The following is a 112977-nucleotide window of genomic DNA, read 5'->3' as shown; positions in this document are numbered from 1 at the left end:
GTCGAGAGCGGCGCCTGCCGCCTGGTCGCCGCCGCGCCCAACGCGGGTTTCGAGGCGAAGGTGTCCCGGGCCCTCGGCTGGATCCGGGTGGACCTGGTCCGGGACGAGCACGGCTCGGCGGTCTTCTGCATCGGCGCGGAGAAGCGGACCGACACCTGGGAGTACTAGTTCGGCCGGGACGTACGGCCCCGCGACGGGCAGGCGCAGGTCACGTTCGCGCACAGGGCCGGGTGGGCCGGCGGCTCAAGGGCCGACGCGGGCATCGTCAGGTCCCTGCCGGGCGAGGAGGGGCGCCACCACGCCGTCGGCGCGCTCACCGACCTCGGCACCCGGTACGTCGACGCCGGCTGTCCGTCCACCGGCCATCGGGAACGCGGGACAGGCCCTAAGCCTCCTCCAGCTCGCGCAGCCGTACTCCGGCGTCGGCGACGCGGTCCTCGGCGAACACCGCGATGCCGTGCAGTTCGAGCAGGGCGGTGGTGACGCCGCTGCCGGGCAGGCGGCGGCCGCGGAAGGTGCCGTCGTAGACGGCCAGGCTGCCGCAGGAGGGGCTGCCCTCCTTCAGGATCGCCACCCTGGCACCGCAGGAACGGGCGGCGGCCAGGGCCGCGTGGGCTCCGGCCAGGAACTCCCGCGTGACGTCGCTCCCGTCGGTGGCCAGCACCCGGGCGGCCCCCGCGAGCACCGCCGCGCCCCCGGCGCCGCCCTCGATCTCGGCGGCCGGGCGGGGGACGGGCAGCCCGCCCTCGACCTCCGGGCAGAACGGGACCAGCCGTCCCTCCTCCCGCCAGGTGGCCAGCAGCGCGTCACCGCTCGTCTTGGCGGCTCCGTCGTAACGGACCTTCCGCCCCATCAGGCAGGCGCTGACCAGGATCCTCTCCACGGCTCCAGCCTATGCGGCGCGGCGGGGAGGGCGGCGGGGCCGGGCAGTACCCTACTGCTCATGTCCCTTGCCCCTGTGATGTACCGATGATCGGCTCGCTCGCGGCCGGCGTGATCGTGCTGTCGCTGGTGATCGTGGCGTTCAGCCTCGTGACCACCGCGCGCGACAAGCCCATGGGGACCGTTCTTCTCGTCGCGCTCGGGGTGCTGGAGGTCGGCCTGCTCGTCCAGGCGGGGTTCGCGATCGCCGGCATGGTCCGGGGCGAGGGCCCGGACGAGACGGCGACCCTCATCGGCTATCTCGCGGGCACCCTGGTGATCCCGCCGATCGCGGCCTTCTGGGGGATCGGCGAGCGCTCGCGGTGGGGGCCGGCCGTGATCGCGGTGGCGGCCTTCGCGATCTGCGCCATGGTCGGGCGGCTGCTGCAGATCTGGCAGGGGACGGCATGAGCGACCCGGCCATCGGCAGCGGGCCGGGGCGTGCGCTGGTGGCGGTCTACGGGGTGTTCGCCCTGGCCGCGGGGGCGCGTGCCGCCGTGCAGATCGCGACGCGCTTCGACGAGGCCCCGCTGGCCTACTCGCTGTCGGCCTTCGCCGCGGCGGTCTACGTCGTGCTCACCGTGGCGCTGGCCCGGGGCGACCGGCGGCTGGCGCTGGCCGCCTGCGGCATCGAGCTGGCGGGGGTGCTCATCGTCGGCACCCTGAGCATGGCGGACCCCGAGGCGTTCCCGCGCGCCACGGTCTGGTCCGGCTACGGCAGCGGCTACGTGTTCATCCCGCTCCTGCTTCCGATCCTCGGCCTTTACTGGCTTTTGCGCCGCAGGTAGTTAGGGCCCGACCCCCTCGGGCAGGTCTGCTCCCCGAACCCACAAGAGGGAGGCAGAGTTGTGAGCACGATCGAACAGTCCGTCGATGTGAACGTCCCGATCCGGACGGCCTACAACCAGTGGACCCAGTTCGAGAGCTTTCCCGAGTTCATGGAAGGCGTCGAGTCGGTCAAGCAACTGAGCGACACCCGTACGGCGTGGGTCGTCGAGATCGCGGGGGTCCGCCGCGAGTTCGAAGCCGACATCACCGAGCAGCACCCCGACGAGCGGGTCGCCTGGAAGTCCGTCGACCGCCCGCACCAGGCCGGCGTGGTGACCTTCCACCACCTCAACCCGGAGACCACGCGGGTCACGCTCCAGATGGAGTACGACCCGGAGGGCTTCGTCGAGACCGTCGGTGACTGGCTGCAGATCGTCCGCCTGCGCGTCCGCGGCGACCTGGAGCGGTTCAAGACGTTCATCGAGGCACGCGGCGGCGAGACCGGCGCCTGGCGCGGGGACGTGCCCGGCCCGCAGGACCACGGCACGGGTGACTACGGGCCGGGCACCGGCGGCGGCGGCGGAGGCCTGGACCTGGAGGACCGTCCCACCGGCGGCCCGGCAGGCGGCTACGGCTTCGACCAGCCGGCACCCCCGCGCACCGTCGGCGGTGAGTACCCGCCGGAGTCCCCGCTCCCCCCGCCGGGCAGCGGCCCCCTGCCGCCTGCCGGGCGCCGGCCGGGCGAGGAGCCGCCGCCGGCTCCCGGACCGCGTATCTGAGAGTCCGCGTCTGAGCCCCGCCTCGGACGCGTGGAAAAGCCGGGTCACGCCCTGTAAAGGAGAGCGTGGCCCGGCTTTCACGTTGTCAGAGTTCAGGGGGACAGGAACAAAGTGACGTTTTACTCCTGTTACAGTTGCAGTCAGCCAATCATCCTACGATTGGGTGAATCAATTGGAGGAGGACTGAGCCCCCCATGACCGTGCTCACCCAGGAGACCCGGGGCCGCACCGGTGGAACGACGGGATCCCTGGCCTGGCTGCTTGTGGCGGGAATCGTCCTCGCCGCGCTGAACCTGCGCACCGCCGTCACGAGCGTGGGACCGGTCCTCGACCAGATCTCATCCGGTCTGGGCATGTCCGGAGTGGGGGTCGGGCTCCTCACCACACTACCCGTGCTCATCTTCGCCTCGGTCGGTGCGGTGACGCCGGCACTGGCCAGGAAGATCGGTGAGCACCGGCTGCTGCTGTTCGCCCTGATCACCCTCGGCGCCGGCCTGCTGGTCCGCGCGATGGTGGGTTCGCCGGGGGTGTTCCTGCTCAGCAGCGCCGTGGCGCTGTCCGGGGGCGCGGTGGGCAACGTGCTCATCCCCACCCTGATCAAGCGCCACTTCCCGGGCAGGGCCGGGACCATGACCACCGTCTACACCACCGCCCTCGCGGTGGGCACGATGCTCGCGGCCGCCGCTACGGTGCCGATCGAGCGGGCCGCCGACGGCAACTGGCACGTTGCCCTCGGGGTGTGGGCGGCGCTGGCCGCTGTCGCCGCCATTCCGTGGCTTGCGCTGTTGCGCAGTGAGCCGGAGCGGGACACGGGCAGCAGCGATCTCGGGCCTCGGACCCTGGTCCGGAGCAAGCTCGCCTGGTCGGTCGCCGCGTACTTCGGCACGCAGAGCATGGTGGCCTACATCATGTTCGGCTTCCTGCCGAAGATCCTCACGGACGGCGGCTACACCACCGGTCAGGCCGGGCTGGTGCTGGGCGTCTTCACCGCGATCGGCATCCCGGTCTCGATGGTCGTGCCCTGGATCGCCTCGAAGTTCTCCGACCAGCGGCCCGTGGTGGCGGCGTTCGTGGCCTTCTACACGGTCGGCTTCCTCGGCCTCTGGCTGGGCCCGGTGGGTCTGGCATGGGCGTTCGCGGTCCTGGTCGGCATCGGGATGGGGTCCTTCCCGCTCGCGCTGACCATGCTCGCCCTGCGTACCCGCACTCCGGAGGCCACCGCCGCGCTGTCCGCCTTCGGGCAGAGCACCGGATACCTCATCGCGGGCGCCGGCCCCCTGGTCGTCGGCGTGATGCACGAGTCGACCGGCGGCTGGACGCTGCCGTTCCTGCTGCTGTTCGCGGTGGTCGGGGTCCAGCTCGTGACCGGCTGGTACGCCGGCCGCTCCCGCTACCTGGAGGACGAGCGGGCACTCGCCGGCTGACCTCCCCCTTCCGGTACGGCTTGCGCCCCTTCGGGGGCGGCGCAAGCCGTACTGGCATGATGAGGGGATGGAAATCGGTGGGTCGACGCTGGTCGGGTATCCGGCAGGTGAGGTCAGGGGACGTTCGGCGGTCGTGGGGACCGTGCCGGTGGGGGATCGGTACGGCACGATCGTGGCCGAGACCCCGTTCCACCCGCTGGACCACACCTGGCCGGACCAGCCCGCCGACGAGGGGACGATCGGCGGGCTGGCGGTCGTCGACTGCGTGACCGGAGCGGTGGAGGAGGGCGGGGAGACCGTTCATCTCGGTGGGGACATCCCGGTGCGCCGGGGCACCCCCGGCTGGAACTGGCTGGTCGTCCACGTCACCGACGGGCCGGTGCCGGGCCGGGAGGTCGAGCTGGTGGTGGACGAGGCCAGGCGCCGCGCGCTGTCGGCCGGGCACACCGCCTGCCATCTCACCGCGCTCGCGCTCAACGCGGCGCTGGCCGGCCGGTGGCGCAAGGAGATCCCGGCCGACGGGCTCGGCCATCCCGACTTCGACCAGACGGCCATCACCTCCTCGCGGATCCTGCCGGACGGCAGCCAGGACGTCTACCGCCTGGGCAAGTCCCTGCGCCGCAAGGGCTTCACCGCCGAGGGGCTGGCCGAGGACCTGCCCGAGATCGCCCAGCGGGTCAACGACCGTCTCAAGGCGTGGATCGCGGCCGACGCGCCGGTCTGGATCGACAGCCCCGGCTCCGAGCTGACCGCCCGCCGTACCTGGCACTGCGGCCTGCCCGAGGGCGAGGTCGCCATCCCGTGCGGCGGAACGCACCTGTCGCGCACCTCCCGGCTCGGCTCGGTCACCGCCACCCTGGAGCTGTCCGGCGACGGTTCCGAGCTGACCATGCACACCGTCGTAGGCCACTGACCACGGACGCCGTCGACGGCAGGACGTGATCTACAGCGGAGATCTCCGATGTGGCAGGGGTGTCCAGGCTCCCCACCACACACGGAGGTCTCCGTGTCTCCCGTGACGCCCGCCTGACCGTCCACGGCGGACGACCGCTCATCGAGCGCGCCCTGGCGTGGATCACGGCCGGGCCGGCAGGGAACGCCGGCGTCCGGCCGCCTGGAGCGCGGACCGCGCCGCCGCCAGCGCGCTGTGCGTGGAGACCTCGCTGAGCAGGCCGGGGGCGGCGACCGCGTCCCCCGCCAGCCAGACGCCGTGCCCCCTGTCGATCGCCGGCCGGTCCCGCCAGGACAGTCCGGGCAGGTCCAGGGCCCCGGTCCGGCCCCCGGCGGTGGCCTCCCGCCGCCAGGTCGTCCGGCTCCGCCAGCCGGGCAGCCCGAGGTCGGCCAGCCGCTCCGCCCGGGCGATCGCGCCGGCCCTGGACTCGCCCGGCCGTGACGGCATCTCCAGCTGGAACAGGGCGTGCCCGGCGGGTGCGAGCGAGGCGTCCGGCAGGGTGTACTGCTCCAGGAAACCGCCCTCGTCCAGGTCGGAGACGAGGAAGAGGTCCCCGGGACGCCTGGTGAGGCCGAGGTCGAGCAGGACCGCCCGGCCGCTCTCCCAGCGCAGCGACTCGTCGCCCAGCAGGGTCCTGGCGGCCTCCAGCGACGTCGCCACGATCACCGGGGTGTCCTCGGGGAGGCGGTCCACCCGCGCGCCGGTCTCGATCCGCACGCCCAGCCCCCGCGCGTGGGCGGTCATCCGGTCGACCACCCGCTGCCAGCCGCCGACGACGTACCGCGGTGCCGGATATCGCGGAGCGGTGGCCCGCAGCAGCCGCTCCCAGACGAACGCCGCCGACAGCCGCCCGGGATCGGCGTCGTAGGTGATCACGCCGACCAGGCCCGCGGCCGCCCGCGTCCCCTCCTCGCCGAGATGCCGGGCGCCCCAGGTGCGGAAGTCCTCCTCCACCGGGGCCCGCAGCCGCCGCTTGGCGATGATCGCGCTCAGCAGCGCCCAGGGCGGCCTGGCGGTGAGGCGGTCGCCGTACCGGAATCTGGCCCTGGCGAGCACGCCGGGCGCCGGCCTGCGGAAGGGCCGGACCAGTCCCCGGGCCGCCATCCAGCGCCACGGCTCGCCGTCGGAGTAGAAGACGTGGGTGCCGTCGTTGGCGATGTACGGCGCTGCGGTGCTCCGGGCCCGGCCGCCGAGCGTCCGGTGCGACTCGTGGACGGTGACCCGCGCGCCGCCCTCGGCACACGCGATGGCGGCGGTGAGGCCCGCGAGCCCGCCGCCGACGATGGTTATCTCTCGTGTCATGCCCTCACGACGCGTCCGGCGGGGGCATCCGTGACATCACAGGCGCGACATCTTCTCCGGGTTGGCGACCAGGAAGACGGTCTGGATCAGGCCGTCCTGGATGACCAGGGAGAACACCGAGACCGGCCGCCCGCCGGCGGTCACCACGGCCGCCGGCGCGCCGTTGACGTCCGCCACTGCCGTCTCGATGTCCGGGGTCGGGCCGGTGCCCAGCGACTCCAGAAACTTGCGCACGCCCCTGGCCGAGGCGGCGGAGAGCAGGAAGCGCGCCACCTTCTCGCAGCCGGTGATGACCCGGACGGGGGCCTTGGCCTTCCCGCCGCCGTCGCCGACCAGTGACACGTCGTGGGCGAGCATCGCGGTCAGCGCGTCCAGGTCACCGTCGGAGGCCGCGCCGACGAACCGCTCGGTCAGCCTGCGCCGCTCGGCGCGGTCCACCTCGAAGCGGGGCCTGCGCTCCCGCACGTGCTGCTTGGCCCGCCGGGCGAGCTGCCGGGCCGTGGCCTCGGTGCGGCCGATGATCTCGCCGATCTCCGCGTACGGCAGGGCGAACGCCTCTCGCAGCACGAACACCGCGCGCTCCAGGGGCGACAGGGTCTCCAGCACCACCAGCAGTGCCAGCTCGATCGAGGCGGTCAGCTCGGCGTGCTCGGCCACGTCGGGCACGGCGCCGACCAGCTCGGGCAGCCACGGCCCGACGTAGGACTCCCGCCGCGCCTTCACCCGCCGCAGCCGGTCGATGGAGAGCCGGGTCGTCACCCTGATCAGGTAGGCCCGGTCATCCTCGACCTCGGCCGTGTCCACCCCCGACCAGCGCAGCCAGGCCTCCTGGACGACGTCCTCGGCGTCGGTCACGGTGCCCAGGACGCGGTAGGCGACCGCGGTCAGCAGGTCTCGGTGTTCCTCGAAGCGCTCGATGGCCATAGGAGTAAAGACGTATCACGGTGTCCCTGGCGTGACATGACCCGGCCGATGGTGTTTCCTTCATACGATCTACCATTTGATTGCCAAAGCGGGCGGCAAAGGGGTGGTCTGTGACAGAAGTAGCCGTCGCCGAGCCGAGCGCGGCGCGGCAGGGCAGGCAGCTCTGGCTGACCCTGCTGGCACTCTCCACAGCCGGAATGGTCGTCTCCGTCCAGCAGACCGTGGTGATCCCGCTGCTGCCCCGGCTGATGGTCACCCTGGGCGTGCCGGTGGCGGAGGTCACCTGGGTCTTCACCGCCTCGCTGCTCGCGGGCGCGGTCGCCACGCCCCTGCTGTCCCGCCTGGGGGACATGTACGGCAAGAAGCGCATGATCCTGTTCACCGTCGGCCTGCTCGTCGTGGGCTCGGTGATCTGCGCCCTGTCCGGATCCCTGGCCGTGCTGATCGCCGGGCGGGCCCTGCAGGGCGCGTCGGCGGCGCTGATCCCGCTGGCCATCGGCATGATCAGGGACAGCTTCCCGCGCACCCGGGTGATGACGGCCATCGGCGTGGTCAGCGCCACCATGGGCGTCGGCGGCAACCTCGGCATGATCGTCACCGGGCTCATCGCCGACCGCACCCCCAGCCACCACCCGGTCTTCTGGATCACCGCCGCGCTCGCCGCGGCGGCGCTCGTGCTCATCGCGCTGAGCGCCCACGACACCGGGGCCAGGGCCGGCGGCCGCCCCGACTTCGTCGGCGCGGTGCTGCTCTCCCTCTGGCTGGTCTGCCTGCTGCTGGCGATCTCCCAGGGCAACGACTGGGGGTGGGGTTCCGGGCGGATCGTCGCCCTGTTCGCGGGCGCGGCGGCGCTCTGCGCGGTGTGGGTGTTCAGCCAGCTCCGGATCCGGGCGCCGATGGTCCGGCTCCACCTGCTCGCCGGCCGCCGCTCCCTGCCGGCCAACCTGGCCTCGCTGCTGCTGGGCTTCGCGATGTTCGGCTCGTTCACCCTGATCTCCAGCTTCGTCCAGACGCCCTCGTCGGCCGGATACGGCTTCGGCGGATCGGTCCTCGACGTCGGCGTCTACGCCCTGCCGAGCACCCTGACCATGCTGGTGTCCTCCTTCATGTCCGGACGCCTGTCCGCCCGCCTCGGCCCGGCCCGCTCCCTCGCCCTCGGCGCCGCCCTCTGCGCGGCCGGATTCGGCTGGTTCACGATCTTCAACGCCTCGGTGCTCGATCTGATCGGCGCCAACGCGTTGCAGGGGCTCGGGTTCGGGATCGCCTACGCGGCGCTGGGCGCGCTGGCCGTACAGCATGTGCCGATGGACCAGAGCGGCATCGCCAGCGGGATCAACTCCCTGGTCCGCTCCATCGGCGGCAGCGTCTCCGGCGCCGCCACCGCCGCCCTCCTCACCTCGATCACCATCGCCGGGACCGCCCTCCCGTCCCGCGACGCCTACGTCCTGTCGTTCGCGATCGTCACCGTGAGCGCCCTGGCCTCCGCCGGTGTCGCCCTCGTCTCCGGAATGATGGCGCGCGGGGTGTCCGAAGTCGGCTAAGATTTGATCTGCGTCGCAAGGGGCTATGGCGCAGCTGGTAGCGCGCCTCCATGGCATGGAGGAGGTCTGGGGTTCGAATCCCCATAGCTCCACAGCGGGCCGTTCTCGAGACGGCTGGACTGAAGTTGACGGGATCCCGTCTGATCATCGCGATCAGGCGGGATCTTGTTGTTTCAGGGGTTTCCGAATCGGGTTCGTCCTGGTTTGGGAGCTGCGGAGCGGGTGCCCGGGAAGGTCCAGGTGGTGCCAGATCGCTGGTCGAGGACCGAGTTCGCGTCGTTGGGCATGGCGAAGCCGACGCCAGACTGGGTGTTGCGACAGGGTGATCTGAATTGCGGCTTATGGGATGGGTGGCGGCCTGCTCCGACCCGGGAGCGGCATGCGGTCGACCTGCTCTGCTGGGATCTCGAGGACGTCGGCCGAGGTGTCGGGCTCGTCTGGAGGCTGCTGGGTGTGGCGCCAGGCGTCGAGGAAGTGGCCGTTGGCGACGGCGACGATCAGCGCGGCCAGGATGGTCTGGGCGACGCGGCCGTGGGCGAGCCGGTTCTTGGGGTCGCCGAGGTCGAGGTCGTGCCCCTTGACTCTGCCGTTGATCCCCTCGGTGTTGGCGCGGACAGTTTTGTAGGTCCCGATCCAGGCGGGGCTGAGGTAGGGCAGGTCCTGACGGGATTTGTCGAGATGACCGAGGTCGCCTTTGCTGACAGTGACGGTCTGCTGGCGGCAGATCTTCGGCAGCTCGCCGCGTTCCAGCCAGGCCAGCGAGGCACGCATATGCCGCAGCCAGGCCCGATAGGTCTGCGCCGAACTCGGCGCCAGGTCGGTGCAGCCGGTCAGGACGAACACGTCGATCGTCTCGTGCCGCAACCACACCTCCGGATCATCTGGCAGACCTCGGTGGCGGCACCACAGGGCGAGCCGGGTGGTGGCGTGCAGCAACCGCTCCACGTTGTAGGGGGAGCGGTCGGCGCGCGCCCCGGGACCTGGCCGACAACCCGCAGGCCTGGCCCCACGCGGACCTGGCCGGACACCCGGCCGCCATTGTCGTCCAGGCGATCGCCGCCAAACTCACCGCTGAACTCGCCGCGCGCAAGCTGAGCCGGCGCGGCTTGGCCACCCTGTCCGGGGTCAATCGACAATCCATCAACGACCTGCTCGCCGGGACGTCTTGGCCGGACGTGGCCACCATCGCCTTGCTGGAGACCGCCCTCGGGCAGCCGCTGTGGCCCACCACCTCGTAAGGCAGCAGGTGGCGCGGTTGGTGATCGACCATCGACAGGTATGACAGGCATCATCGTCCTCTTTCCGCTCTGCCGGGCATCGGACAGGGAAGGCGAAATAGGCTCGACGGCCCCCAAGCGACCGCATCGCGCGTTACGCCCAGAAGCGCGCGAGCCACCGTCAGTTAGACCTGCAGGGCGCTCACGCAACCCGGGTGCCGCCGAGCTGAACTCTCGGCGGCACCCTCTTGTCGTCGACCCTGACCACTCGGCTGAACCCCTTGCAGCCAGAAGGATGACGACAAACTCATCAATGGTCAGCGGCGGCCCCGTTCAGCGCGGCACCGTTGAGGCCCTCAACGATCGAGAACTGCCCGCGCTGGTGTTCGGCCAGCCATCCTTTGTCGATCAGACGCTTGAGACGAGTTCGGACGACCTCCACCCGCTTGTGAATATCCGGCTCGCCCAACGCCATCGCGACCTCCGTGGCGCGCATCGGGCGACCTGCTGAGGCCAACATGATGACGACCTACCGGTTAATACCGGTCAACGAGGGCCACGCGGCAGCAAGAGTGTCCGGAGCTCCCATGAACGGCACCGGCTGAAGGTGACGAGACCCGGCGGGGCTTTGACGGTCAGCCTCACCGGTGACCAACTGGTGCGAGCCCCGGGCGTTCTGATCGAGCACTTCCGGCTCGGAATCGCCACTCGCCGCGCTCTTCGCCCGGAGATCCTCCACGGGGTTCCGGCTCGACACCTCGTCTTTGGCCTGCAACCTGGCCAAGGTGCGCCGAACCGCCGTCAGCTGCTCCAGTCGCTCCTCGGCCTCGGCGATTTTCTCGCGCCACGCCACGACCTCTTGCCGCGCCTGAGCTTCCTCATCGTCCAGCCGCTCAACAAGCTGAGCGACGCTGATCTGCTCAAACCGTGATGGCACCATCGCCCCCTCAGGCTCGATGACCCCAGCGCCTCGCCGCACTCCGGCTTACTCACTCACCGAATAGTTGCAACTCCACACTGTAGGCACGAAAGCCACGCGAATGCAGACACATCACAAGATCTTCCTTGCTCTCAGGCCACAACTTCCGCAACGAAGCCAAAGCCAGTTCCGGGTCCATGCCCGAGCCGCCTTGCACCGGACCTCCACACTAACTACGCATCAGGCACATACCGGCCTGCTTTGATGGCGCCGTGATCAATCGAAGAAGGCCCTCGACGGATGCCGGCGACATTCGCTGGGCCTTCGGCTGCGGACCTAGAACGATGAACTTCCCTCCTCCCTCCAGGGAAGCGATCACAAGGATCCTGGAAAGCGATCTTCCGAGCCTCCACGCCGTTCCAGGTCAGACCAGCTCGTGAAAACCCCACCCAGGTCAAAGGCCACTTCCGGTGATTGGAAGTGGCCTTTTTGATCTTCTGAGTGACAAACTGAGTGACATGCCGACGAACCGCTGGACGTTCGTGAGGTCGTCGAAGATGCGATTCATGGCCGGAGCGCCGGTTTGGATGACGGGCCGGATCTGGTGTCGATAGACGGTCTCGGTCACGGTTGTGCCGGCGTGTCCGCACAGTTTTGCGATCTCGTCTATGGATAGGTCGCCGTCGTCGGAGAGCAGTGATACGAAGCTGTGTCGTAACGCAATCACCCTCGGCCGGCTCACCTCCGGAGACCGTGTAGCGCCGCGTCGAGGAACGCGTCCAGGATCCCCTGCGAACCTTGGAGCTGACTGATCATCTCGGCGATGTGGGCGCGTTCGCGCCGCAAGTCCTCGATGAAGGTCGGGCAGCCGGACGGCACGAGCAGTTCGTCACCTCCGTGCATGCAGTGCAGGACCCGGGCGATGACAGCGGTGGAAAGCCCGGCGGCGAGCAGGGCGCGGATGTTGCGCACCGTCGCGATGTCCGCCTTGGTGTATTCGCGGTAGCCGTTGTCCAGGCGGACCGGCCTGAGCAGGCCCTGCTCCTCGTAGTAGCGCAACAGCCGCCTGTTCACCCCAGTCTCGTGAGCCAGGTCGCCGATCCGCATCCAGCTCCCTCCCCCTTGACCTTCACATCGATGTGACGCCATACCGTCACGAGTATCGCTGATCCAGAAGCAAGGAGTATGTCGATGTCGAGTGCCGTGATCATTGGTGCAGGTCCGGGGATCGGACAGGCGGTGGCTCGTCGGTTCGCCAGGGAAGGGCTGCCGATCGTGCTGATCGCCCGGAGCGCCCGGACGTTGCGTGCAGCGGCCAAGGCGGTTGCTCCCAGTGATGTCCCAGTTGTCACGTTGGAGGCCGATAGCACCGACCAGGCCGGGTTGAACGCCGCGCTCGACGAGGCTGTCCGCGAGTACGGTGTGCCGGACGTCGTCGTTTACAACGCCGCGATCATCCAGGCGGACGCGCCGGGCGAGCTGTCGGTACGCGGCCACATGGAGGCCTGGGCGGTGAACGTGGTCGGCGCGCTCAACGCCGCGGCTCACGTCGCGCCCGCCATGGCGGCACGCGGGCATGGAACGATCCTCATCACCGGCGGCATGCCCGAGCCCAAGCCGCAGTATGTGAGCCTCTCCCTGGGCAAGGCAGGTGTCCGTACCCTGGTCACGCTGCTCGACCAAGAGTACGGCCCGGCCGGAGTGCACGTGGCGAGCGTCACCGTGGACGGTCCGGTCGCACCTGGCACCGACTTCGACCCAGACGACATCGCCGAGCACTACTGGCATCTGCACACGCAGCCACGACACCAGTGGACGCGGGAAGCTCTGCACGCAGGTTCCTCGCGATGACCGGCGCCGGGGCCGCAGACGTTCTCGACAGGCTCCTCCACGACTGGCAGCAGGCCTTCAACGGGCACAATCCGAACGAGATCGCCGCGCTGTTCAGCCAGGACGCGCTTTTCCAGGGCATCAGTCCGCAGCTGAGATGTGGCCCGCAGGAAATCTTCGACTATTACGCCAGGGTCACCCGTGGTACGACGGCACAGGTCGAGGTGGTGTCCGCCGTCCGGTTGAGTCAGACAATCGTGCACGGATTCGCGGAGGTGACCTTCATCGCGCCCACCGGTGACCTCCACTTGGTACGCCTGTCCATCGTGGCCAAACAGGCAGAGAGCGCATGGCTCATCCACAACTACCACGCCGCCACACGTCAATGACTGGAGTCGCCGCCTTCAGTCCATGCTCCGGTCGAAGACGCAATATGAAGATCCGAAAAGGTGCGCGCGTCGTATCGTTAGATCACGATGACCGGCTTCTCGTAATCCCGCCGTCGGCTGACCGCAGCACCGTTCCCTCCGGGAAACGATCATCACCTTCTCGGGAAGCGATCTTCCCATCCCTGCCTCAACCGCAGGCCACACCCATTCGTGAACACCCCACAGCGGGCCGTTCTCGAAATGGCCTGTAGGTAGTTGACGAGATCCCGTCCGATCATCTCGATCGGGCGGGATCTCGTCGTTTTCCCGGTCGCGTGGCCGTCGGCGGTCTCCGCGACACCGCTCACCGCTCAACGGCCTGCGGCCTCAACGCGTGCGCTCGACCCGGCCCTCGCGCCAGACCGGCTCGTCGCTCTCGTAAACGGTCCCGTCAGCGCCGAAGATCAGGAAACGGTCGAAGTCGGCGGCGAACCAGCGGTCGTGAGTGACGGCCAGCACGGTGCCGGAGAAAGAGGCCAGGCCCTGCTGCAGGGCCTCGGCACTGACCAGATCCAGGTTGTCGGTGGGCTCATCCAGCAGCAGCAGGGTGGCGCCGGACAGCTCCAGCAGCAGGATCTGCAGCCGGGCCTGCTGGCCGCCTGACAGGGTTGCGAACCGCTGGCCGGCGGCGGGAGCGAGTTCGTAGCGGGCCAGAGCGGCCATCGCCTCGTTCAATGTGAGCGCGTGGCCGGTCATGACCAGCTCGACCGGAGTGTGGCCGTGCAGGTCCGGCCGGGCGTGGGTCTGCACGAACCGGCCAGGTGCCACCCGCGCTCCCAGCCGAACCGAACCGCTGTGTCGCACTGAGGGCACCGCGCCGTCGGCGGCCTGCTCCAGCAGGTGCAGGAAGGTGGACTTGCCCGAGCCGTTGGAGCCGAGCACCCCGACGCGCTCGCCGTACCAGATCTCGGTGTCGAACGGCCGCATCAAACCGGTGAGTTCCAGGTTCTCGCAGATGACTGCGCGTTTGCCGGTGCGGTCACCGCGCAGCCGGATCCGCACGTTCTGTGTCTTGGGCGGGCGCTGCGGCGGGCCGGCCTCCTCGAAGCGGCTCAGCCGGGTGCGCGCGGCCCGATAGGCCGAGGCCAGCGCGTCGTTGTTGGCCGCGGTCTGCCGCAGGGTGCGCGCCAGCTGCTTGAGCTTGGCGTGTTCCTCGTTCCAGCGGCGGCGCCGCTCCTCCAGCCGACTGATGCGCTCCTCGCGTGCCTTGGCGTAGGTGGCGAAGCCTCCGCCGTGGATCCAGACGCCGCGATCTTCCACGGTCACGATCCGGTCGGCGGCCTCCGCCAGGAGCCGGCGGTCGTGGGAGACCAGCAGCACGGTCTTGTCCGTGGCCTGCAGCCGGGCCTCCAGCCACTGCTTGCCGGGCACGTCCAGGTAGTTGTCCGGCTCGTCCAGCAGCAGGAGCTCGTCCGGGCCGCGCAGCAGGGCCTCCAGGACGAGGCGTTTCTGCTCGCCTCCCGACAGGGAGGTCACCGGGCGGCCCCGGATCGCGTCGTAGGGCAGGCCCATGGACTCGGTGGCGCAGACGTCCCAGACGACCTCCATGTCGTAGCCGCCGACGTCGGCGTGGTCGGCGACGGCCTGCGCGTAGGCCAGCTGCGCCGCCTCGTCGTCGTCGCCGGCGGCCAGTGCCGCCTCCGCCTGCGCCAGGGCCGCGGCGGCGGTCCGGATCCGGTCGGGAGCCACCGACAGCAGCAGGTCGTGCACGCTCCGGTCGTTGCGGACGCTGCCGATGAACTGCCGCATCACCCCCAGCCCTCCGGAGGAGACCACGCGGCCGTCGTCCGGCTGCAGATCTCCGGCGATCAGCCGCAGCAGGGTGGTCTTGCCCGCGCCGTTCGGCCCCACCAGGGCGGCCTTGACCCCGTCCCCGACGCGGAACGACACCTCGTGCAGGAGCAGCCGTCCGTCCGGCAGCACGTAGGTCAGCCGGTCCACCTCGACGTGTCCTGCCACGGCTCCTCCTTCACGCGGACTCCGGCTTCGCATGACTTCAGGATCGGTGTTCTAGACACCGGATCAATGATCCGGTGCCCGATCGTCATACTAGACTCACTCCCGTGGACACAGGCAAGGCAGGACCGGGAACACGCCGATCAGGCGCGGCAGGAGAGGTGTGGCTGCGGCCGTCCGCGCGGAGGGGACGCGGCGCCCCGCCGCTCAGCCGGGACCGGATCGTCGAAGAGGCCGTGGCCCTCCTGGACGCCGAAGGCGCCGACCGGCTGACCATGCGGCGCCTGGCCGAACGGCTCGACACCGGCTCCACCACGCTGTACTGGCATGTGAAGACCAAGGACGACGTGCTTGACCTCGCTCTGGACGCGATCTTCGCCGAGGTCGGGATTCCACCGAAGGGCGGCCAGGGGTGGCGTGCCGGCATCACCGTGCTGATCAACGGATGGCGCGCGGTCCTGCTGAGGCATCCCTGGTCGGCGGCGCTACTGAGCCGTCCGATGCTGGGCCCCAACGTGCTGGCCCGCAGCGAGTTCCTGTACGCGACCCTCCTGGAGGCCGGGGTCGTCGAACCCCACCTCACCGCCGCGGCGTACGGGCTGTCCAACTACGTCATCGGCTCCGGGTTGATGCAGGCCACCTGGCCGACCAGCGCGGAGCAGGACGTGCGGAGGGCGGCCCGGGAACATCTGCGCGCCAATCGGGAGCGCTACCCGGCCCTCGCCACCTACGGCCCTCTTGTCGCGGAAGGTGATTGGGACGCCGGCTTCGCTCTCGGCCTGACCTGGCTTCTCGACGGTATCCAGGCCGGTATCGCCGGTGCCGGTGACGCCGCCGGTGGTGCGGTGCGAGCGTGAAGCGGCTGCGTCGCCGGTAAACGATCTTGGAGATGGTTCATCGCCGCAGGTCGGAGCTAATCGTGACGCCCCGCGGCGGGCCGTTCTCGAAACGGCCTGCGGGTAACTGACGAGATCCCGCCCGGCCGTCTCGATCGTGCGGGGTCCCGTTGTTTTGCTTACCTAGAGCTGGGCGTAGCGGACGCGCATGCCGTCCACGAGGGTCTTGAGCGCGGCGGGGGTCGGCAGCCAGAGATCGGCCAGCGACTGGGTGGCCTGACCGACGAGCTGGTCGGCGAGATTGGTCATCGGCGTCCCCGCGTTCGTCACGTCCGCGGCCCACAGGTAGGCCGCGTGCCCCGCGGGCAGGGGCGCCCCGGCCGGCAGCACGTGCACGGTGGCCTGCCCGCGGCCCCAGCCCACCAGCCTGTGCAGGTCGCCCAGGACCTCCTCCATCACCGCGAGGTCGTATGCGGTGATCATGGGAAGGACCGGCGGGACGTCGACCCGGGTGGTGGCGCGGCCCCCGGCCCCGTGGTGCAGGGTCATCGAGACCTGCTCCGACTCCAGCATGAGCTGCCGGAGCAGCAGCTCGGTCGGCTTGGGGCCCAGCCACAGGTAGGAGTTCTGGTACTGCTGCACATATCCCATGCTCTGCCACACCCACAACGACCGGGCCCAGCCCCGGGTGAGCCGCTCCTGCGCCTCCGTCATCGCCTGGCGCACCTTGGTCTCCTGCGGCTGCGTCAGGGCCGGGCCGGCCGGCGGGCCGAGCACGACGAGCGGCGCGGGCGCGGGCAGGGCCAGGCCCGCGTGGCGCCTGGCCACCTCGGCGTAGTGGTCGGCGTTGGTGCTCATGGTCGGCCAGTCGGCCGCCGCGAAGCCCGGTGCGCCGAAGTAGTTGTGATCGGTGATGTCCTCGCTGACGATGTGGAAGGACTCGTGCAGCAGGGTGCGGACCCGGTCGTCGGTACGGGCGTCCGCGAACGTATGGGGAAGGATCGACACCACGGGTGAGGTCACCGCGCCGGCACCCTGGATGGCCAGTTCACCGCGGAAGTCCAGCAGGAGCATCCGGTCGTCGTAGAGGCGCCTCACCCCTTTCGCCGCTTCGGTGAACTTCTCCTTGATCTCCGGCAGCCTGGCGGTGTTCGGCAGGTTGAAGACGGCGATGATGTGCGCGTCGGCGTTGCCCGCCGCGACCTGGTCGAAAACGCCGGCCACCTCGTCCACTATGGCCTTCAGCACCACCAGGCCGGCGTTGTCCGGGGGCCGGTTCTTCCGGGTTCCCGCCTGCATGACGTACGGGGCCTTGTCCTCGAAGACCGCGATTATTTTCTCCAGCGTGTCGTTGGCCGCCGCGGTCGTGTAGTTCAGGGGGTTGGCGGCCTGTACGTAGGGGGCCACGCCGGTGTTGTTCAGTGCAACCCTCAACGGGCCCAGGTCGTTTGCCCGGACCCTGCCGTACGCACGCCGTACCAGCCGGTGCAGTGTCGCGCGGAGTGGGGGCTGGGGGAGCTGGGGGTGGGTGAACGGTTCATCCTGGGTCACACCGCGTAATGGCAGCATGAGTTCCCTTTCATCCGGCGTGTTCCCTTGCGACGGCTGTCGCGCGCACCAGATGTGACGCTTAAGGCACAAATTGCGTTTACCGCCCCAGGGTGGGCAGATGGCACGGCTGACCGGACCGATCGCGGCCGGGACCTGGCCGCCGCTGGAGCGTTTCACCGCCGTGGCGGGGCCAAGCGACGATCAGCCGGGCTGAACCGACTCAAGGAGAATTTCCAGCAGGTTGTCCGGCGCGTCCCGCATGAGGTTGTGCCTGCTGTCCAGCGCGTGCGTCGTCCACAGCGGGTCGTCACGCAACCGCTGGTAGACGGGGGTGAACGGCGACTCGCCGTCCCACCCCGCCGCGTACACGTAGTCCCTGCGCCGCAACCGCGAGAGGTCGCCGGTGAGCCGGATCGGCTGGAGCAGCGAGGCGAGCGGATGGGGCGTGGCACGTGAGTCGAAGAATGGCAGTGGCCGCACCGAATGGCCGGTCTCCGTCACGTCCATATACCATTTCCGCTCCTGGTCGGAGACCAGGGTCCAGCAGGAATCGCCGTGCCGCGGCACGACGGCGTCCAGATACACCAGGGAGCCCACCCGCTCCGGCACGCGGTCCGCGACCCCGGTTATCACCATCCCCCCGTAGCTGTGACCGACCAGCACCGCCTCCTCGATCTCTTCGGCCGCCAGCACGCCGACCACATCCTGGATATGCGTTTCGAGGTTCACTCCCGCGTTCAGCAGATGGCTGCGCTCGCCGAGCCCGGTCAACGTCAGCGGGTACGCGCGGTGACCGTGGCGTCGCAGCTGCTCGGTGAGCGGCTCGTAGGTCCAGCCGCCATGGCACATGCCGGGAACGAGAACGAAGGTGGCCAAAACATGCTCCTTACATCGGTTGCCGGCTTACATCGGTTGCCGGCGTCATCGCCGCCGCCTTCCGCGGCGGCGGGGTGGTTCAGCGGGCGGGAGGGACGAACTCGGGCTGGTCGAGCAGGCGCAGCCAGCTTCCGTCGGGCTGGCGCCGGACGACCTGCGCGCGGGCGCCGGACCCGTCCCGCGGCGGGGTCGAGGTGAGGGCGATGTCGCCGCTCACCAGCGTCGGCAGCGGCTGCTCCGGCTCGAAGCGGGGACGGTTGGCGAGCACCTTCTCCCACAGCGCGCGGATCGCCTCCCGGCCCACCGTCTGGCCGCCGGGCGGATAGGCCATCACCGCGTCCTGTTCGTAGAGCGCGGCGACTCCGGCCGCGTCGCCGACGTTGGACCGTTCGACGAACAGGCGGGTGATGTCCTCGGGCCGCATGGCCTTCTCGTACTCCGGCATGGCTTCCTCCTGAGATCGGACTTGAGCACCTCCCACCCTGGTCGCCCGGCAGCCAGAAGTCCAACAGATGGATCTGATGGAAACCAGAAGTTGTGGTTATGGAAAATGGGGCGGCTGGACGGCTCCGCCGCGCTCGCCCGGGAGCGGGACCCCACCCGGGCGGCCGGACGGGCGCACACCGGCGGGCCCGGCGCCGGCGCCCGGATCCGCGGGTGGGAACGGACTCGGTGCCGGGGCCGAGTACGGCGGGCGTGGCCTGACGTTTGCGGCGGTGGAGCGGGGGCAGCCGAGGCAGTGCCCAAGGCGGTGCTAAAGGAGGGTTTCCATGCTGCGGCAGAAGCAGAGAGCCGGCACGGTCGCGGTGATCGCCCATCAGAAGAAGTCGCTCGGGGGCGGGCTGGACGAGCTGCGCAGGCTCCTCGCCGACGAGGAGCCCGGCAAGCTGCTCTGGTACGAGGTGCCCAAGAGCAAGAAGGCGCCGAAGCAGGCGCGCAAGGCGCTCAAGGAAGGCGCCGATCTGGTCCTGGTCTGGGGCGGTGACGGCATGGTGCAGCGCTGCGTGGACGCGCTGGCCGGCTCCGGCGTGACCGTGGGCATCATCCCCGCCGGGACGGCGAATCTCCTCGCGCAGAACCTCGGCGTTCCCGAGGACCTTCCCGAGGCCGTGCGGATCGCCTTCCACGGCGAGAGCCGGAAGATCGACCTGGGCAAGGTCAACGGCGAGCACTTCGCCGTCATGGCGGGACTCGGCTTCGACGCTGAGATGATCAAGGACGCCGACCGGGGACTGAAGGACAAGCTGGGCCGGGCGGCGTATGTGTGGACCGGGCTGCGACACGTCCGGGGGGAGCTGGTCCGGATGGAGGTCAAGCTCGACGGGGTGAAGTGGTTCGAAGGGGAGGCGAGCTGCCTGCTGCTGGGCAACGTCGGGACCATCACCGGCGGCATCGAGGCCTTCGACGACGCGCGCCCCGACGACGGGTGGCTGGAGATCGGCGTCACCACGGCGAAGGGGCCGATCCAGTGGGCCCGCGTGCTCGGCCGGATGAGCGCCGGCCGGTCGGACGAGTCTCCCTTCGTCCGGATGACCCGGGCGCGCAAGGTCGACGTCAAGCTGAGCGAACCGATGACCTACGAGCTGGACGGCGGCGCCAAGGACTCCGTCACCCGGCTCAAGGCCAAGGTCGTGCCCGGCGGCATCACCGTCCGCGTCCCCGTGCCGGACGGCCCTGACAGACCTGACGGCCGGGCCTGACGACCGGGCCTGGCCGTCGGCACCGCCCTCGTCCTCCTGGACGGCGCCGACGGGCAGGTGGATCCCGTCCCGAGAAGATCACTGAGGGTCTTGCCGGCGCTCCGGCCCGCCGCGTACGTCAGGCTGCCGCAGGGCGGCGGCGAGCAGGACGTCGAGCGCCTGCCGGGACGCCTGGGCCGTCAACGTGGTCGGCGCGCTCACCGCCGCCGCGCACGTCGCGCCCGCGATGTGGGAACGGGAGGTCGTGCACGGCGGCCCGGCCGCCGCCTCGGCCTCCGCCGGTTGATCGGCCCCGGACCGGCCCGCACCACGACGGCACCGGGGTGATCATCCCTGCCGGCACATGGCGATGAGGGGCGCCCCGGCATCGGGACACCCCTCCACCGGCAAGACCTTCAGCGATCTTCTAGGTGGTGCTGACGGTCATCTGGAGCTCGGTGACCCACTGGTCCTGGTCGTCGGGGCATTCGATGCTGACCTCCCGGGCCAGCCCGACGCTGCGGTAGCCGTGCTCTTCGACCCAGTGGGCCAGTACCTGGAACGTGGTGCCGACCTGGTCCATCGAGCCCCGGTGGATGATCGTGGCGGCCGTCTCGACCGCCGGCAGGTCCACGATCGCGAAATCGTGCGTCCCGGACGCCTCCGCCGTCACCTCGACCCCGGCGTGCACGACCACCCTGCCGTCCACCTCCGGCTCGTAGCAGGCGATGCCGTATCCGGACGGTGTCACCCCGGCCCGGTCGAGCCGCTGGAACAGCTCGCCGTACAGGGGCTGGATGACGGGTCCGATGTCCTCGCTCTCGTAGCTCCCCGCGATGGCGGTGAGCTCGGCCACGCGGGTCGGGGGGATCCGCTTGAGAATGACCTCTTCGGTATGCATGCGCCCTTCTCTCTCGATCGTCCGGAGCCTCGCCTCGACCCGGAGCAGTCGCGCGGTGTCCGCCGTGATCCGCTCCTCCAGCTCCGCGCGGCGCAGCCGTACCATCCCCTGCAGCTCGGCCGTGCTCACCCGCTCGTCGAGGATCGACCGCACCTGTTGCAGGGTGAAGCCGAGATCCTTCAGCGCGATGATGCGGTTGAGCCGCGAGAGCTGGCTCGCCTGGTAGAAGCGGTAGCCGCTGGCCGGGTCGACGTGGGCGGGCTGCAGCAGCCCGATCGCGTCATAGTGGCGCAGCATGCGCACCGACACCAGGCCGAGCTGGGCGAAGTCTCCGATACTGAACATGGTCCTTCATGGATAGGGGCTCACACGGTGTCAGAGTCAACCCAGCCTGCCGGCATAGGCCCGGGCGAACGCCTGCTGCGCCAGGACGCCCGCCGGTCCGGCCAGGCGGGTGTACCACCGTCCGGGACGGGTGAACGCGCGGACGGTGAACCATACCCGCCCGTCCCCGGCCCGTTCGAGAAGGAAACTCTCCTCCCCGCTCGCGGGATGTCCCGGCAGCGTGCCGTAGGCGAATCCGGCCCGGTCGTCCTCCTCTCTCACCCACACCACCCGGCACGGCATGAGTATCCGCAACGGCCCGGCGCCGAGCCCGCAGACCACGGTCACCCCGGGCGCGGCCCGGGGCGCGGACGCGACCGGGCGGAGCCCGAGCCGGGCGTGCACCCGCCAGGTGAGCAGGGACTCGGCGGCACGGCCGAAGCTCAGCTCCGGCCCGAGGCGCCGCCGGTAGCGCAGCGCCCGGTAGCCCGGCGGGACCGTCCCTGTACGGCTCGCGCCGACGTCCGGGTAGGAGAACTCCGCGTCGAGGTAACGCTCCAGAAGATCCATCTCGCTCCTCACAGGGGTTGGGGGCGCAGCCGGAGCCGGGCCCCGATCGCGCACAGGGCGAATCCGAAGGCGTTCAGCAGGCCGTGGGTGGCGACCATCCAGCTCACCGGCAGCCTGGGCAGGCCCGCCGCCTCGCCCAGCGCCCAGCTCAGGGCAAGCACCATGGACACCGTCAGGACCAGTGAGGACACACCGAGAAGGAGACGGGTCGGGCGGTCGTGGCCGTCCTGCCGCACCTCGGCGAGAGTCAGCAGGCTGACCAGCCACATACCCGCGGTGAGCACCACCGCACCGGCCAGCTCGAACCAGTCGCCGACGAAGTAGCCGGCCAGGACCAGCATCGTGCCGCCGGGCACGCTGAGCGCCGCCGTCCGGGCGAGCGGGCCGTCTCCGGCCGCGCGGCAGGTCAGGCCTGCCACCAGCGCCGCGGCGAAACCGGCGAAGTGGAAGTGGGCGACGGTCAGGGCGAGGATGCCGAGGGAGAAGCCCCACAGCGGGTGCCCCAGGCGTTCGGCGACCAGGGCGGTCGCGGCGATGGCGGGGGTGACCAGCGCGGTGAGAACGGCGATCTCGCGGGGGAGCGGGGACCGTCGCGCCCGCAGGCGGAGCGGGGCCTGCAGCGCGAGCCAGACGGTCATGAGCGCGTAGGCCGCCGCCAGTGCGCCGGCCCAGGCGCCGCGGTCCAACCACAGGGAGATCGCGCCCGGTACGGCACCGAGCCACCACAGGCGGAGCATGAGGCCCGGCACCTGGACGAGCCGTAGCCCCGCGGGGACCACCCCGAGCATTCCGACCGTCAAAATCACGTTGAGCAGGAGGCGCATGATGTCCTCTCACGTTCTGAACGCGTTCAAAAACCTGATGGCATCAAGGTAACAGCCGGGTAGATCCCTCCCGTGGGGCGCCCCTTCCAGGGTGGGTCCGCCGGAGGGCGACCGTCAATCATGTAGGTGAATGACTACGATCATCTGGCCGATTGATGCCGTATGGTCAGGACATGTCCACAGACCAGGAGCGCCCCGCACCGCGCAGGGCGGCCACCCCGGAGGAGCGCGGCAGGGCTGCCGAGCAGACCCGCGAGCGGATCCTGCGGGCGGCTGTCGAGGAGTTCGGCGCCAAGGGGTACGCAGGAGCGCGTACGGCGGGCATCGCTGCGCGGGCCGGCGTCAACCAGCAGCTGATCTCCTACCATTTCGGCGGCAAGCAGGGGCTGCTGGACGAGCTGCGCCGCCGCTGGCACGAGGAGCAGCCCGTGCTCCTGCCCCCCGGCTCCACCTTCGGGGAGTCGCTGGTGGCCTATCTCGACGCCACCCTCGACCGGCCCGACTGGGCCAGGCTGGTGATCTGGCGGGCGCTCGGCGACGATCCGGGCGACAGCTCCGAGGCGGCCGGACGGCAGCGCGCCGGGCTGCGCGAGGCGGTGGACGCGATCCGGCGCCGGCAGGCCGACGGCGAGCTCACCGCCGCCGTCCAGCCGGAGTTCATCGCCCTCATCTCGCACGTGCTGACGTTCGCCCCGGTGGCGATGCCGCAGTTCGTGGCGGGCATCCTCGACGTCGAGCCCTGCTCGGAGGACTATCGCGAGTGGGTCGGCGAGCAGCTCACCGCTCTGCTCCGCCCCGTATGACCCGCATGACCCGGACGGTTCGGACCGCTCACCGTGACGGCCCGCCGCTGTCGGCCGGACCGCTCACCGTGACGGCCCGCCGCTGTCGGCCGGACCGCTCACCGTGACGGCCCGGTGGCCGTCCGCCGTCGGCCGGGCCTGTCGCGCCGGTGGAAAACCAGTTGGCCGGGGGTGTCGTGCCAGGAAAGCATGACCGCCATGTCACTTCGCTTCCACGAGATCGCCGAGAGCGGTCATCGCATCCTCAACCCGTTCACCGACGAGAAGCTGGCGCTGCTCGGAGAGGTCGCCCGGCTCAGGCCGGGCATGCGCCAGCTCGACCTGGCGTGCGGGAAGGCGGAGCTGCTCTGCCAGTGGTCCCTGCGTCACGGGATCGAGGGCGTCGGGGTCGACATCAGCGAGGTCTTCCTGAGCGCGGCCGCGGAACGGGCGCGTGAGCTCGGGGTCGGCGACCGGCTCCGCTTCGAGCGGGAGGACGCGGGGGCCTACCGGGCCGAGCCGGAGGCGTTCGACGTCGTGTCCTGCATCGGGGCGAGCTGGATCGGAGGCGGGCTGGAGGGAACGGTCGAGCTGATGCTCCCCGCGCTCAAGGAGGGCGGGATCCTCCTCGTCGGCGAGCCGTACTGGACCTCCATGCCACCGGAGGAGGCATACGAGGTGCTGGGCTTCGGCGCGGAGGCGTTCGGCTCGCTGGCCGGGACCTTCGACCGGTTCGAGGCGGCCGGGGTCGAGGTGCTGGAGATGGTCCTCGCCGACCAGGACAGCTGGGACCGCTACGTGGCGGGCCAGTGGTGGACGCTGAGCGACTGGCTCCGCGACAATCCCGCCGATCCCGAGGTCGAGGAGGTGCGCGAGTTCCTGGAGCGCGCCCGCCGCTCGCATGTGGAGTACGGCAGGCAGCACCTCGGCTGGGGCGTCTTCGTGCTGCGCCGCCGTTGACTGCTACTGACGGGTAAGAATAGGTTCCCAGATACCGACTGGTCGGTTTAAGGGAGCTGCTATGCGGGTGCGGGACAAGGTCGTCGTGGTGACCGGGGCCGCGAGCGGGATCGGGCGGGCGATGGCCCTGCGCTTCGCCGCCGAGGGCGCGGCCGGGGTGCTGGTCGCCGACCTCGACGAGGTGGGCGCGACGGAGGTGGCCAAGGAGATCGGCGACCGGGCGGTGGCCGTACGGGCCGACGTGTCCGTCGAGGACGACGTCCGCGGCCTGGTCACCACCGCGGAGAGCGCCTTCGGGCCGATCGGCCTGTTCTGCTCCAACGCCGGGATCATCACCGGTCACGGGCTGGACGCCACCGACATGGAGTGGACCAGGACCATCGCGGTCAACGTCCTGGCCCACGTCTACGCGGCGCGGGCCGTCGTGCCTGGCATGGTCGAGCGAGGCGAGGGCTACCTGCTCAACACCTGCTCGGCGGCCGGGCTGGTGAGCTGCCCCGGCGACGCCCCCTACGCGGTGACCAAGTCGGCCGCCATCTCCTTCGCCGAGTGGGTGGCCATCCACTACGCGACCAAGGGCGTGAAGGTCAGCGTGCTCTGCCCGCAGGGCGTGCGCACCGGCATGTTCGAGCAGGGGATCGCCGAGGAGCATCTCACCGCCAGGGCGGTGGGCGCCTCCGGCGCCATCCTCGACCCCGCCACGGTGGCCGGCGCGGTGGTCGAGGGCCTGGAGGCCGAACGGTTCCACATCTTCCCGCACCCCGAGGTCGCCGAGTTCGTCCGGCGCAAGGCCGGCGACCCGGACCGCTGGCTGGCCGGGATGGCCCGTTTCGTCGACTCCCTGGAGGCGTGATGACCGACGTCCGACTGGCCCGGCAGTCCTGGCGCCGCCTGGAGCCCGTCCACGGAATGATCTATTTCGTGCCCGAGGCCGCCGAGCGCTACGCCGCGCTCGGCCTGAAGTCCCAGGCGGGCTACTTCGCCTCCCGCGGAGCGGCCTTCGGGACCGCCTCGCCCGAGCTGGTCATCGCGACCTTCTACAACTTCTGCCCCACCCTGGTACGGCGGGCGCTCCCGGCCGCCTGGGACGTCACGACCCCCGCGAAGGTGATCGAGGCCCGCCTCGACGCCGTCGGCGCGGCCCTGCGCCGGGCGGGCATCCACGAGATCCCGGTCCTCGCCGAGACGACGGCGATGGCCCGACGCGCCGCGGAGCGGGCCGTCGAACACCTGCAGGGCCGCCCGCTGTTCGCCGCGCACGCCGCGCTGCCCTGGCCGGACGACCCGCTGCTGGAGCTCTGGCACGCCCAGACCCTGCTCCGCGAGTTCCGGGGTGACGGTCACGTCGCGGCACTGACTGCCGAGGGGATCGGCGGGCTGGACGCGCTGATCCTGCACGGCGCGACCGGGCAGATGCCCACGGTCTTCCTGAAGGTCAGCCGGGGCTGGCCGGAGGAGGAGTGGGCGGCGGCCGAGGAGGTGCTGCGCGGACGCGGCCTGCTGGACGGCGACGCGCTCACCGAGGAGGGCGGCGCGCTCCGGCAGCGGATCGAGGACCGCACCGACGAGCTGGCCCTCCCCGCCTACGCCGCGCTCTCGGACGACGAGCTCGCCCGGCTGGCCGAGCTGGCCCGGATCTTCGGCCGTGCCGTGGTCGACGCGGGCCTGCTCACGTTCTCCGTGTGAGGCCGGCCGCCAGGGTGCCGCTCCCGTGCCTTTTCCGGCACGGGAGCGGCACCCCGGAGGCTCCGCCGGCGATCAGTCCTTGGCGGTCGGATCGGCGACCTGGCCGACGAACAGCGGGGTCAGCGTCGGCCGGTGGACGATCGCGAAGGCGAACGGGTGGTCGGCGCGGATCTCGGCCTCGGGCGAGGGCATGGCCATCACGGGGAAGGCGAGGCCGGTGACGGCGGCGGCCTCGGTGCCCCACTCGTCCACGGTGATGGTGGCGCGGTGCGTCGCCTGGCCGAGGAACGCGCCGTCGGCGATGCCGGAGTAGTCGGAGCCTTCCAGCCCGAGCCTCCGCAGAGGCTCCTGCAGGCTCAGGGCCGTGGAGAAGTCCCACCGGGGCATGACGATCTTGACGGAGGTCTCCCTGAGCCCGGTGGCCACCTCCGCCATCACGGCCGGGGCGAGCAGGGCGGCGGGGGACCCGCCCGCACGCGGCAGGAGGACCCACATGGCCAGGTCGCTCTTGGCGTAGCGGAGCTCGACGGCCTGCCAGCCCGCCCCGGAGGCGTAGCCGAAGGTCCCCATCTGGCGCATCAGGGTCGTCCGTACGGCCGTCCCGTCGGCGCGGGTGAAGGCGGCGTTCTCCTCCGGCGGGTCGGTGAACGCCGTCGCCCACTCGGCCTTGAGGTAGACGGCGTTGGCGATGACCAGCTTGGTCCCCGGATCCAGCCGGTCGAACACCTTCTTGATCCGCCCGGCGGTCTGCCTGTCCGCCCACGCGTCGATGACCCCGGCGGCGTCCTCGGTGAAGTCCACCTGCCGCACGCCGGCGCCGTACTGCGCGGCGAGCGTGCGCAGGAACTCCGGCCTGACGCTCAGCCCCTCCTGGGTGAACAGCCCGTTGGCCACGCCGACGACCGGCGCGGCCGGCTCGCTCTCCTGCGCGTCCCGCCGGGCGTCCGGGGCGGGCGCGGGCGGCGGGCCGTCGAGCGTGACGATCTGCCGGGTGAGGGCGTTGAACGAGGTGTGCGGTCCCTCCGCGGGGAAGCCGAAGACCTCGTCCAGCTCCGGTCCCGTCCTGCCGCCCGCGCCCGCCCTGGCCATCCCGTAGGCGTGGCCGATGCTCAGCGGGGACAGGACGGTGTTGGCGCCGGGCCTGGCGGCCGCGGTGAACAGGGCGTGGCCGAACGCGGTCAGCCCGCGCACGGTCTCCTCGACCGGGGGCTCCGTCGGCGTCTCCCGCCCGACCCCCTCGGCGGTGATCACGCGGGCCTGCGGCGTACCGCAGGCGGCGAGGGCGGCGACGGCCAGCAGGGCGGTGAACAGACGACGCATGCCCCTAAGACGCGTGCCACCGGCGGGAGGTTCAACCCGGTGGATCGGCGAGACGTATGCCGTGGGCGGGCGGGTCAGTCCGGTGGATCGGCGAGACGTGTGCCGCCGGCGGGCGGGGCAGGGCGGCGGCTCAGGTCAGGGCGGCGGAGACGCCCGCGCCGATCAGGGCGACGGCCCACACGAGGTCGAGGTTGAACCACGCCTTGCGGAGCACCGCGACCCCCAGCCGCTCGTAGACGACCATGGCCAGGGCGGTGGTCGTCGCGAGCATGGAGAGCGTGTGGATCGCGGTCGCCAGCAGGCTCTGCGAGGCCAGCGAGGCGGCGCCGTGCCCGGCGTGCAGGGTGATCGGAAGCACCATCAGGCCGGCGCCGTGGGCGGAGGCCATCAGGAACGACCACCCGGCGAGCTGCCAGCGGGTCACCTTCATCCCGACCCAGCGGGGATGGCGCCGCCGTACCAGCCGCCAGACCCCGAACCCGCACACCAGGGCCGCCACGCCGTACGAGACGAGCCTGGGCGGGGCGGCCAGGCGTGCCACGGACACCAGCGCGAGTGTGATCAGCACCGATCCCGCGTGGCCGAGCACGATGGGCGGCAGCGCGCGCAGCACCGCCGCGCGCGAGCGTTCCTGCAGGCCGAGGGCTACCGCGAAGAGCCAGCCCATGGCCGGGTTCAGGCCGTGGAAGGCGCCGAGCCCGGCCAGGATCAGCACGGAGGTCAGATCCATCGGGCGCGCCCCGTCGTGATCATGGACAGGACCGTGATCACGGGAAGCAGTAGGAGTCGGACGAGGAGTCGCCGCCCTGCAGGCGGATCTGGTGGGCCCGGCGGCCGTCGGAGGCGAAGTCGACGAAGAAGCCGGGGTCTAGCGAGATCGAGCCGTCGTCGGCGATGTCCACCTTGGCCATCCAGCTGGAGATCCCGTCGGGGTAGAAGACGTCGTCCCAGGAACGGTAGAGCGAGTTGGTGAAGTAGACCCGCCGCCCGTCCCTGCTGGCCTCGACCATCTGCGGCCCGCCGTTCAGCGCCCGCTCCGGGGCGGCCGGATGGGCGCCCCGCTGGGCGATGCCGCCGATCCGGACCGAGCCGGTCTCCCGGGGGGCGAACGGGTCGGAGACGTCGTAGGCCTTGAGCTCGCCCGTGCCCCAGCAGGAGACCAGCAGGATCCGGTCGTCAAGGGTCAGCGAGATGTCGCTGACCAGCGGCGGAACCGCGCCGAACTGCTTGAGCGGCGCCGGCAGCAGATCGGCCGGGGCCGGCTCGGCCGGGATGGTGATGGTCTTGCGGGCCTTCCAGACCCCGTCCTCCAGGTACCAGGTGAAGATATTGGCCGACAGGTCCTCGACGCTGATCACGGTGTTGACGAAGCCGTAGGTCTTGGTCGGGTCGTGGGCGGGACGCAGCTCCAGGGCCATCTGGTGCTGGTCGCCCAGGTCGATCTCCTGCAGGTGCCTGCGCTTGGACAGGTCCCAGACGTGCAGCTTGTGGCCGTACTCCCGGCCGACCAGCAGGTCCAGCGAGGGCCCCGGCTCGATCTGGTTCGGTGTGCCCCACTCACTGCTGATCATCGTGTCGTGGCCGAGATGCCACCAGAAGTCGTAGTGCAGCTCCTGCGTCCCCCGGTCCGCCTCCCAGCGGCCCTTGGGCTCGAAGGTGTCGTGGTCGAGCGTGAACACCCCGCCCGGCGCGTCGCCGTCCACGTTGCCGAGCGCGCTGACGTAGATCGCGTCGGTGCCGCAGTGGACGGTGTGCGGGCGGCTGTAGCCGGTCTTCTCGAAGATCGTCTCAGGCTCGATCGTCTTGACGAGCTTGGGATGCCAGGGGTCGTCCTTGACGTCGAAGATGTAGATCCTGCTGGACCGCAGGCCTGGCAGGACCAGGTAACGCCGCTCGACGTGCGGGTGCGGGGCGTACGGGCACAGGGCCGCGCTGCAGACGTTCCATCCGAAATGGTGGAGCTCGTCACCAGGGACGGACATGTCGTGCACGTTGACGATCGACCCGTCGGACAGGTCGATCGTGGCGAGCCCGTCGGGACGCCCATCGCCGGCGGTGTCGAGTAAGGCCACATAGGCGAGCTCTTCCCGGGGGGCCAGCATGGCCTCGCGGGCGGACGGGTAGAAGGTGGGATCGGGCTGGATGAGTGCCATGGCGGACTCCTGGGCCGAGATCAATATCCCACTAATGTTGTAGGAAAACTCTCCGCTGTCTAGGGGTCATTTTACGTAACCGGCGCGGCCGGGGAACGGGCGGGCACCCCCGGCGAGTCGTCCGGGCAGGCGGGGGCCGGGACACCCGGGCCGGTGAGTTCGGGCGCCATCTTGTGCCGATGCGGAACCGTGCGCGCGGGCGGGACTCCCGCGCGCACGGTCCCGCGACCCCTCACGGCCGTCGGCGCCCGCACTGCTTCGAGCGCCCGCAGCGCTCGCAGCTGCTCGGAGCGGTGCGGGCGGTGCTTTCTACGGCTACGGCGCGCGCACCTTCCGGGCTACAGCGCGCGGACCTTCCGGGCCGCGGCCACCATGTTCCGCAGGCTCGCCTCGGTCTCGGCATAGCCCCGGGTCTTCAGCCCGCAGTCGGGGTTGACCCAGAGCCGCTCCGGCTCGACCGCCCGGACCGCCAGCCGGAGCGCCCGCTCGATCTCGCCGGTCTCCGGCACCCGGGGGGAGTGGATGTCGTAGACGCCCGGCCCGATCCCGCGGGTGTACCCGGCGGCGCGCAGGTCCTCCAGCAGCTCCATCCCGGACCTGGCCGCCTCGACGCTGGTCACGTCCGCGTCCAGGTCGCCGATGGCGCCGATGATCTCGCCGAACTCCGAATAGCACATGTGCGTGTGGATCTGCGTGGAGTCCGACACCCCCGAGGTCGCCAGCCGGAACGCGGCGACCGCCCACGCCAGGTAGGCGGCGTGCCCGGCCGCCCGGAGTGGCAGCAGCTCCCGCAGCGCGGGCTCGTCGACCTGGATGATCCGGATTCCCGCCGCCTCCAGGTCGCGGATCTCGTCCCGCAGCGCCAGCGCCACCTGCCGCGCGGTCTCGGACAGCGGCTGGTCCTCCCGGACGAACGACCAGGCCAGCATGGTCACCGGTCCGGTCAGCATGCCCTTGACCGGCCTGCCGGTCCGGGACTGGGCGTAGACGGCCCAGCCCACCGTCATCGGCTCCGGCCTGGCCACGTCCCCGAACAGGATGGGCGGCCGGACGCACCGGGTGCCGTACGACTGCACCCAGCCGTGCTCGGTGGCCGCGTAGCCGTCGAGCTGCTCGGCGAAGTACTGGACCATGTCGTTGCGCTCGGGCTCGCCGTGGACCAGCACGTCCAGCCCGATGTCCTCCTGCAGCGCGATCACCGAGTCGATCTCGGCCCGCATCGCCGCCTCGTATCCGGCCCGGTCGGTCCGGCCCTCCCGGAGATCGGCGCGGGCCCGCCGTACCGCGTCCGTCTGCGGGAACGAGCCGATCGTGGTCGTGGGCAGCGGCGGCAGTCCCAGCGACGCGCGCTGGATCACCGCCCGCTCCGCGTGAGCGGCCCGCGCCGTCCCCTCGCCCAGCGCCTCCAGCCGGGCCCGCATCCGCCCGTCCACCGGAGCCCTCACCGGTACGGCGGGCACGACCGCGCCGGGTCCCTCCCGCATCGCGCGGCCGATCGCCACGACCTCCGCCACCTTCTGCCTGGCGAACGCCAGCCCCTCCGGCACCGCCGTCTCCCGCTCCACGTCGAGGGGGACGTGCATCAGCGAGCAGGAGGTGGAGATCACCACCTCCCCGGCCAGCCCGAGCAGGGCCGCGCAGGTGGACAGCGCGGCGGGCAGCTCGGTCCGCCAGACGTTACGGCCGTTCACCACCCCCGCCACCACGGACTTGGCCGCCATCCCGGGAGTGGAGGCCACCGCCGCCAGGTTGCCTGGACCGGCGACGAAGTCCAGGCCGACGGCCTCGACGCGGGTCGCGGCCAGCACGGGGAGCGCTGCACCGATCTCGCCGAAGTAGGTGGCGACCAGCAGCCGCGGGCGGTGGCTGAGCCCGCCCAGGTGCTCGTAGGCGCGGGCGAGCGCCTTCAGCTCCTCCGCCGACCGGTCCGCGGCCAGTGCCGGCTCGTCGAGCTGGACCTCGGTGACCCCGGCGGTGGCCAGCCGCTCCAGCAGCTCGGCGTAGACGTCGAGCAGGTCGTCCAGGAGCCGCAGCGGAGCGAAGGCGGGGTCGGCGGACTTGGCCAGCAGCAGGTAGGTGAGCGGGCCGACCAGCACCGGCCTGGTCTCGATCCCCAGCTCCCTGGCCTGGCCGTACTCCGCCAGAGGCTTGTCCCAGGTCAGCCGGAACCGCGTCTGCGGGCCCACCTCCGGCACGAGGTAGTGGTAGTTGGTGTCGAACCACTTGGTCATCTCCAGGGGGGCGGTTCCCTGGGCGCCGCGTGCCATGGCGAAGTAGCGGTCGAGGCCGTCGAGCTCGGCGAAGCGGGCGGGGACGGCGCCGACCATGACGCTGGTGTCGAGCATCTGGTCGTAGAAGGAGAAGGTGTTGGAGGGGATGTCGCTCAGCCCGGCGTCGCGCAGCTCGCTCCAGGTGCGCTCGCGCAGCTCGCGGCCGGCCTGTTCCAGCCCGGCGGCGTCGAGACGGCCCGCCCAGTAGGCCTCCACGGCCTTCTTCAGCTCCCGGTCGGGGCCGATCCGGGGGTAGCCGAGGACGGTGGTGCGTTGGTCTGTCATGGGTCCTTTTCCCTCGTGGAACCCGGCTTCGCGGGCATGACGAGGGGAGGTCCCCCCGGCCCTCCCGCGAGGCCATGGACTCACCGCGCGCCGGTCGGCGCGCGGACGGTGGCAGGTATTCGGACTCGTGGGCGTCGTGCGCGTTCCTACTGGCCGTCGCTTCCCAGGTGATCGCTCACCCAGTGCTCGTGTGACGGCGGTCGTTCCCACTCACCGCTGCGGGGCAGTCCCGGAATCGCACCGGGTTCCCTGTTGCCTCGCCGCTCCGGTGAGGGAGCGGCGAACCAGCCGCACCGGCAGCATAACCCGCCCCCGGCGAAAGCTTCGGCCGGTGGCACCGGATCGGGGAGCCGATATTCAGCCGCAACCGTCGCCCTCAGTGGAGGTTTTTGACCATCGTCTGCTGGTGAACCCCCCTGCCCTCGTATCGGAGGCCGGGCACCAGCGGCGTCGGGCCGTGCGTGGCGAACCCGGCGCGCTCGAAGAACCGCACCGCCCGGGTGTTCTCGGCCAGCGTCTGAAGGTGGCAGCCGGGGGAGCCGGCCGCCTTCAGCCGGTCGAGCCACAGCGCCATCAGGGCGTCGGCGGCGCCGGTCCCGCGCGCCTCGGGGGCCACGTTGATGTGCAGGTGCGACGGCCACCGCGCGTCGGTGAAGTCGCCTGCGGTGGGCCTGCGCCGTACTTTCGACACCGTCAGGTCGGCCAGGCTGCGCGCGAAGAAGGTCGCGGGACCGCGCCGGAAGAAGAGCCGGTACTTCCTGATGGCGTTCTCGATGCGCTCACCCTCGCTGGGGAAGGCCGCGCTGTCGAGGCAGCCTGCCAGGTAGCCGACCAGAGCGCCGTCGACCGAGGCGACGAACAGCGAGCTCGGCTCGAGGTCCATGTAGGGGTGGAGATAGATGGCCGCCTCGGACTCCTCATGTCCCCACAGCGAGGCTGTGGGTGCGCCCTCGCCGGCGCGGCTGAACAGCGCGCGCAGCTGGGTGCGGTCGGTCTCGGCGAACATGCGGGCTTCCATGCGCCCTCCCTTCTGCGTGCAACATACACGATTCTGCGTATGTCGTACGTTTTCAAGTGTCCGCAGGGTATTCACCGTGTCGCCCAGTCCCTGCGACACCCCCGAGAGGGAATCCGTCGGCCCTGGTGGCGGGCAGGCTGCGGGCCGGGGCCCGCTGTCGCACGCCGGTCGTGTCCGGCGTTCCTCCGCTGGTGGCGCGGCTGCTGGAGATCACCGGCCTGGCCGGGCCCTTCACGCCGCCGGGCCACGTCAGCCGAGAGAGCGGATGTGTGCCTCGACGCCGTCCAGCGCGCGTTCCAGGCCGAAGGCGAAGTGATCGTCGGGAGCTCCCGGGTCGTCGCCGAAGGCGCCCTCGTCGAGCGCGGCGCGTAGCCCGGGCAGGCGGCCTCCGCCGCTCACCCGCCGCAGGAACGGTTCGTACTCGCTCCAGCGCCGCAGGCTGCCGGGCTCGGTGTCGAGCGTGATCGCCGCGGTGATGCTCACGTGGCTCCACACGTGCCCGCTGATCAGCAGCTGGGTGGCGAGCTTGGCGTTCGCGGGCAGGCCGGTGTCCTGGAGGATCTGCAGGAACTGGTCGAGCCAGGCGAGCTGGTTGGGGGTGGCGGGCGGCCCCTTGGGCATCAGCAGGTGGACCGTCCAGGGGTGGGCCAGGATCGCCGCGCGCATCGAGGTGGCCCACGACTCCAGGCCTCGCCGCCAGCCGAGGCCTTCGGGCAGCGGCGGCGGTGGGCCGACGGCGGCGTCCAGCATCAGCGTGAGCAGCTCGTCCTTGGTGGCGAGGTAGCGGTAGAGCGCCATGGTCGAGCTGCCCAGCTCGTTGCCCACGCGGCTCATCGAGACCGCGTCGAGGCCGTTCTCGTCGGCGACCTTCACGGCCGCGGAGACGATGCGCTCCAGGGTCAGTCCGCGCTTCGGTCCTTTGTGGGGACGTTCGCGCAGGCCCCAGGCCGCCTCGATGCTCGCAGGGAACGCCTCGCCGCTCTCGCTGTCCATTCCGGCAGTCTAGCGTGTATGGTCTACGCAATAACGCGTATGCCATACGCAGAAGAGAGGCGGTCATGACGCATGCCATCGAGGCGAGAGGCCTCATGAAGTCATACGGCGACGTCAGGGTGTTGCGGGGCGTCGACATCACCGTGCGCGGCGGGAGCGTCTTCGCCCTGCTCGGCCCCAACGGCGCGGGCAAGACGACCACGGTCAGGATCCTCGCCACCCTGCTGAAGGCCGACGCGGGCCGGGCGCGGGTAGCCGGCCACGACGTGGTCGCCGAGCGCTCGCGGGTACGCCGCGGCATCAGCCTGACCGGCCAGTACGCGGCCCTCGACGAGCAGCAGACCGGCGTCGAGAACCTCCGCATGATGGCCCGGCTGTCCGGCCTGAACCGGGCCGGAGCGCGCAGCCGCACGGCCGAACTGCTCCAGCGCTTCGAGCTGACCGAGGCGGCCGGCCGGCGCGTCTCGACGTACTCCGGTGGCATGCGGCGCCGCCTGGACCTGGCGGCCTCGCTGGTCGCCGAGCCGTCGGTGCTCTTCCTGGACGAGCCCACGACCGGCCTCGACCCGCGCAGCCGCATGGACCTCTGGACGATCGTCGCCGAGCTGGCCGGATCGGGCGTGACGGTCTTCCTCACCACGCAGTACCTGGAGGAAGCCGACCGGCTCGCCGATCGCATCGCCCTCATCGACGGCGGCCGGATCGTCGCCGAGGGCACCGCGGCCGAGCTCAAGCAGCAGACGGCGGGGGAGCGGCTCGACCTCACGCTGGCCGACGCCCAGGCCTACGAGCACGTCGCGGCCCGGCTCGGCCCGGGAATCGCCCGCCGCGACCCCTCCCGGCTGCTGCTCGGGGTGCCGACGACCGGGAAGGCGCACGACGTGCGCGCGCTGCTGGACGCCGTGGACCCCGAGAGCCGCCTGGTCGAGCGCTTCGCCGTGCACAGCGCCAGCCTCGACGACGTCTTCCTGGCCCTGACCGGTCACCCGAGCGCCAAGGAACCCAGCCATGCCTGACGCCCTGACGATGGCCGCCCGCTCCATCCGCCTGAGCGCGCGCAACATCGACGCGCTCATCACCGCGCTGGCCCTGCCGGTGATGCTGATGCTCTGCTTCGTCTACCTCTTCGGCGGAGCCATCGACCCCGGCGGCGGCTATATCCAGTACGTGGTGCCGGGCATCCTGGTCATCTGCGCGGGATTCGGTGCGGGAACCACCGCCATGAGCGTCTCGGGCGACATGAGCGGCGGCATCGTCGACCGCTTCCGCTCGATGGACGTCGGCGGCACCGCGATCCTCGCCGGCCATGTCGCCGCCTCCATGGTCCGCAACCTGGCCGCGTCCACCATCGTCTTCGCCGTGGCCCTGGCCATCGGCTTCCGCCCCGAGGCCGCGGCCGGCGGCTGGCTCGCCGCCGTCGCGATCCTGCTGGCCTACGTCCTGGCCGTCTCGTGGATCGGCGCGGCGGTCGGCCTGCTGGCCAAGACGCCCGAGGCGGCCAGCGGCTTCGCCTTCTTCGTGTCCTTCCTGCCCTACCCCTCCAGCGCGTTCGTGCCCGTCGAGAGCATGCCCGGCTGGCTGCACGGCTTCGCGCTGAACCAGCCGCTCACCCCGGTCATCGATGCGCTGCGCGGGCTCCTGCTCGACCAGCCCGCCGGCGCCGCCCCGTGGCAGGCGCTCGCCTGGTGCGCGGGGATCGTGGTGGCCGGGATGGTGGTCTCGGCCGCTCTGTTCCGCCGCCGCATCTCCTGACCGCTCAGGCGGACCGCTCGCGGCGATCGCGATACCGGGACGCGGGGGCCCCGCCGCCGGACCGGGTTCCGGATGAGCCAGGGGCCCGGCCGGAGGGGGAGGTCACGACGGGATGGGGACGCGGACCGGGTCGAGTCCTTCGGGGGCCTTGCCGGGGTAGGTGCCGTCCAGCATCGTGGCCACGGTGTAGAGGTGCCAGGCCTGGGTGGGTTTGCCGAGCACCGGTCCGGCGAACAGCTTGCGGACCTCGTCGGGGGCGACGATCGGGGCCAGCAGGTCGAGGCGGCCGAGGACGTGCTCGCGGAGCAGGGCCGTCAGCTCCTCGCCGGGGGCGGTCCGCCAGTTCCAGCCGGCGCCGGTCTTGGGCGCCGTCAGGAACTGCGGTCTGCGCTGCCAGGGGCGGTAGCGCCTGCCCACGGTGAACCGCCACGGCTTGCCCTCGATCGGGATGTTCCGGAGCGACGGTGCGAGCATGGTGATGAGCTCGTAGATGACCTCCTCCGACAGCCGCCAGGTCTGGTCGAGGCCCAGCGCCGCACCGACCACCCGGTTGTCGAGGAACGGCCAGATCGGATCGCCCCGGCGCAGGGCTCCCGCGCGGGCGCCGGCCTGCCAGCGGCCGACCTTGTAGGTGACGTACATGTGGTCGAGCGCCTCCAGCCCTGGCCGCTCCCGCCAGGGCCGGGCCAGCTCGCGGGCGTGCTCGTTGGCCGCCTCGCTGAACAGCGCCGGATCCCGCAGGAACGTGGTGTCCACCCGCCGGCTCAGCGCCTTGGCCCCCAGATCGGTCTGGAGCAGGAGGAACCCTCCGGACCGGAGGATCTCGCCACTCTGCCCGGACATGGTCGGCCGGGCGTTGTAGGGCAGGTAGCCGACGACCGACTCGTAGGCCGACGTCATGCCCTCGCAGGCCCGCAGCGTCTCGTAGGCCCGCGCGAGCGGGTGCTCGACCAGGATCGCGTCCTTCTTCTCGGCGCGCACCGGGGGGATGACCGTGTGCTCGATGCGGAGCGCGCGGGCGATCCGCCCGGCGACGACCACGTCGGGGTGGCCCTCCAGGCCGTTGGTGGTCGCGCGGAGCGGGATCCTGGCCGCGTGCAGCACCGCGGCGACCAGGCGGCTGTCCCGGCCGCCGGTCAGTGCCAGGTTCACCGGCTCGCCCGTCGCGCGCAGCGGCTCCACGGTCGCCAGCAGCGCGGCGGCCAGCTCCTCGACGAGCGCCTTCTTCTGCCTGCCGGAGGCCGGCGCGGGCGCTGCGGTGGGGAGCGGGGTCCGGGTGATCGTACGGCTGCCGCCCGCGACGGTGACGGCCGAGGCCGGCGGCAGCGCGGTCACCCCGCGGTAGGGCGTCTCGTCGGACAGGAAGTAGCCCTGCCGGATCAGCGACTGCAGCGCGAGCACGTCCCACTCGACCAGGTCTCCGCGGGCGGCGAGGTGGACCAGCAGCGCCCGGCTGCCGATCACGTGCACGTCGGGGGTCTCGGCGTAGTAGACCGGGCAGACCCGGTGGATCGCGGTGGCGGCCGACAGCTCGCGGCCGGTCGCGCGGAACACCGAGAAGCAGCCGCCGACCGCCTCGGTGCCCAGCACCGGCATGCCCGCCAGCCGGCCGACCTCGCCGGGCGCGGCCAGATGGCCGTTCACCCCGGTCACCCGGTCGTGCCCGTCGTGCAGCAGGGCCGGCTGTCGGGAGTCGTCCGGCTCGTTGGTCCAGGCGAACAGGGAGACGCCGGGGCGGTGCCACTCACGGGCCCTGATCACCTCCGGGGGGACCGGGAACGCGGCGGAGATCGCCTCTCTGACGGTGTGGAGCACCGTCTCCGGGAGTCCGGCCTCCGGGCGTTTGGCGGCCAGTCCGAGATACACACGCATGTCGAAGGATCTTATGTCGCGTTTTTTCAATACACCTGTGATTTTGTGGGAAAGCATGGCCGTCATGAACGAACTGCTCTCACGCGCCGTCATCCGTACCGCGGCCGTCGTCCGCGAGATCCGGGAGGACCAGCTCGGCCTGCCCACTCCCTGCGCGGACTTCGACGTGCGGGGCCTGCTCGGGCACCTGTCCAGGGCGGCGGAGATGTTCGACGCGCTGGCGCGCAAGGAGGAGGTGCCGCCGGAGGACGGCGACCACACCGCCTTCGAGAGCCGCGCCGCGGCGATGGTCGCCGCCTGGTCGCGGCCGGAGGCCTTCGAGGGGATGAGCCCCACGCTGGGGATGCCCATGACCACGGTGTTCCAGCTGGGCCTGGGCGACGTGGTGATCCACGGGTGGGACCTGGCCAGGGCCACCGGGCAGGACTACGGGGTGGACGCGGAGACCGGGGAGGCCGTGGCCGCCTTCATGGATCGGATGGCCCCGCAGGGCCGGCGGATGGGGGCCTTCCGCGAGGCGCACGCCGTACCGGAGGACGCCTCGCCGTTCGAGCGGGCCCTCGGGCTCAGCGGGCGTGACCCGGGCTGGAAACCCTGATCACGTGCTGAGCACGGTTTGCGCTCGCTTGGGTCAAGCCCCCGGCGCGCGCGGAGGGGACGTCGTCGTAGGGGGTGACACGCATCCTACGGAGGCGACATGAATCCGCGCACGCTCGCCATTGCCCTCGCCGTGATCGCCCTGCTTCTCACCGCCGCCTGCGGCGGATCGGGCAGCAGCAGACCCGCCAGTGAACCGAGGAACAACCCCGGGAACGCGGTACCGTCCCCGGCGCAGGACCAGGAATCCGGCGCAGCCCGGGAACGGGACGCCGCCGCCGACCAGATCTCCACCTTCGCCCTCGACGTGGACACCGCCTCCTACGGCTACGCCAAGAGGATCCTCCAGGAGGGGCGGCTGCCGGAGCCGGGCCAGATCCGGCCGGAGGAGTTCGTCAACTCCTTCCGGCAGGACTACAAGGAGCCGGGAGACGACGGTTTCACCGTGCACATGGACGGCGCCCGCATGCCGGAGAACGGCACCGCGCTGATCCGGGTCGGCCTGCAGACCCGGAAGGCGGAGCCGGAGGCGCGGCGCCCGGCGAACCTGACCTTCGTGGTGGACGTGTCCGGCTCGATGGGTGAGCCCGGCCGGCTGGACCTGGTCCGCGAGGCGCTCCACAAGCTCGTCGACCAGCTCGGGCCGGGGGACCAGGTCTCCATCGTGGCCTTCAGCACCCAGGCCCGGCTGGTCCTCTCCATGACCCCGGCCACCGGCAGGGACCAGCTGCACGCGGCCATCGACCGCCTCGGCGTGGAGGACTCGACGAACCTGGAGACGGGGCTGACGGCCGGCTACGCCGAAGCCGCCCGCGCCTTCCGCCCGGCGGCCACCAACCGGGTCATCCTGCTCTCCGACGGCCTGGCCAACACCGGCGACACGACCTGGCAGGGCATCCTCGACCGGGTGGCGGAGTCCGCCGGCAGGCAGATCACCCTGCTGTGCGTCGGCGTCGGCCGTGACTACGGCGACCAGCTCATGGAGCAGCTCGCCGACAACGGCGACGGCGCCGCGGTCTACGTCAGTTCGGCCGACGACGCCCGCAAGGTGTTCGTCGAGCAGCTCGCCACCAACCTCGACCTCCGGGCCCGCGACGCCAAGGCGCAGGTCGTGTTCAACCCCTCGGCCGTGGAGTCCTACCGCCTGATCGGCTACGAGAACCGGCAGATCGCGGCCGAGGACTTCCGCGACGACACCAAGGACGGCGGCGAGATCGGCCCGGGCCACTCGGTGACGGCCCTGTACGGGGTACGGCTGCGCAGCGGGGCCTCCGGCCAGCTGGCCACGGCCACCGTACGCTGGCAGGACCCCGACACCCGCGGCCCCGGCGAGACCAGCCGGTCCCTGGAGTCGGCCGACCTGTCGGCCTCGGTCTGGCGCGAGTCCTCGCCGAGGTTCCAGGTGGACGTGGTGGCGGCGGCCTTCGCCGAGTATCTCCGCACCCGTGAGGAGATCGCCGGAGTGGGGGCCAGGGAGCTCGCCGGACACGCCACGCGTCTGGCCGCCTCCACCGAGGACGCCGCGGTGACCGAGCTCGCGGGCCTGATCGACAGGGCCGTGTCCCTGAGCTAGGCGGATCGGTCACGGAGGTCGAGCGCGCGGGCGACACGGGACCTGGTGTCTCGCCCGCGGGGACCGGGCCCCGCCCGCCACGCCCGGTCCCCGCGGGCCTCGTCCGCCCGGCGCGGCCCGCGCGCACGGTTTCCGGGTGGTCCCCGATGTCCTATACACTGGCGTGGTGCCGCTGGGGCGAGAGCCCGGTGGCACGGACACCTGAGGGGCTATGGCGCAGCTGGTAGCGCGCCTCCATGGCATGGAGGAGGTCTGGGGTTCGAATCCCCATAGCTCCACAGAGGGCCGTTCTCGAAATGGCCTGTAGGAAGTGACGAGATCCCGTCCGATCACCTCGATCGGGCGGGATCTCGGCGTTTCCGGGGGCGTGGGGCCGCCGGGCCGGCCGGAGACATCCGATCAGCCGAGGTCCGCGTCGTGGACCAGGATCGCCGCCTGCACCCTGTTGGCCAGGCCCAGCTTGGCCAGCAGCCGGCTGACGTGCGCCTTCACCGTCGCCTCCGTCAGCTTGAGCTCCCGCCCGATCTCCGCGTTCGACAGGCCGCGGGCCAGGACCCTGATCACGTCCTCCTCCCTGGCGGTCAGCGACGCGAGCCGGCCGCGCGCGGACTCGGCGCGCGAGGGGGCCTTGTCGACGAACGAGGTGATCAACCGTTTGATGACGGCGGGAGAGAGTATGGCCTGGCCCGCCGCGACCGTGCGGACGGCGGCGGCCAGCTCCCGGGGCGGGGTGTCCTTGAGCAGGAATCCGACCGCGCCGAGCCGTAGCGCCTCGTGGACGTACTCGTCCAGGTCGAACGTGGTAAGCATGATCACCCCGGGGCCGTCGGATGCGGCCGATATGCGCGCCGCGGCCGTCAGGCCGTCGGTGCCGGGCATGCGCACGTCCATCAGCACGACCTGGGGTCTGAGCCTGACGGCGGCGGCGATCGCCTCGTCACCGTCGCGGGCCTCGCCGACGACCGCCATGTCGCCCGCCGCCTCCAGGATCATCCGCAGCCCGGACCTGACCAGCGCCTCGTCGTCGACGATCAGTACGCGGATCATGCGGCCGGGATCCGGGCCAGCACCTGGAAGCCGCCGTCGTCCCGTGGTCCGGCCTCCAGCCGGCCGCCGACCAGCTCGACGCGTTCGCGCAGGCCGACCAGTCCCCAGCCGGAGCCGGGCAGGTCGCCGGCCGCCTCGGTGCGGGGGCTGTTGCGCACGGTGACCTCCAGCTCGGCGGGCCGGTAGCGGACGGACACGTCGGTCTCGGCGTTGCCCGCGTGCTTGTGCACATTGGTCAGCGCCTCCTGGACCACCCGGTAGGCCGTACGTTCCATGATGGGACTGAGCGGGCGCGCCTCGCCCTCGTCGTGGCGGTTGACCGTGATGCCCAGGTCGCGCGACTGATCGAGCAGCCGGTCGAGGTCGGCCAGCGTGGGCTGCGGGCCGCGTGCGGGATCCGGAGACCGCAGCACGCCGAGGACCTCGCGCAGGTTGCTCAGGGCTTCCCTGCCCACGCCGCCGATCAGCGCCGCGGCCTCGGCCGTGCGCTCGTCGGGGGCGCCGACCTCCAGGGCGCCGGCGTGCAGGACCATCAGCGACACCCGGTGCGCGACCACGTCGTGCATCTCCCTGGCGATGCGCGCCCGTTCCTGACCGCGCGCCTGCTCGGCGCGTAGCACCTGCTCGCGCAGCAGCTGTCGCGCCTGCTCACGCAGCGCGTCGAGCACCTGCCGCCTGGCGCGGACCCACAGTCCCACGACCAGGGGCAGCACGAGCAGCGCGCCGCCCATGAGGACCACGTTGGCGAAAGTGCCCGCGACCAGCGCCCGATAGCCCTCACCGCGGTGGGAGACGAGGCCGCCGAGAGCGAGGACCGCGATCGCACCGCCGGCGTAGAGCCACAGATCACGGCGGCGCAGGCGCGTGCCCGCGTAGTAGGAGGCCACGACGGCGGCGGGCCACATCACCAGCCACGCGTAGGCGATGGCGCCCACCGCGGTCAGCGGCCACGGCGAACGCCTGGCGCGAGCCGCGGCCACCCCCGAGGCGGCGGCGGCGACCGCGAGCACGGGAGCGGGCAATGTGGACTCGACTCCCATCGAACCGGACACCGAGGCCAGGGAGAGGAGGAACACCGCCGCGCCGAGCGCCCACGGCGTGATCCGCTCGACGGAGCCCGAAACGCCGTACGTCATGGGCAGAGGCTATAGGGGCGATCGACGGGTCGACCCCCTACGAAAGTCGCGGATGCCGGGCGACTTTCGCCGAGGACGGTACGGCCACGCCCTCCGGCACGGTGGGGGCATGAGAAAGACAGTCGTCGCGAGCGTGCTCGCGCTCTCCGCGCTCACCGGCGCCGGTCCGGCGAACGCCACGGCGTCCGCGCCCACGCCCGCCCTGCCCCCGCCGGCCGGCGAGCACGCCGTCGGGCGGTCGGTCATGCACCTGATCGACTCCGGCCGCCCCGACCCGTGGGTCGCCGGCCGGAAGGAGCGCGAGCTGATGGTCTCGGTCTGGTACCCGGCACGCGAGGCCGAGGGCGAGCCGGCCCGGTACGTCACGCCTCAGGAGTCGGCATTGATCATCAAAAGCGTGCCGCAGCTGAAGGACGTGCCGCCGGACACGCTCGCCAGGACGAAGACGTACGCCCGCGCCGACGCGCCCGCGCTGAAGCGGAAGGGCGGATGGCCGCTGGTGGTTCTGTCGTCCGGCATGACGTTGCCCCGCGCGACGATGACCTCGCTGGCCGAGGAGTTCGCGAGCAGGGGCTACCTGGTGGCGGGCATCGAGCACACCTACGAGTCGGTGGCCACCACCTTCCCCGACGGCAGGACCGCCACCTTCGAGGCGGGCAGGGGCGGCCAGACCCCGGAACTGGGCGCGAAGGTCGCCCGGGTCAGGGCCGCTGACACGGCGTTCGTGCTGGATCGGCTCGACAGGAGCAAGCACTGGAACCGGCTGATCGACGAGACCAGGATCGCGATGGTGGGACACTCGGTGGGCGGTCAGAGCGCCGCGCACCTCCTGCCCGCGGACAAGCGGATCAAGGCCGCGGTCAATCTGGACGGCTCCTACAATCCGGCGACGCCGGCGGCGCCGGTCAGAAGGCTGTTCATGATGCTCGGCAACCCGAGGCAGGAGCCGAGCACCGGCGGGGAGAAGGGCTCCTGGGACCTGTTCTGGCCACACGTGACCGGTGACTGGAAGCGCTGGCTGACCGTGAGGGGAGCCGAGCACATGAGCTTCATCGACTACGCGGTGCTCCAGCCGCAGCTCGGGCTGCCCAAGTATCCGACCGACGGCGAGCGCTCCATAGAGATCACCCGCGCGTACGTCACCGCCTTCCTCGACCTGCACCTGAAGGGCAAGCGCCGTCCGCTGCTGGACGGGCCGTCGGCCGACTATCCCGAGGTGAGGTTCTGGTAGTCCGTGAACGCCTCGTGCCACCGGGAGAAGGGCGGCCATCCGGCCGTCCGCCCGCGGGTTCCGGGCAGGTACGGAAGATCCGCGGGTTCCGGGCGGGGGCGGACGAGGAGAGGCCTACCCGAGCTCGTAGTCGAGGTGGAAGGAGTGGGCGCCGTCGTCGTTGACGATCTGGCCTCCGCCCCGGATGCCGAGAAGCTCACCGGTTCCCGAGTCGGGCAGGATCGTCCAGCTCAGAGATGATTCCCCGGCATGGCTGGTGGCGGTGTGATGGAGCACGAAGGTGCCCTTGCGGCCGTGCGCGGTGCCGGCGAAGCGCTCGAAGCCGGCATAGGCCGCCGAGCCCTCGACCTGGGCCATCGCGGTGATGATGTCGGTGGTGCTGGTGCCCAGCAGGTCACCGTCGAAGGTCTTGGTGAGGTGGACGCGGGAGAGCGCGGCTCCCTCGGCCTCGTCGTAGGGCTGGGGCTCCCAGCTGTCGATGCTGAAGGTGCCGGTGGCGCGGGGCATGAAGTTTCTCCTTGAAATCCGAGATCTGGCGCCATCCTTCCCCCCATCCCTGCCACCTGCTGTCAGGTTTGGCGCCGGTATCCGTGGACGCTCGGCCCAGGACGTGACCGGCGGGCCGGCATCCGCCGTCCGGGCCAGGGTGCCCGGTCCGGGGCGTTCGGTCCGCGGCGTTTCCGGGGCGTTCGGCCGCCCCGGAAACGCCGCGAGCCGTACGGGAGAGGATCCCGTACGGCCCGTGTCCTCCGACCGTCCGGTCAGCGCGCGGTGACCTCGGCGAAGTGGCAGGCCACCGGGTGGCCGTTGCCGTGGTCGACGAGCGGGGGCTCCTCGACGGCGCAGATGTCCTGGGCCTTCCAGCAGCGGGTGCGGAAGCGGCAGCCGCTCGGCGGGTCCAGGGGGCTCGGCACGTCTCCGGTGAGGATGACGCGCTCCCTGGCCCGCTCCTCCTTCGGGTTGGCCGTGGGGGCGGCCGACAGCAGCGCCTGGGTGTAGGGGTGGGCCGGGCGGTCGTAGAGGTCGTCTCTGGGCCCGGTCTCGATGACCTTGCCCAGATACATCACCGCGACCCGGTCGGAGATGTGGCGGACCACCGACAGGTCGTGCGCGATGAAGATGTAGGCCAGCCCCAGCGACTCCTGAAGGTCCTCCAGCAGGTTCACCACGCCCGCCTGGACCGACACGTCCAGCGCGGACACCGGCTCGTCGAGCACCAGCAGCTTCGGCTCCAGGGCCAGTGCCCTGGCGATGCCGACCCGCTGGCGCTGGCCGCCGGAGAACTCGTGCGGGTAGCGGTTGCCGTGCTCGGGGCTCAGGCCGACCAGCCGCAGCAGCTCGGCCACCCGGTCCGGGCCGCCGTCCTTCCAGCGCTCGTGGACCTTCAGCGGCTCGGCGATGATGTCGTTGACCGGCATCTTCGGGTTGAGCGACGCGTAGGGGTCCTGGAAGACGATCTGCATGTCGCGCCGTACGGGCTGCAACTGCTTGGACGACAGCGTCGTCAGCTCCTTGCCCCGGAAGCGGACCGAGCCCGAGGTGGGCTTGTGCAGCTGCAGGATCGCCCGGCCGGTCGTCGACTTGCCGCAGCCGGACTCGCCCACCACGCCGAGGGTCTCGCCCTCGTCCACGTACATGGACACCCCGCTGACGGCCTGGACCTGGGCCACGACCCGGCGCAGGAATCCGCCGCCCCTGACCGGGAAGTTCATCACCAGGTCGTTGACCTCGAGCAGGTGGTCGCCGCCGGCCGGCTCCCGCTCCGGAGCAGGCGTCTCCTCGGTCTTCACGCTCATGCCTTGGTCTCGCTCTCGGTGCGGAAGAACACGGTCGGGTCCTCGACCGCCGCCAGCCGGTCCCAGTGGTGGCAGGCCGCGAAGTGGCCGCCGCTGTCGGTCTCGGTCAGCTCCGGCTCGGCCGTCCTGCACGTGTCGTCGGCGAGCGGGCAGCGGGGCGAGAAGGGACAGCCGGCCGGCATGTTGATCAGTGACGGGGGAGTGCCCTTGATCGGACGGAGCCGGTCACCGGAGTTCTCCAGGGACGGGATCGACCCCAGCAGGCCCGCCGTGTACGGCATGCGGGGCTCCTCGAACACCGGGTCGGTGTCGCCGACCTCGACCGGACGGCCGGCGTACATCACCAGCACCCGGTGGGCCATGCCCGCGATGACGCCCAGGTCGTGCGTGATGAGCACGATCGCGGCGTTGACCGCGTCCTTGACCTCCAGGAGCTTCTCCAGGATCTGCGCCTGGACGGTCACGTCGAGGGCCGTGGTCGGCTCGTCGGCGATGATGATGTCGGGGTTGTTGATGACCGCCATGGCGATCATCGCGCGCTGGCGCATGCCGCCGGAGAACTCGTGCGGGTAGCTGCGCAGCCGTGCCTCGGCCTGCGGGATGCCGACGAGGTCGAGCATCTCCTTGGCGCGGGCCAGCGCGCTCTTGCGCGGCATCAGCTCGTGCGCGAGCACCGCCTCGGCGAGCTGGTCGCCGACGCTGTGCACCGGGTTCAGCGCGGTCATCGGGTCCTGGAAGACCATCGCGATCTTGCGGCCGCGCAGGCTCCGCTGCTTGCGGGCCGACATCTTCAGCATGTCGTCGCCGCGGAAGAGGATCTGCCCCTTGACCCGGGCGCTCTTGGGCAGCAGGCCCATGACGGCCAGCGAGGAGACCGACTTGCCGGAGCCGGACTCGCCGACGATGCCCAGCACCTCGCGCTCGCGCAGGCTGTAGGAGACTCCCCGGACGGCGCGGACGACGCCGTCGTCGGTGGGGAACTCCACCGTCAGGTTGTCGACCTTGAGGATCTCCTCCTCCGACGGAGGCCGTACGGCGTCCAGGGTCAGGCCGACGTGCACCTCCCCGGCGGCGTCGAGCACGTTGGGGGCGATGTCGTAGGTGTGCACATCGCCCTTTCGGGGCTCGATCGGCACATTAGGAGTCGTCATTAGGCACGCACCCGGGTCTGTCGGGGATCGAAGGCGTCACGCAGGCCGTCGCCGATGAAGTTGATCGACAGCGCGATCATGATGATGAACATGCCCGGCCACCAGAACAGCCACGGGCGGACCACCATCGCGCTGCGGTAACGGCTGATGAGCTGGCCCAGTGAGGTGTCCGGTGGCTTGATGCCCAGGCCGAGGAAGGACAGCGCGGACTCCAGCAGCACCGCGCTGGCGATGCCCAGGGTGGCGCTGACGATGATCACGCCGATGGTGTTCGGCAGGATGTGGCGGAAGATGATCCGGCTCGGCCGGGTGCCGATCGCGCGGGCGGCCTCCACGAACTCCTTCTCCCGCAGGGAGAGGAACTCGCCGCGGACCAGGCGGCCGAGTGTCGGCCAGGTCACCAGGCCCAGGAAGACGCCGAGGACCAGGGCGCCGCTGTCGCCCATCATCCGGCCGACGACGGCGGCGATGACGAGGACCGGGATGGTGATCATCACGTCGGTGAGGCGCATCAGCACGGCTTCGAGCCGGCCGCGGAAGTAGCCGGCCAGCGCGCCGACGACGGCGCCGGTGAGGGTCGCGACGAGGCCGACGACGAACGCGATGATGATCGACTGCTGGGCGCCGCGCATGGTCAGCGCGAAGTAGTCGATGCCGATGTCGTCCTGGCCGAACGGGTGCTCGCCGAGGTGGATGCCGGTGCCGCCGAGGAACTCGGGGATCAGGCTGAGGGTCGGCCTGCCCTGGTTGGTCAGGGGGCCGGTGTCGAGGTAGGTCTTGTCCCACCAGCCGGGGATGCCGGCGAAGCCGATGGAGCTGAACGCCAGCACGATGACGAAGCCGAACATGATCATCCCGGCCAGTGCGGCGCGGTGCCGGAAGAAGCGGCGGCGGACCATCTGGCCCTGGGTCCGGGCGACGATCGCCATGCCCTGCGAATCGGATGGGGTGCCAGGTTCCGTTGCCTGCGCATTGAGCGTCATGGGTGGTTCTCCGATTTCAGGACAGCCGGATGCGCGGGTCGAGGTACGCGTAGAGGATGTCGGCGACCATGTTGAAGACGACGATCGCGGTCCCGGTGACGATGAAGAACGCCATGACCGGGGCCGGGTCCACCTCGCGCAGGCCCTTGATGAACAGGTTGCCCATGCCCTGCCAGCCGAAGACGTTCTCGGTGACCACCGCGCCGCCGATGACGCCGGCGAAGTCGAAGGCCATCAGCGTGGTGACCGGGATGAGCCCGTTGCGGAAGGCGTGCTTGACCACGACGGTCCGCTCCGGCAGGCCCTTGGCGCGGGCCGTGCGGACGTAGTCCTGGTTCATGACCTCCAGCATGCTCGCCCGGCTGTAGCGCGTGTAGGTCGCCAGCGAGACCAGGATGAGCGCCATGCTCGGCAGCAGCAGGTGACCGGCCGAGTCCAGGTTCAGCTGCCAGAAGTCGCCGACGAAGTTGGGGGTCCGCGCGCCGATCGTCGAGATCGGCCGGCCGCGCACCGCCTTGCTGTAGGAGTCGAACGCCTGGAGCAGGTGGTCCACGAAGATCACAGCGCCGGTGAACAGGCCGGTCAGCACGGAGGCGGTGATCGCCTGGCGGCGCTGGAACCCGCCGAGGCCGTAGCCCAGACCCACGCAGACCGCGACCGTCACCAGGGCGAGACCGATGATCTCCAGCCAGGTGGGGTCGGCCAGCACGGGAGCGAGCACCTGGGAGGCGACCGCCCCGATCAGGGCGGCGGCGAGGGCGGCGTACAGCGGCCCGCGCTGGCGCAGCCCGGCGGACAGGACGGTGAAGCCCACCGCGGCGGCGAGAGAGATGGCCAGGACGAGCGGGAGGCCGAACCCGGGGTCGGCGAACCAGCGGGTCACCGAGAGCAGGGTGAAGAGCGCGCCGCTGATCACGGCGCCGACGAGGAAGGCGAGGAGCCGCCGCTTGCGGTCGCCCACGGTGAGGGCGCCGAATATCAGGCCGCCGAGCAGCGTCAGGATGCCGATGACGGTCGGCGGGATGCCGGGGTCCTTCAGCCAGTTGTTGAACTCGATGGCCATGTACTGCTTGAGCATCACCGCGATCCAGAAGATCGGCAGGGAGAAGCAGACGAAGGCGGCGAAGGTCACGCTGTAGTCGAACCCGCTGTACTGACGGAGGGCGGAGACGATGCCGACGACGATGCCGACGACGATCGCCAGCACGGTGGCGGCGAGCACCAGTTGGAGCGTGGCGGACAGGGCGTGGCCGAGAAGGGGGGCGACATCCTGGCCGTCGCGGTTGACGCCGAGCTCACCCTGGACGATGCGGCCGAGCCAGCCCAGGTAGCGGACCGGGATGGGGACGTCGAGCTCCATCCGTTCGGTGCGGTCGGCGATCTTGTTGGCCTTGTTGGGGCTGTTGTCCTGGCGGAGGTCTTCCAACGGGTCGCCCGAGAGCGCCGTCAGCACGAAGATGATGAAAGTGGCCGCCAGGAGGACGAAGAACGAGATGACCAGCCTCCGCGCGATGAAGACGATCATTCCGTCACCTCCTGCTCATTCGAAGGACTATATGTGCGGGTCAGGGCCGGAACCGGAGGTTGGTGATTCTCCGGTCCCGGCCCTGGGTGGTTGGTGTTCCATCAACCGCACGCGACGGTCAGGGAACGGGCCCTAGAACGAGGGGGTTACGACAGGCTCCACTTGTCCATGTTCCAGGTGATGGTCGACTGCGCGGGGTTCGGGACGACGTTCTTGACCGTCTCGTCCCACGCGCTGAGGCCCGGGTGCTGGAACAGCGGGATGGTGGCCAGGTCGGCCCAGAGGTTCTTCTCGATCTCAGCGATGATCGGGTCCTGCGCGGCCAGGTCCACGGTCGAGTTCAGCTTCTTGATGAGCTCGTCGACCTTCTTGCTGGAGTAGCAGCCGTTGTTGTTGCCCTTGTTCTCGCCGTCGCACTTCTTCGGGGTGGTGAAGGTGGAGGCCCAGCCGCTGACCAGGGAGGAGCCCGCCCAGGCGTACAGCGCCACGTCATAGTTGTTGGCGGGCATCACGGTGCCGAAGAAGTCCTCGGAGCCCTTGTCGACGACCTTGAAGCCGGCCTTGTTGCAGGAGTCGATGATGAGCTGCACGGCAGCGGTACGGCGCGGGTTCGGGGTCTGGTAGCCGATCTTGACTTCCAGGCCGGTCTTGCCCGCCTTCTCCACGAGAGCCTTGGCGCCCTCGATGTCCTGCTGGGCGTAGACGCCGGCGCCGCCGCTGGCCGCGACGACCGCGGCGCTGTTGTTCTGGAACGGGGCCACGTTGCGGACTTCCAGAGGCTTGGACTCCGGCGCGACGGGCTTGATCAGGTTGTCGACGATGAGCTGCCGGGGCACGCACTTGGCGAAGGCCTCACGCAGCGCCTTGTCCTTGAACGGGCTGGAGTCGAAGTTGAAGTCCAGGTGCTCGTAGGTGTAGGCGTCGCCCAGGTTGACCTGGACGCCCTCCAGGGCCTTGAGCTGGTTGAGCACGTCGGGGCCGGGCTGCGGCTCGACGATCTGGACCTCGCGGTTCTGCAGGGCCTGGGCCTGCTCGTCGAGGGCGATGAAACGCTCCACGATGGTCGGGGTCGCGGCGGGGGTGCCCCACCACTTGTCGTTGGCGACGAAGGTCAGCGACTGGCCGGCGTCCATCTTGGAGAGCTTGTACGGGCCGGAGGCGGGGATGAGGTCGGCCGCGGGCAGCGTGCCCTCGGAGATCCAGCCGTCGTTGAAGAACTTGATGGCCTTCTCGAGCTTCTTCGCGTCGGTGGCCTTGACCGCGGCGATGAACTCGTCCTCGGACAGGCCCCCCTGCTTCTCGACCACGTGGGCCGGCATGATCTCGGCCGCGCCGGGGCCGTTGGCCACCCAGTCGGCGAAGGGCTTGTCGTAGACGAGGGTGAACTTCTTGCCGCCCTTGTCGCAGTCGAGCACCTTGGTGTCCTGGACGCCGTCGGTGCCGGAGGCGGAGAAGCCCTTGATCTTGCCGGACTTGTAGGCCCACCAGAGCAGGGCGTCGTCACAGTCGATCGGCGTGCCGTCCGACCAGACGGCCTTGTCGCTGATCGTGTATTCGACGGTCAGCGGGTCGTCGGAGGTCTTCTCGTAGGTGCCGAAGTCCTTGTCGGGCGTGATGGCGCCCTTGTCGCCGTAGAACCAGAAGCCCGTCAGCACGCGCTGGAGGGGGCCGTTGTTACGGGTGGCGTTCTCCGCAGCGGTGTTGCCGTTGTAGGAGTGGAACTCCTGCTCGTAGGCGTACGTGATGCTCTGTGCAGCCGGAGCCGAGGCTGACGCCGAGCCCGACGCGGCCGGCTTGTCCGCCCCCGTGTCGTTACCCGCACAGGCGGTCAGCAGGAGCGCACCTCCTGCCACAGCAGCTAGAAACTTGCCAGATGTCCGCGATTGGAACACGCCAGCACTCCTTTAATTGTCCGGTCTGAGGTCAGCCGCCAGCATTGTCGAACAAAGCTGAGCACCGGGACTCTCCCTCGGACAAGTAGGACGACTTGGGTGTTGCAGACCTGAGACCGGCACCGTCCCAAGCTGTAACAAAGTCGGGCGTGAAGCGCCAAACTCCCCAATTGGTGAGGATCAGGAAAAACGTAACGTTTGACCGAATAGTCCCAGTATGTGAGATGACGGAGGGTGACGACGGGGGAATCGTCGGAGGGCTCCCGAATGTGTCGGGATGGCGGTAAGCTGTTCGGAAACTCCGGCGGGGATCGCGATTTCGCTCACGGACAGTGACCGAGGGGTAGGGTTTTCCGGGTTTCCGGAACCCGTGGACCGGCATGTCCGCAGTGGCGGTGCCGGGTTCTGTGGCGGCAGCCTCGGGTCTCGCCCATGTCTCCGTTCCTTTTTCGGAAGGGTTTTTCCCGCTTATATCAGATCGCTGAACCACTTCATGAGTGGAATTTCTATCCCGGACTGTGTTCCGGGGACCACTTTCCGTAGCCGGCCCGGCCATTGGGGCGCCGGGGGCCGGAAAGCGTCGCCTGCCGCAGGGAGAAAGATCACCTTCTGCCGTCCGGTCCGCCCCCGGCCCGGCCGTACCGCCGGCGCCGCCGGCTTGGCCCGATCTTTTCGGATATTGGCACCCGGGCCACTCGTGGGCGCGTGCCGCCGAACTCCATGATTGGCCGCATGACAACGACTCTTCAGACGCGTAAGCGTGGGCTGCATCGCGCCTGGATCGTGGCAGGAGTCGCGTTCGTGGCCATTCTCGGCGCCGCCGGGTTCCGCGCCACGCCCGGCGTGCTGATCACCCCGCTCCAGGAGGAGTTCGGCTGGTCCCGGGGCACCATCTCGCTGGCCGTCTCGGTCAACCTCATGCTCTACGGCCTGACCGCCCCGTTCGCCGCCGCCCTCATGAACCGCTTCGGCATGCGCCGGGTGGTGTCGGGCGCGCTGCTGCTCGTCGCGGCCGGCAGCGGGCTCACCATCCTGATGAACGCCCCCTGGCAGCTCGTCCTGTGCTGGGGCGTCCTGGTCGGCCTCGGCACCGGATCGATGGCCCTGGTCTTCGCCGCCACCCTCACCGAACGCTGGTTCGTCCGCCACCGCGGCCTCGTCACCGGGATCCTCACCGCGGGCGGCGCCACCGGGCAGCTCATCTTCCTGCCCGTCCTCGCCCACCTCGCCGTCGCCCAGGGCTGGCGCACGGCCGCCGTCACGGTCACCGCCGCCGCCCTCGTCGTCGTGCCGCTGGTCTGGTTCCTGCTGCGCGACCACCCGGAGGAGGTGGGCACCACCGCCCTGGGAGCCGACCCCGGCGCGGTCACGGCCGCCCCGCCCGCCAGGCCCGGCGGGGCAGCCAGGGCCGCGGCGCACGCGCTCGGCGTGCTGCGGAGCGCCGCGCGGACCCGGCCCTTCTGGCTGCTCGCCGGCGGGTTCGCGATCTGCGGAATGAGCACCAACGGCCTGGTCGGCACCCACTTCATCCCCGCCGCCCACGACCACGGCATGGCCGAGCCGACCGCCGCGGGGCTCCTCGCACTGGTCGGGATCTTCGACGTCGCCGGGACCATCGCGTCCGGCTGGCTGAGCGACAAGGTCGACTCTCGGATCCTGCTCGGCGCCTACTACGGGCTGCGCGGGCTGTCGCTGATGATCCTGCCCAGCCTGTTCGGGGCGACCACCGAGCCGAGCATGCTCGTCTTCATCATCTTCTACGGCCTCGACTGGGTGGCCACCGTCCCGCCCACCGTGGCCCTGTGCCGGCAGATCTACGGTTCCGAAGGCGCGGTGGTGTTCGGCTGGGTCTTCGCCTCCCACCAGGTCGGCGCGGCCGTCGCCGCGGTGGGCGCGGGACTCACCCGCGACCACTTCGGCACCTACGACCTCGCCTGGTACGCGGCCGGGTTCCTCTGCCTGATCGCCGCCCTGATGTCGGTCGCCATCGCCAAGAGGGCATCCTTGAAAGCGTGAATGAGCGAAGTGGATCAGTCGGCGGGCACGGCACCGGATCGGTCACGCGACGGGCGGAGGCGGCGTGACCGGTCAGAAGGTGCTCCCGCTGGTGGTCAGGATCGAGCGGGCGGCCCCGCCGGAGCGCACCGACGCCCTGGAGGCGGCCGCGCTGGCCGTGCTGACGCTGCTCGACGACCCCCGCACCCTCGGCGACGGCGAATGGGCCGAGGCGGTCCGGTCCTGGGAGGACATCGGGATCAGGAAGGTCGTCCGGCGTGCGCGCGGGGCCGAGTGGCGCCGGGTGCTCGACCTGCCCGGCATCACGGTGACCTCCGGCACCGCCGAGGTACGGGTCCATCCGCCGGTGCCGCTCGACGACTGGCCCAAGGACCTGTCCAGGCTCCAGGTCTCCGGCACCGACCTGACCGACTCGGCCCCGCCGGGACCGGCGCGGGAGGTGACGCTCTGGGTCAACCCGGAGCTGGAGATGTCGGCGGGCAAGGCGATGGCCCAGGCCGGGCACGCGGCCCAGCTCGCCTGGTGGGGCAGTGACGAGCGGGCCCGGCAGGCGTGGCGGGACCGGGGGCTGGCGGCCGCCGTACGGACGGCCGATTCCGCCGGATGGGCCGCGCTGACCGGCTCGGGCCTGCCGGTGGTCCGGGACGCGGGGTTCACCGAGATCGAACCGGGCTCGTGCACGGTCGTCGCGGACGCCCCGTGGCTGCGTCACGGCGGCTTCCGGCCCGCCGGCTCCGGGCCGCTCAGATCATCTTGACGACGTCGGCCGGCACCCCGCCCCAGGGGGGCAGGCGGGCCGGGGACGGGCTGTCGTAGACCACCGGGAGGCGCTGATCGTCGAGGAGCGCCGGCCCCTCCGCGTGGTCCCGGCCTCACGTGAGGTGCGGTGGAAGCGGAGCTCTACCTGGCGTTCTACGGGCACCGTCGAATCATCGCAGGCGGGCTTCCCGCCGACCGGGGGAGATACTCGTTACACGGGAGGCTGTCGTTACACGGAGGGAGGTACTCGTTCCCGAAGTGTGATGGGTATCGTGCACGAGAAAACTGGATTTGTCGTACGCTCCCGATCGTGCTCGATGGGTTGGATGGGACTCCGGGGACCCGGGGGACGGGTTCTGTGCCGACGTATGTGACCGCCGAGGCGGCCACGTCCGAGCTGCCAAGGGTCGCCCTTGACGACCCGCCGAAGTCACCGGTGAGCCCGCCGAGGTCACCGGTCAAGAAGTCGCGCATCGGCGACCTGCCGATGCGCGTGATCTACCGGATTCTCGCCGTGGTCACCGCGGTGGTCGTGGCCGCCGTGGCGGCCGTGGTCGGGTTCGTCTACTCCGGCCCCTCAGATCAGCCGGGCGGGGAAGCGTCGGGGCCGATCGCCGCGCCATCTGCCGCGACGCCCTCGCCCGGTGTCAGCTCGCCGCCGGCTCCCTCCCCCCTGTCGTCGGCCTCCTCCTCGGCGTCGGCGATCCCGCCGTCGCCCTCGCCGGCCGTGAGCGCGGCCCGCGCGCAGGGACGGAGCGCGGCGGTGGTGGCGGCCCTGGCCGACCCCCGCGTCCCCGGGCTGCCGCGCGACAAGCGGCTCGGCCGGCTGCCGGGCAAGGAGTACAAGACCAAGCGCCGCCTGCAGGACGCCAAGTCGGGCGTGTCGCTGGCCCGGCTCGGCAAGCCGTGGAAGACCCACGGCGCCTCGCCGTTCTCCACCAAGCAGGTGCTGCCGAAGGTGAAGGGCGTGCCGACCCGAGCGATGCTCGTCAGCTGCCCCGTGCCGATCAAGGTGCAGGAGAGCCCGAAGGACACCGCGCTGCTGGCCGCCCGCTGGACGCTCAACCACCACCCCGAGGACGCCAGGATCGGATGGACCGCCTCCCAGCGGATCAAGGGCGGCTGGGTGCTCGCCTACCGGGTGAGGTACGAGGTCAAGGGCAAGCCTCGCTTCTCCATGGCCGCCGTCGCCGTGACGGAGGTGCCCGGCGCCAAGCCCGCCATGGTCTTCGTGACGATCCCCGACGCCCAGCGCAAGCGCTGGCGCGACATCAACACCGCGATCTCCTCGATCAGGTTGAAGTAGGCACTGACTGGGCAGGAATCGCCTTATTCATCTGGCCTAATGAAAATCGGGGGATTTCATGGCCGACCTCTCCGTCGTCGCCTGCGACGCCCCCGCCGCCGCCGAGCAGGTGAGAGACAGCCCCTTCGAGCCCCGGAGCGAGCGGCAGGACCGCCGCGTGGCCGCGGCCGGGCGCGGGCGAGGCGGCACGATCGAGCCCCATCGGGCGTCCGGCACCGCGACCGCGGGCGCCACGGGCCGGGCGGGCGCCTGAGGACGCCGTTACCAGGATGATCCCCTCGGGGGATCGGCCTGGGCAGTGGAGGGGGGAGTCGTGGAGCGACCGGCGTCTCAGGAGCGCAAGGGTCCCAACGCCGAAGGGCCTGACAGGGACGACGAGCCCAAGCCGTGGCGGTCCGAAGGGCTGCCCCCCGGACCGCCGGCCCCGCAGCGCCCGAAGATCAACTGGCGGCGCTTCCTGATCACGCTCCTGGCGGTGTACGCGGCCTTCTTCCTCATCTCGTCCTTCTTCGACAGCGGCGGGACCGAGACGATCTCCTACACCCAGTTCACCCAGCAGGTGCAGGCCAAGAACGTCAAGGACATCTACGCCAAGGGCTTCTCCGTCCAGGGGGACCTGAGGAACGCGGCCAAGGACCCCGACAGCGGTGACCGCAGCTACACCAAGTTCTCCACCGAGATCCCGGTCTTCGCCGACCAGGACCAGCTCTACCAGCAGCTCACCTCGGCGGGCGTGAAGATCAAAGCCGAGCCGGTCAGCAGCGACCGCGGCTTCTTCGTCAACCTGCTGCTGTCGCTGCTGCCCGTGCTGCTGCTGGCCGGCCTGTGGATCTGGTTCATCCGCCGGTCGGCGGGCAACATGATGGGCGGCGGAGGGCTGGGCGGCCTGGGCGGCATGGGCAAGTCCAAGGCGGCCACGCCGGTGGCGGCGGGCAAGGTCCGGGTCGACTTCGACGACGTCGCGGGCATCGACGAGGTGGAGAACGAGCTCGCCGAGGTCGTCGACTACCTCAAGGAGCCTGGCAAATACCGCCGGCTGGGCGCCAAGCTCCCCAAGGGCGTGCTGCTCACCGGCCCGCCCGGGACCGGCAAGACCCTGCTCGCCCGGGCCGTCGCCGGCGAGGCCGACGTGCCCTTCTTCTCGGCGAGCGCGTCGGAGTTCATCGAGATGATCGTGGGCGTCGGCGCCTCCCGGGTGCGGGAGCTGTTCGAGGAGGCCCGAAAGGTGGCCCCGTCGATCATCTTCATCGACGAGATCGACGCGATCGGCCGCGCACGCGGCGGCAGCACCGTCGGCGGCCACGACGAGCGCGAGCAGACCCTCAACCAGATCCTCACCGAGATGGACGGCTTCACCGGCTCCGAGGGCGTCATCGTGATCGCGGCCACCAACCGGCCGGAGATCCTCGATCCGGCGCTGCTGAGGCCCGGCCGCTTCGACCGGACCGTCATGGTGTCCGCGCCGGACGCCGACGGGCGGCTGGAGATCCTCAAGGTGCACACCCGCGGCGTGCCGCTCGCCGACGACGTGAACCTGGCGCAGCTCGCCAAGTCCACCCCCGGAATGACCGGCGCAGACCTGGCCAACCTGGTCAACGAGGCCGCGCTGCTCGCCGCCAAACGCGGGAACGAGAAGGTGCGGGCGCGCGACTTCACCGACGCCCTGGAGAAGATCCTGCTCGGTACGGCCCGCGCGGTCGTGATCCCGCAGGAGGAGCGCAGGCGCACCGCCTACCACGAGGCGGGTCACGCGCTGCTCGGCATGCTCCAGCCCGGCGCGGACCCGGTCAGGAAGATCTCCATCATCCCGCGTGGCCGGGCGCTCGGCGTCACGCTCTCCACACCCGACACCGACCGCTACGCGTACGACGAGAAGTACCTGCGCGACCGGATCGTGGGCGCCCTCGGCGGCATGGCCGCGGAGCAGGTCGTCTACGGCGTGATCACCACCGGCGCGGAGAATGACCTGGAACAGGTCACCATGATCGCCCGGGGCATGGTCGGCCGCTGGGGGATGTCCTCCAGGATCGGCCCGCTGACCATCCTGCCGAGTTCCGCCGACGGCCAGCTCACCGCCGCTCCGGCCACCCTCGCCGCCGTGGACGAGGAGACCCGGCGCATCGTGGACGAGTGCTACGAGGTGGCCCTGCGCGTCCTGACGGAGAACCGTGACCGCCTGGACGCCATCGTCGCCGCCCTGCTGGAGCACGAGACCCTCGGCGAGGCCGAGTCCTACGCCGCCGCCGGACTGCCTCGGGGCGGGCACGTGGACGCGCCCGTCTCCGCACGGGAGGAAGGCGGCTGACCCCCGCCTCCCGGGAGACGCGGCCCGCCGCGCACGTGGGTCAGGGGGTTGTCCGTGCGGGGTGGGGCGCGTGTGGTTTCCGTGTGGGAGGCGCGTGTGGTTCTCCGTACGTGTGCTTTCTGTATGGGAGGCGCGTGTGGTTCCCCGTGCGTGTGGTTTCCGTGTGGAAGGCGCGTGTGGTTCTCCGTACGTGTGGTTCTCCGTACGTGTGGTTCTCCGTATGGGAGGGGGCCGGCAGGGGTTCTCCGCGTGGAGTGCGTGGAAGGCTTCCCCGTGAGGCGGGAGAGCGGCGCACCGCGCTAGGCTCGATCGACGTGACCCAGATCGTTCTCGCCTCAGCCTCGCCCGCCCGTTTCGCCCTGCTCCGCAGCGCCGGACTCGATCCCAAGGTGATCGTCAGCGGAGTGGACGAGGACGCCGTCATCGCCGACACCCCGAGCGACCTCTGCCTCGCGCTGGCACGCGCGAAGGCGGCGGTCGTGGCACGGGACCTGACAAGCGGGCTGGTCATCGGCTGTGACTCCGTGCTGGAGCTCGACGGCCGGGCCTACGGCAAGCCCTCCTCGGCCGAGGAGGCCGTCTCCCGCTGGCAGAGCATGCGCGGCCGTGAAGGCCGTCTGCTCACCGGTCACTGCGTGATCGACGCCGCCGGCGGACGGGAGGTGGCCGAGGTCGGCGCCACGGTCGTGCGGTTCGGCACCCCCACCGACGCCGAGATCGCCGCCTACGTCGCCACCGGCGAGCCCCTGCGGGTCGCGGGCGCCTTCACCCTGGACGGCCCCGGCGGATGGTTCGTCGACGGTATCGAGGGCGACCACGGCAACGTCCTGGGCATCTCCCTGCCCCTCCTGCGCCGCCTCTTCGCCGCCCTCGGCGTCTCCGTGCCCACCCTCTGGCAGAGCGTCTGACCCGCCCCGCCCGCCCGGTCCCTCCCGGGGGTTCGCGCGGGCATCCGGGGCCGTACGGCGGGCGCCGTCCCGCACGTCCTCCCAGCTCGCTGTCCTGTCCTTCGCCCGGCGCCGGTACGGCGAGGCGCGAGGCGGTGCTCCCGCGCCGTCGCGCGGTGATCCACCGATGACGCTAATCTTCCGGGCATGGGTCATTTCCGCTCCTTTACGGACGGCATCGGGTTCTTTCTGCAGGGAGTGCGCTGGGTCGCACGGAACCCTCGGTGGTGGCTGTTCGGGTTGATCCCCGCCCTGATCGTGTTCGTGCTCTACGCGGTCGCGCTCTACTTCCTCGGCACCAACCTTGGAGGCCTCGCCGAGTGGGCGACACCTTTCGCGAGCGAGTGGGGTGAGGCGGCGCGCAAGACCCTCCGGGCACTGGTCGGACTGGTGATCTTCGGTACCGGCCTGGTCCTGTCCGTGGTGACCTTCACGGCGGTCACCCTGATCGTCGGTGAGCCCTTCTACGAGAAGCTCTCGGAGAAGGTCGAGGAGACCTATGGCGAGGTGCCGGGCGGGCACGAGCTCCCGCTCTGGAAGTCGATCCCCAGGTCCATCAAGGACAGCCTGATCACTCTCGGATACGTGTTGCTGTTCACCGTCCCGCTGTTCTTCCTCGGCTTCGTGCCGGTGATCGGGCAGACGGTGGTGCCGGTGCTGGGCGCCCTGGTCTCGGGCTTCTTCCTCACGGTCGAGCTCACCACGCTGGCCATGGAGCGCCGGGGCATGGCGCGCAAGAACCGGTTCGCCCTCCTGCGGAGGAACAAGGCATCGGCTCTCGGTTTCGGCGTGCTCGTCTTCCTGCTCTTCCTCATCCCCCTGGTCGCGGTGGTCGCGATGCCCGCGGCCGTGGCGGGTGGGGCGATCATGGTCAGGTCGCGGCTGGCGCCCGTCTGAGTTTTCCACAGGAGGGCCGGGCGGAGGGCCGGGCGTCCACAGATCGAGGTCTGGCGCGGAGGCGTGGCCGGAATCCGGCGAAACTCTGGGCCATGACAACCGACATCCCGGCCCCGCCCGCCTCCCAGCCTCGACTGCTGCTCGGTTCCACGGAGGACGTCCTCGGTGCCGTGCCCTACCTCGTGGGGTTCCACCCCGCCGACAGCCTGATCGTGATCGGCCTGAAGGGCAGACCGTCCAGAGGACGGCTCCACCTCACCATCCGGTGGGATCTGCCGCTGGCGGCACCGGGCCTCGGCCGGATCGTCCCGCTGCTCCGCAAAGAGGGGATCAGCCAGGTCATCGTCATCGGCTACGGTCCGGGCACGCTGGTGACCCCCGCCGTGGACGTGGCCGTCGCACTGTTGCGCCAGGACGGGGTCACGGTCGTCGACGCGCTCCGGGTGGAGGAGGGCCGCTACTGGTCCTACCTCTGTTCCCGGGCCGACTGCTGCCCCGCCGACGGCACGCCGTACGGACGGGAGGCCGATGCGATCGCCGCCGAGGCCACCGTGCACGGACTGGTCGCTCTGCCCGACCGCGAGACCCTGGAGCGCTCGCTCGACCCCGTCGGCGGGTCCGCGCGGCTGGCCATGCACCGGGCCACGGTCCGTGTCACGGAGGAACTGCGGGGCCGGCTCGTCAGATGCGAGGACGTCGAGGGGCTCGCGGCGGAGCTCGTCGCGGACGGGATGGCCCGGGTCCGTGCGGCGATCGGCGCCTATGCCTCCGGCGGGCGGCTCGACGACGAGCAGGCGGCCAGGCTCGGGCTGGACCTGGCGGTGACCCGGATCCGGGACGAGGCGTGGGCGCTCGTCACCGACGCCACCCACGACGTCCACCGCAGGCTCTGGCTGGATCTCACCCGGCGGCTGGAGCCCAGATTCGTGCCTCCGGCCGCGTCCCTGCTCGGCGTGGTCGCCTGGTGCGACGGTGACTCCGCGCTGGCCGGCATCGCCCTCACCCGGGCACGCGACGTCGACCCCGGTTACTCGATGGCGAACCTGCTCATGCACGCACTCCACCATCTGCTCCCGCCACACGTGCTCAAGGAGAGGATGCCCAGCTCCGAGGAGCTGGACGAGGAGATGGGCAGTCCCCGGGCGGCCTGGCTGCTCCCCATGATCGCCTTATTGGAGGATGCGGAGGCGCCGGCGGGGTGACAGGTCAGCCCTCGGCGCGTCTGCGGCGCTCGTTGTAGGCCCGCATCCGGGGCGGGTAACCGGTCAGCTGCACGTCGTAGACGGGCAGGGCCAGATCCCGGGCCACCTTGCGAATCACAGCGGGCGAGCCGACCCGGCGCCGGGTCCACTCGCCGTCGTCCGCGATGGCCATCGCCGTGGTGTCCGTCGCGAAAGTCTCCGGCTCCACGTAGAACTCCACGCCACGACGCGACTTCGCGAAGGCGATGAGCGCCTCGACGTCGGCGTCGGTTGCCTCACGGTCGAACTTGGCGATCTTCGGCCCACGCAGACGCCTCAACCCATAGCGATCCCGCCATCTCATGACTCCTTGTATACCTCTCCGGGGCGTTCCATGGCGGGAGGCCAGGGTGGACTCTAAGGGACATCCAAGGGTTCATCCGGATGGACCGGACGAAAGTTGATGACAAATATGGAAGGCAAAGCGGCGACGAAAAGGATGTCGGTTCATGGCAGGCACAGTGACACCAGCGGCGAGCCCCTGGCACGGGGGCGTGCCGGCACCCGGAGCGAGGCCCGGACACGCCGACCTCAGGGTGAGCAACCAGGATCGGGAGCAGGTGGTCGAGCACGTCAAGGCCGCCTACGCCGAGGGGCGGTTCGACAAGCTCGAGTTCGACGACCGGCTGGAGCGGGCGATGACAGCCCGGGTGCACGGCGACCTCATGCCGATCATGCATGAGCTGTACGGCTCGCATCCGGTCAGGCCGATGCCCTACCCGCCCGTGACCGGCCGGCCGATGCCGGGCCACCACCACAACGTCCGGGCGCAGACGGGCGGAGACCGCCTGGGCGCGGCAGCGGCGCACCTGCTCCCGCTGACCGGCCTGTTGGTGATCGGCCCGCTGATCATGCTGCTGGCCGCGGGCAAGACCTCGCCCTACATCCGCAAGCACGCGGTGGAGGCGCTCAACTTCCAGCTGACCCTGCTCGGGGCCACCGTGCTGCTGGCGATCACCTTCGTCGGCTTCGTGCTGATGCCGGTGCTCTGGATCGGGGGCGTGGTCCTGTCCGTGGTCGGAGGCGTGGCGGCGCTGGGCGAGGGCGACTTCCGCTACCCGTTCACGCTCCGTCCGGTGAAGTAGGACCGGTGAGCCGGGCCGGCGCACGCCCGCGCCGTCTCAGGTGCCGAGGACCTCATACTTGACCCGCATGACCCCGGCGCCGGTGTTGCCGATGGCGGAGAAAGCGGCTCTGGACAGGTCGAGGCAGCGTCCGCCCACGTAGGGGCCACGGTCGTTGATCCGGACCGTTACCGACTCGCCGTTGGCGGGGTTGGTCACCCTGACCCTGCTGCCCATGGCGAGGGTCTTGTGCGCGGCGGTCATCGCACGGGGGTTGAAGCGCTCACCGCTGGCTGTCATCTGCCCCTCGTCGTAGTAGGAGGCGCCACAGGTCCCGGCAGAGATCACCCGGACCTTCGGCTTGGAGACGGTCTTCGGCGTGCCGGCCTTCTCGGCCTTCGCCGGGCTCTCGGCCTTGGCGGCCGAGCTGTCGCGCGATGTGCTCCCCGTCTTGGGAGTGGCCGCGTCACGCGGGGTGCTCTTGACCGTGGGAGCGGTCGCGTCGCGTGGCGTGCTCTCCGTCCTGGGAGTGCCTTTCTCACCGGCGGTGCTCGACCCGGCCGTGGTGTCAGGTGTGGCGGATGGGCCGGTGGACGGGGTGGCGATCTCGTTGGTGGCGGCCTCCGCGTTCCCGGCCGCCGGTTTCCGGGAGGAGGCGGAAGGATCGGGGACGGCCCCGGGGATCGGGTCGCCGGACTGCCGCACACCGGCCAGACCGGCGGAGGCGGCCGTCTGCGAGGCGTCGCCGCCGGAGATCGCCCAGGCGGTGGTCGATGCCGCGGCCACCACGGTGACGCCGGCGGCCAGAGCGGTCAGGCGCCGCCTGCTCATCAGCGATCTCTTCGAGGATGACTTGTCGGGGGACGGGGTGGAGGAGTGCAGGCCCAAGGGAAACCACGGTCCAAAATCGGGGGCAGGACACGGGAGGGCCGTACGGGGCAGGGGAGAGGGGGATGCACGTTGGCCGGTCCCGTTGGCGGGGTACAGGGGTGTCTCCCGCGTAATGCGGTTGACCATATGCGACAAATAGGTAGTAAAGGCAAGTTAATGTCGCAATGGTGACTTATGTCACTTTGGTCAAGAAACAGTGCTGCGCCGATATGGATCTGCCCAGCTCAGATCATGGGTGGGCTGGATCCCACCCCACCCGCGACCTTTCGGACACGCGGAACCGCGCGGGCGCATGCGCCGGCTCATGAGCGAGCCGCAGAGGCGGCGACAGGCCACCCGCGAAGTGGGGGACAGTCCACCCTGCGAAGTGGCGGACGGGCCATCCTGCGAAGTGGCGGACGGGCCATCCTGCGAAGTAGGGATGGGCCATCTTGCGAAGTGGCGGACGAGCTGCCTGCGGGAGGTGAGGAGCGGGCCGTTCCGTGAGGGGGACGGGCACTTCCGTGAGACGGGTTCTTTCGCGAGGAGAAGGGGCGCTGTGTGAGGGGGACAGACCGAGTAAGCCGGAAAGGGGCCAACCGCAGGTCAGAGACTATGGCGAGGCTCTGATAGCTCTGATCAGTGCCGACGCCGCAGCGGAGCCAGGACCTCGGTGACCTTGGCGATGGCCTCAGCTCCGGGTCTGACGTAGCGCATGGCGGTGCGGGGGTTCTTGTGCCGGGTCTTGCCCATGATGAGCTGCAGCGGGATCTCAGCCTCGCCGAGGTGGGTGGCGGCGCTGTGGCGCAGTTGGTGCAGGTCGAGCCCGGCGTATGTGTCCAGCAGGACGCGGGCGCGATCGTAGCCGAGGCGGGGGTGCCACCGGAATACGGCAGAAACGGGCCGCGGGGTGGCACAGCTGCTGGTCAGCGTTATGCGGGTGCTGCGTAGGCGGCGGAGTCGCCGAGGTGGCCGAGACGCCGGTCTGCGCTCTTGCCCGTAGTTTCCTGCGCTCTTGCCCGTAGTTTGATGTTGATCAGAGGGGCGGCGGGATTGGGGTGTTGTAGTGAGGACGATGTCAGGGCGGTATGAGCTGCTGGAGCCGTTGGGGCGCGGTGGCATGGGGGTGGTGTACCGGGCGCGTGACCGGGAGCTGGAGCGGATCGTGGCGGTCAAGGTGCTGCCCGCGCAGATGCTGCGCGATGAGGACTTCCGGGCCCGGTTCCGCCGGGAGGCGCGGGCGGCGGCGGGCTTGTCGCATCCCCACATCGCGACCGTCTACGACATCGGTGAGGACATCGGTAACGGGGATCCAGTTCCGTATCTGGTGATGGAGCTGGTGGAGGGCGGAACCCTGGCCGATCTGCTGCGCCAGGCGCAGCCGACCCCGAACGAGGCCGGGCAGATCGTGGCGGCGGTCCTGGAGGCGTTGGAGCACAGTCACGGGCGGGAGATCGTGCACCGCGACATCAAACCCGCCAACATCATGGTCCACCGCGCCGGCGGCCGGGTGCGGGTGAAAGTGATGGACTTCGGGATCGCCAAGCTCATGTCGGAGACGGCCACCCGACTGACCGCCACCGGAATGCGGATCGGCACCCCGTCCTACATGTCGCCCGAGCAGGCCGACGGCAAGCCCGCCGACGCCCGCTCGGATCTGTACTCCACCGGATGCGTGCTGTATGAGATGCTCACCGGTCGGCCGCCCTTCACCGGGGACTCGCCCACCGCCGTGCTCTTCCAGCACATGCACAAGACCCCGCAGCCGCCCTCACAACTGAGCCCGGCCCTGGCTCCCCTCTGGGACCAGATACTGGCGACCGCGCTGGCCAAAGACCCCCAACAGCGCCACCGGGATGCCGCGGCGATGCGGCAGGCCATCGAAACCGGCTTAGCCGCCCCTACCGCCCAGGCGCCTGCGCCGGTCCCGCCCTCCGCGTCCGCACCGACTGCCCGGCTTGACACCCCCCTACCTATCGAACCGGCGCCCACCGAACCGGCACCCCACGCGTCGGCCCTCCACGCACCCGGTTCTTCCGGTCTCGGGGATCGGTCCGCGCCTGCATCCGCAACGCGAGATCACGTCGCTGCCGTGCCGCACCGGGTCCTGTCCCGCCGCCGCCTGCTCACCGGGCTGGGCGCCGCAGGCCTGGCCGCCGCCCTGCCGGCCGCCTACTACACCTTCACCCGGGAAGACACCGCCACCCTCCGCGGCCAGCCCCTCACCGGCCACACCGGCGTCGCGGTCTCCGCGGTGGCGTTCAGCCCGGACGGCAAGATCCTGGCCGCTGACGATGGCTACACCGTGCGGTTGTGGGACGTGGCCACCCGCGCCCTCCTCGGCACGCCCCTCACCGGCCACACCAGCTGGGTCTCCGCGGTGGCGTTCAGCCCGGACGGCAAGATTTTGGCCAGCGGCAGCTATGACGACACCGTGCGGTTGTGGGACGTGGCCACCAACACCCCCATCGGCCGCCCCCTCGCCGGCCGCAACAACCCGACGGGCGCTGTCTCCGCGGTGGCGTTCAGCCCGGACGGCAAGATCCTGGCCACCGATGACGACGACGCCGTGCGGTTGTGGGACGTGGTCACCCGCACCCCCGTCGGCCGTCCCCTCACCGGCTACACCGACAGCCTCCAGTCGGTGGCGTTCAGCCCGGACGGCAAGATCCTGGCCACCGATGACGACGACGCCGTGCGGTTGTGGGACGTGGTCACCCGCACCGCCATCGGCCGTCCCCTCACCGGCCACACCAGCTGGATCGCCGCGGTGGCGTTCAGCCCGGACGGCAAGATCCTGGCCACCGGTAGCACTGACGACACCGTGCGGTTGTGGGACGTGGCCACCCGCACCCCCGTCGGCCGTCCCCTCACCGGCCACACCGACAGCCTCCAGTCGGTGGCGTTCAGCCCGGACGGCAAGATCCTGGCCACCGGCAGCGATGACGAGACCGTGCGGTTGTGGGACGTGGCCACGCGCACCCCCGTCGGCCGTCCCCTCACCGGCCACACCGACAGCCTCCAGTCGGTGGCGTTCAGCCCGGACGGCAAGATCCTGGCCACCGGCAGCGATGACGGCACCGTGCGGTTGTGGCAACTGTGAAGTGATTCCGATCGATGATCATGCCTGCGGCCCGTTTCTGCCGTATTCCGGTGGCACCCGACGGGGAGCTGCGTGGCCTGTCGATGGACGTCGCGGTGGCCGTGTCGGCGTTGTCGACGGCGCTGTATCTGCATGGGGACGTCGAGGTGTTGGCGGCCGCGCGGCGTCTGGTCGCTGAGGTGCAGCAGGTTGAGGAGAAGGTGGAACCGTTCCGGCGGCCGTGGGTGTCGGAACGGACGAGGGAACATTTCGCTGCGCTGGTGGAGTTCCTCGCGGCCGCCCCGTGAGGGGGGTCTCAGTAGCAATGGAGCAGAAACCAACGAACCCGCTGCCGACCTGCGGGCGGAGACCGCAGGTCGGGTGACAGGAATGGAAGCCGGGGTTTCGGCTGTGGATGGCCGTGCCCGGCGTGGGGCCGGATTGGCTCTAAGGAATAACCCCACAGTTCCCTGAGCCCTCCATCGCCGCCATAGCTCCAGGACCTGGGCGTTCTCCGTACAGAAGACCTGGGCGTTCTCCGTACAGAAGACGTCGGTCCAGCAGTTGAAGGGATCTCGGGATCGGTGAAGCCTCTTCCTCTTCGTTGAGGTTTTTGTAGTGGTGGTGAAGATGAGGAGGCGCGTGGTCGGCCCGTCCATGGACGCCTTGGTCCGGTGTTGAGCGTTGCCCTGACAGAGAACGCCTGATCACGCGGGGGTTGGCTCCGTACACCAGCTCAGGCGTCCCCAGCCGCTCGCCGGGCCGAGCCGGTCGCCGTCGCCGTGTCCTGGGCACTGCCTGGTACCGCTCCGAGATCGGCCGGCCATGAACGACCTTGGGTTTTGGTGAACCCAAGGGTGCATAACCTCCCATACCGCCCCAACGGCCCAACGTCGACCCTTGGGTTCGCGGGAACTCTGGGCTTTCCTGGGGTCCCGGTAGTAATCGCCGAGAATCCAACGGATATCGCCGACCAACGTCGATGTGGAGCATCTGGGCGAGGTCAGCGGCATTCTTGACCCAGCCCGCCGCACCCACTACCCGGCACACCATCCCTGGGACGCCCTCGCAGCAGAGCAGATCAGGGGTATATCCGTTGGATCGTCGGCGATTACTGCCGGGACCCGCACCAGAAGCCGCCCAGCGCCTTGGGCCAGTCCTCGGTGGTGTCGGGCACGTAGTGCGAGCCGCGGCCGGCTACCCGCATCGTGGTCGCCCGGACCAACACCATGCTGCGGCACCTCCTGGCCAGGTCCCACGAGCGCGGTACCTGGGAGCGGCGGAGCTGGACCTCGCAGAGCTGGAATGTCGCAAGGAAAACCCCAGCCGGCGTCGATGAGAATCCTGGCCTGTAACGCGGACTGTCGGCGACGCATGGGAGACTTCCGCTGTATGACGAACTGGCCCGAGCGCGTTCGGCGGTTGATCGCCGCCAAGCGTCCGCCCCGCGAAATGCTGAAGGCGCTGCGCGCGGATGCGGCGAAAGACCCGGAGGCAGCACGAGACCTGGGGCACATGCTGCTGCAGGTGTCATGGTCGGAAACGCAGACCGACGGTTATGGCTACCTACCGGAAGCGGAGAAGTGGCTGCGACAAGCGGTGACGAAGCGGCCGCAAGACGCCGAGGCAACCCTCCTCCTGGCGACCCTGTTGTCGACGCAGTGCGGACAACTCTGGGACATGGCCTTGGGAATGCGTCACCCGAAACGGTGGGACGAAGAAAGAAAGCGTAGGGCCATCGAGGCATGTGACCTGTACGAACGGGTGCTACAGTTCGATCCCCATTCCAGCGCCGCCGCCAGCGGGCTGGCACTCCTCCGTGAGACTCACAGCCTCACGGGCCGTGACCACTCAACCGTCAGCGCGGCCATAGACCTTGACGAAACCGAATCGTACCGCTTCGACTACTTCGTCGTGCGGGTTGAGCTGCTGGTGACCAATAACGGGGACACGGTCACCCGATGGGTCGTGCTACGCGATCCCGAGCAACTCTGGGGTTTTGAAATCTGCGCCTGGGAGATCAGCGAGCCAGTGGCCTTCCAATACGAGCATGGGGTCCAGGTCGCAAAGCACCGGCCTGCCCGGCTGTCAGGCAGATCACTCTCCCAGGTCACCGAGGAGTGGCTCGACAAGAGGGACCCGGCGTCACGGGCCACGCTCCTTCCCGTCGGACATCCGGTTTGCCGTGACGGCAAGATTCTCCAGTACGGCGTCAACGGTGCCCAGATGGCGGACGGGCCTCTGTGAGGATTGCGCCCCTGGTCCGCTGCTCGTCCAGAACGGCGCCCTCCTCCCGAACGCGGCCCCAGCCCCAAGGTGAGCAGATCTGCGCAGCTCGCCGGACTCATGTTCTCGGAAGCGGAGACGGCCACGACTTCCGAGAACATGCATGGCTGAGAGGCGAAACCCCAGCTCGGCACTTCCGGGAACAAGACCGCGTCGCTAGTTGGCGGCTGAGGACACGTTCGGGAGGAGGAAGCTTATGTGCCGTCTTCCTGTCATTCGATCGTGCGTACGCATCTCCGTATGGTCATGCCCTTTCCCCTCCCATGGTGTGCCTGTAAGCGTTCGTTTGTTCGATTGTGATCGTCTTGGTGGGGTTGCGTCAACGAGGCATTGACGGGCCCTTGGAGGCTTCTGGGATGTAAGCGGCGGAGTGTGCTTATCTCCGCTCTGTGGCTGGTGGATCGAGTAAGCCCTGGGCGACTCATAGGGGTCCCAGTAGTAATCGCGGAAAATCCAACGGATATGCCCCTGACCTGCTCCGATGTGAGGGCGCCGCAGGACTGGTGTGCCGGTTGGTAGATACGGCGGGCCAAAGCGCAGATACCGCTGACATTGCCCGGGTCTCCACTTCGCCGCAGGTCAACGGCATATCCGTTGGAAATTTCTTCATTACTACCGGGACCCCACCTTCGGGTCGTTGTGGTGGGTGGAGCGCCAGCTCGCTCAGTACCCGCTGCGGCGAGGGACGGCGGTCGGGCGACGGGAGAGATTGGTCCGGCCCGTGGGCTTGAGGTCGCGCGCCGGCTGGTCGTGACGGTGCGGCGATCGGGCCTGATACTCGGCCTTGGCCTGGGTGATCGTGGCGGGGAATTTGATATGCATGCTTCCTCCTTGGGTGCTAAACCCTGGTGAGCCAGGTGACCTGGGCGCCGTTGTCGAAGGTCTCGCGCCGGGTGGGGGCGAAGAGGGTGGGGCGGAACTGCCCGGAGAACATGGGGATGCCTGCGCCCGCCACCACGGGGTAGTTCTTGAGGATGATCTCGTCGATCTCCGGGAGCAGGGAGGCGGCGAGTCTGCCGCCGCCGCACAGGTAGATGTCCATGCCGGTGTCCTCGGCTTTCAGCCGCCGGATGAGCTCGATCGGGTCGCCAGTCTCCACCTGCACCGTGGGGTCGTCGATCGTCAGCGTGCTGGAGACAACGTACTGGCGCAGGTGGGAGTACGGGCTGGTGATGGAGGCATCCAGGGCCGGCTCGTAGGTGCCGCGGCCCATCACCAGGGTGTCGAAGACCTTGTTGGGCACACCCTCAAGGCCGACAAGCTTGCGGACGTGGGTGGGGACCGTCTCGGGGTAACGGTCATTCATCCAGGCGGCCATCTGGTCCGACACGGGGTAGAAGTCGAACTCGGCGTTGGGGCCCGCGATGTAGCCGTCGAGCGAGACGCCGATGTAGTAGACAAGCTTTCGCATATCGATCAACTCCCGATGTAGTACTCTGTCTGGAGTGGTCAAAACGTAGTACTACAGACGGAGTGGTGTCAAGTGCGGAGAAATCCCGAGCGGCGGCAGGCGCTGATCGACGCGGCCATCGAGGTGCTGGCCAGGGAAGGAGCACGGGGGCTGACCTTCCGGGCCGTCGACGCGGAGGCGGCCGTGCCCCCGGGCACGGCCTCCAACTACTTCGCCAACCGCGACGACCTGTTCACCCAGGTCGGCGGGCGTATCTATGAGCGGTTGCTGCCCGACGAGGTCACGATCGCCCGCAGCCGGGAGGGTGTGCAGGACCAAACCCGCTACGCCGAGCTCATGCACGAACTGGTGGATCGGGTCTCCGCCTTCAACTCCGGCTACCTGGCCCTGCTCGAGCTCCGGCTTGAGTCCACTCGGCGCCCCGAGCTGCGCGCCGTGCTGACCAAGCGCATCCGCGAGGACATCGACGCCAACATCGGCAACCACGCCGCCTCGGGTCTGCCCGGCGACTCGACCTCGGCGGTTCTCCTCTATCTGGCTCTGAACTGGCTCATCGTGGAGCGGCTGACACTGCCCGACATCTTCACCGAGCAGGAGATCCACGAGCTAGTGGACGCCGCCGTGCAAAGATCGCTGAATGCCTGACTGCTGAGGCCGCCCGGCGATTCGCGGTTACGAGGTCGGCGCGCAGCAGATTCTCGATGACCCTGCCGACGGCGATCTGGTCCTGGTCGCCGAGATCCTTGACGCCGACCCGAGTGGCCTCAACATCGTCGGCCGTTCGGTTGTTGATCAAAGGGTAAGTCTTGCCTGGCGGCCGGGGACACGGAGGTGGACCTGCAATGGAACCGTTTCGTACGGTAGGCGCTTTCCCGCAGGCCAGAGCGGGTGAAGAGCGGGCCTGATGCGGGGTCGTTAGCGTACGTTCCGGTACCCCCGCAGCTCGCCTCTGATCGCTGTTTCGAGGCGGACGGCCTGGTGGGTGACGTCGGGTGACGGTGATCTTCGTGTCCGGGAGTCCTCAGTAACGGACAAGATCGAGCAGGGCCGCGCAAGGGCTCTAACTGGCCCCGACAAGCGTCCGTAACTCCGTCCGGAATCAACGTCCCGAAACTTGCGGATCAGAGCCGGGTTCCGGAACGCGATCAACCTCCCAAGCGCCCTTGTTCGATCATGCCCGATACCGCGTCCGAAAGCTCATTCACCCTCGACGATCAGTCCAACGACCCTCTTGGCATCCCGTTGACCTGCATGAACAGAGGTAATCGTGCGTTCTGGTTCCGTTGCAGGTCCAGCCCTTACTCGGCGAACGCCGCCCCGAGCGGGGTGGGGTGGCCCTCGCGGCCAAACATCCGCAGCAGGTCGTAGGCACGGACCTGGTTGGTGATGAGTGACCCGGCGACCCGGAGCATGTCCGGCCAGTGCGTCTCAATGCGCTTGAGGTTGACCTTGTTGCAGGCCACGGCTTCGAGCGGCCCGTACCGGCCCGGAACTCCTATAGCTGCGGCGAGCCGCCACTCGGTTGATCAGTGGGTACGGCGGCGGGGTGCCAGGACCTCGGTGACCTTGGCGATGGCTTCGGCTCCGGGTTTGATGTAGCGCATGGCGGTGCGGGGGTTCTTGCGGCGGGTCTTGCCCATGATGAGCTGCAGCGGGATCTCAGCCTCGCCGAGGTGGGTGGCGGCGCTGTGGCGCAGCCGGTGCAGATCCAGCCCGGCGTACTTGTCCAGCAGGACGCGGGCGCGGTCGTAGCCCAGGCGCGTGCGGCCGGTGTGCGGGCAGATGTCGGCGGCCGCCGGACGGCGGGCGGGGACCGGGCGGCGTTCGGACAGGAACAGCGGGCCGTGGGTGCGGGACGTGTCGTCGGGGAGCCGGAGCAGGCGGGGCAGCAAGTGAGCGGTGCCGCGGTCCCAGTACACCCACTCGGTGGTGCTGCCCTTGGAGCGGACGGGGGCGCGGCGGTGCTCCAGGTCGAGGTCTTCGACGTTCAGGGCGAGGATCTCCGCGGCCCTGGCCGCCGTTTCGTAGAGCATCCGCCACAGTGTTTTCTCCCTGAGCGGGATGTCGCGGCGCGACAGTAGCCGGTGGATCGTGCTCTTGGCGACCGCGCGGGTCTCGTCGACGCTCTCCTTGCGGCGTTCGGCCTCAGCCGGGACCGAGGGCACCGCCCAGTGCTTCTTGGTCTGGCACCAGAGCAGCCAGGAGGTGATGGCGGCGCGGTTGCGGTTCCAGGTCGCCGACGCGCTCGCCCCCCACAGTTCGGCGAGCGCGGTTCCGATCTCGGCGTCGGCGACTTCAGCGAGCGGCCGATCGCGGCCGAGCCGGGTGATGACGCGGTCGACGGCTGAGGCGTAGGCGCGGTGGGTGTTGGGGTTGGCCGTGCGCGGGATGGCCAAGTAGGCGTCGGCGGCCGCAGCGAGGGCCCGGCGCTCGGGTCGGTGTCACCAGGGGCAAAGTAGCTCAGCGTGAGGTCTGACCGGACAGACCGTTAACTCTGTCCGGTCGTCCGAATCACATCCGCCCAGGTCAGCGCCCTAGGACGCCCGAACGCCATGATTCGGCCACTGCCCCGCCCCGGTTGTCCACAGCCGTAACCGCTCCGGCGGCCACCCGCCGTCCGGGCCCTCTGACCAGCGCGGACGCTCTACTTTGCGTCTGGTGACACCGACCCGAGCGCCGGGCCCTGAGGGCGGTCGCCTACCGCGTGCTCGGCTCACTCACCGAGGCCGAGGACGCGGTCCAGGAGGCCTGGCTGCGGCTGGCGCGCTCGGACTCCGGCGACATCGACAACCTCGGTGGCTGTCTGACCACCGTGGTCGGCCGGGTCTGCCTGGACATGCTCCGCGCCCGCAAGGCCCGGCGCGAGGAGGCACTGGAGGACCGCCTGCCGGACCCGGTGATCAGCCGCGAGGACGTCACCGACCCGGAACAGGAAGTGCTGCTAGCCGACGCGGTGGGGCTGGCGCTGCTGGTCGTGCTGGAATCCCTGACCCCCGCCGAACGGCTGACGTTCGTGCTGCACGACATGTTCGGCCTGCCGTTCGACCAGATCGCACCCATCGTGGACCGCACCCCTGCGGCGGCCAAGAAGCTCGCCAGCCGCGCCCGCCAGCGGGTGCGCGGCGCGGCCCCGAACCCGACCTGGCCGATCAGCGCCGGGTGGTGGACGCGTTCCTGGCCGCCGCGCGCGGCGGCGACTTCGACGCACTGGTGTCCATCCTCGACCCCGACGTGGTGCTGCGCGCCGACGGCGGTGTGCTCGCCGGCGGTCTGAAGGTTATCCGGGGTGTTGCGGCCGTGGCCGGCAGCTCGCCACCTTCCAGCGCATGGCCACTGCCGCCACCACGCATCCTGCCCTGGTCAATGGTGTCGCCGGCCTCGTCAACACCATCGACGACCAGGTGCTCTCCGTGATGAGCTTCACCATCTCCGACGGCAAGATCGCCGCGATCGACATCCTGTCCGACCCCGACCGGCTGGCCCGGCTCGACCTCACCCACCGGGAACCGTGATGCCGCCATGCCGACACTGGTTCGTCGCCGACGCCCCTGAGCGGAGGGACGGCTACGATCCAGCCGCGGACGGGCTTGACTCTGACACCGTGTCAGGCGGCACCGTGTGGGGCATGTCCGTCACCTATGTCGGCTCCGGGCCGTACTGCTATGCCAACTCCCTCGCGATGGTCCTCGGCGGCGAGGCGCCGCCCCCGGCCGTGATCGAGGTCCTGACGGGCTCCCCTTACGGGATGCAGCTCATCGGCGGCAGCCTGCCGTTGTTCGACTCGTTCGGCTGGGACCCCGAGGTCGGGCTGGACGCGGCGATCGGCCTGCTCGGCTGGGAGTGCGAGCGCGTGGACGGGGGGACGGCCGCCGCAGCGCTCGACCGGCTGCGCCGCGCCTGCCAGGACGGCCCGGTGCTGGCCGGGCCGCTCGAGCTCGGTCTGCTGTCGTACCAACCCGGGGCGGGCAAGGCGGTCGGCGCCGACCACTACGTGGTGGTGCTGGAGGTGAGTGACAACACCGTGCTCGTACAGGACCCGCAGGGCTACCCGTACGCCACGCTTGCGGTCGACGCCTTCGCCGCGGCGTGGCACGGGGAGCTCATCTCCTACCTGGAGCGGCCGTATCGGATGCGGCACCGGTTCACCCGGCGGGAGCGGGTCAGCCCGGAGGAGGCGTTGCGGCGCTCCCTGCCCGCCGGGCTGGCCTGGCTGGCCGGCCGTACGGACGTGGAGGTCCAGCCCGGCACGTTGGGGCAGGCCGAGGCCGCCGAGCGCACGGCCGACCTGGTGGAGGAAGGGCTGGATCCCGAGATCAGGATGTTGTGGCAGGCGTTCGCGGTGCGGGTGGGGGCCCGCCGCCTCAACGACCTGGCGGCCTGCCTGGCGTCCCTCGGTCTCGACACGGGCGCGGCCGTCGCCGCAGAACAGGCCCGCATCGTCGGCGGCCTGCAAGGTCCGCTCGTGGCGGGCGACGACATGGCGCTCGCGGCCGGCCTGCGCCGATTGGCTCCGACATACGAACGGCTGCGTACCACCCTGATCGCCGATGAGGGGACGTCCCAGGCAATGGGAACGCCTTCTCGAAGGAGTTGACCCTCGGCACCCTGCTCACCCTACTTCCGGAAACACAAGCCGATCACGCGCGGCCGCGCTGCCCGGCCCGTACGCCGCGATCCTCACCGAATACGCCACCGCGCTCAAGCGCTCCCCGCTGGCCGACTCCAGCAAGTTAGAGCGACCTTGCGTCAGGCCGCCAGACCGACCGCGGGAAAGTCGATCTCGGCGAGTTCGGGATTGAACGCCGTCGGCTCGCACGCGATCTCGTCGGTGGCGTAGGCGCCGAAGCGGCGGATGTGGGCGCGCAGGTAGGGCGAGATCGCGCCGAGCTCCTCGGCGGTGATGGGCCGGCCCTCGGCGACCAGAGCGCGCACCACGTCCATCAGGTCCCAGGCATTGTGGAAGATCACCAGGTTCGCCAGCAGGGTGTTCATCTTGATCAGCTTCTCCTGCTCGTCGGGGTCGTTGTGGGCGATCACCCCGTTGTTGCCGAACCCGAGCCACTGGGAGAAACCGTTGCAGGACTCGACCTTGTTGGTCGCCGCCGTCACCCGCGAACGCAAGCCTGGATCCGCGAGATAGTGCAGCAGGGCGACGGTGCGCACGCTGCGGCCGACCTCCCGGAAGGCCTTGTAGATGCGGTTCTTACGGGAGTTGGAGCGCAGCCGCCGCATGAGCGTGGCCGAGCTCAGCCGGTTGGCGCTGATGGAGATGGCCACCTGCATCAGATCCCGCCAGTGGTGCTCGATCAGCTCCCAGCCGACCACACCTCGACCCCGGTCGCCGAACAGCGCGTCGATGTGCGGGTAGGCGGTCCGCTCGATCGACGTCACCGGCGAGTCCTTTCCGGCTTGATCGTCTCCAGAACCCGCACACCATAGCGACAGGTGATCACGGTGCGTCCCAGTGTTCGTCAAAACGTAATCAAGTCAGCGCAAACGGTTACACCTCAGGCATTGATAGGACCGCTGACCTGCAGCTGGCCCCTTTCCGGCTTACTTGGTCTGCCCCCCTGTGAACGGGGCTACGGGGGCGTGGGCCAGTGGATTTGAGCGAAAGATCGGGTGAAGGGAGATGTCGAGGCCGGGGGAGGGAGGCCATGTCCAGTGGCGCGGTACGAGTATCCGATGCCGGGGCTGGGGTCGAGGGTGAGGTCGGGCCCGGAGGTGGGGTCGAGGTCGTTCGCCGCCAACCGGTGCGGCGCCGTACCGGGGGGAAGGTCAAAAGCGCAGCGAGGGTGGGTGGAGTGGCCGGGGCCGTTTCTTTCGTGCGGCGCCGTACGGGGTGGAAGGTCAAAAGCGCGGCGAGGGTGATGGGGTGGCCGGGGGTCGCTTCTTCCGTGCGGGTCGGTGTCTCGTGGTCCGGGGGCGGTGCTCAGGAGGGGGCTGGTCGATGGGCGGGTGGGAAGGCCTGGTGAGGGGGCGGTGGTGGACCGGGCGAAGCAGGGCAGGCGCCGATGGGCCCCGGGAGCATCGGGGTTTTCCTTGATCTGTTGGGATTAGCGGTCCATAGCGCCGCTAATCCCAACAGATCAAGGAAAACCCCGCACCGCACTCTCTCCCACCCGCGCAGCGGGGAGCACTCCGTATGGCGCCGCGCGGATGGGTCGGTCCCGGGCCACTTCACCCACCTCTCGCTGCGCTTTTGATCTTCCACCCGGTACGGCGCCGCATGGAAGAAGCGGCCCCCGGCCACTCCACCCGCCCCTCGCCGCGCTTTTGACCTTCCCTCCGGTACGGCGCCGCACAGATGGACACCCCCTGGGGCGGAACGGAGGTGAACGGGCACCGGCACCGCCGCCCGTCACTGGCGGAACCCGTCCACCACATCCGTGGACGCAACTGGGAGGGAATGCAGGTGGCGATATAGGAGAGATAACGGGGCTGGTCGGAGGAGGGGGTTGGTTAGAGGGCAGGACTGGTTAGAGCGCTGCGCCGGTCAGAGGGTGGGGCTGGTTAAAGCATGAGGGAGCGCACCATTTCCACGGTGTCGGCCTGATCGGCGTTCTTGTCGGGGCGGTAACGGACCACCCGGGCGAAGCGGAGTGCCATGCCTCCGGGATAGCGGGGGGACTGCTGGACTCCGTCGAACGCGATCTCGACGACGAGCTCGGGGCGGACGACGACCGTCCAGCCGTCTGTGGGCCCCTCGGCGATTTCGAGGAAGCGTTCGGTCTGCCAGGCGAGCACCTCGTCGGTCAGGCCCTTGAAGGTCTTGCCGAGCATGACGAATCCGCCGGTCTGCGGGTCGCGGGCGCCCAGGTGCAGGTTGGACAGCCTGCCCTCACGGCGGCCGCTGCCCCACTCGGCGGCGAGGACGACCAGGTCGAGCGTGTGCCGTGGCTTCACCTTGATCCAGCCGGCGCCACGCCGTCCGGCGGCGTAGGGCGTCTGCAGCGACTTGACGACCACCCCCTCGTGACCGGCCCTGACGACGTCCTTGAAGAACGCCTCGCCGCTCGCGGCGTCGCCGGTGACCAGACGGGGGGTCACCAGCTCCGAGGGCACGGTCGCGGCCAGCGCCGCGTGGCGCACCTCGCCCGGCAGGTCGAGCAGATCGACGCCGTCCACCCGCAGGGCGTCGAAGAAGAACACGCGCAGCGGGGTCCTCTCGCGCACCCGGGCCACGTCGATGCGGCTGGACACGCGGCCGGAGGTGACCTGGAAGGGCTCGGGACGGCCGTCGGGGCGCAGCGCGATGACCTCGCCGTCCAGGACAAGGTCCTGGGAGGACAGGGCGCGGACTGCCTCGACCAGCTCGGGCACCTGGGCGGTGATGTCGTCGAGGGTCCGGGTGAAGACGCTCACCGCGTCGCCGGAGCGGTGAGCCTGGACCCGGACACCGTCGAGCTTCCACTCGATCGCGGCCGGCCCGCCGAGCTTGCCCAGGGCGGCGGCGACGGAGGTGGCGCTCTGGGCAAGCATCGGCGACACCGGCCGGCCGACCTCCAGATGGAAGGCCCGCAACGCGTTGACCCCGCCGCTCAGCGCGGCGGCGCCGACGGCCGGCAGCCAGCCGCGGAGGGTCAGTGCCCGCCGTACCTCGGCCGTCGGCACCGCGGACGCCTTCGCGATGGCCTCGATCATCACCCCGTCCAGCGCGCCCTGCCGGAGCTCGCTGCGGAGCAGCCGGGACAGGAAGGTCTGCTCCTGGCGGGTGAGCGCGGCGAACAGCTCGATGATCAGCGCCTTGCGCGCGGCCTGGGAACCGGGGCCCGCCTGGGCCTTGATGCGGTCGAGGAGGTCGTTGACCTGGCGCAGGGTGGCGGTGGCGGCCAGGCGCGGGTCGGGGGGATCCTGCAGGCCGGCCCAGCCCACGCCGATGTGGCGCTGCGGCAGCTCACCGGAGAGATAGGAGATGGCGATCTCCGCCTCGTCCGCGTCGACCCGGCCGAGCAGCTCCGCGAGATGGCCGATCTTCGCCAGCCTGGCGGAGTCGGCGGTCACGGCTGCGGAAGTGCGCGCAAGATCGATCAACAACACAAGGCTCAGCCTAAGAGCTGGGGGTGACATTCCGGGAGAGCGGACCCCGCTTTTCGGAGCGATCCGGCTCCGGGGGATCGGGCCGTCCCGCAGAGGGTGAGCGATCCGGCTCCGAGCGGGTCGCCTCGTGGCGGTGCAGTGATCGGGCTTCGGGAGATGGGCTGTTCCGTCGGGGTGGACCGATCCGGTTTCGGAGGGGGGCGTCACTTCGTGGTGGTGCAGTGATCGGGCTTCGGGGGACGGGCCCTCCGACGGTGGTCGAAGTGACCCGGCTTCGGGAACGGGCGTCGTGGCGCGCGGAGCGATCCGGCTCCGGCGATGGGCCACCCCATACAGCGGGGTGGCCCGTCACCGGGATGTCAGCTGACGCCGAGCAGGTCCACGACGAAGATGAGCGTCTCGCCCGGCTTGATGCGGGCACCCGCGCCGCGGCTGCCGTAGCCGAGGTGGGGCGGGATGGTGAGGCGGCGGCGGCCGCCGACCTTCATGCCCGCGACACCCTGGTCCCAGCCCGCGATGACCTGGCCGCCACCGAGCTGGAAGTCGAAGACGTCGCTGCGGTTCCACGAAGCGTCGAACTCCTCGCCGGTGGAGAAGGCGACGCCGACGTAGTGCACGCTGACCCGGTGGCCCGGCTTGGCCTCCTGGCCGTCTCCCTCGACGATGTCGACGATCTGCAACTCCGCGGGCGCGTCGCCCTCCGGGAAGTCGATCTCCGGCTTCTCCAGTGCCACGTGGTTCTCCTTGGTCGTATACGCGCCGGTCGATTTCCGACCGGCCGGACGACTCTACGGGGTCCGGCGGCCGTATGAGAGACAGAGGGACGTGACGGCCCCGGCGTCGTACTCTCAAGGAGATCCGTGGAGGTGGGATGCGCAAGCCGTACACCCCGGAGGAGATCCTCCTCACCGGGAAGGTCGCTGTCGTCACCGGGGCGGCCCGGGGGCTCGGGCGGGCGATCGCGGAGGCCCTGCGGGAGTTCGGGGCGGAGCTGGCGCTGTGCGACCGGCATCCGATCGACGGGTTCGACACGCTCACCATGACCATGGACGTGCGGGATCCGGCCGCGCTGGAGGTGTTCGCCCAGGCGGTGCGGGAGCGGTTCGGGCGGGTGGACGTGCTGGTCAACAATGCGGGCGGGACGTTCCATGCGGCCTTCGCCGAGACCTCCCCGCGGGGTGAGAGTGTGCTGATCGGGGAGAACTTCACGCAGGTGACCGCCATGATCAGGCGTTTTCTGCCGTTGATGCCGCCGGGGGCGTCGATTGTCAACGTCACCTCCAGCGAGGCGCACCAGGCCGCGCCCGGGTTCGCGGTCTACGCGGCGATGAAGGCAGCAGTGGAGAGCCTGACCCGCTCGCTCGCGCTGGAGCTGGCTCCACGCGGGATCCGGGTCAACGCCATCGCGCCCGACGCGCTGCCCACCGGTGGTGAGGAGAGCGTGCGCGCGCGCATGCTGGCGGACCCGCTCCCCTTCGAGCCGGTACGGCTGCCGCCGCTCGGTCATCTGGGCGATCCGGCGGAGGCGGGAGCCGCAGTGGTGTTCCTGGCGAGTGAGATGGCTGGTTTCGTCACCGGGACCACCCTGCACGTGGACGGCGGCATCCACGCCGCGGGTGGCTGGCGGCGCGCGGAGCCCTGACGGAGAAACGCTGGGGAGCGCTCTCTGAAAGAGAGGTTGACCGGAGCGGCCGGAGCTGTCAAGGCCCGGCGCCGGTGCCGCGAAATATGACCGCCTCGCGATGTTAACGTGACCTGCCTCCAGTGGGAGCGCTCCATCGATCTTGCAAATAGGCTATTGCACCCCTTTTGACCTGCGGAGATATATCACTCTCTTGGAGAGCGCTCTCCCCTTTCCGTGCCGGCAGGTAACGGCGATCGTTATCCGAGAGGTCGTTGACACTTAACTCCGGTGGCATCAATCTGCTCAGGGAGCGCTCTCTCCATGATCACTTATGAGGACCCTAGGAGGGTTCCATGCGCAAGCTACGCCACCGGTTCCTCGCCCCGATGGTCGCCGTTTCGGCGCTGGCCATGGGCCTCGCCGCCTGTGGCGGCGACAGCGGTGGCGCCACCGGAAGCGGTGCGACGGCCTCCCAGCCGGCGGAGAAGATCAAGCTGACCGTCGGGCTGTTCAGCGACTTCCACTACGCGCCGCTGTACGAGGAGTTCAAGAAGACCCACCCCAATGTGGAGATCGTGGAGCGCCGCGCGCAGTTCAACGACCACCACACCAACCTCATCACGCAGCTGACCACCGGCGCGGGCGCCGCGGACGTGGTCGCCGTCGAGGGCGGCTACATCGGCGCCTTCACGCCCGTGCCCGACAAGTTCCACAACCTCAAGGACTACGGCCTGGACAGGCGCCAGAGCGAGTACCTCGACTGGAAGTGGAAGCTGGGCGTCTCCAACGACGGCTCCTCGCTCATCGGCCTGGGCACCGACGTCGGCGGTCTGGCCATGTGCTACCGCCCCGACCTGTTCAAGAAGGCCGGCCTGCCCTCCGACCGCGACGAGGTGTCGGCGCTCTGGCCCACGTGGGACCAGTACGTCGAGACGGGCAAGAAGTTCGTCGCGGCCAAGGTGGCGGGCGCCAAGTTCACCGACGGCCCCGGCGAGCACTTCCGGGCCATGGTCGAGCAGGCCCCCGTCGGGTTCTACGACGACCAGTACAAGATCGTCGCGGGCGCCAACCCGGAGGTGCGCAAGGCCTACGACATGTCCGTGAAGATCATTGACGACGGCCTGTCGGCCAAGCTCGCCGCCTTCACGCCGCCGTGGAACACCGGGATCGCCAAGGGCACCTTCGCCACCATGGTCTGCCCGGCCTGGAAGACCGGCACGATCAAGGACCAGAAGCCCGGCGAGGGCGTCTGGGACATCGCCGCGGTGCCCGGCGGCGGCGGCAACCAGGGCGGCACTCATCTGATGCTGCCCAAGCAGGGCAAGCATCCCAAGGAGGCCGCCGAGCTGATCGACCTGCTGACCAACAAGGAGAGCCAGATCAAGCTCTTCAAGGAGGCCAGCGCGCTGCCCTCGCTGCCGGCTCTGTACGACGACCCCGCGGTGGCGGAGTTCGTCAACCCCTACTTCGGCAACGCGCCGATCGGCAAGATCTTCACCAGCGCCGCGAAGGCGCTCAAGCCGCAGCACGTGGGTCCCAAGGCCGGCGACGTTCTGAAGGCGTTCGACAACGGCCTGCAGCGGATCGAGCAGGGCAAGCAGAACGCCGAGGAGGCCTGGGCGCAGGCGCTGAAGGACGTCGGCAGGATCAAGTAGTCCGCGCTCCCGGCCGGCTGGTCCCGCACCGGCCGGCCGGCCGCTTCCCCTCCCCCCGGGCCTTCTGCTTCCCACCCACAACGGGCCGCCGGCCTCCCGCCCCCTACGAACCGACGAAACGCCGAAAGGAGCTGCCATGGCCACCCGGGCCCCCGATCGCCTGGCGGCGGTCCCACCGGACAGGCCGGTGCGACCTCGCCGCCGCCGCCACCGCCACCTGGTCCACCAGCTCGACGTCAAGGGCTCGCCGTACGCCTACGTGGCCCCGTTCTTCCTGCTGTTCTCCGCCTTCGGGCTGTTCCCCCTGGCCTACACCGCCTGGGTGAGCCTGCACGAGTGGACACTGCTGTCGGATGAGCAGACCTTCGTCGGCCTGGACAACTTCAGGACGCTGCTCGCCGACGACTACTTCTGGAACGCCACCTTCAACACCCTGTCCATCGGGGTGCTGTCCACCGCCCCCCAGCTGCTGCTGGCCATCTGGCTGGCCCACCTGCTCAACCGGCCGCTGCGGGCGCAGACCTTCTTCCGCATCACGCTGCTGCTGCCCAACGTGACCAGCGTGGTCGCGGTGGTGGTCATCTTCAGCCAGCTGTTCGGCCGGGACTTCGGCATGATCAACTGGATGCTGTCGTTGTTCGGGGTCGGGGGCGTCGCCTGGAACGAGGGGGTGATGACCTCCCACGCGGCCATCTCCGTCATGATCATGTGGCGGTGGACGGGCTACAACGCCCTGATCTTCCTGGCGGCCATGCAGGCCGTACCGCGCGAGCTGTACGAGGCGGCCACCATCGACGGCGCGAACGGGTTCACCCAGCTTCGCAAGATCACCATTCCGATGATCAGGCCCACGATCGTCTTCGTCGTCATCACCTCGACGATCGGTGCCATGCAGATCCTCGCCGAGCCGCTGCTGTTCGGCTCCTACAGCGTCTCCGGCGGACCCGACCGGCAGTACCAGACCCTCTCGCTGTTCATCTACGAGAATTTCACCAAGCTCGACTTCGGCTACGCCTCGGCCATCTCCTGGATGGTGTTCGTCTTCATCGTCCTGGTCGCGGGTGTCAACTACCTGCTCACCCGCCGCGCGAAGGGAGCACTGACGTGAGCGCCCGCCCCGCCGCCCCCACGGCCCGGCGCTCCGGCGCCGCCCGCAGGCTCACCTATCTCACGCTGGCGGCGGTGGCGTTCTTCTCGATGCTGCCGCTCTACTACAGCATCGTGGTGGCCTCCCGCGACAACGCGGCCCTGGCGGACGTCCCGCCGCCGCTGCTGCCCGGCGGCAACTTCTTCGCCAACGTCGCCCGCGTCTTCGACACCGTCCCCTTCGCCATGGCGATGGTCAACTCCGTCCTGGTCTCCGGCTCCGTCGCGCTCGCGGTGATGTTCTTCTCCACGCTGGCCGGGTTCGCCTTCGCCAAGCTGCGCTTCCGCGGCAGGAACGCCCTGCTCCTGCTCACCGTGGCGACCATGATGGTGCCGACCCAGCTCGGGATCATCCCGCTGTACATGCTGATGGTGAAGCTGGAGTGGACCGGCACCATGTACGCGCTGATCGTGCCCGCGCTCGTCAACGCGTTCGGCGTGTTCTTCATGACCCAGTACCTCTCCCGGGCGCTGCCGACCGAGCTGCTGGAGGCGGGCCGGGTCGACGGCTGCACCACCTGGGGCCTGTTCTGGCACGTCGTGCTCCCGGCCGCCCGCCCCGCGGCGGCGGTGCTCGGCATGCTCACCTTCATGTCGGTCTGGAACGACTACTTCTGGCCGCTGGTCGTCCTGACCCCGGAGGACCCGACGGTGCAGGTCGCACTGTCCACGCTGGCCAGCGGATACGTCAACGACTACGTACTCGGCCTGGCGGGCACCACACTCGGCACCCTGCCGCTGGTCGTGGTGTTCGCCCTGCTCGGCAAGCAGATCATCGGAGGAATCATGCAAGGAGCGGTAAAGGGATGACCATCGTCGGCATTCGGGGGGCGTCCATCACCCAGGGACGCGCGGACTTCCCCACCGGGTTCGTCTGGGGCGCGGCCACCGCGTCCTACCAGATCGAGGGCGCGGTCAAGGAGGACGGCAGGCAGCCCTCGATCTGGGACACCTTCTCCGGCACGCCGGGCAAGGTAGCCGGGGGCGACACCGGCGACGTGGCCTGCGAGCACTACTTCCACTACGCCGACGACGTCCGGCTGATGAGCGATCTGGGCCTGCACGCCTACCGCTTCTCCGTCGCCTGGCCCCGCGTCCAGCCCGACGGCACCGGTCCGGTCAACCCCCGGGGCCTGGACTTCTACAGCCGCCTGGTCGACAAGCTGCTGGAAGCCGGGATAACGCCGTACGCCACCCTCTACCACTGGGACCTGCCCCAGTCCCTGGAGGACGCCGGCGGCTGGCCCGAGCGGGACACCGCCCACCGGTTCGCCGACTACGCGCGGGCCGTACACGAGCGGCTGGGGGACCGGGTCCGGCACTGGACCACCCTCAACGAGCCGTGGGTGTCGGCCTTCCTCGGCTACGGCAACGGGGTGCACGCGCCGGGCAGGAAGGATCCCGCCGCTGCCCTGCGCGCGGCCCACCATCTGCTGCTGGGACACGGGCTGGCGACGCAGGCACTCCGCGCCGGGGGAGCCGAGGAGATCACGCTGGTGCTCAACCTCGCACCGGTGATCACCCCGGCGCAGGTGGGCGATCCCGCGGCCGGGCCGTCACCGGCGGACGCCGAGGCGGTGAACCGGATCGACACCCTCCTCACCCGGCAGTTCCTCGACCCCGCGCTGCGCGGGCGGTATCCCGCGGAGCTGCTGGAGATCGTCGAGCGCAACGGCGGCCTCGCCCACATCCGCGACGGCGACCTCACGACCATCAACCAGCCGATCGAGACGATCGGCATCAACTACTACAACCCGTGCGTGGTCGAGTCCGGGCCCGGCGAGGCCGCCGACGCGGCGTGGCCGGGCAGCGAGGACGTCCGCTTCTGCGCGGTCGACGCGCCGGTCACCGCGATGGGCTGGCCGATCGTGCCCAACGGGCTGTCCCGCCTGCTGGTACGGCTGGCCGACGACTATCCCGAGGTCGGCCTGATCGTCACCGAGAACGGCGCCGCCTTCGACGACGTCGTGGAGGACGGCCGGGTCCACGACACCGGCAGGACCGGCTATCTGGACGGCCATCTGCGCGCCGTGCACGCCGCGATCGCCGCGGGCGCGGACGTGCGGGGCTATCTGGTCTGGTCGCTGCTGGATAATTTCGAATGGGCCGAGGGATACCGGCGTAGGTTCGGCATCGTGCACGTCGACTTCGCCACCCAGCGGCGCCTGCTCAAGGACAGCGCGCTGTGGTATCGCGAGGTCATCAAGCGGAACGGACTGCGGGGGAACTAGATGAGACGACCCACCTTGGAGGCGGTCGCCGCCCGTGCCGGGGTGTCCCGGTCGACCGTCTCCCGGGTGGTGAACGGTCAGACCACGGTGACCCCGGACATCCGCGACGTGGTGATGCGGGCGGTGAACGAGCTGGGCTACGTCCCCAACGGGGCGGCCCGCAACCTGGTCACCCAGCGGACCAACTCGGTCGCGCTGGTCGTCTCGGAACCCCCGAACCGGGTCTTCTCCGACGACCCGATGTTCTCCACCGTGATCCGCTCGGCCTCCATCGAGCTGGAGGCCGTCAACATGCAGGTCGTGCTCTTGCTGGCCGGGTCGCAGGAGAGCCACGCCCGCGTGGAGACCTACGTCGCCGGCGGCCACGTGGACGGTGTCATGCTCGTGTCGAGCCACGGCGCCGACCCGCTGCCCGTCGCGCTCACCCGGCTGCGCGTCCCGGTCGTCTCCTACGGCAGGCCGGCGGTGCCGGTCGCCATGCCGTACGTGGACAGCGACAACGTGGGCGGCGCCGCCGCCGCCGTGCGTCACCTGCTGGAGCGGGGGAGACGGCGGATCGCCACGATCGCCGGGCCGCTGGACATGATCGGCGGCCAGGACCGGCTCGCCGGCTACCGCGACGTGCTCCGCGACTCCGACCGCCGCTCCATCATCGCGGTCGGCGACTTCACCCGGGAGTCCGGCGCGGTCGCGATGCGCCAGCTCCTGGCCGACGACCCCGAACTGGACGCGGTGTTCGCCGCCAACGACCTGATGGCGATCGGCGCCATGCACGCGCTGCGCCAGGCGGGCCGCCGCATCCCCGACGACGTCGCCGTCGTCGGCTACGACGACATCGAGGCGGCCCGCTACACCGACCCGCCGCTCACCACCATCCACAACCCGCACGCGGAGCAGGCCGCCGCCATGGTCCGCCTGCTGCTCGGCCTCCTGGAGGGCGGCCCCGCCGACCCGTTCATCGTGTCCACGGAGCTCGTCGTCAGGACCTCCTCGTAGACTCCCGCACCACCAGCTCGGTGGGGAGCACCACCGGCGTCCTGTCCTCCGGGTTGAGCACCATGCGCGCCAGCCGCCGCCCCATCTCCACGGTCGGCTGCCGGACGGTGGTCAGCGGGGGCTCGGCGTAGGCCGCGGCCGGGATGTCGTCGAAGCCGACGACGGCGACGTCGCCGGGGACCGCCCGGCCCGCTCGGCCCAGCGTCCGCAGCGCGCCCAGCGCCATCAGGTCGTTGGCCACGAACACCGCGTCCAGGTCCGGATCGTCGGCCAGGAGCTGGCGCATCGCGACCGCGCCGGACTCCCGGGTGAAGTCGCCGACCGCGACGATGGAGCGGCGGTCGGAGTCGCGCAGGACGTCGCGGTAGCCGGCGAGCCGGTCGATCCCGGCGATCATGTCCTGTGGCCCCGCGATGGTCGCGATCCGGCGCCGGCCCTGCTCCACCAGGTGCCGGACAGCCCGCTCGGCGCCGCCGATGTTGTCCATGTCCACGTACGGCAGGTCGCCGGGCACGCCGGGCCGGCCGCCGCAGACCACCGGCACACCCCGCCGGGTCAGGATCCCCGGCAGCGGGTCGGTCCCGTGCATCGAGGCGACGATCACGCCGTCCACGTGCCCGTTGGTGGCGTAGCGCTCGACCCGGTGGTAGCTCCCGTCAGGTCCGGTGAGCATCAGCACGAGCTGCTTGTCGGCCTCCTCGATCTCCAGGCTGACCCCCGGATGATCCCGGCGAAGGTCGGGTCGTCGGAGAAGACGCGTGTCGCGGGCTCGGGGAAGACCAGGGCGATCGAGTCGGCCCGCTGGGTGACCAGGCTCCGCGCGGCCTGGTTGGGGACGTAGCCGAGCTCCTCCACGGCGCGGTTGACCGCCTCGCGGATCTGCGGCGCCACCCGGGTGGAGCCGTTGACGACCCGCGAGGCGGTCGCCCGGGACACTCCCGCCCGGGCGGCCACCTTCTCCAGAGTCGGCCGGGCTCTCACAGCCCGTTCCGGCGGACGACATCGCGGTACCACAGTGCGCTGTCCTTCGGGGTGCGGTTCTGGGTGGCGTAGTCGACGTGAACGACGCCGAACCGCTTGTCGTAGCCCTCGGCCCACTCGAAGTTGTCCAGCAGCGACCAGACGAGATAGCCGCGCAGGTCGGCGCCCGCCTCGATGGCGGCGTGGGCGGCGCGCAGGTGCCCGTCGAGGTAGGACACCCGGCCCGCGTCGTGGACCCGGCCGTCCTCCAGGACGTCGTCGAAGGCCGCGCCGTTCTCGGTGATGATCAGCGGGGTGCCGGGGTAGTCCCGCGACAGCCGTACCAGGAGGTCGGTCAGCCCGAACGGCTGGACCGGCCAGCCCATCGCGGTCCTGGGCACGTCGGGGCGGGGGAAGGCGATCCCCTCGCTGCCCGGGTAGACCGGGTTGGCGGGCTCGCCGGGGCGGGCGGCCACGGTCTGCGGGTGGTAGTAGTTCACGCCCAGCAGGTCGACCGGCTGGCTGATGATCTCCAGGTCGCCGTCCTCGACGAAGGACCAGTCGGTGAAGCGGCCGGCCCGTTCCACCACGTCGGCGGGGTACTCCCCGCGCAGCACCGGGTCCAGGAAGATCCGGTTCTGCAGGCCGTCCACGATGGACGCCGCCTCGGCGTCGTCGCCGAGCACCGGTGCGAGGTTGAGCGTGATGCCGATCCGGCCGGCGCCCGCCGCGCGCAGCGCCTTGACCGCCAGCCCGTGGCCGAGCAGCAGGTGGTGGGTGGCGGCGAAGCCCAGGCCGGGCTCGCTGCGGCCCGGCGCGTGGATGCCCGAGGCGTAGCCGAGGAAGGCCGAGCACCAGGGCTCGTTCAGGGTCGTCCACGTCTCGACCCGATCACCCAGCCGCGCGTGTACGATCGCGGCGTATTCGGCGAACCGTTCGGCGGTCTCCCGGTTGGTCCAGCCGCCCCGGTCCTCCAGGGGCTGCGGCAGGTCCCAGTGGTAGAGCGTCACGATCGGGGTGACACCGGTCCCGTGCAGCTCGTCCACCAGGCGGTCGTAGAAGTCCAGGCCGCGCGGGTTGGCCGGACCGGTGCCGTCGGGCTGGATGCGAGGCCAGGAGATGGAGAAGCGGTAGGCGTGCAGGCCCAGGTCGCCCATGAGGCGGACGTCGTCGGGGTAGCGGTGGTAGTGGTCGCAGGCCACGTCGCCGGTGTGCCCGGCGTGCACCTTGCCGGGAGTCCGGGAGAAGGTGTCCCAGATGGAGGGACCCCTGCCGTCCTCCCGAGCCGCGCCCTCGATCTGGTAGGCCGCGGTGGCGGCGCCCCAGACGAAGCCCTCGGGGAACCTCAGCACGCCGGAGTCCTCCAGGACGTAGGACTGTTCGGCGGACATGGTCATGTGCTCACCGCTCCATTCTGTTCCGAGTCGTGTGAGAGCGCTCTCACGAGCATCACGGTTGTCTGAGTTGCCTGTCAAGAAAAATGGGACTGTAACCGTAGTATCACAGTTATTGACATCGGGGAGGGGGCAGACAATTCTTCCAGAGAGCGCTCTCACACTTCCCGGCAACTGCATATGGAGGAAGGTTCATGTCGCTCCCCTCACGGGCCGGCCGCGTCACCCTGGTGGCGGGCACCATCGGACTGGCGCTGGCCGTCACCGCCTGCGGATCCACGGAGCCCAAGCCATCGGCGAGCGGAGGCGGCAGCACCTCGGCCGAATGCGCGGCCTTCAGCAAGTACGGCAAGCACGACGGCAAGACCGTCAGCATCTACTCCCCGATCCGCGACGCCGAGGCCGACCTGTTCCAGGAGGCGTGGAAGCCGTTCGCTAAGTGCACGGGGATGAAGATCACTTATGAGGGCACCGGTGAGTTCGAGGCCCAGATCCAGGTGCGCGCGGATGGCGGCAACCCGCCGGACATCGCCTTCTTCCCGCAGCCGGGCCTGCTGGAGCGTTTCGCCAAGGCCGGCAAGCTCAAGCCCGCCTCGGCCGAGGTGAAGAAGCTGACCGACGAGGGCTGGTCGCCCGACTGGGCCAAGTACTCCACCGTCGACGGCACCTTCTACGGCGCGCCGCTGGGTGCCAGCGTGAAGTCCTTCGTCTGGTACTCGCCGAAGATGTTCAAGGAGAAGGGCTGGGCCGTCCCCACGACCTGGGACGAGCTGATGACGCTCTCCGGCACGATCGCCGGCTCCGGCGTCAAGCCGTGGTGCGCGGGCATCGAGTCCGGTGACGCGACCGGATGGCCGGCCACGGACTGGATCGAGGACATCCTGCTCCGCGAGATCGGCCCCGAGGGCTACGACGACTGGGTGGGCCACAAGCTCGCCTTCAACGACCCCAAGGTCGTCGCGGCGGTGGACAAGGTCGGTGCGATCCTCAAGAACGACAAGTTCGTCAACGGCGGCTACGGGCCGGTGAAGTCGATCGCCAGCACCGCCTTCCAGGAGGGCGGCGTCCCGATCACGCAGGGCAAGTGCGCGCTGCACCGCCAGGCGTCCTTCTACGCCAACTTCTGGCCCGAGGGCACGAAGGTGGCCGAGGACGGCGACGTGTTCGCCTTCTACCTGCCGGGCAACGACCCGTCCAAGAAGCCGGTCCTCGGCGCGGGCGAGTTCGTGGCGGCCTTCACCGACCGTCCCGAGGTCCAGGCCGTGCAGGCCTACCTCGCCTCCGCGGAGTTCCCCAACACCCGGATGAAGCTGGGGACCTACGTCTCCGCGCGCAAGGGCGTCGATCCCGCCAACGCGCAGAACCCCATCGACAAGCTCTCCATCGAGATGCTGCAGGACCCGGAGACGGTCTTCCGCTTCGACGGCTCGGACCTGATGCCGGCCGCAGTCGGCGCCGGCACCTTCTGGAAGGGCATGACCGACTGGATCAACGGCAAGGACACCAAGACGGTCCTCGACTACATCGAAGCCTCCTGGCCTAAGTCCTGATATTTACCTGTATGTCCGGTCCCGTGTAGTCTGCGGGGCCGGACATGGCGCCCCCCTCGGCACGATCTTTTCCGGGAGTTCCCTCCGATGGACTTCGACTTCGCCGCCGAACAGCCCAAACTCGTTCAACTGCTGATCGGCGTCGCCGCGTTCCTCGTGGTGGTCGCGGTGATCCTGCTGCTGGTCGACCGCGCCCCGATGCGGCGGCGGGCCTGGCCCCACGCGACGATCCTGCTCCTGCCCGCCGTCGCCCTCCTCGGAATCGGCCTGGTGGTGCCCGCCGTACGGACGACCTTGCTGTCGTTCATGAGCGGCGACGGCCTGAACTGGGTGGGCCTGGACAACTACGCCTGGATGTTCACCCAGCCCGAGGCCCTGACCGTGTTGCGCAACACGCTCATCTGGGTCCTGCTCGTGCCGCTGCTGGTGACCACGGTCGGGCTGGTCTACGCGGTCCTGGTGGACCGCACCCGCTTCGAGTCGCTCGCCAAGTCGCTGGTGTTCCTGCCGATGGCGATCTCGTTCGTCGGCGCGGGCATCATCTGGCGGTTCGTCTACGCCTACCGCGCCGAGGACCAGGACCAGATCGGCCTGCTCAACCAGCTCGTGGTGAGCATGGGCGGCGAACCCCAGCAGTGGCTTCAGGAGCCGCCGCTGAACACGCTGTTCCTGATCGTGGTGATGGTCTGGATCCAGGCGGGCTTCGCCACCGTGGTGCTCTCCGCCGCGATCAAGGGGATCCCGGCGGAGATCATCGAGGCCGCCCGGCTGGACGGGGCGAGCCCGACGCAGATGTTCTTCCGGGTGACGCTGCCCTCCATCCGCTCGGCGGTGATCGTGGTGCTGGTCACCCAGTCGATCGGCACCCTGAAGCTGTTCGACATCGTCCGCACGATGACCGGCGGCCAGTTCGACACCAGCGTCATCGCCAACGAGATGTACAACCAGGCGTTCCGCTACGGCGAGACTGGCAAGGGCGCGGCACTCGCGGTCTTCCTGTTCGTCCTGGTGACGCCCATCGTGATCTACCAGATCCGCCAGCGCCGGGAGGTCCGGTGAACGGGCGGACAGGGCGAGCAGGCAGGCACGGCGTTACGGGAACGTCTCCGACGAAGGAGTCCGCGTGACCACATTGACCGAGACCGTGGCGCGGACCAGGGCCGTCACGGCCCCCCAGCGGGTCCGCCGGCGGCTGACCAGCCGGGTCGCCAGCGCCGTGGCGATCGTCATCGCCGTCCTGTGGACCACTCCGACCTTCGGCCTGCTGCTGTCCTCGCTGCGCCCGGAGGACCAGATCAAGTCCACCGGGTGGTGGACGTTCTTCTCCGATCCGCAGCTCACGCTGGAGAACTACCAGGAGGTGCTGTTCGGCACCTCCTCGTCCTCCGGCCAGATGATGAGCTTCCTGATCAACTCGATCGTCATCACGATCCCCTCGGTGCTCCTGCCGCTGGCCCTGGCCACCTTCGCCGCCTACGCGCTGGCCTGGCTGCCGTTCCGGGGGCGTGAGTGGATCTACATCGGCATCTTCGCGCTCCAGATCGTGCCGCTGCAGATGGCCCTGGTCCCGCTGCTGTCGTTCTTCTCCCAGGGCGTGGACGTCTTCGGCGTCCAGGTGCTGCCCGGCTGGGACCTGGAAGGGCCCGCCCGCTTCGTCCAGGTCTGGTTCGCGCACACCTGCTTCGCGCTGCCGCTGGGCATCTTCCTGATCCACAACTTCATGTCCGAGCTGCCGGGCGAGCTCATGGAGGCCGCCCGCGTGGACGGCGCCACCCACGGCGCGATCCTGCGCAAGCTGGTCCTGCCCCTGGTCGGGCCCGCGCTCGCCACCTTCGGCATCTTCCAGTTCCTCTGGGTCTGGAACGACCTGCTGGTGGCCCTGATCTTCGCCGGCGGCACCGCGGAGACCGCCCCCATGACGGTACGGCTGGCACAGATGGCCGGCACCAAGGGCAACGAGTGGCAGCGCCTGACCTCGGGCGCGTTCGTCTCGGTGATCATCCCGCTGGCCGTCTTCCTGTCGATGCAGCGCTACTTCGTCCGGGGCCTGCTCGCGGGCAGCGTCAAGGGCTGAGCACGCCCGATGCCCCCAGGCCCGCCCGGGGCCGGCGGCCGGGCCTGGGGACATCGGGCGGCGTGCGCGGGGCCGGCCGGTCAGGCGCGGCGGTCCGGCGCGGCGGGCTCGGCGGTGGCGTGGTGGCCGGGCGCGGAGGGTGTCGTGACGGCGTGGTGGTCGGGGGCCGTGGGCTGCGCGGCGGCCGGATCGTAGAGGCCGGCGGATGGCGGAACCTCGACCACCATCGTGTCGGCGGGACCGGGGGCCCCTTCCATGACGGCGCGGGCGTGGTCGAGGTGGGAGGCCGCGACCAGCACGTCGTAGCGGCCGGCGACGATCGCGCTGCGTGAGGCGAAGTCCCGCTTGCCGCCGGTGAAGAAGTGGTTGATGAACCCGAAGGCCGCTCCCATCACGGCGCCCCAGAGCGCCGCCCAGAGCACGAGCACGATGAACGACATCGTGGTCGAGGTGAACAGCCCGAGGAACATCCCCACCACAGCGCCGAAGACGGCACCGCTCCCCGCCCCGGTGAGCGCGGCGCGTCCGTTGGTCATCCTGCCGGTGACGGTCTCCTCCAGCTTCAGGTCGCTGCCGACGATCGCCACGTGCTCGACGGGGAAGCCCGCGTCGGAGAGCGAGTCCACGGCTCGCTGCGCGGCCAGGTAGTTGTCGTAGCCGACCAGCACTCTCCGGTCGACGACGACCTGGGTGGCCGGGGGGGTGGCCAGGGGGGTGGGGAGTTCTGCCATGTCCGTTCGCCTTCCCGTGCGTAGAGGGGGATCCGGCCTGGCGACTACCCTGCCCCCCGTCGACAATGCGCGATCGCGGGCGAGACCTTGTGTCCGCGGAGGACATGCAATACTTTCAAACGAAAAGTTTTCTGACGAAAGCGGACATAGGGCGACAAACCGCCCTGTCACTGTTAAGGTTCTTTAGGGAAAGACGCCGTCGGTGGGCGGCGGTACGGGTCGTCCGGCGCCAGGTCCGCGAAAGAACCTGGATCGCCCTCCTCCCCATGGCTGAAGCCCGGGGTCTCCACACTCAAGGAGATTCGATGATCGCATTCATCGTGATGATCGAAGCAATGCTCGCGCTCGCAGGACTGATGGCACTGTGCCGTCTCACCCGCTACACGGGCAGGCGGCCGCTGTACCTGCACGACCGCCGTGACCGTCGCGCCCACCTGGCGGGAGTGCGAAGGCGGCACTGACCGCCCCGTGACCGGCCGGGCCGGGCGCGCGAGCGCGTTCACGGCGGGGACGGGCCGCAGGCGGCGGCGCCGTGGGACGCCACCGCCGGGCGGGGACTACCAGCTCTGGTGGAGCGGCATGCCCTCGGTGTAGCCGGACGAGCTCTGGATGCCGACCACCGCGCGCTCGTGGAACTCCTCCAGCGTGGAGGCGCCCGCGTAGGTGCACGAGGAGCGCAGGCCGGCCACGATGGCGTCGATCTGGTCCTCGACGCTGGGCCGTGCCGGGTCGAGATACATCCGCGAGGTGGAGATGCCCTCCTCGAACAGCGCCTTGCGTGCCCGGTCGAAGGGGGAGTCCTCGGCGGTGCGCAGCTTCACGGCGCGGGCCGAGGCCATGCCGAAGTTCTCCTTGTACTTGCGCCCGTCGGGGGCGGTGCGGGTGTCACCGGGAGACTCGTAGGTCCCGGCGAACCAGGAGCCGACCATCACGTTGGCGGCTCCGGCGGCCAGGGCGAGGGCCACGTCGCGCGGGTGCCGGACGCCGCCGTCGGCCCACACGTGGCGGCCGAGGCGGCGGGCCTCGGCCGAGCACTCCAGCACCGCGGAGAACTGGGGACGGCCGACGCCGGTCATCATCCGGGTGGTGCACATGGCGCCCGGCCCGACGCCGACCTTGAGGATGTCCGCCCCGGCCTCGGCCAGGTCGCGCACGCCCTCGGCGGTGACGACGTTGCCCGCCGCGATCGGCACGCCCGGGTCGAGCGCCCTGATCGACCTCAGCGCGCCGATCATCTTCTCCTGGTGGCCGTGGGCGGTGTCCACCACCAGGCAGTCCACCCCGGCTCCGAGCAGATCCTTGGCCTTGGCGACCACGTCGCCGTTGACGCCGACGGCGGCGGCGACCCGCAGCCTGCCGGAGGCGTCGAGCGCGGGCCTGTACAGCGTGGCCCGCAGCGCGCCCGTCCTGGTCAGGATGCCGACGAGGCGGCCGTCGTCGTCGACGATCGGGGCGAGCCGGTGGCGGCCCCCGTGGAGCCGGTCGAACGCCTCGCGCGGGTCGAGTCCGGCGGGCAGGGTGAGCAGGTGGTCGGACATGACCTGGGAGAGCTGCGTGTACATGTCCACGCCGCCGCAGTCGCCCTCGGTGACCACGCCGATCGGGCGGTTCTCCCAGTCGACGATGATGATCGCGCCGTGCGCCCGCTTGGGCAGCAGGTTGAGGGCCTCGCCGACGGTGTCGTGCGGGGTGAGCGTGAGCGGTGTGTCGTGGACCAGGTCACGCGCCTTGACCCAGCTCACCACGTTCGAGACGACGTCGATCGGGATGTCCTGCGGGATGACGGCGATGCCGCCGCGCCGGGCGACGGTCTCGGCCATGCGGCGCCCCGCGACCGCCGTCATGTTGGCGACGACGAGCGGGATGGTGGTGCCGGTGCCGTCGTTGGTCGACAGGTCGACGGCGAGCCGGGACCCGATGGAGGATCGCGACGGAACCATGAACACGTCGCTGTAGGTCAGGTCGTAGGCCGGTGCCATCTCATTGAGAAACTTCACGTTCGTCCACCTTATCCGGTGAATAGTCCAAGGTGAGCGTTCCCTGTTTTGGGGTTTCCCAAGAGGATTCACCAGTCAGGGAGGGCACTAAGATCCCATTTGCGTGAATTTAACGGGGTGGCCATGAGGAGGCGCTGTGATCGTTGTTGATCGGCCCGAGATGATTGTCGTAGGCCATGCCGTACGGACCTCGAACGCCGACGAGGCCGAACCGGGCAGGGGGCGGCTGGGCGCGCTGTGGGCGCGGGCGGGGGCTCCCGGAGCGTTCGCGCACGTCCCCGGCCGGGTGGACGAGAACATCTACGCGGTGCTGACCGACTACGAGAGCGATCACCACGGCTCCTACACGCAGATCGTCGGGGTGGCCGTCCGCACCGCCGCCGCGCTGCCCGAGGGCATGGTCGCGGTCCGGGTGCCCGGCGTCCAGTCGCTGAAGCTGGAGGCCCGCGGGCCGATGCCGGGGGCGCTCCTGGAGGCCTGGCAGCGGCTGTGGAAGCACACCGAGTCCGGTGGCACCCCGCCCCGCGCCTTCACCACCGACCTGGAGGTCCACCACCCGGCGGGCGCCGACCTCTACGTGGCGGTCTTCCCGTCGATGGGCTGACCCTTCCCCGACCGGCCGGGCGCCCGGCCGCTCCGGCCGTCCTCGTCCTCGCCGCCGCGGCCCTCTCCGTCGTCCAGGTCGTCCTCGTCGTCCGGCGGCGGGTCGGACATCTGCCAGCCCGCCATGAGCGACGGCAGGATGACGTGCGTCGCGATCACGCCGAACACGAGCATGACGATCGCCGCCGCCGGGATCTGCACGACCGTTTCGCCCCTGGGCATGGCGACCGAGAGCAGCACGCCGAGCACGACGAGGGTCACCGTGGTGCCCCGGTGGGCGTTGGCCTGGATCTTCCGGCGCTCGCGGGACTGGCGTTCGTCGAGGTGGCGTTCGGCCAGGCCGATCACCCCGCGGGTGGCCCCGACCAGCGCCGAGTAGACCACGACGTAGATCACGAACGCGGCGCCCGTCAGGGCGAAGGTGGTCCACATCGCGGTCGTGCTCGGCGCCAGGTAGTAGCAGACGATCGCGCTGATCCAGATCAGCCCGGCGGACGCGGCACCCACCCCGACGAGGATCCGGCGGCGCCCGCGGGTGGCGTACCAGGATCGCGGGGGCCAGTCGCGGTAGCGGGCCTCCAGCTGCCCGGGGGTCAGCTCGCCCATCACCTCACCTCACCTCACTGCCAAGCCGGGGAAACGGTCTCAGGGAGAACACGATCTCCACCGGCACCTCGAAATACTCGGCGATGCGCAGGGCGAGGAACAGGCTCGGGCTGTACTGGCCCCGCTCCAGATAGCCGATCGTCTGATAGTGGACACCCAGGGCGGCGGCCAGATCCTTGCGCGAGACGCCGCGCTCGGCTCTCAGCACCGAGATCCGGTTGTGTACGTCTTCGGCGGACATCGCAACGCTCTCCCGGGGTCAGGAGGCCTGCGCCGCCAGCCGGCGCTCGGCGAGCCGGGACCCGGACTCGCGGCGGGTGACGCGGCGGATCAGCCCCGGCGCCAGCAGCATACCGGCGACGGCCCACGTCGCGAGCGCGCCGGCCACCCAGGGCAGGCGCCAGCTCCCGCCGATCTCGGCGGCGAGCATGGCGTCGGGCATGAACGCCGCCCGCAGGCCGAGTCCCTGCCAGTAGAGCGGGAAGGCCTGGGAGATCCACTGGACGACCTCGGGCATGAACGTGACGGGGACCATGACCCCCGAGGTGACCATCAGGACCATCATCGGCAGTCCCAGCAGGCCCGCCGCGGCCTTCGGCCCGGGGACCAGGCAGCCGATGACCGCCCCCAGCGGCACCACGGCGACGGTGCCCAGCAGCAGCACCCACGCCAGGGTCAGCCAGTCGCGGGGCGGTGCGATCCCGCCCATGGCGACGCCGGCGCCCACGATCAGCACGCTCTGCACGGCGATCTGGCACAGGACCGTCACCGCCCGCCCGGTGAGGTAGGCCGGGATGCCGCCGGGGATGGTCCGCAGCCGCAGCAGCGTCCCCTCCTCGCGGTCGGTGGCGATCGCCATCGGGAGGGTCATCAGGCCGTTGGAGAAGACGGTGAAGGCCAGGAACCCGACCGTCATGAACGTGCCCTGGGAGACGCCCGTCTCCCCGACCCGGCCGTCGCCGATCCAGAGCAGCAGCAGGGCGAAGACGCCGACCGTGCCGATCAGGGTGGTGAGCAGCTCCTTGCGGTCCTTGACCAGGTGCAGGTGCTCCCTCCAGCCCCGGCGCAGGCCGATACGGAGTGACTTGACGTTCATGCGGCCCTCCCGATGAGGCTCAGGTAGTTCTCCTCCAGCGACGGGCGCCGGATCTCCAGGCCGGGGACCGGGCCCTCGAACCTGTGGTGCAGCTCCCACGCCACCAGGGACGGGTCCGGCGTGGTCACGACCCGCTCCAGGCCGTCCTCCAGCCAGCGGACGCGCGACTGCGCCTGTACGGCCTCCGCCAGCTCCGACGGGGTCCCGCACACGGCGATCTCCCCGCCGACCAGGATCGCGGTCCGGTGCGCCAGCTTCTCGGCCTCGGCGAGGTCGTGCGTGGTCAGCAGCACCGTGATGCCCTCGTCGGCGGCGAGCTTCTCGATCAGCAGGTGGAACTCCCGGCGCGCCTCCGGGTCGAACCCGGTCGTCGGCTCGTCGAGGAACAGCAGCTCAGGGCGGCCCACGATGCCCAGCGCGACGTCCAGCCTGCGGCGCTGGCCGCCGGACAGGCGGCTGGCCCGCTGCCCGGCCTGCGCGGTCAGGCCGAGCGCGGCCAGCAGCTCGTCGGGGTCGCGGGGGTCGTCGTAGAACTCGCCGAGATGGGCCAGGAGGTCCCTGGCGCCCCACCGGGGATGGTCGCGCCAGCTCTGCAGCACGATCCCGAGCCTGGCCCGCCACGCCTCGGTGCCCCGCTCGGGGTCCACCCCCAGCACGCTCACCTCGCCGGCCGACCGGTTCCTGAAGCCCTCAAGGATCTCGATCGTGGTGGTCTTGCCCGCCCCGTTGGGACCGAGCAGCGTGAAGATCTCGCCACGCCCTATCTCGAGGTCGACGCCTCGGAGCACCTCGGCCGCGCCGTAGTTCATCCGCAGGCCGTGGACGCTCACTGCAGTATCCATATGTAGGAATGTAGTAGGTCTACTACATTTTGAGCAAACCTCACTACGAAAAGCGGTACACCTGAGATAGGTGTACCGCTCCTGACCTGGGAGGATCAGAGATCGGACGGGGGCCGGCCGGGCCCGTCCGCGGGGCCGGTGCTCAGCGCGGCTCCAGGATCACGGGGAAGGAGGTGACGCCCCTGACGAAGGCGTTGGGCAGGATGCGGGGGCCCAGGTCGTCGGCCCGGACCGCCGAGCCGACCCGGCGGACGAACTCCTCGAAGAAGATCCGCAGCTCCAGCCGGGCCAGCGCGGCGCCGAGGCAGAAATGGGTGCCGAGGCCGAAGGCGATGTGGCCTCCGGGCGCGCGGGTGACGTCGAAGACGCCGGGGTCGTCGAAGACCGACGGATCCCGGTTGGCGGAGCCGTACATCAGCAGGACCTGCTGGCCCTCGGAGATCTCCTGACCCTGCAGGACGGTGTCCCGGGTGGCGGTCCGGCACATGTTGAGGATCGGGGTGGTCCAGCGGATGAACTCCTCGACCGCGTCGCCGATCAGCGCCGGGTTCTCCCGCAGCCTCTGCCACTGGAGGGGATGCTCGATCAGCGCGTCGATCGCGGTGGCGATGACGGTCCTGGTGGTCTCGGCGCCGCCGTCCAGCAGCAGCAGCGCCTCGTTGGCCAGGTGGTCGTCGTCGTAGCCGGGCTGCCGGCTCCAGATCGAGACCAGGTCGTCGTGCGGGCATCCGCGCCGCTCGGCCGCCAGGTCCAGCACGGCGAGCGCGAACTCGCCGGCCGCGACGGCGGCCTCGTGGGTGACGTATCGCAGGCCGCCCCCGGCCGCGATCGTCGTCTCCGACCAGCGGACCAGCTCCGGCCAGCGCTCGTCGGGGAAGCCCAGCAGCCAGCCGATCATCCGGCCCGGCAGCGGGGCGGCCAGCGCCGGGACGGCGTCCACGGCGCGCCTGTCCAGGGCGTCGTCGATGAGCTCGGTGACCACGGCCCGGATCCGGTCGGTGTATCTCTCCGCCACGTAGCGGGGAGTGAAGCGCTTGTAGACCAGGCGGCGGCGCTCGGCGTGCTCGGGGTCGTCCACCCCGATCATCGACGGGTCGCTGGGGAGCTGCGGGCGGTAACCGCCGGCGTTGGACCAGAGCTTCGGGGCCCGCTCGATCGCCGAGACGTCGGCGTGCCGGGAGACGCCCCACAGGCCGTTGCCCGCGTCGAAGTGGACCGGCGCGTGCTCGCGCAGCCAGGCGTAGACCCGCCAGGGGTCGCCGGCGTACATGTCGCCGTCGAGCAGGTCGATCCCGGCCGGGTCGAGCGCCGGTGCCGAGGCACGCGGTACGGCCTGCCGGTCCTCCTCGGGGAAGGGGGCGTTCATCGGCACCTCCCGGCCGGGCGCGGCGCGGGGCGGGCGACGCCGACGGCCGTCGCGGCGCGAATGACGAGATCATGCATGGTCAGCTCCGGAACATCGGGGGACTGCGGGGCGTTCGCGTCAGGTCACGGCGGGTCCTTCCATCAGGCGAGCACTCCCGCCGCGCGCAACTTGGCGGCGGCCTCGTCGGACAGGCCCCAGGAGGACAGGTCCGCCAGCCGGGTCGCGGGGGAGAGGTCCTGCCCGGCCGTGCCGAGCAGGCGCGGCGCGGGCGCGGGCTGCCGGACGCCGCCGACCTCGACGAAGGCGCCGCGGGCCCTGTTGTGCGGGTGGCCGGCGGCCTCGGCCATGTCCAGCACGGGGGAGACGCACGCGTCCGACCCCTCGAACACCGTCTCCCACTCGGCGCGGGTCCTGGACCTGAACGCCTCGGCCAGCCGCTCGCGCAGCGCGGGCCACTGGGACCTGTCGCCCCGGTCGGGCAGGTCCTCCAGGCCCATCAGCGTGACCATCTCCGTCCAGAACTGCGGCTCCAGTGCGCCGACCGCGAGGAACTTGCCGTCGGAGGTCTCGTAGGTGTCGTACATGGGCGCGCCGGTGTCGAGCAGGTTGGTCCCGCGCGGGCCCCAGAAGCCGCTCTGGACCCCGTGGTAGAACATGGCGAACAGCGTCGCCGCCCCGTCGACCATGGCCGCGTCGATCACCCTGCCCTCGCCGGTCCGCTCCCGCTCGATGAGCGCCAGCAGCACGCCGTACGCCAGCATGAGGCCGCCGCCCGCGAAGTCGCCGAGGATGTTGATCGGCGGGGTGGGCCGGTCGCCCTCGCGGCCCAGCATCGACAGGACGCCGGAGATCGCGATGTAGTCGATGTCGTGCCCGGCGGTCGGCGCCAGCGGGCCCTCCTGGCCCCAGCCGGTCATCCGCCCGTAGATCAGGCGCGGGTTGACCTCGTGCAGGTCGGCGGGGCCGATGCCGAGCCGCTCGGCGACCCCCGGCCGGAAGACCTCGATGACCACGTCCGCGCTCCGGACCAGCTCCTTGAACGCGGCCACGCCCTCGGGCGACTTCAGGTCCAGGCCGACCGTCCGCTTGCCCCGGTCCATCACGTCGGCGCGCGGGGTGTCTCCCGCCGCGGCGACGGTGGCGACGCGCTCCACCCGCAGCACCTCGGCGCCGTGGTCGGCCAGCATCATCCCGGCGAACGGCCCGGGGGCCAGCCCCGCCAGCTCCAGCACGCGGACTCCGGCCAGCGGGCCCTTCCTGGTCACGCGCTCCATCGATATCTCCTCGGATGCGGTCTCGACTCTAGCCGGGCACGGCTCGCACAAGCAAGCGCTTGGTAATAGCCGGCCTTACCCAGAGCCAAGTAGAACAACATTCGGCTTTCTGTGGCAAGACATCCGGCGTGAAGCCGCGTGGTGCTTGGGTGTTATGGGAAACTTGCGCGTTATCTGAATGGGGACCTAGGGGTTACGCGATGACATATCCGCACAGTGAACGGATGGTCGCTGGGCGTTACCGACTGCTGCAGGAGCTCGGCCGGGGCGGCATGGGCGTGGTGTGGGAGGGATACGACACGCTCCTGGACCGGCCGGTCGCCGTCAAGGAGGTGCTGCTCCCGCCGAACCTCGCCCCGGCCGAGCACGAGCGCCAGCTGACCCGCACCTCGCGAGAGGCCAGGACCGCGGCCCGGCTCAACCACCGGGGCATCGTGGCGGTCTACGACGTGGCCGAGCAGGACGGCCGGCCCTGGATCATCATGGAGCTCGTCAGGGCCCGCGGGCTGGACGAGGTCGGCCCGCTCCCGGTCCAGCAGGTCGCCGACATCGGCCGCCAGGTGCTGTCGGCGCTCCAGGCGGCCCACGAGGCGGGCATCCTGCACCGCGACGTCAAGCCCAGCAACATCCTGCTCGCCCCCGACGGGCGGGCCGTGCTGACCGACTTCGGCATCGCGACCGTGGAGGGCGACACCTCGCTGACCCAGACCGGCATGGTGACGGGCTCGCCCAGCTTCCTGCCGCCGGAACGTGCCACGGCCGACGCGGCGGGCCCCTGGTCCGACCTGTGGGCGCTCGGTGCCACCCTCTACGCCGCGCTGCTGGGCCACGGCCCTTTCGAGCGCACCACCGCCATCGCCACTCTCGGCGCCCTCCTCACCGAGGAGCCCGACTTCGGCCGGGTGCCCCCCGCGATGCGGGAGGTGCTCACGGGCATGCTCCAGCGCGACCCCGCCCACCGGCTGACCCTCCAGCAGGCCGACACGCTCCTGGCGGAGGTGGGCGGCGACCCCGCGGCGGCGCCCCGCCGTACCGAACGGCACCGCAGGCGGGACGCGCCCACCTCGGCGATGCCCGCCCCGCGGCGCAGGCGGGACCGCGGCCGCGGCCGGATCCCGCTGATCGTGGCGGCGGTGGTGGTCCTGGCCGGAGGGGGAGCGGCGGCGGCCGTGGCGATGACGCAGTCGGACCCGCAGAGCCCCCCGCAGGCCGGTCCGGTCTCGGACACCTCCACCGTCGACGCCGTGGCCACCCCGACGGAGGCGCCGAGCGAGTCCCCCAGCCCCAGGCCGTCGAGGAGCCGGACCGCCGTCGCGGAGGGGCAGCAGTGGAGGCAGTGGCAGGCCAGGCCCCCGGAGAACTGGTCCATCCGCTATCCGGCCGGTTGGAAGGGCGACTGGGCCGCCGAGACGGGCTACACCCAGTGGCTGCGCCGCGACGGGGGCGCGCACATGTCGGTGGAGGCGCTCCCCGGCCCCCACGACAGCCTGGAGTCACTCCAGGGGACCGTCAGGACCGACGCGGCGCAGTGGAGCGAGATCGACGCCGACGACATCACGCGCGTCCCCCTGGCGTACGGCACCGGCCTCCAGTGGGAGTTCACCTGGAAGATGAAGGACAGCGGCGGCGTGCCCTGGGCCCGTCCCGGGGTGACCTACCACGAGGTCCGCCGGTTCATCGGGGTCGGCGACACGGTCATGGTGCTGAGCTGGACCACCGCCGACGCCGAGTGGAAGAGCCAGCTGAACAGCATGAACCGGGCCTTCAAGAGCTTCCACCCGCGCGGAGGTGAATGAGGTGGCATGGAGGGTGCTGGCGCTGCCGCCGCTTCCCGAGGAGGCGCTGCGCAACCTGCTCGGCCCGCTGGGAGAGCGGGTCGAGGTGTCCGTCCCGGCCCGCCGCGACCGGGATGCCCTGCTCTCCGCCCTGCCGGAGGCCGAGATCGTGGTCGGCGACTGGAGCGGCGGGCTCGCGCTGGACGCCGAGGCCGTCCTTGCCGCCCCGCGCCTGGCGTTCGTGCAGCAGCCCTCGGTGGGCGTGGACGGCCACGATCTCGGCGCGCTGGCCGCCGCCGGAGTGCCGCTGGCCAACGCCGCGGGAGTGAGCGCGATCGCGGTGGCCGAGTGGTGCTTCGCCGCCGCGCTCGCGCTGTCCAGGCGGCTGCTCGACGCCGACGCCGCGGTCCGCGCGGGCGGCTGGCCCCAGCTCGACCTCGGCCCCAGAGAGCTGTACGGCTCGCGCGTGGGCATCGTCGGCTTCGGCCCGATCGGCGAGGCGTGCGCCCGGATGTTCGCCGGCCACGGCTGCGAGGTGTCCTACTGGACGCGGCGCCCCCGCGAGGTGCCCTACGCCTACCGGGAGCTGGAGGCGCTGGTCGCCGGCTCCGACGTGCTCGTGACGGTGATCGCGCTGTCGGAGGAGACCCGGGGCCTGATCGACCCGTCCCGGATGCCCGCGGGATCGCTGCTGGTCAACGCCGCCCGCGGGGGAGTGGTGGACCAGGCGGCGCTGCTGTCCGCCCTGGAGTCCGGGCACCTGGGCGGTGCCGCGCTGGACGTGTTCGAGACCGAGCCGCCGCCGCCCGGAGACCCGCTGCGCGACAGCGCCCGGGTGCTGCTGTCGCCGCACGTGGCCGGGGTGACCCCGCAGTCCACCGGCCGCCTGGTCCGGTGCGTGCTGGACAACCTGCGGGCCGCGGTGGAGGGACGTCCTGTGGCCAACGTGCTCAACGGGGTGGAGCCGGTGGTCCGGCGCCGTCCCGGGGGCGGACGTACATAGAGTTTTCGCGCGTTTAACGTGTCCCGTCTGGCCCGAGGGACACCCGAGATATAACGTGCTAGGGGCGATCTTTACTATGAGGGCTCTGGGGGTGAGGTCCTGTGCAACAGATGACACAGATGTCGGCGCATCGGCGCGCCGTCGAGCAGATCAGGGAGTCCTACGCCGCGATCCCTGAGGACGCGGTGCCCCGGCTGGCCAAGGCCACCACCAACCTGTTCCGCTTCCGGGACGGCGCTTCCGGAGCGAAGCTGTCGGCCCGGGACCTGGACCAGGTCATCGAGGTGGATCCGGTCACCATGACCGCCGAGGTCCAGGGGATGACCACCTACGAGCACCTGGTGGACGCCACGCTCGCGCACGGGCTGATGCCGTACGTCGTGCCGCAGCTCAAGACGATCACGCTGGGCGGCGCGGTGACCGGGCTGGGCATCGAGTCCACCAGCTTCCGCGACGGGCTGCCGCACGAGTCGGTCGAGGAGTTGGAGATCCTCACCGGCGACGGCCGGATCGTCGTGGCGCGCGACGACAACGAGTACCGCGACCTGTTCCGTGCCTTTCCCAACTCCTACGGCACGCTCGGTTACGCGCTCCGCATCCGGATCAAGCTCAAGCCCGTCCAGCCGTACGTCCGGCTGACCCACATCCCGTTCGGCGACGCCGACAAGTGCATGATCGCCATGAAGGAGATCTGCGAGAGCGGCGAGCACGACGGTGAGCCGGTCGACTTCGTGGACGGCACGTTCTTCGGTCCCGGCGAGCTCTACGTGACCGTCGGCCGGTTCGCCGAGCGCGCGCCCTACCTGTCGGACTACACCGGCATGCGCATCTACTACCGGTCGATCCAGACCAGGACCCGCGACTGGCTGAGCATCCGCGACTACCTGTGGCGCTGGGACACCGACTGGTTCTGGTGCTCGCGCGCCTTCGGCGTGCAGGGGGCGCTGGTGCGCTCGCTCATGCCGCGCAAGTGGATGCGCTCCGACGTCTACCGCAGGCTCGTCGGCCTCGACCGCAAGTACGGTGTGATCGCCCGGGTTGACCGGTGGCGGGGCCAGCCCGTCCAGGAGTCGGTCATCCAGGACATCGAGGTGCCCGTCGAGCGCGGCGCGGAGTTCCTGGACTTCTTCCACGACAGGGTCGGCATGGCGCCGGTGTGGATGTGCCCGCTGAAGTCCACCGGCGAGTGGCCGCTCTACCCGCTGGAGCCCGGACGGCTCTACGTCAACTTCGGCTTCTGGGGAACAGTCCCCCTGCCCCGGGGCCAGTTCGATGGGTACTACAACCGTCTCATCGAGAACAAGGTGCACGAGCTGGACGGGCACAAGTCGTTGTACTCGACGTCGTTCTACTCCCGGGACGAGTTCTGGCGGTTTTATAACGGAATCGCCTACTGGCCGGTCAAGCGGGCATACGACGCGGGTGGCCGGTTGCTCGACCTCTACGACAAGTGTGTACGGGGGCGTTAGGAGGTTGATTCTGTGAAGCTCGCAGAAATCTTCGAAAAGGTCATAGGGCCCGAGGCGGACATCCGGTTCGCCGCCTATGACGGCAGCAAGGCCGGTCCGGCCAGTGCGGACATCAGCATCGAGGTGAAGTCCCCGGCCGCGGTGGCCTACCTGGCGCAGGCCCCCGGGGAGCTCGGTCTCGCCAGGGCGTACGTGTCCGGACATCTCGACGTCCAGGGCGACATGTACGACCTGCTGTCGCGGATGTGGTCGCTCACCATCAACGACATCCCGGCGAGCGAGAAGCTCGCGGCCATCCGCGCTCTCGGCATCAAGCCCCTGCTGATGCGGGTGCAGCCGCCTCCCCAGGAGGTACGGCGCAGCATGCTGGCCAAGATGGGCAGCAGGCACGCCAAGCAGCGCGACGCCGAGGCGATCCACCATCACTACGACGTCTCCAACAGGTTCTACGAGTGGGTGCTCGGCCCGTCCATGGCCTACACCTGTGCGGTCTTCCCCAGCGAGGAGTCCACGCTGGAGGAGGCGCAGTACGCCAAGTTCGACCTGGTCGCCAGGAAGCTGGGTCTCAAGCCCGGGATGCGGCTGCTGGACGTGGGCTGCGGCTGGGGCGGCATGGTCATGCACGCGGCCCGCGAGTACGGCGTGAAGGGGCTGGGGGTCACCCTCTCCCGCCAGCAGGCCGAGTGGGCGCAGAAGGCCATCGCCGAGGAGGGGCTGGGCGACCTGGCCGAGGTCCGCTACATGGACTACCGGGACGTGAAGGAGAGCGGTTTCGACGCCGTCAGCTCGATCGGCCTGACCGAGCACATCGGCAAGGAACAGCTGCCGTTCTACTTCCGGTTCCTGTACGACAAGCTCAACCCCGGCGGCCGGATCCTCAACCACTGCATCACCCGGCCGACCGGCACCGAGAAGACCATCAACGCCGGCGGCTTCATCAACCGCTACGTCTTCCCCGACGGGGAGCTGGAGTCGGTCGGCTACCTGGCCCGGCAGATGGAGGACCTCGGCTTCGAGATCCGCCACGAGGAGAACCTGCGCGAGCACTACGCCCAGACTCTCCGCTACTGGTGCGCCAACCTCGACGAGCACTGGGACGAGGCCGTCGAGGAGGTCGGTCAGGGCACGGCCAGGGTCTGGCGGCTCTACATGGCCGGTTGCGTTGTCGGCTTCGAACGCAACAAGATCCAGCTCCACCAGATCCTCGGTGTGAAGCTCGACTCCCAGGGCGCGGCCCACATGCCGCTCCGCCCCTCCGTCGACTGGCCCTGATCGTCATCCGGTGATACGGCCCGCGCCCTTCACGGGACGCGGGCCGTACCGCCGGGCCCTCCGGGAGGGGCTCCGATCTCCGAGGTCAGCTCGGAGAAGGTGACCTTTCCGCCGGGCAGGAGCCGTAGGACCGGGATGGCCTTGTTGACGGGGTTGCCCTTCTTGTCGAAGGAGATCCACCCGCTGGCGGCGGGCACGGTGAAGGGCGCGCTCGTCAGCATGTTCGCGACGGCGCTCGCCGTGGGACGGGTCGTGCCCTGCGCGGCGTAGATGTCCACCACCCCGATGGCGGTCAGCATCGCGTCATGGTGCATGATGGCCTGCCCGTCGTCGAGGATCTCCCCGGGGAACTTGGCGCCGAAGCTGTCCGTGCCCGGCCTGAAGCGGTTGGCGGTCGCCGGCTGGACGGCCTCGGGATGGCTGTCCCAGGCCGCGGGGTGGGCCAGTGCCGTGTAGTAGACCTCGAGGTTGGCCCGGGTGTCGTCCCAGATCGGCTCCTGCTGGGTTCGGTTGAGGTTGCTGGCGTCGTCGCCGGTGACGACGGTGATCTTCCGATCGACGCACGTCCGGCGGGTCAGCGCCCGCAGGAAGGGCGGCAGGTTCTGCCAGCGCCCGGCGAAGAAGACCACGTTCGCGCCGCTGTTGCAGATCCGCTCCGGCATCTGCCCGAGCACCGTGTCCGCGCTGTCGAGCGAGGAGCTGTAGGTCAGGGAGACGTCCAGGAGGCGGCTTCTCCTGTTCGCCGGGACGACGACGTCGGCGAAGGCGGAGGTGAAGGACGTGGCGAGGGTGCTGGTGTAGGAGTCGCTCCCGTCCTCGTCCTGCACCAGGACCGCGGTGACGGCGTCGCGCTCCTTGAGGAAGTGCGCGATGGCCTTGGCCTGGGCGCTGTTGGGAGGGGACACCCGGACCATGGTGGCCTTGCCGGCCAGCTTGTCGGAGGTGATGACGGCGCCCACCATGGCGATCTGGGCCGTCGCGAGCTCGTCGATCGCCTTCTCCGTCCCCGCGACGCTCGAACCCAGCCCGGTGACCGCGACCAGGTGCTCCTCACTCGCCGTCTTCTCCTTCAGCTCGCCCACCGTGGCCCGCCAGGCGTCGCCGTCGCCGGAGGAGTCGGCGAGCAGGAGTTGCACGTTCGGCGCGCTCGCGTCGCCCTCGTTGTGGTTGCTCCAGTACTGGGCCAGGTAGGCCCCCTGCAGGGCGTGCCGGATGGACTCGGTGCTTTGCGTGCTCGTCGGACTGGTCACCGGGTCCATCGGCAGCATCACCGCGATGCTCACGTAGGGCGTGCTCTGCCCGCGCACCCACTCGTTCTCCCGGCGGATCAGCTCCGCGACGGGGGACAGGTTCGCGGTGTAGTCGCCGGACCCGTCGGTGACCCGGGGGCGCGGGCGGAGGAGGAGGAACAGCCCGGCGCCCAGGGCGCCGGCGAGCAGGACGCAGAGCAGTCCGAACCAGAAGGGATGGACCTTCCGGAACGGCGCGCGCCTGTCGAAACCGCGCTGCTCACTCATCGTCGTCCTCCCGGTCGTAGCGGTGAGCCTCGTTCATCAGGATCGTCCTGCCGCTGGTGGCGTACCGGGCGAGCAGCCTCAGGCCGTCCGCGACGCTCCGGCGCCTGCCGCGCAGGGGGTCCACCCCGGGGTCGGACAGGAACCAGCGGTCGACGACCACGCTGCGCACGACGGCCAGCCGCTCCGCGCCGCCCGGCCGGTCCGGGGCGGGCCGGTCGCGCGGGTCGTCCGGCGGCTCCTGCCCGGGATGGTCGCCCCGCCCGTCCTGCGGCTCCTGGATGAGCCGGCCGTACAGGTTGTCCGGCGACGTCGTCACGGGCAGCCGGTTCGGCGCGGAGGTGATCCAGTTGTACTGCCTGATCCAGGCGGCCATGTCGATCCGGTTGAACCGCCCGTCGAGGAGCGCCACCACCTCCTGCAGGTGGCGGCGGCCGGTGGCCGTCAGGTCCACGCGGGCGAGCCGGTGGTGCATGACCATGGAGAGCCGGTCGCGGGGCAGGTCCTCACGGGAGGTGTAGAGGGCCTCCAGGCGCTGGTGGGCGATGTCCCACAGCGGGCCGTCGCGGCGGTGGCGGCGTTCGAGCTCCCGCAGCAGCAGGCGTCTGAGCCAGGGGTGGATGGCCGGTGCCCTGTCCTGCCCCGGACCTGTGACGAGCCACATCTGGTCGCCGAGCTCGTCGACCGCCGAGCGCCAGGGACGGGACAGCAGCCCGGCGTCGTCGGCGTCCGCCAGGTTGGTCGCGGCGGAGCACGCGACCAGATCCTCCAGGTCGTGGGGGAAGTCGCGGAACGGGTGCTGCGCGTGCGCCCGGTTCAGAGCCGGAAGCCCGCGCAGGCCCTGCTCGGTCCAGCCGGTGTCCTGCCCGGATGCCCCCGCGTCCGCGTTCTCGTGCGGGTCCTGCCCGTGTTCCCTCGTGTCCGCGTTCTCGTGCGGGTCCTGCCCGTGTTCCCTCGTGTCCGCGCTGTCGTGCGGGTCCTGCCCGTGTTCCCTCGTGTCCGCGCTGTCGTGCGGGTCCTGCCCGCGCTCTCGTACGGCCGCGCGCTCGTGGGCCTCCCGCCCGGCGCGGGCGGAGTCCCGTCCCTCCCCTCGCTCCCGGGCCGCCATGGCCTCCAGCAGGTGCGTGACCGCCAGCGGATGGCCGCCGGTCAGCGCGTGCACGAATCCCGTGTGAGCCCTGCCCGGCCTTCCCCGGGTGGCCATGCGCATCCGTGTCACCTCGGTGCGGCTGAGGCCGGGCAGCAGCACCGGATACCACCAGCGGTCGCGCCTGCCGTTCGCGCGGTTCGCGAGCCAGTCGGCGTGGCCGGCCTGCTGTAGCCGGCGTGGATGCCGGGCCACGCCGTCCTCCGGGGGTTTGAGGGTCCCCGGGCGGTCCCAGTGATGGCCGAGGTCCTGCCAGGATCTGGAGGTGGCGACCACCAGCAGGGGATCGTCTCCGGCCGGCTCCGGGGCGGCGGCCCGGTGGGCCTTGGCGGCCACCAGGGCCCGCAGGAACTCCCGGCCGGAGGGACTGTCGGAGTTGTCCAGCAGGACCAGGCAGTTGCGCGGGCGCCATTTCCTGGACCAGCCCTCCCTCAGGTCCTCCAGGAGCGCCTCGCAGATGATCTGCGCCGCCGCCGGAGACCCGTCCTCGGCCGCGCCGGAGCGTGCCAGGTCCGTCAGGCCGCCGGGGTCGAGCCGGTCGCGGTACCAGGCCATGCCCTTGCGTTCCAGCAGCTCCACCAGCCGGCGCCCCCGCGCGATCCGGTCGATCAGCGTGGCGATCAGCGGACCGGCCACCGGCAGCACCGGGACGCTCCCGCCGAGCAGGTTGAAGAGCTCCTGAAGGGTCCTGGCGCTGTCCGGGATCCCGCGCCTGCCGCGGATCAGCTCGTAGAGCTCCTGTTCCGCCTCCTCCTGCCGCAGCCCGGGGTCCAGCGAGAGCGCCAGGTTCCCCAGCACCACCCGGGGCAGCTTGACGGGCGCGAATTGGCGCCAGCGATGGCCCATGACGCGGCGCGCGATCTGCGCGGTGATTTCCCATACCTTTATGTCGGGGTGTTCGGCGCAGTCGATGTGGACAAATGGCAATGAAAAGGAGGTCGCGGCGTTTTCCGCGACCTCCTTGAGGAGAGTGGTCTTGCCGCTCCCGCGTGGACCGAAGAGTACGATGACGGGCAGTTCGCCGCCCCCGGGCCCACCCTCGCGGTCGAGGCATTCGTTGATCAACCGCTCGCAGGCGGACGTCAACTCGTTGTTCGCCATGTTCTACCCGCCTTCGGCAATTCCCGGCCTGTTGCGCTGGAGGATGAACGAGAGCACGCCCGCGATCGTAAGGGCGGGACCGCATCGTAACCTAGCTTTTCGGGAAACGCTTTCGAGTCAGGTATATATGGCTATTTTCAATTATCTACAGAAAACCCGGCCGGTCACCTGAGCTCGCGCTTGAGGATCTTCCCGGTGGCGGTCATCGGAAGGGCGTCACGGAACTCGACGATCCGCGGATACTTGTAGGCCGCCATGTTCTCCTTGCACCAGGCGACCAGCTCCTCCTCGCTGACGGACACGCCGGGAGCGCGGATGATGTAGGCCTTGACCTCCTCGCCGTGCGAGTTGTGGGAGATCCCGACCACCGCGGCGAGGGAGACCCCGGGGTGGGTCATCAGGACCTCTTCGATCTCGCGCGGGTAGACGTTGAAGCCGCCCCGGATGATCATGTCCTTGGCCCGGTCGATGATCGCGTAGTAGCCGTCGGCGTCGCGGGTGGCGATGTCGCCGGTGCGGAACCAGCCGTCGTTCATGACCTCGGCGGTCGCCTCGGGCCGGTTGTAGTAGCCCTTCATCACGTTGTGGCCGCGGATCGCGATCTCACCGGGGCCCTCGCCCTCGACCGTCTTCCACTCGCTGTCGACCAGCCTCATCTCCACGCCCCAGATCGGCGTGCCGATCGTGCCGGGCTTGGTGGGCCTGCCGAGCTGGTTGAAGCTGGCCACCGGGGAGGTCTCCGACAGGCCGTAGCCCTCCAGGATGCCGATGCCGAAGGTGGCCTCGAAGTCCTTGAGCACCTCGACGGGGGAGGAGGCGCCACCCGCGACCGCGACCTTGAGCGAGGTGGGCACCTCGTCGCCGTCGGCGTGGATCTTCGACAGCATGGCCCAGTACATGGTCGGCACGCCCGCGAACAGCGTGATGTTCTCGGCGCGCATCAGCTCCAGGGCCGGGCCGGGCTCGAAGCGCGGCATGAGCACCACGGTCGCCCGGCGGCGGAAGCCGAGGTTCATGACGGTGGTCTGGCCGAAGGAGTGGAACAGCGGCAGCGCCGCCAGGAAGGCGTCGCCGCCCTCGCTGCGCGGGAACATCTCATCCGAGACCATGGCGTTGAGCAGCATGTTCTGGTGGCTGAGCTCGGCGCCCTTGGGCTGGCCGGTGGTGCCGCTGGTGTAGAGGATCACCGCGGTGTCGTCCGGCGCGGTCTGCACGGTCGAGAACTCGCCCGGCACGCCGTCCAGCGCCGCCCACAGCGTCTCGCCGTACTCGGACTCGGTGGCGAACGCGGCGGCCGGCAGCACGAAGAAGTGCTCCGTCGCGGCGGCCTGGTCGAAGCCCGCCCGCCCGCGCTCGCCCAGCGGCAGCTCCGGCGTGCCCTCGAAGCAGAACAGAGCCTTGGCCTCGCAGTCCTCCAGGTGATAGGCGATCTCCCTGGACTGCAGCAGCACGTTGAGCGGCACGACCGTGGCGCCGGTCTTGAGGATCCCGTAGTACACGAAGGGGAAGTAGGGCAGGTTGGGGCAGGCCAGCGCGACCCGGTCGCCCTTGCCGACGCCCCGGGAGACAAGCAGGTTGGCAACCTGGTTCGCGATGGTGTTGACCAGGGAGTACGGCAGCCTCAGATCACCGAAGACCAGTGCGGTGCGGTCGGGCTGCTCCCGGGCGCTGTCCTCCAGCGCGATCGACAGGTTGAGCATGGTGCGTCCTCCTCCGAACAAGCTCTGACCCGCCCATACTCGCAGCCCGAGATACCTACCGGTAGGTAACCAAGGTTACAAATTGACGTGTAAAGCAGCGAGGAGTAAGCAGATGAGAGCCCGCTTACCGGGGGCGAGCCGGCCGTCCGTGCGTTCGTGCGACGAAGGGTCAGTGGCCACATGGAGTACGACTATGTGATCGTAGGCGCCGGCTCGGCGGGATGCGTGCTGGCCAACCGGCTCTCGGCGGACTCCGCCACGACCGTGGCGCTGATCGAGGCGGGAGGCTCCGACGACAGGCTGGAGGTCCGGATGCCCGCCGGCTTCGCCAAGCTCTTCAAGACGGACCGCGACTGGGCCTTCACCACCGCCAAGCAGCCCGAGCTGTCCGGCCGGGAGCTGTACTGGCCGCGCGGCCGGATGCTCGGCGGCTCCTCCTCGATGAACGCCCAGATGTGGGTGCGCGGGCACCGGGCCGACTACGACGGCTGGGACGTGCCCGGCTGGTCCTACGAGGAGGTCCTGCCGTACTTCCACAGGGCCGAGCGGCGCGCCGGCTCCAACCTCGGCGGCGTGTACGGCACGGCGGGCCCGATCCACATCTCCGAGCTGCGCAGCCCCAACCCCGCCACCGCGGTGTTCCTGCGGGCCTGCGAGGAGCTCGGGCTCACCCGGCTGGACGAGCTCAACGGCCCGTCCAACGAGGGCTGCTGCCAGACCCCGGTCACCCAGAACCGGGGCCGCCGCTGGAGCTCCGCCGACGCCTATCTCAGACCCGCCGCCAAGCGGCCCAACCTCACCGTGCTGACCTCCTCGCACGTGCGCAGGGTCCTGATCGAGGACGGGCGCGCGACGGGCGTGGAGTACGGCGACGGCACGGTGGTGCGGGCGCGCAGGGAGGTCATCCTGTCGGCCGGGGCGATCGGTTCCCCGCACCTGCTGATGCTGTCGGGCGTCGGCGCGGCCGACGAACTGCGGGCGGAGGGCGTCGAGCCGGTCCACGAGCTGCCCCAGGTCGGCAGGAACCTCCAGGACCACCTGGCCTCGGGCGTCATCCTGCACTGCCCCAGGCGGGTCACGCTCGCGGGCGCCGAGTCGGTCGCCAACCTGCTCCGCTTCCTGGTCGGCCGTAACGGCATGCTGACCTCGAACGTCGGCGAGGCCGTGGCCTTCATCCGCACCTCCCCGGGAGAGCCCGCCCCCGACATCGAGCTGATCTTCGCGCCCGGCCCGTTCATCGACCACGGCCTCACCCCGCCGCCCGGCCACGGCCTGACCATCGCCTCGATCCTGCTCCAGCCGGAGAGCCGCGGCCGCGTCTCGCTCAACGGCCGCGACGTGGTGATCGACCCCGCCTACCTGACGGCGGAGGCCGACGTCCGGCGGCAGGTCGCCGGGTTGCGGATGGCCAGGGAGCTGTTCGCCACCGAGGCGCTCAGGCCGTTCGCCGGGCCGCCGATGAATCCGTACTGGGGCGCGGAGACCGACGAGGAGCTCGACCGCTGGATCCGCGAGCGCAGCGAGACCCTCTACCACCCGGTGGGCACCTGCCGGATGGGAGAGGACGCCGAGGCGGTGGTGGACCCGGCGCTGAGGGTCCGCGGGATCGGAGGCCTCCGGGTCGTCGACGCCTCGGTCATGCCGGTCATCAACCGGGGCCACACCCACGCCCCCACCGTGATGATCGCGGAAAAGGCCGCCGACCTCATCACCCGCGCCGGGTGAGCCGTGCTCGACAGCGAACCCCGGTCCTGACCTGGGCACTATCAGCTTGACGGACATCGGAACAGCGCCACCGGACGATATCCAAGGGGATGACGCGCATCGGCCAGGTCATCCGCGCACCGGTGTCCATCGGCTGCGTTTCTGTCGGCTCGGGTTGCTATAGATGGCGCTGTCACCCCCCGACGATCAAGGGATGTACCGATGGCGTTGGTCACCTTTCGCGACGAGACGGCCCGCTGCACCGCCGGCCCCTCCCCCCGTTTCCGCGGCCTGGTCACGCCCGCCGACGCCGGAGCCGAGCTGACCGGTGACTCAGTGGCGTCCGTCGTCAGGCTCGTGGCCCCGGTGGGAGGCTGACGTGGCGATCCTGGACGAGCTGCCCTCGGACCGGCGGGCCTGGCTCGACTGCCTGGACGAGACGACGTTCGACGTCTTCGAACGGCTGGACGCGGTCTTCGACCCGGCGGAGCGCGTGCCGTGGAACGTGAAGCTCGCCGACACACCGATGGGGAGGCTGGCGAAGGAGTCCGGCGGCGCCGAGTGGCGCGCCCTGGGGCTGTGGGGCCAGCTCCGCCTGCACATCAGCGTGGGGAAGGGCGATTACCACCGGGCGTTGACCAGTGTCTTCACCCCGGTGCTCCGGCGCGCCCCCCGGTGGACCCCGGCGGAGATCGAGCTGCTGTGGCGCGTCGCCGTCACCCCCACCCCGCTGGGCAGGGACCAGCAGCCGGCGGACCTCTACAGGCTGCCTCTCGCCGCGACCAGACGGCTGCCGGTCGCCGAACGCGAGCCCTACGTGGAGTTCCTACGGCAGGTCAAGGACCATCTGGCCCAGCGGCCATGGGGGGCGACCGACTCGGTCAAACGCGTCATCGACAACCTGCTGGCCGACCACGCGGGCGATCCCGCGGTCGCCGCCCAAGACCTCATCAACGAGCTGGACCCGTTCGCCACGCTCCTGCGCGAGGAGTACGCCGCCCGGTTCGGCACTCCCGAGGTGCTGCCGCTGCTGCGCCACTGGACCACGGCCACGAATCCCCGGCCCAACGCCGCCTGGCTCGACCAGGCCGCGGCGCTGCTCACACCCGACGCTGTCACCCTGGTCAAGGATGTGCTTGGCCGCATCCCCGGTTACCGCGAGCGCGTCGAGCCGCATCCTTACCGGCCCGTCGTCACCTACTTCCACGAGCACACCGCGGTCCTGGTGCGCGGCATGGTGTGGACGTGCGAGCTGGTCGGCGAGCCGTGGGTGACGGCGCTGCTCGGCGACGTGGCCGTCGCGACCGGCACCGGTGTCGGCGGCTCGGGCCCCGACTCGCGCAACGAGCGGACGACCAACGCCGCCCTCGGCGTACTGG

102 protein-coding genes, 2 tRNA genes, 4 pseudogenes and 1 riboswitch (2 of these 109 cut by a window edge) are annotated in these 112977 nt (G+C 70.3%); of the genes and pseudogenes, 57 read left to right on the top strand and 51 right to left on the bottom strand.

Translation table 11 applies throughout. The annotated features are described in order from the left end of the window. Positions 1-168, top strand: the end of a protein-coding gene (locus SROS_RS51385) for a hypothetical protein (RefSeq protein WP_169369447.1). 504 nt of this gene lie to the left of the window's left edge; the window shows 168 of its 672 coding nt (coding positions 505-672); its start codon lies beyond the left edge, outside the window; its stop codon occupies positions 166-168. Between the two features lie 217 nt (positions 169-385). On the opposite strand, the gene SROS_RS34945 is transcribed toward SROS_RS51385, so the two are convergent. After that, complete coding sequence (locus SROS_RS34945) at positions 386-883, bottom strand: 2-thiouracil desulfurase family protein (RefSeq protein ID WP_012893670.1); 498 nt, start codon at positions 881-883, stop codon at positions 386-388. An 86-nt stretch (positions 884-969) separates the two neighbouring features. Here SROS_RS34945 and SROS_RS34940 point away from each other — a divergent pair, with 86 nt between their 5' ends. From SROS_RS34940 to SROS_RS34920, 5 genes are all read left to right on the top strand, one after another. Further along, the gene (locus tag SROS_RS34940) at positions 970-1332 is read left to right on the top strand and encodes a hypothetical protein (RefSeq protein ID WP_012893669.1); all 363 of its coding nucleotides are present in this window, start codon (positions 970-972) and stop codon (positions 1330-1332) included. Then, positions 1329-1709, top strand: a complete 381-nt coding sequence (locus tag SROS_RS34935) for a hypothetical protein (protein ID WP_012893668.1) — start codon at positions 1329-1331, stop codon at positions 1707-1709. Before SROS_RS34940 ends, SROS_RS34935 begins: the two co-directional genes overlap by 4 nt. A gap of 60 nt (positions 1710-1769) precedes the next feature. Next, a complete protein-coding gene (locus SROS_RS53475) occupies positions 1770-2468 on the top strand; it encodes an SRPBCC family protein (RefSeq protein WP_012893667.1) in 699 nt (232 codons plus the stop codon). 194 nt (positions 2469-2662) lie between these two features. Continuing rightward, entirely contained in the window at positions 2663-3892 is a 1230-nt protein-coding gene (locus tag SROS_RS34925) for a CynX/NimT family MFS transporter (protein WP_012893666.1), read from the top strand. A gap of 67 nt (positions 3893-3959) precedes the next feature. Then, positions 3960-4805 (top strand): alanyl-tRNA editing protein, encoded by an 846-nt coding sequence (locus SROS_RS34920; RefSeq protein ID WP_012893665.1) that lies wholly within the window; start codon positions 3960-3962, stop codon positions 4803-4805. Between the two features lie 162 nt (positions 4806-4967). Here the strand turns inward: SROS_RS34920 and SROS_RS34915 are convergent, their stop codons facing one another. Both SROS_RS34915 and sigJ read right to left on the bottom strand, forming a co-directional pair. Continuing rightward, entirely contained in the window at positions 4968-6146 is a 1179-nt protein-coding gene (locus tag SROS_RS34915; protein WP_012893664.1) for an NAD(P)-binding protein, read from the bottom strand. Between the two features lie 36 nt (positions 6147-6182). Beyond that, the gene (gene sigJ / locus SROS_RS34910; protein ID WP_012893663.1) at positions 6183-7070 is read right to left on the bottom strand and encodes an RNA polymerase sigma factor SigJ; all 888 of its coding nucleotides are present in this window, start codon (positions 7068-7070) and stop codon (positions 6183-6185) included. A gap of 110 nt (positions 7071-7180) precedes the next feature. Between sigJ and SROS_RS34905 the strand changes: the two genes are divergently transcribed. Beyond that, entirely contained in the window at positions 7181-8611 is a 1431-nt protein-coding gene (locus SROS_RS34905) for an MFS transporter (protein ID WP_012893662.1), read from the top strand. A gap of 19 nt (positions 8612-8630) precedes the next feature. Next, positions 8631-8703 (top strand) — tRNA-Ala (locus SROS_RS34900). A gap of 247 nt (positions 8704-8950) precedes the next feature. On the opposite strand, the gene SROS_RS34895 is transcribed toward SROS_RS34900, so the two are convergent. Further along, a complete protein-coding gene (locus tag SROS_RS34895) occupies positions 8951-9556 on the bottom strand; it encodes a hypothetical protein (protein ID WP_148269296.1) in 606 nt (201 codons plus the stop codon). Here SROS_RS34895 and SROS_RS54605 point away from each other — a divergent pair. Continuing rightward, entirely contained in the window at positions 9493-9849 is a 357-nt protein-coding gene (locus SROS_RS54605; protein ID WP_081453291.1) for a helix-turn-helix domain-containing protein, read from the top strand. The genes SROS_RS34895 and SROS_RS54605 overlap by 64 nt on opposite strands. Before the next feature lie 289 nt (positions 9850-10138). Here SROS_RS54605 and SROS_RS34885 read toward each other — a convergent pair whose 3' ends face one another. After that, complete coding sequence (locus SROS_RS34885; RefSeq protein ID WP_012893660.1) at positions 10139-10324, bottom strand: hypothetical protein; 186 nt, start codon at positions 10322-10324, stop codon at positions 10139-10141. Between the two features lie 132 nt (positions 10325-10456). On the opposite strand from SROS_RS34885, the gene SROS_RS50200 reads away from it, so the two are divergent. Then, positions 10457-10759: a hypothetical protein gene (locus SROS_RS50200; protein ID WP_148269295.1), complete on the top strand. Its 303-nt coding sequence runs from the start codon at positions 10457-10459 to the stop codon at positions 10757-10759. Between the two features lie 726 nt (positions 10760-11485). Here the strand turns inward: SROS_RS50200 and SROS_RS34875 are convergent. Continuing rightward, on the bottom strand, positions 11486-11854 hold the full coding sequence (locus SROS_RS34875; RefSeq protein ID WP_012893658.1) for a MerR family transcriptional regulator: 369 nt from the start codon (positions 11852-11854) through the stop codon (positions 11486-11488). Positions 11855-11938: 84 nt separating this feature from the next. Between SROS_RS34875 and SROS_RS34870 the strand changes: the two genes are divergently transcribed. Together SROS_RS34870 and SROS_RS34865 are read left to right on the top strand one after the other, a co-directional pair. Then, on the top strand, positions 11939-12598 hold the full coding sequence (locus SROS_RS34870) for an SDR family NAD(P)-dependent oxidoreductase (protein WP_012893657.1): 660 nt from the start codon (positions 11939-11941) through the stop codon (positions 12596-12598). Next, positions 12595-12966, top strand: a complete 372-nt coding sequence (locus tag SROS_RS34865) for an SgcJ/EcaC family oxidoreductase (RefSeq protein ID WP_012893656.1) — start codon at positions 12595-12597, stop codon at positions 12964-12966. Before SROS_RS34870 ends, SROS_RS34865 begins: the two co-directional genes overlap by 4 nt. 366 nt (positions 12967-13332) lie before the next feature. On the opposite strand, the gene SROS_RS34860 is transcribed toward SROS_RS34865, so the two are convergent. Then, positions 13333-14997 carry an ATP-binding cassette domain-containing protein gene (locus SROS_RS34860; RefSeq protein WP_043653562.1) on the bottom strand — a complete coding sequence of 555 codons (1665 nt, stop codon included), beginning with the start codon at positions 14995-14997 and terminating at the stop codon, positions 13333-13335. A gap of 71 nt (positions 14998-15068) precedes the next feature. On the opposite strand from SROS_RS34860, the gene SROS_RS34855 reads away from it, so the two are divergent. Continuing rightward, positions 15069-15818 carry a TetR/AcrR family transcriptional regulator gene (locus tag SROS_RS34855; RefSeq protein ID WP_012893654.1) on the top strand — a complete coding sequence of 250 codons (750 nt, stop codon included), beginning with the start codon at positions 15069-15071 and terminating at the stop codon, positions 15816-15818. Positions 15819-15980: 162 nt separating this feature from the next. Here the strand turns inward: SROS_RS34855 and SROS_RS34850 are convergent, their stop codons facing one another. The 3 genes from SROS_RS34850 to SROS_RS34840 all read right to left on the bottom strand — a co-directional run bounded on the left by SROS_RS34850 (position 15981) and on the right by SROS_RS34840 (position 18669). Next, entirely contained in the window at positions 15981-17348 is a 1368-nt protein-coding gene (locus SROS_RS34850) for a hypothetical protein (RefSeq protein WP_148269294.1), read from the bottom strand. A 201-nt stretch (positions 17349-17549) separates the two neighbouring features. Beyond that, the gene (locus SROS_RS34845; RefSeq protein WP_012893652.1) at positions 17550-18224 is read right to left on the bottom strand and encodes an alpha/beta hydrolase; all 675 of its coding nucleotides are present in this window, start codon (positions 18222-18224) and stop codon (positions 17550-17552) included. 79 nt (positions 18225-18303) lie between these two features. Beyond that, positions 18304-18669 (bottom strand): YybH family protein, encoded by a 366-nt coding sequence (locus SROS_RS34840; protein WP_012893651.1) that lies wholly within the window; start codon positions 18667-18669, stop codon positions 18304-18306. 325 nt (positions 18670-18994) lie between these two features. On the opposite strand from SROS_RS34840, the gene SROS_RS34835 reads away from it, so the two are divergent. Further along, entirely contained in the window at positions 18995-19924 is a 930-nt protein-coding gene (locus SROS_RS34835; RefSeq protein ID WP_012893650.1) for a diacylglycerol/lipid kinase family protein, read from the top strand. Positions 19925-20330: 406 nt separating this feature from the next. Here the strand turns inward: SROS_RS34835 and SROS_RS34830 are convergent, their stop codons facing one another. From SROS_RS34830 to SROS_RS34820, 3 genes are read right to left on the bottom strand one after another with little or no spacing between them, the layout of a single operon-like run. Next, positions 20331-21149 (bottom strand): MerR family transcriptional regulator, encoded by an 819-nt coding sequence (locus tag SROS_RS34830; RefSeq protein WP_012893649.1) that lies wholly within the window; start codon positions 21147-21149, stop codon positions 20331-20333. A 36-nt stretch (positions 21150-21185) separates the two neighbouring features. Beyond that, on the bottom strand, positions 21186-21698 hold the full coding sequence (locus tag SROS_RS34825) for a DUF1990 domain-containing protein (RefSeq protein ID WP_012893648.1): 513 nt from the start codon (positions 21696-21698) through the stop codon (positions 21186-21188). Positions 21699-21706: 8 nt separating this feature from the next. Beyond that, complete coding sequence (locus SROS_RS34820; protein ID WP_012893647.1) at positions 21707-22522, bottom strand: YndJ family protein; 816 nt, start codon at positions 22520-22522, stop codon at positions 21707-21709. 173 nt (positions 22523-22695) lie between these two features. Here SROS_RS34820 and SROS_RS34815 point away from each other — a divergent pair, with 173 nt between their 5' ends. The 4 genes from SROS_RS34815 to SROS_RS34800 all read left to right on the top strand — a co-directional run bounded on the left by SROS_RS34815 (position 22696) and on the right by SROS_RS34800 (position 25950). Beyond that, positions 22696-23325: a TetR/AcrR family transcriptional regulator gene (locus SROS_RS34815; RefSeq protein WP_012893646.1), complete on the top strand. Its 630-nt coding sequence runs from the start codon at positions 22696-22698 to the stop codon at positions 23323-23325. 198 nt (positions 23326-23523) lie between these two features. Then, positions 23524-24264 carry an SAM-dependent methyltransferase gene (locus tag SROS_RS34810; RefSeq protein WP_245564381.1) on the top strand — a complete coding sequence of 247 codons (741 nt, stop codon included), beginning with the start codon at positions 23524-23526 and terminating at the stop codon, positions 24262-24264. A 61-nt stretch (positions 24265-24325) separates the two neighbouring features. Next, on the top strand, positions 24326-25117 hold the full coding sequence (locus SROS_RS34805) for an SDR family oxidoreductase (protein ID WP_012893644.1): 792 nt from the start codon (positions 24326-24328) through the stop codon (positions 25115-25117). After that, on the top strand, positions 25117-25950 hold the full coding sequence (locus tag SROS_RS34800) for an SCO6745 family protein (RefSeq protein ID WP_012893643.1): 834 nt from the start codon (positions 25117-25119) through the stop codon (positions 25948-25950). Before SROS_RS34805 ends, SROS_RS34800 begins: the two co-directional genes overlap by 1 nt. Before the next feature lie 72 nt (positions 25951-26022). On the opposite strand, the gene SROS_RS34795 is transcribed toward SROS_RS34800, so the two are convergent. The 6 genes from SROS_RS34795 to SROS_RS34770 all read right to left on the bottom strand — a co-directional run bounded on the left by SROS_RS34795 (position 26023) and on the right by SROS_RS34770 (position 33989). After that, on the bottom strand, positions 26023-27270 hold the full coding sequence (locus SROS_RS34795; protein ID WP_012893642.1) for a serpin family protein: 1248 nt from the start codon (positions 27268-27270) through the stop codon (positions 26023-26025). A gap of 130 nt (positions 27271-27400) precedes the next feature. Next, positions 27401-28000: a hypothetical protein gene (locus tag SROS_RS34790; RefSeq protein ID WP_012893641.1), complete on the bottom strand. Its 600-nt coding sequence runs from the start codon at positions 27998-28000 to the stop codon at positions 27401-27403. 37 nt (positions 28001-28037) lie between these two features. Next, positions 28038-29423: a selenium-binding protein SBP56-related protein gene (locus SROS_RS34785; protein ID WP_012893640.1), complete on the bottom strand. Its 1386-nt coding sequence runs from the start codon at positions 29421-29423 to the stop codon at positions 28038-28040. Positions 29424-29761: 338 nt separating this feature from the next. After that, positions 29762-31978: a 5-methyltetrahydropteroyltriglutamate--homocysteine S-methyltransferase gene (gene metE, locus SROS_RS34780; RefSeq protein ID WP_012893639.1), complete on the bottom strand. Its 2217-nt coding sequence runs from the start codon at positions 31976-31978 to the stop codon at positions 29762-29764. A gap of 93 nt (positions 31979-32071) precedes the next feature. After that, positions 32072-32283, bottom strand: a riboswitch (cobalamin riboswitch). A gap of 71 nt (positions 32284-32354) precedes the next feature. After that, complete coding sequence (locus tag SROS_RS34775) at positions 32355-32996, bottom strand: GNAT family N-acetyltransferase (RefSeq protein WP_012893638.1); 642 nt, start codon at positions 32994-32996, stop codon at positions 32355-32357. 249 nt (positions 32997-33245) lie between these two features. Then, entirely contained in the window at positions 33246-33989 is a 744-nt protein-coding gene (locus tag SROS_RS34770; RefSeq protein ID WP_012893637.1) for a TetR/AcrR family transcriptional regulator, read from the bottom strand. A gap of 65 nt (positions 33990-34054) precedes the next feature. Here SROS_RS34770 and SROS_RS34765 point away from each other — a divergent pair, with 65 nt between their 5' ends. Both SROS_RS34765 and SROS_RS34760 read left to right on the top strand, forming a co-directional pair. After that, positions 34055-35005, top strand: a complete 951-nt coding sequence (locus SROS_RS34765; protein WP_012893636.1) for a daunorubicin resistance protein DrrA family ABC transporter ATP-binding protein — start codon at positions 34055-34057, stop codon at positions 35003-35005. Continuing rightward, positions 34998-35741: an ABC transporter permease gene (locus tag SROS_RS34760; protein WP_012893635.1), complete on the top strand. Its 744-nt coding sequence runs from the start codon at positions 34998-35000 to the stop codon at positions 35739-35741. The genes SROS_RS34765 and SROS_RS34760 overlap by 8 nt, the downstream gene beginning before the upstream one ends. A gap of 102 nt (positions 35742-35843) precedes the next feature. On the opposite strand, the gene SROS_RS34755 is transcribed toward SROS_RS34760, so the two are convergent. Then, positions 35844-37613 (bottom strand): asparagine synthase-related protein, encoded by a 1770-nt coding sequence (locus SROS_RS34755; protein WP_012893634.1) that lies wholly within the window; start codon positions 37611-37613, stop codon positions 35844-35846. Between the two features lie 64 nt (positions 37614-37677). Here SROS_RS34755 and SROS_RS34750 point away from each other — a divergent pair, with 64 nt between their 5' ends. From SROS_RS34750 to SROS_RS34740, 3 genes are all read left to right on the top strand, one after another. Further along, the gene (locus SROS_RS34750; RefSeq protein ID WP_043657440.1) at positions 37678-38211 is read left to right on the top strand and encodes a TIGR03086 family metal-binding protein; all 534 of its coding nucleotides are present in this window, start codon (positions 37678-37680) and stop codon (positions 38209-38211) included. Between the two features lie 99 nt (positions 38212-38310). Further along, entirely contained in the window at positions 38311-39783 is a 1473-nt protein-coding gene (locus tag SROS_RS34745) for a vWA domain-containing protein (RefSeq protein WP_012893632.1), read from the top strand. Between the two features lie 205 nt (positions 39784-39988). Further along, positions 39989-40061, top strand: a tRNA-Ala gene (locus SROS_RS34740). Positions 40062-40182: 121 nt separating this feature from the next. On the opposite strand, the gene SROS_RS34735 is transcribed toward SROS_RS34740, so the two are convergent. Further along, positions 40183-40830, bottom strand: a complete 648-nt coding sequence (locus tag SROS_RS34735; protein WP_012893631.1) for a response regulator — start codon at positions 40828-40830, stop codon at positions 40183-40185. Then, on the bottom strand, positions 40827-41966 hold the full coding sequence (locus tag SROS_RS34730; protein ID WP_012893630.1) for a sensor histidine kinase: 1140 nt from the start codon (positions 41964-41966) through the stop codon (positions 40827-40829). Before SROS_RS34730 ends, SROS_RS34735 begins: the two co-directional genes overlap by 4 nt. A gap of 109 nt (positions 41967-42075) precedes the next feature. On the opposite strand from SROS_RS34730, the gene SROS_RS34725 reads away from it, so the two are divergent. Continuing rightward, positions 42076-43197, top strand: a complete 1122-nt coding sequence (locus SROS_RS34725; protein ID WP_012893629.1) for an alpha/beta hydrolase family protein — start codon at positions 42076-42078, stop codon at positions 43195-43197. Between the two features lie 114 nt (positions 43198-43311). On the opposite strand, the gene SROS_RS34720 is transcribed toward SROS_RS34725, so the two are convergent. From SROS_RS34720 to SROS_RS34695, 6 genes are all read right to left on the bottom strand, one after another. After that, positions 43312-43704 (bottom strand): DUF3224 domain-containing protein, encoded by a 393-nt coding sequence (locus SROS_RS34720; RefSeq protein ID WP_012893628.1) that lies wholly within the window; start codon positions 43702-43704, stop codon positions 43312-43314. 254 nt (positions 43705-43958) lie between these two features. Continuing rightward, a complete protein-coding gene (locus tag SROS_RS54265; protein ID WP_012893627.1) occupies positions 43959-44993 on the bottom strand; it encodes an ABC transporter ATP-binding protein in 1035 nt (344 codons plus the stop codon). Continuing rightward, positions 44990-46144, bottom strand: coding sequence for an ABC transporter ATP-binding protein (locus SROS_RS54260; protein WP_012893626.1), 1155 nt, complete (start codon positions 46142-46144; stop codon positions 44990-44992). Before SROS_RS54260 ends, SROS_RS54265 begins: the two co-directional genes overlap by 4 nt. After that, the gene (locus tag SROS_RS34705) at positions 46144-47073 is read right to left on the bottom strand and encodes an ABC transporter permease (RefSeq protein ID WP_245564380.1); all 930 of its coding nucleotides are present in this window, start codon (positions 47071-47073) and stop codon (positions 46144-46146) included. The genes SROS_RS54260 and SROS_RS34705 overlap by 1 nt, the downstream gene beginning before the upstream one ends. A 70-nt stretch (positions 47074-47143) precedes the next feature. Then, positions 47144-48652, bottom strand: a complete 1509-nt coding sequence (locus tag SROS_RS34700; RefSeq protein WP_012893624.1) for an ABC transporter permease — start codon at positions 48650-48652, stop codon at positions 47144-47146. 146 nt (positions 48653-48798) lie between these two features. Beyond that, positions 48799-50505: an ABC transporter family substrate-binding protein gene (locus tag SROS_RS34695; protein ID WP_245564379.1), complete on the bottom strand. Its 1707-nt coding sequence runs from the start codon at positions 50503-50505 to the stop codon at positions 48799-48801. 771 nt (positions 50506-51276) lie between these two features. Here SROS_RS34695 and SROS_RS34690 point away from each other — a divergent pair. From SROS_RS34690 to SROS_RS34655, 8 genes are all read left to right on the top strand, one after another. Next, entirely contained in the window at positions 51277-52560 is a 1284-nt protein-coding gene (locus SROS_RS34690; protein ID WP_043653553.1) for an MFS transporter, read from the top strand. Positions 52561-52624: 64 nt separating this feature from the next. Next, positions 52625-53317 (top strand): aminoacyl-tRNA hydrolase, encoded by a 693-nt coding sequence (locus SROS_RS34685; protein ID WP_012893621.1) that lies wholly within the window; start codon positions 52625-52627, stop codon positions 53315-53317. Positions 53318-53677: 360 nt separating this feature from the next. Further along, complete coding sequence (locus SROS_RS34680) at positions 53678-54625, top strand: hypothetical protein (RefSeq protein WP_012893620.1); 948 nt, start codon at positions 53678-53680, stop codon at positions 54623-54625. A 58-nt stretch (positions 54626-54683) separates the two neighbouring features. Next, positions 54684-54878, top strand: coding sequence for a hypothetical protein (locus tag SROS_RS34675; RefSeq protein ID WP_012893619.1), 195 nt, complete (start codon positions 54684-54686; stop codon positions 54876-54878). Positions 54879-54938: 60 nt separating this feature from the next. Beyond that, positions 54939-56930: an ATP-dependent zinc metalloprotease FtsH gene (ftsH, locus tag SROS_RS34670; protein WP_012893618.1), complete on the top strand. Its 1992-nt coding sequence runs from the start codon at positions 54939-54941 to the stop codon at positions 56928-56930. Positions 56931-57244: 314 nt separating this feature from the next. Beyond that, positions 57245-57838, top strand: a complete 594-nt coding sequence (locus tag SROS_RS34665; protein WP_043653549.1) for a Maf family protein — start codon at positions 57245-57247, stop codon at positions 57836-57838. Positions 57839-58024: 186 nt separating this feature from the next. Beyond that, entirely contained in the window at positions 58025-58774 is a 750-nt protein-coding gene (locus tag SROS_RS34660; protein WP_012893616.1) for an EI24 domain-containing protein, read from the top strand. A 92-nt stretch (positions 58775-58866) separates the two neighbouring features. Next, entirely contained in the window at positions 58867-59976 is a 1110-nt protein-coding gene (locus SROS_RS34655; RefSeq protein ID WP_012893615.1) for a DUF4192 domain-containing protein, read from the top strand. Between the two features lie 4 nt (positions 59977-59980). Here SROS_RS34655 and SROS_RS34650 read toward each other — a convergent pair whose 3' ends face one another. Continuing rightward, on the bottom strand, positions 59981-60319 hold the full coding sequence (locus SROS_RS34650; RefSeq protein ID WP_012893614.1) for a hypothetical protein: 339 nt from the start codon (positions 60317-60319) through the stop codon (positions 59981-59983). A 145-nt stretch (positions 60320-60464) separates the two neighbouring features. On the opposite strand from SROS_RS34650, the gene SROS_RS34645 reads away from it, so the two are divergent. Then, positions 60465-61100, top strand: coding sequence for a DUF1707 and DUF4870 domain-containing protein (locus tag SROS_RS34645; protein ID WP_081453290.1), 636 nt, complete (start codon positions 60465-60467; stop codon positions 61098-61100). Positions 61101-61136: 36 nt separating this feature from the next. Here the strand turns inward: SROS_RS34645 and SROS_RS54065 are convergent, their stop codons facing one another. Continuing rightward, the gene (locus SROS_RS54065) at positions 61137-61910 is read right to left on the bottom strand and encodes a septal ring lytic transglycosylase RlpA family protein (protein ID WP_012893612.1); all 774 of its coding nucleotides are present in this window, start codon (positions 61908-61910) and stop codon (positions 61137-61139) included. Between the two features lie 798 nt (positions 61911-62708). Further along, positions 62709-63071: pseudogene (locus SROS_RS53460) on the bottom strand (hypothetical protein); the annotation flags it as partial. Between SROS_RS53460 and SROS_RS34630 the strand changes: the two are divergent. From SROS_RS34630 to SROS_RS34620, 3 genes are all read left to right on the top strand, one after another. After that, positions 63025-65052, top strand: a complete 2028-nt coding sequence (locus SROS_RS34630) for a protein kinase domain-containing protein (protein ID WP_012893611.1) — start codon at positions 63025-63027, stop codon at positions 65050-65052. The pseudogene SROS_RS53460 and the gene SROS_RS34630 overlap by 47 nt on opposite strands. Before the next feature lie 14 nt (positions 65053-65066). Next, entirely contained in the window at positions 65067-65339 is a 273-nt protein-coding gene (locus SROS_RS34625) for a hypothetical protein (RefSeq protein ID WP_012893610.1), read from the top strand. 1084 nt (positions 65340-66423) lie between these two features. Continuing rightward, positions 66424-67278: a hypothetical protein gene (locus SROS_RS34620; RefSeq protein WP_012893608.1), complete on the top strand. Its 855-nt coding sequence runs from the start codon at positions 66424-66426 to the stop codon at positions 67276-67278. Between the two features lie 702 nt (positions 67279-67980). Here SROS_RS34620 and SROS_RS51380 read toward each other — a convergent pair. Then, complete coding sequence (locus SROS_RS51380; RefSeq protein ID WP_012893607.1) at positions 67981-68139, bottom strand: hypothetical protein; 159 nt, start codon at positions 68137-68139, stop codon at positions 67981-67983. A 16-nt stretch (positions 68140-68155) separates the two neighbouring features. Then, a complete protein-coding gene (locus SROS_RS34615; protein WP_012893606.1) occupies positions 68156-68728 on the bottom strand; it encodes a dihydrofolate reductase family protein in 573 nt (190 codons plus the stop codon). 72 nt (positions 68729-68800) lie between these two features. On the opposite strand from SROS_RS34615, the gene SROS_RS34610 reads away from it, so the two are divergent. Then, positions 68801-69373 (top strand): TetR/AcrR family transcriptional regulator, encoded by a 573-nt coding sequence (locus SROS_RS34610; protein WP_012893605.1) that lies wholly within the window; start codon positions 68801-68803, stop codon positions 69371-69373. A gap of 653 nt (positions 69374-70026) precedes the next feature. Here the strand turns inward: SROS_RS34610 and SROS_RS48130 are convergent. Further along, a complete protein-coding gene (locus SROS_RS48130; protein ID WP_081453289.1) occupies positions 70027-70227 on the bottom strand; it encodes a Tn3 family transposase in 201 nt (66 codons plus the stop codon). 27 nt (positions 70228-70254) lie between these two features. Next, the gene (locus SROS_RS34605; RefSeq protein ID WP_012893604.1) at positions 70255-71124 is read right to left on the bottom strand and encodes a tyrosine-type recombinase/integrase; all 870 of its coding nucleotides are present in this window, start codon (positions 71122-71124) and stop codon (positions 70255-70257) included. 287 nt (positions 71125-71411) lie between these two features. Between SROS_RS34605 and SROS_RS34600 the strand changes: the two are divergent. Continuing rightward, positions 71412-72240: pseudogene (locus SROS_RS34600) on the top strand (sigma-70 family RNA polymerase sigma factor). 113 nt (positions 72241-72353) lie between these two features. Beyond that, positions 72354-73322 carry a cysteine peptidase family C39 domain-containing protein gene (locus tag SROS_RS34595; RefSeq protein ID WP_012893603.1) on the top strand — a complete coding sequence of 323 codons (969 nt, stop codon included), beginning with the start codon at positions 72354-72356 and terminating at the stop codon, positions 73320-73322. A 152-nt stretch (positions 73323-73474) separates the two neighbouring features. On the opposite strand, the pseudogene SROS_RS34590 reads toward SROS_RS34595, so the two are convergent. From SROS_RS34590 to SROS_RS34580, 3 genes and pseudogenes are all read right to left on the bottom strand, one after another. Then, positions 73475-74095: pseudogene (locus tag SROS_RS34590) on the bottom strand (Tn3 family transposase); the annotation flags it as partial. A gap of 1146 nt (positions 74096-75241) precedes the next feature. Then, positions 75242-76768 (bottom strand): ATP-dependent DNA ligase, encoded by a 1527-nt coding sequence (locus SROS_RS34585; RefSeq protein ID WP_012893600.1) that lies wholly within the window; start codon positions 76766-76768, stop codon positions 75242-75244. Between the two features lie 359 nt (positions 76769-77127). Beyond that, positions 77128-77502 carry an FKBP-type peptidyl-prolyl cis-trans isomerase gene (locus tag SROS_RS34580; RefSeq protein ID WP_012893599.1) on the bottom strand — a complete coding sequence of 125 codons (375 nt, stop codon included), beginning with the start codon at positions 77500-77502 and terminating at the stop codon, positions 77128-77130. A gap of 137 nt (positions 77503-77639) precedes the next feature. Between SROS_RS34580 and SROS_RS34575 the strand changes: the two genes are divergently transcribed. From SROS_RS34575 to SROS_RS34550, 6 genes are all read left to right on the top strand, one after another. Continuing rightward, the gene (locus SROS_RS34575) at positions 77640-78410 is read left to right on the top strand and encodes an SDR family NAD(P)-dependent oxidoreductase (protein ID WP_012893598.1); all 771 of its coding nucleotides are present in this window, start codon (positions 77640-77642) and stop codon (positions 78408-78410) included. A gap of 335 nt (positions 78411-78745) precedes the next feature. Further along, on the top strand, positions 78746-80047 hold the full coding sequence (locus SROS_RS34570) for an ABC transporter substrate-binding protein (RefSeq protein WP_012893597.1): 1302 nt from the start codon (positions 78746-78748) through the stop codon (positions 80045-80047). Between the two features lie 136 nt (positions 80048-80183). Beyond that, positions 80184-81155, top strand: a complete 972-nt coding sequence (locus SROS_RS34565; protein ID WP_012893596.1) for a carbohydrate ABC transporter permease — start codon at positions 80184-80186, stop codon at positions 81153-81155. Beyond that, positions 81152-82003, top strand: coding sequence for a carbohydrate ABC transporter permease (locus tag SROS_RS34560; RefSeq protein WP_012893595.1), 852 nt, complete (start codon positions 81152-81154; stop codon positions 82001-82003). The genes SROS_RS34565 and SROS_RS34560 overlap by 4 nt, the downstream gene beginning before the upstream one ends. After that, positions 82000-83424, top strand: a complete 1425-nt coding sequence (locus tag SROS_RS34555; RefSeq protein ID WP_012893594.1) for a GH1 family beta-glucosidase — start codon at positions 82000-82002, stop codon at positions 83422-83424. The genes SROS_RS34560 and SROS_RS34555 overlap by 4 nt, the downstream gene beginning before the upstream one ends. Next, the gene (locus SROS_RS34550) at positions 83425-84420 is read left to right on the top strand and encodes a LacI family DNA-binding transcriptional regulator (RefSeq protein ID WP_012893593.1); all 996 of its coding nucleotides are present in this window, start codon (positions 83425-83427) and stop codon (positions 84418-84420) included. It abuts the gene before it with no gap. Here SROS_RS34550 and SROS_RS34545 read toward each other — a convergent pair. Then, a pseudogene (locus tag SROS_RS34545) lies at positions 84404-85401 on the bottom strand (LacI family DNA-binding transcriptional regulator). The gene SROS_RS34550 and the pseudogene SROS_RS34545 overlap by 17 nt on opposite strands. Then, positions 85398-86777, bottom strand: coding sequence for a GH1 family beta-glucosidase (locus SROS_RS34540; RefSeq protein WP_012893592.1), 1380 nt, complete (start codon positions 86775-86777; stop codon positions 85398-85400). The pseudogene SROS_RS34545 and the gene SROS_RS34540 overlap by 4 nt, the downstream one beginning before the upstream one ends. A 191-nt stretch (positions 86778-86968) precedes the next feature. Here SROS_RS34540 and SROS_RS34535 point away from each other — a divergent pair, with 191 nt between their 5' ends. The 3 genes from SROS_RS34535 to SROS_RS34525 all read left to right on the top strand — a co-directional run bounded on the left by SROS_RS34535 (position 86969) and on the right by SROS_RS34525 (position 90398). Then, positions 86969-88324: an ABC transporter substrate-binding protein gene (locus tag SROS_RS34535; RefSeq protein WP_012893591.1), complete on the top strand. Its 1356-nt coding sequence runs from the start codon at positions 86969-86971 to the stop codon at positions 88322-88324. A gap of 87 nt (positions 88325-88411) precedes the next feature. Further along, positions 88412-89383: a carbohydrate ABC transporter permease gene (locus SROS_RS34530; RefSeq protein WP_012893590.1), complete on the top strand. Its 972-nt coding sequence runs from the start codon at positions 88412-88414 to the stop codon at positions 89381-89383. Positions 89384-89447: 64 nt separating this feature from the next. Further along, the gene (locus SROS_RS34525; RefSeq protein WP_012893589.1) at positions 89448-90398 is read left to right on the top strand and encodes a carbohydrate ABC transporter permease; all 951 of its coding nucleotides are present in this window, start codon (positions 89448-89450) and stop codon (positions 90396-90398) included. 80 nt (positions 90399-90478) lie between these two features. On the opposite strand, the gene SROS_RS34520 is transcribed toward SROS_RS34525, so the two are convergent. Further along, positions 90479-91129, bottom strand: a complete 651-nt coding sequence (locus SROS_RS34520) for a YflT domain-containing protein (protein WP_012893588.1) — start codon at positions 91127-91129, stop codon at positions 90479-90481. A 305-nt stretch (positions 91130-91434) separates the two neighbouring features. Between SROS_RS34520 and SROS_RS51375 the strand changes: the two genes are divergently transcribed. Next, positions 91435-91590, top strand: coding sequence for a hypothetical protein (locus tag SROS_RS51375; RefSeq protein ID WP_012893587.1), 156 nt, complete (start codon positions 91435-91437; stop codon positions 91588-91590). Positions 91591-91686: 96 nt separating this feature from the next. Here the strand turns inward: SROS_RS51375 and SROS_RS34515 are convergent, their stop codons facing one another. Then, positions 91687-93126, bottom strand: coding sequence for a GuaB1 family IMP dehydrogenase-related protein (locus tag SROS_RS34515; RefSeq protein ID WP_012893586.1), 1440 nt, complete (start codon positions 93124-93126; stop codon positions 91687-91689). 136 nt (positions 93127-93262) lie between these two features. Here SROS_RS34515 and SROS_RS34510 point away from each other — a divergent pair, with 136 nt between their 5' ends. Further along, positions 93263-93730 carry a GyrI-like domain-containing protein gene (locus SROS_RS34510; protein WP_012893585.1) on the top strand — a complete coding sequence of 156 codons (468 nt, stop codon included), beginning with the start codon at positions 93263-93265 and terminating at the stop codon, positions 93728-93730. Here SROS_RS34510 and SROS_RS34505 read toward each other — a convergent pair. The 6 genes from SROS_RS34505 to SROS_RS34480 all read right to left on the bottom strand — a co-directional run bounded on the left by SROS_RS34505 (position 93700) and on the right by SROS_RS34480 (position 98913). Next, positions 93700-94335, bottom strand: a complete 636-nt coding sequence (locus tag SROS_RS34505) for a hypothetical protein (protein ID WP_012893584.1) — start codon at positions 94333-94335, stop codon at positions 93700-93702. The genes SROS_RS34510 and SROS_RS34505 overlap by 31 nt on opposite strands. Before the next feature lie 4 nt (positions 94336-94339). Beyond that, positions 94340-94576 carry a helix-turn-helix transcriptional regulator gene (locus tag SROS_RS34500; protein ID WP_012893583.1) on the bottom strand — a complete coding sequence of 79 codons (237 nt, stop codon included), beginning with the start codon at positions 94574-94576 and terminating at the stop codon, positions 94340-94342. Between the two features lie 18 nt (positions 94577-94594). Next, positions 94595-95431 carry an ABC transporter permease gene (locus tag SROS_RS34495; RefSeq protein WP_012893582.1) on the bottom strand — a complete coding sequence of 279 codons (837 nt, stop codon included), beginning with the start codon at positions 95429-95431 and terminating at the stop codon, positions 94595-94597. Further along, positions 95428-96273: an ABC transporter ATP-binding protein gene (locus SROS_RS34490; protein ID WP_012893581.1), complete on the bottom strand. Its 846-nt coding sequence runs from the start codon at positions 96271-96273 to the stop codon at positions 95428-95430. Before SROS_RS34490 ends, SROS_RS34495 begins: the two co-directional genes overlap by 4 nt. Positions 96274-96415: 142 nt before the next feature. Continuing rightward, positions 96416-97639 (bottom strand): cytochrome P450, encoded by a 1224-nt coding sequence (locus SROS_RS34485; RefSeq protein WP_012893580.1) that lies wholly within the window; start codon positions 97637-97639, stop codon positions 96416-96418. A gap of 140 nt (positions 97640-97779) precedes the next feature. After that, positions 97780-98913 carry a CaiB/BaiF CoA transferase family protein gene (locus SROS_RS34480; RefSeq protein ID WP_012893579.1) on the bottom strand — a complete coding sequence of 378 codons (1134 nt, stop codon included), beginning with the start codon at positions 98911-98913 and terminating at the stop codon, positions 97780-97782. Positions 98914-99137: 224 nt separating this feature from the next. On the opposite strand from SROS_RS34480, the gene SROS_RS48875 reads away from it, so the two are divergent. The 4 genes from SROS_RS48875 (at position 99138) to SROS_RS34460 (ending at position 104432) form a co-directional block, all read left to right on the top strand. Beyond that, positions 99138-100709 carry a serine/threonine-protein kinase gene (locus SROS_RS48875; protein ID WP_052317103.1) on the top strand — a complete coding sequence of 524 codons (1572 nt, stop codon included), beginning with the start codon at positions 99138-99140 and terminating at the stop codon, positions 100707-100709. A gap of 1 nt (position 100710) precedes the next feature. Beyond that, positions 100711-101691 (top strand): NAD(P)-dependent oxidoreductase, encoded by a 981-nt coding sequence (locus tag SROS_RS34470; RefSeq protein WP_012893577.1) that lies wholly within the window; start codon positions 100711-100713, stop codon positions 101689-101691. A 110-nt stretch (positions 101692-101801) separates the two neighbouring features. Next, positions 101802-103160, top strand: coding sequence for an FAD-binding oxidoreductase (locus SROS_RS34465; RefSeq protein ID WP_012893576.1), 1359 nt, complete (start codon positions 101802-101804; stop codon positions 103158-103160). 12 nt (positions 103161-103172) lie between these two features. Continuing rightward, positions 103173-104432: a class I SAM-dependent methyltransferase gene (locus tag SROS_RS34460; RefSeq protein WP_012893575.1), complete on the top strand. Its 1260-nt coding sequence runs from the start codon at positions 103173-103175 to the stop codon at positions 104430-104432. A 29-nt stretch (positions 104433-104461) separates the two neighbouring features. Here the strand turns inward: SROS_RS34460 and SROS_RS34455 are convergent, their stop codons facing one another. The 3 genes from SROS_RS34455 to SROS_RS34445 all read right to left on the bottom strand — a co-directional run bounded on the left by SROS_RS34455 (position 104462) and on the right by SROS_RS34445 (position 109894). Beyond that, positions 104462-105949, bottom strand: a complete 1488-nt coding sequence (locus tag SROS_RS34455) for a type 1 periplasmic-binding domain-containing protein (RefSeq protein ID WP_012893574.1) — start codon at positions 105947-105949, stop codon at positions 104462-104464. Then, positions 105942-108194 (bottom strand): hypothetical protein, encoded by a 2253-nt coding sequence (locus tag SROS_RS34450; protein WP_012893573.1) that lies wholly within the window; start codon positions 108192-108194, stop codon positions 105942-105944. The genes SROS_RS34455 and SROS_RS34450 overlap by 8 nt, the downstream gene beginning before the upstream one ends. A 164-nt stretch (positions 108195-108358) precedes the next feature. Then, positions 108359-109894 (bottom strand): long-chain-fatty-acid--CoA ligase, encoded by a 1536-nt coding sequence (locus tag SROS_RS34445; protein WP_012893572.1) that lies wholly within the window; start codon positions 109892-109894, stop codon positions 108359-108361. 180 nt (positions 109895-110074) lie between these two features. On the opposite strand from SROS_RS34445, the gene SROS_RS34440 reads away from it, so the two are divergent. The 3 genes from SROS_RS34440 to SROS_RS34435 form a co-directional block, all read left to right on the top strand. Then, entirely contained in the window at positions 110075-111619 is a 1545-nt protein-coding gene (locus SROS_RS34440) for a GMC family oxidoreductase (protein ID WP_012893571.1), read from the top strand. A gap of 201 nt (positions 111620-111820) precedes the next feature. Then, positions 111821-111976: a hypothetical protein gene (locus SROS_RS51370; protein ID WP_012893570.1), complete on the top strand. Its 156-nt coding sequence runs from the start codon at positions 111821-111823 to the stop codon at positions 111974-111976. A 1-nt stretch (position 111977) separates the two neighbouring features. After that, on the top strand, positions 111978-112977 hold the start of the coding sequence (locus SROS_RS34435; RefSeq protein ID WP_012893569.1) for a DUF4132 domain-containing protein. It continues 1436 nt past the right edge of the window; 1000 of the gene's 2436 nt are visible here — the first part of the coding sequence; it begins with the start codon at positions 111978-111980; its stop codon lies beyond the right edge, outside the window.

It is taken from the genome of Streptosporangium roseum DSM 43021, assembly GCF_000024865.1.
Lineage (GTDB): Bacteria > Actinomycetota > Actinomycetes > Streptosporangiales > Streptosporangiaceae > Streptosporangium > Streptosporangium roseum.
The sequence above is the reverse complement of the archived record's forward strand: the minus strand, read 5'-3'. Positions and strand labels throughout refer to the sequence as shown.

Coding starts and splice junctions, on each gene's coding strand:
- SROS_RS34860 (WP_043653562.1), bottom strand. CDS start 14,997: ATGCGAAGCCGGAGTCCGCGTGAAGGAGGAGCCGTGGCAGGACACGTC.
- SROS_RS54260 (WP_012893626.1), bottom strand. CDS start 46,144: ATGACGACTCCTAATGTGCCGATCGAGCCCCGAAAGGGCGATGTGCAC.
- SROS_RS34935 (WP_012893668.1), top strand. CDS start 1,329: ATGAGCGACCCGGCCATCGGCAGCGGGCCGGGGCGTGCGCTGGTGGCG.
- SROS_RS34565 (WP_012893596.1), top strand. CDS start 80,184: ATGGCCACCCGGGCCCCCGATCGCCTGGCGGCGGTCCCACCGGACAGG.
- SROS_RS34655 (WP_012893615.1), top strand. CDS start 58,867: ATGACAACCGACATCCCGGCCCCGCCCGCCTCCCAGCCTCGACTGCTG.
- SROS_RS34830 (WP_012893649.1), bottom strand. CDS start 21,149: ATGTTCAGTATCGGAGACTTCGCCCAGCTCGGCCTGGTGTCGGTGCGC.
- SROS_RS34555 (WP_012893594.1), top strand. CDS start 82,000: ATGACCATCGTCGGCATTCGGGGGGCGTCCATCACCCAGGGACGCGCG.
- SROS_RS34765 (WP_012893636.1), top strand. CDS start 34,055: ATGACGCATGCCATCGAGGCGAGAGGCCTCATGAAGTCATACGGCGAC.
- SROS_RS34750 (WP_043657440.1), top strand. CDS start 37,678: ATGAACGAACTGCTCTCACGCGCCGTCATCCGTACCGCGGCCGTCGTC.
- SROS_RS54065 (WP_012893612.1), bottom strand. CDS start 61,910: ATGAGCAGGCGGCGCCTGACCGCTCTGGCCGCCGGCGTCACCGTGGTG.
- SROS_RS34490 (WP_012893581.1), bottom strand. CDS start 96,273: ATGGATACTGCAGTGAGCGTCCACGGCCTGCGGATGAACTACGGCGCG.
- SROS_RS34840 (WP_012893651.1), bottom strand. CDS start 18,669: ATGCCGGAGTACGAGAAGGCCATGCGGCCCGAGGACATCACCCGCCTG.
- SROS_RS34445 (WP_012893572.1), bottom strand. CDS start 109,894: ATGCTCAACCTGTCGATCGCGCTGGAGGACAGCGCCCGGGAGCAGCCC.
- SROS_RS34720 (WP_012893628.1), bottom strand. CDS start 43,704: ATGCCCCGCGCCACCGGCACCTTCAGCATCGACAGCTGGGAGCCCCAG.
- SROS_RS34885 (WP_012893660.1), bottom strand. CDS start 10,324: ATGCGCGCCACGGAGGTCGCGATGGCGTTGGGCGAGCCGGATATTCAC.
- SROS_RS34820 (WP_012893647.1), bottom strand. CDS start 22,522: ATGCGCCTCCTGCTCAACGTGATTTTGACGGTCGGAATGCTCGGGGTG.
- SROS_RS34595 (WP_012893603.1), top strand. CDS start 72,354: ATGTCCGTCACCTATGTCGGCTCCGGGCCGTACTGCTATGCCAACTCC.
- SROS_RS34700 (WP_012893624.1), bottom strand. CDS start 48,652: ATGATCGTCTTCATCGCGCGGAGGCTGGTCATCTCGTTCTTCGTCCTC.
- SROS_RS34705 (WP_245564380.1), bottom strand. CDS start 47,073: ATGGCGATCGTCGCCCGGACCCAGGGCCAGATGGTCCGCCGCCGCTTC.
- SROS_RS34920 (WP_012893665.1), top strand. CDS start 3,960: ATGGAAATCGGTGGGTCGACGCTGGTCGGGTATCCGGCAGGTGAGGTC.
- SROS_RS34790 (WP_012893641.1), bottom strand. CDS start 28,000: ATGGATCTGACCTCCGTGCTGATCCTGGCCGGGCTCGGCGCCTTCCAC.
- SROS_RS51380 (WP_012893607.1), bottom strand. CDS start 68,139: ATGCATATCAAATTCCCCGCCACGATCACCCAGGCCAAGGCCGAGTAT.
- SROS_RS34570 (WP_012893597.1), top strand. CDS start 78,746: ATGCGCAAGCTACGCCACCGGTTCCTCGCCCCGATGGTCGCCGTTTCG.
- SROS_RS34835 (WP_012893650.1), top strand. CDS start 18,995: ATGCTGCGGCAGAAGCAGAGAGCCGGCACGGTCGCGGTGATCGCCCAT.
- sigJ (WP_012893663.1), bottom strand. CDS start 7,070: ATGGCCATCGAGCGCTTCGAGGAACACCGAGACCTGCTGACCGCGGTC.
- SROS_RS34630 (WP_012893611.1), top strand. CDS start 63,025: ATGTCAGGGCGGTATGAGCTGCTGGAGCCGTTGGGGCGCGGTGGCATG.
- SROS_RS34615 (WP_012893606.1), bottom strand. CDS start 68,728: ATGCGAAAGCTTGTCTACTACATCGGCGTCTCGCTCGACGGCTACATC.
- SROS_RS34745 (WP_012893632.1), top strand. CDS start 38,311: ATGAATCCGCGCACGCTCGCCATTGCCCTCGCCGTGATCGCCCTGCTT.
- SROS_RS34480 (WP_012893579.1), bottom strand. CDS start 98,913: ATGGAGCGCGTGACCAGGAAGGGCCCGCTGGCCGGAGTCCGCGTGCTG.
- metE (WP_012893639.1), bottom strand. CDS start 31,978: ATGACAGACCAACGCACCACCGTCCTCGGCTACCCCCGGATCGGCCCC.
- SROS_RS34875 (WP_012893658.1), bottom strand. CDS start 11,854: ATGCGGATCGGCGACCTGGCTCACGAGACTGGGGTGAACAGGCGGCTG.
- SROS_RS34660 (WP_012893616.1), top strand. CDS start 58,025: ATGGGTCATTTCCGCTCCTTTACGGACGGCATCGGGTTCTTTCTGCAG.
- SROS_RS34495 (WP_012893582.1), bottom strand. CDS start 95,431: ATGAACGTCAAGTCACTCCGTATCGGCCTGCGCCGGGGCTGGAGGGAG.
- SROS_RS34650 (WP_012893614.1), bottom strand. CDS start 60,319: ATGAGATGGCGGGATCGCTATGGGTTGAGGCGTCTGCGTGGGCCGAAG.
- SROS_RS34815 (WP_012893646.1), top strand. CDS start 22,696: ATGTCCACAGACCAGGAGCGCCCCGCACCGCGCAGGGCGGCCACCCCG.
- SROS_RS34540 (WP_012893592.1), bottom strand. CDS start 86,777: ATGACCATGTCCGCCGAACAGTCCTACGTCCTGGAGGACTCCGGCGTG.
- SROS_RS34675 (WP_012893619.1), top strand. CDS start 54,684: ATGGCCGACCTCTCCGTCGTCGCCTGCGACGCCCCCGCCGCCGCCGAG.
- SROS_RS34730 (WP_012893630.1), bottom strand. CDS start 41,966: ATGACGTACGGCGTTTCGGGCTCCGTCGAGCGGATCACGCCGTGGGCG.
- SROS_RS34485 (WP_012893580.1), bottom strand. CDS start 97,639: ATGAACGCCCCCTTCCCCGAGGAGGACCGGCAGGCCGTACCGCGTGCC.
- SROS_RS51375 (WP_012893587.1), top strand. CDS start 91,435: ATGATCGCATTCATCGTGATGATCGAAGCAATGCTCGCGCTCGCAGGA.
- SROS_RS34805 (WP_012893644.1), top strand. CDS start 24,326: ATGCGGGTGCGGGACAAGGTCGTCGTGGTGACCGGGGCCGCGAGCGGG.
- SROS_RS34530 (WP_012893590.1), top strand. CDS start 88,412: ATGGACTTCGACTTCGCCGCCGAACAGCCCAAACTCGTTCAACTGCTG.
- SROS_RS34725 (WP_012893629.1), top strand. CDS start 42,076: ATGAGAAAGACAGTCGTCGCGAGCGTGCTCGCGCTCTCCGCGCTCACC.
- SROS_RS34770 (WP_012893637.1), bottom strand. CDS start 33,989: ATGGACAGCGAGAGCGGCGAGGCGTTCCCTGCGAGCATCGAGGCGGCC.
- SROS_RS34755 (WP_012893634.1), bottom strand. CDS start 37,613: ATGCGTGTGTATCTCGGACTGGCCGCCAAACGCCCGGAGGCCGGACTC.
- SROS_RS34735 (WP_012893631.1), bottom strand. CDS start 40,830: ATGATCCGCGTACTGATCGTCGACGACGAGGCGCTGGTCAGGTCCGGG.
- SROS_RS34500 (WP_012893583.1), bottom strand. CDS start 94,576: ATGTCCGCCGAAGACGTACACAACCGGATCTCGGTGCTGAGAGCCGAG.
- SROS_RS34550 (WP_012893593.1), top strand. CDS start 83,425: ATGAGACGACCCACCTTGGAGGCGGTCGCCGCCCGTGCCGGGGTGTCC.
- SROS_RS51370 (WP_012893570.1), top strand. CDS start 111,821: ATGGCGTTGGTCACCTTTCGCGACGAGACGGCCCGCTGCACCGCCGGC.
- SROS_RS34785 (WP_012893640.1), bottom strand. CDS start 29,423: ATGGCACTCATCCAGCCCGATCCCACCTTCTACCCGTCCGCCCGCGAG.
- SROS_RS34925 (WP_012893666.1), top strand. CDS start 2,663: ATGACCGTGCTCACCCAGGAGACCCGGGGCCGCACCGGTGGAACGACG.
- SROS_RS34520 (WP_012893588.1), bottom strand. CDS start 91,129: ATGGCAGAACTCCCCACCCCCCTGGCCACCCCCCCGGCCACCCAGGTC.
- SROS_RS34760 (WP_012893635.1), top strand. CDS start 34,998: ATGCCTGACGCCCTGACGATGGCCGCCCGCTCCATCCGCCTGAGCGCG.
- SROS_RS34810 (WP_245564381.1), top strand. CDS start 23,524: ATGTCACTTCGCTTCCACGAGATCGCCGAGAGCGGTCATCGCATCCTC.
- SROS_RS34870 (WP_012893657.1), top strand. CDS start 11,939: ATGTCGAGTGCCGTGATCATTGGTGCAGGTCCGGGGATCGGACAGGCG.
- SROS_RS34625 (WP_012893610.1), top strand. CDS start 65,067: ATGATCATGCCTGCGGCCCGTTTCTGCCGTATTCCGGTGGCACCCGAC.
- SROS_RS34775 (WP_012893638.1), bottom strand. CDS start 32,996: ATGGAAGCCCGCATGTTCGCCGAGACCGACCGCACCCAGCTGCGCGCG.
- SROS_RS34535 (WP_012893591.1), top strand. CDS start 86,969: ATGTCGCTCCCCTCACGGGCCGGCCGCGTCACCCTGGTGGCGGGCACC.
- SROS_RS48875 (WP_052317103.1), top strand. CDS start 99,138: ATGGTCGCTGGGCGTTACCGACTGCTGCAGGAGCTCGGCCGGGGCGGC.
- SROS_RS34645 (WP_081453290.1), top strand. CDS start 60,465: ATGGCAGGCACAGTGACACCAGCGGCGAGCCCCTGGCACGGGGGCGTG.
- SROS_RS34825 (WP_012893648.1), bottom strand. CDS start 21,698: ATGGATCTTCTGGAGCGTTACCTCGACGCGGAGTTCTCCTACCCGGAC.
- SROS_RS34575 (WP_012893598.1), top strand. CDS start 77,640: ATGCGCAAGCCGTACACCCCGGAGGAGATCCTCCTCACCGGGAAGGTC.
- SROS_RS34620 (WP_012893608.1), top strand. CDS start 66,424: ATGACGAACTGGCCCGAGCGCGTTCGGCGGTTGATCGCCGCCAAGCGT.
- SROS_RS34690 (WP_043653553.1), top strand. CDS start 51,277: ATGACAACGACTCTTCAGACGCGTAAGCGTGGGCTGCATCGCGCCTGG.
- SROS_RS34455 (WP_012893574.1), bottom strand. CDS start 105,949: ATGAGTGAGCAGCGCGGTTTCGACAGGCGCGCGCCGTTCCGGAAGGTC.
- SROS_RS54265 (WP_012893627.1), bottom strand. CDS start 44,993: ATGAGCGTGAAGACCGAGGAGACGCCTGCTCCGGAGCGGGAGCCGGCC.
- SROS_RS34795 (WP_012893642.1), bottom strand. CDS start 27,270: ATGCGTCGTCTGTTCACCGCCCTGCTGGCCGTCGCCGCCCTCGCCGCC.
- SROS_RS34915 (WP_012893664.1), bottom strand. CDS start 6,146: ATGACACGAGAGATAACCATCGTCGGCGGCGGGCTCGCGGGCCTCACC.
- SROS_RS34800 (WP_012893643.1), top strand. CDS start 25,117: ATGACCGACGTCCGACTGGCCCGGCAGTCCTGGCGCCGCCTGGAGCCC.
- SROS_RS34505 (WP_012893584.1), bottom strand. CDS start 94,335: ATGGGCGAGCTGACCCCCGGGCAGCTGGAGGCCCGCTACCGCGACTGG.
- SROS_RS34865 (WP_012893656.1), top strand. CDS start 12,595: ATGACCGGCGCCGGGGCCGCAGACGTTCTCGACAGGCTCCTCCACGAC.
- SROS_RS34940 (WP_012893669.1), top strand. CDS start 970: ATGATCGGCTCGCTCGCGGCCGGCGTGATCGTGCTGTCGCTGGTGATC.
- SROS_RS34440 (WP_012893571.1), top strand. CDS start 110,075: ATGGAGTACGACTATGTGATCGTAGGCGCCGGCTCGGCGGGATGCGTG.
- SROS_RS34450 (WP_012893573.1), bottom strand. CDS start 108,194: ATGGCGAACAACGAGTTGACGTCCGCCTGCGAGCGGTTGATCAACGAA.
- SROS_RS34465 (WP_012893576.1), top strand. CDS start 101,802: ATGACACAGATGTCGGCGCATCGGCGCGCCGTCGAGCAGATCAGGGAG.